This window comes from Vibrio sp. SNU_ST1, assembly GCF_030563405.1.
In the GTDB taxonomy this organism is placed as follows: Bacteria; Pseudomonadota; Gammaproteobacteria; order Enterobacterales; family Vibrionaceae; genus Vibrio.
This window is the reverse complement of record NZ_CP130748.1, coordinates 1,499,459-1,614,801: the sequence shown is the minus strand read 5'-3', so window position 1 is coordinate 1,614,801 and position 115,343 is coordinate 1,499,459. Positions and strand designations below refer to the sequence as shown.

The 115,343-nt window shown below is 42.9% G+C and carries 103 protein-coding genes and 2 pseudogenes (2 of these 105 running past the window's edge); 55 read left to right on the top strand and 50 right to left on the bottom strand.

Annotated elements, in window-relative coordinates:
• On the top strand, nt 1-19 hold the 3' portion of the coding sequence (locus Q5H80_RS06935; protein WP_304569355.1) for a GGDEF domain-containing protein. The gene continues 2,132 nt to the left of window position 1, outside the view; only the last 19 of its 2,151 coding nucleotides appear in the window; its start codon lies off the left edge, out of view; the stop codon is at nt 17-19.
• A gap of 124 nt (nt 20-143) precedes the next feature.
• Here Q5H80_RS06935 and Q5H80_RS06930 read toward each other — a convergent pair whose 3' ends face one another.
• The 5 genes from Q5H80_RS06930 to Q5H80_RS06910 all read right to left on the bottom strand — a co-directional run bounded on the left by Q5H80_RS06930 (nt 144) and on the right by Q5H80_RS06910 (nt 5,033).
• Nucleotides 144-1,961 (bottom strand): bifunctional molybdopterin-guanine dinucleotide biosynthesis adaptor protein MobB/molybdopterin molybdotransferase MoeA, encoded by a 1,818-nt coding sequence (locus Q5H80_RS06930; protein WP_304569354.1) that lies wholly within the window; start codon nt 1,959-1,961, stop codon nt 144-146.
• Entirely contained in the window at nt 1,961-2,545 is a 585-nt protein-coding gene (gene mobA / locus Q5H80_RS06925; protein ID WP_304569353.1) for a molybdenum cofactor guanylyltransferase MobA, read from the bottom strand. Before mobA ends, Q5H80_RS06930 begins: the two co-directional genes overlap by 1 nt.
• Nucleotides 2,523-3,242 carry an energy-coupling factor ABC transporter ATP-binding protein gene (locus Q5H80_RS06920; RefSeq protein WP_304569352.1) on the bottom strand — a complete coding sequence of 240 codons (720 nt, stop codon included), beginning with the start codon at nt 3,240-3,242 and terminating at the stop codon, nt 2,523-2,525. Before Q5H80_RS06920 ends, mobA begins: the two co-directional genes overlap by 23 nt.
• A 10-nt stretch (nt 3,243-3,252) precedes the next feature.
• Nucleotides 3,253-3,951 carry an ABC transporter permease gene (locus Q5H80_RS06915; RefSeq protein WP_009846742.1) on the bottom strand — a complete coding sequence of 233 codons (699 nt, stop codon included), beginning with the start codon at nt 3,949-3,951 and terminating at the stop codon, nt 3,253-3,255.
• 275 nt (nt 3,952-4,226) lie between these two features.
• A complete protein-coding gene (locus Q5H80_RS06910; RefSeq protein ID WP_135385037.1) occupies nt 4,227-5,033 on the bottom strand; it encodes a substrate-binding domain-containing protein in 807 nt (268 codons plus the stop codon).
• Nucleotides 5,034-5,336: 303 nt separating this feature from the next.
• Here Q5H80_RS06910 and Q5H80_RS06905 point away from each other — a divergent pair, with 303 nt between their 5' ends.
• Together Q5H80_RS06905 and Q5H80_RS06900 are read left to right on the top strand one after the other, a co-directional pair.
• Entirely contained in the window at nt 5,337-6,800 is a 1,464-nt protein-coding gene (locus Q5H80_RS06905; RefSeq protein ID WP_304569351.1) for a sigma-54 dependent transcriptional regulator, read from the top strand.
• Nucleotides 6,790-8,817 carry a cache domain-containing protein gene (locus Q5H80_RS06900; RefSeq protein ID WP_304569350.1) on the top strand — a complete coding sequence of 676 codons (2,028 nt, stop codon included), beginning with the start codon at nt 6,790-6,792 and terminating at the stop codon, nt 8,815-8,817. The genes Q5H80_RS06905 and Q5H80_RS06900 overlap by 11 nt, the downstream gene beginning before the upstream one ends.
• A gap of 146 nt (nt 8,818-8,963) precedes the next feature.
• On the opposite strand, the gene Q5H80_RS06895 is transcribed toward Q5H80_RS06900, so the two are convergent.
• Nucleotides 8,964-9,851, bottom strand: a complete 888-nt coding sequence (locus Q5H80_RS06895; RefSeq protein WP_009846738.1) for a mechanosensitive ion channel family protein — start codon at nt 9,849-9,851, stop codon at nt 8,964-8,966.
• A 1-nt stretch (nt 9,852) separates the two neighbouring features.
• Nucleotides 9,853-12,198, bottom strand: coding sequence for an ATP-binding protein (locus Q5H80_RS06890; RefSeq protein ID WP_304569349.1), 2,346 nt, complete (start codon nt 12,196-12,198; stop codon nt 9,853-9,855).
• Nucleotides 12,199-12,649: 451 nt separating this feature from the next.
• Between Q5H80_RS06890 and Q5H80_RS06885 the strand changes: the two genes are divergently transcribed.
• The 3 genes from Q5H80_RS06885 to Q5H80_RS06875 all read left to right on the top strand — a co-directional run bounded on the left by Q5H80_RS06885 (nt 12,650) and on the right by Q5H80_RS06875 (nt 16,883).
• Entirely contained in the window at nt 12,650-14,233 is a 1,584-nt protein-coding gene (locus Q5H80_RS06885; RefSeq protein WP_304569348.1) for an ABC-F family ATPase, read from the top strand.
• Between the two features lie 342 nt (nt 14,234-14,575).
• Nucleotides 14,576-15,316 (top strand): glycerophosphodiester phosphodiesterase, encoded by a 741-nt coding sequence (locus Q5H80_RS06880; protein WP_304569347.1) that lies wholly within the window; start codon nt 14,576-14,578, stop codon nt 15,314-15,316.
• Complete coding sequence (locus Q5H80_RS06875; RefSeq protein WP_304569346.1) at nt 15,303-16,883, top strand: phosphoethanolamine transferase; 1,581 nt, start codon at nt 15,303-15,305, stop codon at nt 16,881-16,883. The genes Q5H80_RS06880 and Q5H80_RS06875 overlap by 14 nt, the downstream gene beginning before the upstream one ends.
• A 162-nt stretch (nt 16,884-17,045) precedes the next feature.
• Here the strand turns inward: Q5H80_RS06875 and fdhD are convergent, their stop codons facing one another.
• Nucleotides 17,046-17,876 carry a formate dehydrogenase accessory sulfurtransferase FdhD gene (gene fdhD, locus Q5H80_RS06870; protein WP_304569345.1) on the bottom strand — a complete coding sequence of 277 codons (831 nt, stop codon included), beginning with the start codon at nt 17,874-17,876 and terminating at the stop codon, nt 17,046-17,048.
• A 369-nt stretch (nt 17,877-18,245) separates the two neighbouring features.
• Between fdhD and Q5H80_RS06865 the strand changes: the two genes are divergently transcribed.
• The 11 genes from Q5H80_RS06865 (at nt 18,246) to cobB (ending at nt 29,898) form a co-directional block, all read left to right on the top strand.
• Nucleotides 18,246-18,710 carry a DUF3305 domain-containing protein gene (locus Q5H80_RS06865; RefSeq protein WP_304569344.1) on the top strand — a complete coding sequence of 155 codons (465 nt, stop codon included), beginning with the start codon at nt 18,246-18,248 and terminating at the stop codon, nt 18,708-18,710.
• Nucleotides 18,700-19,380, top strand: a complete 681-nt coding sequence (locus Q5H80_RS06860; RefSeq protein ID WP_304569343.1) for a DUF3306 domain-containing protein — start codon at nt 18,700-18,702, stop codon at nt 19,378-19,380. Before Q5H80_RS06865 ends, Q5H80_RS06860 begins: the two co-directional genes overlap by 11 nt.
• Nucleotides 19,381-19,682: 302 nt before the next feature.
• A complete protein-coding gene (locus Q5H80_RS06855; RefSeq protein ID WP_304569342.1) occupies nt 19,683-21,344 on the top strand; it encodes a 4Fe-4S dicluster domain-containing protein in 1,662 nt (553 codons plus the stop codon).
• Between the two features lie 9 nt (nt 21,345-21,353).
• The gene (locus tag Q5H80_RS06850; protein WP_369809711.1) at nt 21,354-22,022 is read left to right on the top strand and encodes a molecular chaperone; all 669 of its coding nucleotides are present in this window, start codon (nt 21,354-21,356) and stop codon (nt 22,020-22,022) included.
• Between the two features lie 76 nt (nt 22,023-22,098).
• Entirely contained in the window at nt 22,099-22,299 is a 201-nt protein-coding gene (locus Q5H80_RS06845) for a twin-arginine translocation signal domain-containing protein (protein WP_198299325.1), read from the top strand.
• 10 nt (nt 22,300-22,309) lie between these two features.
• Nucleotides 22,310-25,165 carry a formate dehydrogenase subunit alpha gene (locus Q5H80_RS06840; protein WP_304569340.1) on the top strand — a complete coding sequence of 952 codons (2,856 nt, stop codon included), beginning with the start codon at nt 22,310-22,312 and terminating at the stop codon, nt 25,163-25,165.
• Between the two features lie 11 nt (nt 25,166-25,176).
• Nucleotides 25,177-25,785, top strand: coding sequence for a formate dehydrogenase FDH3 subunit beta (fdh3B, locus tag Q5H80_RS06835; protein ID WP_010440854.1), 609 nt, complete (start codon nt 25,177-25,179; stop codon nt 25,783-25,785).
• Between the two features lie 13 nt (nt 25,786-25,798).
• Nucleotides 25,799-26,872: a formate dehydrogenase subunit gamma gene (locus Q5H80_RS06830; protein ID WP_304569339.1), complete on the top strand. Its 1,074-nt coding sequence runs from the start codon at nt 25,799-25,801 to the stop codon at nt 26,870-26,872.
• Nucleotides 26,856-27,272 (top strand): hypothetical protein, encoded by a 417-nt coding sequence (locus Q5H80_RS06825; protein ID WP_017059624.1) that lies wholly within the window; start codon nt 26,856-26,858, stop codon nt 27,270-27,272. Before Q5H80_RS06830 ends, Q5H80_RS06825 begins: the two co-directional genes overlap by 17 nt.
• Before the next feature lie 412 nt (nt 27,273-27,684).
• Nucleotides 27,685-28,905 (top strand): ammonium transporter, encoded by a 1,221-nt coding sequence (locus Q5H80_RS06820; RefSeq protein WP_304569338.1) that lies wholly within the window; start codon nt 27,685-27,687, stop codon nt 28,903-28,905.
• A gap of 258 nt (nt 28,906-29,163) precedes the next feature.
• A complete protein-coding gene (gene cobB / locus Q5H80_RS06815; protein ID WP_304569337.1) occupies nt 29,164-29,898 on the top strand; it encodes a Sir2 family NAD+-dependent deacetylase in 735 nt (244 codons plus the stop codon).
• A 101-nt stretch (nt 29,899-29,999) separates the two neighbouring features.
• On the opposite strand, the gene Q5H80_RS06810 is transcribed toward cobB, so the two are convergent.
• The 6 genes from Q5H80_RS06810 to potA all read right to left on the bottom strand — a co-directional run bounded on the left by Q5H80_RS06810 (nt 30,000) and on the right by potA (nt 36,121).
• Nucleotides 30,000-30,845: a GGDEF domain-containing protein gene (locus Q5H80_RS06810; protein ID WP_304569389.1), complete on the bottom strand. Its 846-nt coding sequence runs from the start codon at nt 30,843-30,845 to the stop codon at nt 30,000-30,002.
• Between the two features lie 102 nt (nt 30,846-30,947).
• The gene (locus tag Q5H80_RS06805; RefSeq protein ID WP_304569336.1) at nt 30,948-31,985 is read right to left on the bottom strand and encodes an extracellular solute-binding protein; all 1,038 of its coding nucleotides are present in this window, start codon (nt 31,983-31,985) and stop codon (nt 30,948-30,950) included.
• A gap of 228 nt (nt 31,986-32,213) precedes the next feature.
• On the bottom strand, nt 32,214-33,248 hold the full coding sequence (locus Q5H80_RS06800; protein WP_017059628.1) for an extracellular solute-binding protein: 1,035 nt from the start codon (nt 33,246-33,248) through the stop codon (nt 32,214-32,216).
• A gap of 146 nt (nt 33,249-33,394) precedes the next feature.
• On the bottom strand, nt 33,395-34,165 hold the full coding sequence (gene potC, locus Q5H80_RS06795) for a spermidine/putrescine ABC transporter permease PotC (RefSeq protein WP_004733706.1): 771 nt from the start codon (nt 34,163-34,165) through the stop codon (nt 33,395-33,397).
• Nucleotides 34,165-35,022 (bottom strand): spermidine/putrescine ABC transporter permease PotB, encoded by an 858-nt coding sequence (gene potB / locus Q5H80_RS06790; RefSeq protein ID WP_012603924.1) that lies wholly within the window; start codon nt 35,020-35,022, stop codon nt 34,165-34,167. The genes potC and potB overlap by 1 nt, the downstream gene beginning before the upstream one ends.
• On the bottom strand, nt 35,006-36,121 hold the full coding sequence (gene potA / locus Q5H80_RS06785; protein WP_304569334.1) for a spermidine/putrescine ABC transporter ATP-binding protein PotA: 1,116 nt from the start codon (nt 36,119-36,121) through the stop codon (nt 35,006-35,008). Before potA ends, potB begins: the two co-directional genes overlap by 17 nt.
• Before the next feature lie 329 nt (nt 36,122-36,450).
• On the opposite strand from potA, the gene Q5H80_RS06780 reads away from it, so the two are divergent.
• The 4 genes from Q5H80_RS06780 (at nt 36,451) to ttcA (ending at nt 40,103) form a co-directional block, all read left to right on the top strand.
• Nucleotides 36,451-37,305, top strand: a complete 855-nt coding sequence (locus Q5H80_RS06780) for a hypothetical protein (protein WP_304569333.1) — start codon at nt 36,451-36,453, stop codon at nt 37,303-37,305.
• Nucleotides 37,298-38,146 carry a glucosaminidase domain-containing protein gene (locus tag Q5H80_RS06775; RefSeq protein ID WP_304569332.1) on the top strand — a complete coding sequence of 283 codons (849 nt, stop codon included), beginning with the start codon at nt 37,298-37,300 and terminating at the stop codon, nt 38,144-38,146. Before Q5H80_RS06780 ends, Q5H80_RS06775 begins: the two co-directional genes overlap by 8 nt.
• A 123-nt stretch (nt 38,147-38,269) precedes the next feature.
• Nucleotides 38,270-38,920 carry a DUF2987 domain-containing protein gene (locus tag Q5H80_RS06770; RefSeq protein ID WP_304569331.1) on the top strand — a complete coding sequence of 217 codons (651 nt, stop codon included), beginning with the start codon at nt 38,270-38,272 and terminating at the stop codon, nt 38,918-38,920.
• Between the two features lie 289 nt (nt 38,921-39,209).
• On the top strand, nt 39,210-40,103 hold the full coding sequence (gene ttcA / locus Q5H80_RS06765; RefSeq protein ID WP_304569330.1) for a tRNA 2-thiocytidine(32) synthetase TtcA: 894 nt from the start codon (nt 39,210-39,212) through the stop codon (nt 40,101-40,103).
• Nucleotides 40,104-40,212: 109 nt separating this feature from the next.
• On the opposite strand, the gene uspE is transcribed toward ttcA, so the two are convergent.
• From uspE to ccoN, 10 genes are all read right to left on the bottom strand, one after another.
• Complete coding sequence (gene uspE, locus Q5H80_RS06760) at nt 40,213-41,163, bottom strand: universal stress protein UspE (RefSeq protein ID WP_304569329.1); 951 nt, start codon at nt 41,161-41,163, stop codon at nt 40,213-40,215.
• Between the two features lie 132 nt (nt 41,164-41,295).
• Complete coding sequence (locus Q5H80_RS06755) at nt 41,296-42,042, bottom strand: FNR family transcription factor (RefSeq protein ID WP_009846714.1); 747 nt, start codon at nt 42,040-42,042, stop codon at nt 41,296-41,298.
• Nucleotides 42,043-42,128: 86 nt separating this feature from the next.
• Nucleotides 42,129-42,803: a sulfite exporter TauE/SafE family protein gene (locus Q5H80_RS06750; RefSeq protein WP_304569328.1), complete on the bottom strand. Its 675-nt coding sequence runs from the start codon at nt 42,801-42,803 to the stop codon at nt 42,129-42,131.
• Entirely contained in the window at nt 42,793-43,029 is a 237-nt protein-coding gene (gene ccoS / locus Q5H80_RS06745) for a cbb3-type cytochrome oxidase assembly protein CcoS (protein ID WP_304569327.1), read from the bottom strand. The genes Q5H80_RS06750 and ccoS overlap by 11 nt, the downstream gene beginning before the upstream one ends.
• Nucleotides 43,029-45,401: a heavy metal translocating P-type ATPase metal-binding domain-containing protein gene (locus Q5H80_RS06740; RefSeq protein WP_304569326.1), complete on the bottom strand. Its 2,373-nt coding sequence runs from the start codon at nt 45,399-45,401 to the stop codon at nt 43,029-43,031. The genes ccoS and Q5H80_RS06740 overlap by 1 nt, the downstream gene beginning before the upstream one ends.
• 5 nt (nt 45,402-45,406) lie before the next feature.
• The gene (locus Q5H80_RS06735) at nt 45,407-45,886 is read right to left on the bottom strand and encodes a FixH family protein (protein ID WP_009846710.1); all 480 of its coding nucleotides are present in this window, start codon (nt 45,884-45,886) and stop codon (nt 45,407-45,409) included.
• 85 nt (nt 45,887-45,971) lie between these two features.
• A complete protein-coding gene (gene ccoP / locus Q5H80_RS06730; RefSeq protein ID WP_086049451.1) occupies nt 45,972-46,946 on the bottom strand; it encodes a cytochrome-c oxidase, cbb3-type subunit III in 975 nt (324 codons plus the stop codon).
• On the bottom strand, nt 46,946-47,122 hold the full coding sequence (locus tag Q5H80_RS06725; protein WP_009846708.1) for a CcoQ/FixQ family Cbb3-type cytochrome c oxidase assembly chaperone: 177 nt from the start codon (nt 47,120-47,122) through the stop codon (nt 46,946-46,948). Before Q5H80_RS06725 ends, ccoP begins: the two co-directional genes overlap by 1 nt.
• A 9-nt stretch (nt 47,123-47,131) precedes the next feature.
• Entirely contained in the window at nt 47,132-47,752 is a 621-nt protein-coding gene (gene ccoO, locus Q5H80_RS06720) for a cytochrome-c oxidase, cbb3-type subunit II (protein WP_004742292.1), read from the bottom strand.
• 11 nt (nt 47,753-47,763) lie between these two features.
• Nucleotides 47,764-49,197, bottom strand: coding sequence for a cytochrome-c oxidase, cbb3-type subunit I (ccoN, locus tag Q5H80_RS06715; RefSeq protein ID WP_009846707.1), 1,434 nt, complete (start codon nt 49,195-49,197; stop codon nt 47,764-47,766).
• A gap of 252 nt (nt 49,198-49,449) precedes the next feature.
• On the opposite strand from ccoN, the gene Q5H80_RS06710 reads away from it, so the two are divergent.
• The 3 genes from Q5H80_RS06710 (at nt 49,450) to Q5H80_RS06700 (ending at nt 52,839) form a co-directional block, all read left to right on the top strand.
• A complete protein-coding gene (locus tag Q5H80_RS06710) occupies nt 49,450-49,815 on the top strand; it encodes a hypothetical protein (RefSeq protein ID WP_304569324.1) in 366 nt (121 codons plus the stop codon).
• Nucleotides 49,816-49,930: 115 nt separating this feature from the next.
• Nucleotides 49,931-51,115 (top strand): FIST signal transduction protein, encoded by a 1,185-nt coding sequence (locus Q5H80_RS06705; RefSeq protein WP_304569323.1) that lies wholly within the window; start codon nt 49,931-49,933, stop codon nt 51,113-51,115.
• Nucleotides 51,115-52,839, top strand: coding sequence for an ATP-binding protein (locus Q5H80_RS06700; protein WP_304569322.1), 1,725 nt, complete (start codon nt 51,115-51,117; stop codon nt 52,837-52,839). The genes Q5H80_RS06705 and Q5H80_RS06700 overlap by 1 nt, the downstream gene beginning before the upstream one ends.
• Before the next feature lie 150 nt (nt 52,840-52,989).
• Here Q5H80_RS06700 and Q5H80_RS06695 read toward each other — a convergent pair whose 3' ends face one another.
• Nucleotides 52,990-53,358 carry a DUF3693 domain-containing protein gene (locus tag Q5H80_RS06695; RefSeq protein ID WP_086969840.1) on the bottom strand — a complete coding sequence of 123 codons (369 nt, stop codon included), beginning with the start codon at nt 53,356-53,358 and terminating at the stop codon, nt 52,990-52,992.
• Nucleotides 53,359-53,491: 133 nt separating this feature from the next.
• On the opposite strand from Q5H80_RS06695, the gene Q5H80_RS06690 reads away from it, so the two are divergent.
• The 12 genes from Q5H80_RS06690 to Q5H80_RS06635 all read left to right on the top strand — a co-directional run bounded on the left by Q5H80_RS06690 (nt 53,492) and on the right by Q5H80_RS06635 (nt 62,076).
• Entirely contained in the window at nt 53,492-53,788 is a 297-nt protein-coding gene (locus Q5H80_RS06690) for a hypothetical protein (RefSeq protein ID WP_304569321.1), read from the top strand.
• A gap of 2 nt (nt 53,789-53,790) precedes the next feature.
• Entirely contained in the window at nt 53,791-53,991 is a 201-nt protein-coding gene (locus Q5H80_RS06685; protein WP_017103178.1) for a hypothetical protein, read from the top strand.
• Nucleotides 53,981-55,093 (top strand): replication initiation factor domain-containing protein, encoded by a 1,113-nt coding sequence (locus Q5H80_RS06680; RefSeq protein ID WP_304569320.1) that lies wholly within the window; start codon nt 53,981-53,983, stop codon nt 55,091-55,093. Before Q5H80_RS06685 ends, Q5H80_RS06680 begins: the two co-directional genes overlap by 11 nt.
• Nucleotides 55,081-55,422 (top strand): DUF1293 family protein, encoded by a 342-nt coding sequence (locus Q5H80_RS06675; protein ID WP_304569319.1) that lies wholly within the window; start codon nt 55,081-55,083, stop codon nt 55,420-55,422. Before Q5H80_RS06680 ends, Q5H80_RS06675 begins: the two co-directional genes overlap by 13 nt.
• A gap of 15 nt (nt 55,423-55,437) precedes the next feature.
• The gene (locus Q5H80_RS06670) at nt 55,438-55,665 is read left to right on the top strand and encodes a transcriptional regulator (RefSeq protein ID WP_304569318.1); all 228 of its coding nucleotides are present in this window, start codon (nt 55,438-55,440) and stop codon (nt 55,663-55,665) included.
• A 19-nt stretch (nt 55,666-55,684) separates the two neighbouring features.
• Nucleotides 55,685-55,906, top strand: a complete 222-nt coding sequence (locus tag Q5H80_RS06665; RefSeq protein ID WP_304569317.1) for a hypothetical protein — start codon at nt 55,685-55,687, stop codon at nt 55,904-55,906.
• A gap of 129 nt (nt 55,907-56,035) precedes the next feature.
• A complete protein-coding gene (locus tag Q5H80_RS06660) occupies nt 56,036-57,850 on the top strand; it encodes a hypothetical protein (RefSeq protein WP_304569316.1) in 1,815 nt (604 codons plus the stop codon).
• 3 nt (nt 57,851-57,853) lie between these two features.
• Entirely contained in the window at nt 57,854-58,198 is a 345-nt protein-coding gene (locus tag Q5H80_RS06655) for a hypothetical protein (protein WP_304569315.1), read from the top strand.
• A gap of 1 nt (nt 58,199) precedes the next feature.
• Complete coding sequence (locus Q5H80_RS06650; RefSeq protein ID WP_304569314.1) at nt 58,200-59,624, top strand: zonular occludens toxin domain-containing protein; 1,425 nt, start codon at nt 58,200-58,202, stop codon at nt 59,622-59,624.
• A 493-nt stretch (nt 59,625-60,117) separates the two neighbouring features.
• The gene (locus tag Q5H80_RS06645; RefSeq protein ID WP_304569313.1) at nt 60,118-60,924 is read left to right on the top strand and encodes a ParA family protein; all 807 of its coding nucleotides are present in this window, start codon (nt 60,118-60,120) and stop codon (nt 60,922-60,924) included.
• 1 nt (nt 60,925) lies between these two features.
• A complete protein-coding gene (locus Q5H80_RS06640) occupies nt 60,926-61,318 on the top strand; it encodes a hypothetical protein (RefSeq protein WP_304569312.1) in 393 nt (130 codons plus the stop codon).
• A gap of 2 nt (nt 61,319-61,320) precedes the next feature.
• Nucleotides 61,321-62,076 (top strand): hypothetical protein, encoded by a 756-nt coding sequence (locus Q5H80_RS06635; protein WP_304569311.1) that lies wholly within the window; start codon nt 61,321-61,323, stop codon nt 62,074-62,076.
• A gap of 206 nt (nt 62,077-62,282) precedes the next feature.
• Here the strand turns inward: Q5H80_RS06635 and Q5H80_RS06630 are convergent, their stop codons facing one another.
• Nucleotides 62,283-62,651, bottom strand: a complete 369-nt coding sequence (locus Q5H80_RS06630) for a regulator (RefSeq protein ID WP_304569310.1) — start codon at nt 62,649-62,651, stop codon at nt 62,283-62,285.
• Between the two features lie 187 nt (nt 62,652-62,838).
• Between Q5H80_RS06630 and Q5H80_RS06625 the strand changes: the two are divergent.
• Nucleotides 62,839-63,574 (top strand): annotated as a pseudogene (locus tag Q5H80_RS06625) (helix-turn-helix domain-containing protein); the annotation flags it as partial.
• Nucleotides 63,575-63,653: 79 nt separating this feature from the next.
• Here the strand turns inward: Q5H80_RS06625 and Q5H80_RS06620 are convergent.
• The 3 genes and pseudogenes from Q5H80_RS06620 to Q5H80_RS06610 form a co-directional block, all read right to left on the bottom strand.
• Nucleotides 63,654-65,444 (bottom strand): NACHT domain-containing NTPase, encoded by a 1,791-nt coding sequence (locus Q5H80_RS06620; protein WP_304569309.1) that lies wholly within the window; start codon nt 65,442-65,444, stop codon nt 63,654-63,656.
• 156 nt (nt 65,445-65,600) lie between these two features.
• Nucleotides 65,601-65,901: pseudogene (locus tag Q5H80_RS06615) on the bottom strand (type II toxin-antitoxin system RelE/ParE family toxin).
• On the bottom strand, nt 65,889-66,134 hold the full coding sequence (locus tag Q5H80_RS06610) for a prevent-host-death family protein (protein WP_304569308.1): 246 nt from the start codon (nt 66,132-66,134) through the stop codon (nt 65,889-65,891). Before Q5H80_RS06610 ends, Q5H80_RS06615 begins: the two are co-directional and overlap by 13 nt.
• 234 nt (nt 66,135-66,368) lie before the next feature.
• On the opposite strand from Q5H80_RS06610, the gene Q5H80_RS06605 reads away from it, so the two are divergent.
• The 3 genes from Q5H80_RS06605 (at nt 66,369) to Q5H80_RS06595 (ending at nt 69,260) form a co-directional block, all read left to right on the top strand.
• Entirely contained in the window at nt 66,369-66,968 is a 600-nt protein-coding gene (locus tag Q5H80_RS06605; protein WP_304569307.1) for an outer membrane beta-barrel protein, read from the top strand.
• Between the two features lie 553 nt (nt 66,969-67,521).
• Nucleotides 67,522-68,196, top strand: coding sequence for a hypothetical protein (locus Q5H80_RS06600; RefSeq protein WP_304569306.1), 675 nt, complete (start codon nt 67,522-67,524; stop codon nt 68,194-68,196).
• A gap of 461 nt (nt 68,197-68,657) precedes the next feature.
• Nucleotides 68,658-69,260 carry a DUF2971 domain-containing protein gene (locus tag Q5H80_RS06595; protein ID WP_304569305.1) on the top strand — a complete coding sequence of 201 codons (603 nt, stop codon included), beginning with the start codon at nt 68,658-68,660 and terminating at the stop codon, nt 69,258-69,260.
• Nucleotides 69,261-69,408: 148 nt separating this feature from the next.
• On the opposite strand, the gene Q5H80_RS06590 is transcribed toward Q5H80_RS06595, so the two are convergent.
• The 3 genes from Q5H80_RS06590 to matP all read right to left on the bottom strand — a co-directional run bounded on the left by Q5H80_RS06590 (nt 69,409) and on the right by matP (nt 70,609).
• Nucleotides 69,409-69,717 (bottom strand): hypothetical protein, encoded by a 309-nt coding sequence (locus Q5H80_RS06590; protein ID WP_304569304.1) that lies wholly within the window; start codon nt 69,715-69,717, stop codon nt 69,409-69,411.
• Between the two features lie 104 nt (nt 69,718-69,821).
• Entirely contained in the window at nt 69,822-70,130 is a 309-nt protein-coding gene (locus Q5H80_RS06585; protein WP_304569303.1) for a DUF3634 family protein, read from the bottom strand.
• 23 nt (nt 70,131-70,153) lie between these two features.
• Nucleotides 70,154-70,609 (bottom strand): macrodomain Ter protein MatP, encoded by a 456-nt coding sequence (gene matP / locus Q5H80_RS06580; RefSeq protein WP_009846670.1) that lies wholly within the window; start codon nt 70,607-70,609, stop codon nt 70,154-70,156.
• A 189-nt stretch (nt 70,610-70,798) separates the two neighbouring features.
• On the opposite strand from matP, the gene Q5H80_RS06575 reads away from it, so the two are divergent.
• Both Q5H80_RS06575 and fabA read left to right on the top strand, forming a co-directional pair.
• Entirely contained in the window at nt 70,799-72,451 is a 1,653-nt protein-coding gene (locus tag Q5H80_RS06575) for a Lon protease family protein (protein WP_304569302.1), read from the top strand.
• A gap of 70 nt (nt 72,452-72,521) precedes the next feature.
• Nucleotides 72,522-73,037 (top strand): bifunctional 3-hydroxydecanoyl-ACP dehydratase/trans-2-decenoyl-ACP isomerase, encoded by a 516-nt coding sequence (gene fabA, locus Q5H80_RS06570; protein ID WP_010440782.1) that lies wholly within the window; start codon nt 72,522-72,524, stop codon nt 73,035-73,037.
• A 268-nt stretch (nt 73,038-73,305) separates the two neighbouring features.
• Here the strand turns inward: fabA and rmf are convergent, their stop codons facing one another.
• The 14 genes from rmf to Q5H80_RS06500 all read right to left on the bottom strand — a co-directional run bounded on the left by rmf (nt 73,306) and on the right by Q5H80_RS06500 (nt 94,852).
• Nucleotides 73,306-73,479: a ribosome modulation factor gene (rmf, locus tag Q5H80_RS06565; protein WP_009846667.1), complete on the bottom strand. Its 174-nt coding sequence runs from the start codon at nt 73,477-73,479 to the stop codon at nt 73,306-73,308.
• A gap of 162 nt (nt 73,480-73,641) precedes the next feature.
• Nucleotides 73,642-75,351: a DUF3466 family protein gene (locus Q5H80_RS06560; protein WP_304569301.1), complete on the bottom strand. Its 1,710-nt coding sequence runs from the start codon at nt 75,349-75,351 to the stop codon at nt 73,642-73,644.
• Between the two features lie 9 nt (nt 75,352-75,360).
• On the bottom strand, nt 75,361-77,277 hold the full coding sequence (locus Q5H80_RS06555; RefSeq protein WP_009846664.1) for an ABC transporter ATP-binding protein: 1,917 nt from the start codon (nt 77,275-77,277) through the stop codon (nt 75,361-75,363).
• On the bottom strand, nt 77,255-77,473 hold the full coding sequence (locus Q5H80_RS06550) for a glutaredoxin family protein (protein ID WP_009846663.1): 219 nt from the start codon (nt 77,471-77,473) through the stop codon (nt 77,255-77,257). The genes Q5H80_RS06555 and Q5H80_RS06550 overlap by 23 nt, the downstream gene beginning before the upstream one ends.
• 67 nt (nt 77,474-77,540) lie before the next feature.
• Nucleotides 77,541-79,661: a bifunctional 23S rRNA (guanine(2069)-N(7))-methyltransferase RlmK/23S rRNA (guanine(2445)-N(2))-methyltransferase RlmL gene (gene rlmKL / locus Q5H80_RS06545; protein ID WP_304569300.1), complete on the bottom strand. Its 2,121-nt coding sequence runs from the start codon at nt 79,659-79,661 to the stop codon at nt 77,541-77,543.
• Between the two features lie 509 nt (nt 79,662-80,170).
• On the bottom strand, nt 80,171-80,725 hold the full coding sequence (locus Q5H80_RS06540) for a cell division protein ZapC (protein WP_304569299.1): 555 nt from the start codon (nt 80,723-80,725) through the stop codon (nt 80,171-80,173).
• A 271-nt stretch (nt 80,726-80,996) separates the two neighbouring features.
• Nucleotides 80,997-82,007, bottom strand: coding sequence for a quinone-dependent dihydroorotate dehydrogenase (gene pyrD / locus Q5H80_RS06535; protein WP_009846660.1), 1,011 nt, complete (start codon nt 82,005-82,007; stop codon nt 80,997-80,999).
• Nucleotides 82,008-82,336: 329 nt separating this feature from the next.
• Nucleotides 82,337-87,178: an NAD-glutamate dehydrogenase gene (locus Q5H80_RS06530; RefSeq protein ID WP_304569298.1), complete on the bottom strand. Its 4,842-nt coding sequence runs from the start codon at nt 87,176-87,178 to the stop codon at nt 82,337-82,339.
• Nucleotides 87,179-87,406: 228 nt separating this feature from the next.
• Nucleotides 87,407-87,625 carry a DUF2835 domain-containing protein gene (locus tag Q5H80_RS06525; RefSeq protein ID WP_004733645.1) on the bottom strand — a complete coding sequence of 73 codons (219 nt, stop codon included), beginning with the start codon at nt 87,623-87,625 and terminating at the stop codon, nt 87,407-87,409.
• 208 nt (nt 87,626-87,833) lie between these two features.
• The gene (pepN, locus tag Q5H80_RS06520) at nt 87,834-90,440 is read right to left on the bottom strand and encodes an aminopeptidase N (RefSeq protein WP_304569297.1); all 2,607 of its coding nucleotides are present in this window, start codon (nt 90,438-90,440) and stop codon (nt 87,834-87,836) included.
• A gap of 218 nt (nt 90,441-90,658) precedes the next feature.
• On the bottom strand, nt 90,659-91,342 hold the full coding sequence (locus Q5H80_RS06515) for a hypothetical protein (RefSeq protein WP_009846656.1): 684 nt from the start codon (nt 91,340-91,342) through the stop codon (nt 90,659-90,661).
• A 285-nt stretch (nt 91,343-91,627) separates the two neighbouring features.
• On the bottom strand, nt 91,628-93,622 hold the full coding sequence (prc, locus tag Q5H80_RS06510) for a carboxy terminal-processing peptidase (RefSeq protein ID WP_304569296.1): 1,995 nt from the start codon (nt 93,620-93,622) through the stop codon (nt 91,628-91,630).
• A 17-nt stretch (nt 93,623-93,639) separates the two neighbouring features.
• Nucleotides 93,640-94,263, bottom strand: a complete 624-nt coding sequence (proQ, locus tag Q5H80_RS06505; RefSeq protein WP_009846654.1) for an RNA chaperone ProQ — start codon at nt 94,261-94,263, stop codon at nt 93,640-93,642.
• 97 nt (nt 94,264-94,360) lie between these two features.
• Nucleotides 94,361-94,852 (bottom strand): GAF domain-containing protein, encoded by a 492-nt coding sequence (locus Q5H80_RS06500; protein ID WP_304569295.1) that lies wholly within the window; start codon nt 94,850-94,852, stop codon nt 94,361-94,363.
• 89 nt (nt 94,853-94,941) lie between these two features.
• On the opposite strand from Q5H80_RS06500, the gene Q5H80_RS06495 reads away from it, so the two are divergent.
• From Q5H80_RS06495 to rsmF, 4 genes are all read left to right on the top strand, one after another.
• A complete protein-coding gene (locus tag Q5H80_RS06495) occupies nt 94,942-96,738 on the top strand; it encodes an ABC transporter ATP-binding protein (RefSeq protein ID WP_304569294.1) in 1,797 nt (598 codons plus the stop codon).
• A 78-nt stretch (nt 96,739-96,816) separates the two neighbouring features.
• Nucleotides 96,817-98,118 (top strand): paraquat-inducible protein A, encoded by a 1,302-nt coding sequence (locus Q5H80_RS06490; protein ID WP_304569293.1) that lies wholly within the window; start codon nt 96,817-96,819, stop codon nt 98,116-98,118.
• A complete protein-coding gene (locus Q5H80_RS06485) occupies nt 98,105-100,762 on the top strand; it encodes an MlaD family protein (protein ID WP_304569292.1) in 2,658 nt (885 codons plus the stop codon). The genes Q5H80_RS06490 and Q5H80_RS06485 overlap by 14 nt, the downstream gene beginning before the upstream one ends.
• Before the next feature lie 170 nt (nt 100,763-100,932).
• On the top strand, nt 100,933-102,354 hold the full coding sequence (rsmF, locus tag Q5H80_RS06480; protein WP_304569291.1) for a 16S rRNA (cytosine(1407)-C(5))-methyltransferase RsmF: 1,422 nt from the start codon (nt 100,933-100,935) through the stop codon (nt 102,352-102,354).
• A gap of 309 nt (nt 102,355-102,663) precedes the next feature.
• Here rsmF and Q5H80_RS06475 read toward each other — a convergent pair whose 3' ends face one another.
• Nucleotides 102,664-103,572, bottom strand: a complete 909-nt coding sequence (locus tag Q5H80_RS06475) for a S1 RNA-binding domain-containing protein (RefSeq protein ID WP_009846647.1) — start codon at nt 103,570-103,572, stop codon at nt 102,664-102,666.
• A 28-nt stretch (nt 103,573-103,600) separates the two neighbouring features.
• Here Q5H80_RS06475 and Q5H80_RS06470 point away from each other — a divergent pair, with 28 nt between their 5' ends.
• The gene (locus Q5H80_RS06470) at nt 103,601-104,956 is read left to right on the top strand and encodes a hypothetical protein (protein WP_012603874.1); all 1,356 of its coding nucleotides are present in this window, start codon (nt 103,601-103,603) and stop codon (nt 104,954-104,956) included.
• A gap of 123 nt (nt 104,957-105,079) precedes the next feature.
• Here Q5H80_RS06470 and Q5H80_RS06465 read toward each other — a convergent pair whose 3' ends face one another.
• Together Q5H80_RS06465 and Q5H80_RS06460 are read right to left on the bottom strand one after the other, a co-directional pair.
• Nucleotides 105,080-105,565 (bottom strand): PaaI family thioesterase, encoded by a 486-nt coding sequence (locus Q5H80_RS06465; RefSeq protein WP_017082222.1) that lies wholly within the window; start codon nt 105,563-105,565, stop codon nt 105,080-105,082.
• A 176-nt stretch (nt 105,566-105,741) separates the two neighbouring features.
• Nucleotides 105,742-106,629: a putative PEP-binding protein gene (locus Q5H80_RS06460; RefSeq protein ID WP_122047524.1), complete on the bottom strand. Its 888-nt coding sequence runs from the start codon at nt 106,627-106,629 to the stop codon at nt 105,742-105,744.
• A 207-nt stretch (nt 106,630-106,836) separates the two neighbouring features.
• Here Q5H80_RS06460 and Q5H80_RS06455 point away from each other — a divergent pair, with 207 nt between their 5' ends.
• Together Q5H80_RS06455 and Q5H80_RS06450 are read left to right on the top strand one after the other, a co-directional pair.
• Nucleotides 106,837-107,895, top strand: a complete 1,059-nt coding sequence (locus Q5H80_RS06455) for a 3-deoxy-7-phosphoheptulonate synthase (RefSeq protein ID WP_009846643.1) — start codon at nt 106,837-106,839, stop codon at nt 107,893-107,895.
• A gap of 12 nt (nt 107,896-107,907) precedes the next feature.
• Nucleotides 107,908-108,390, top strand: coding sequence for a YajQ family cyclic di-GMP-binding protein (locus tag Q5H80_RS06450; RefSeq protein ID WP_004733632.1), 483 nt, complete (start codon nt 107,908-107,910; stop codon nt 108,388-108,390).
• 164 nt (nt 108,391-108,554) lie between these two features.
• On the opposite strand, the gene Q5H80_RS06445 is transcribed toward Q5H80_RS06450, so the two are convergent.
• A complete protein-coding gene (locus tag Q5H80_RS06445; protein ID WP_304569290.1) occupies nt 108,555-109,496 on the bottom strand; it encodes a bifunctional precorrin-2 dehydrogenase/sirohydrochlorin ferrochelatase in 942 nt (313 codons plus the stop codon).
• A 480-nt stretch (nt 109,497-109,976) separates the two neighbouring features.
• On the opposite strand from Q5H80_RS06445, the gene Q5H80_RS06440 reads away from it, so the two are divergent.
• From Q5H80_RS06440 to Q5H80_RS06415, 6 genes are all read left to right on the top strand, one after another.
• Nucleotides 109,977-111,005, top strand: coding sequence for an amino acid ABC transporter substrate-binding protein (locus Q5H80_RS06440; protein ID WP_004733634.1), 1,029 nt, complete (start codon nt 109,977-109,979; stop codon nt 111,003-111,005).
• Nucleotides 111,006-111,076: 71 nt separating this feature from the next.
• Nucleotides 111,077-112,282, top strand: a complete 1,206-nt coding sequence (locus Q5H80_RS06435; RefSeq protein ID WP_304569289.1) for an amino acid ABC transporter permease — start codon at nt 111,077-111,079, stop codon at nt 112,280-112,282.
• Between the two features lies 1 nt (nt 112,283).
• A complete protein-coding gene (locus Q5H80_RS06430) occupies nt 112,284-113,381 on the top strand; it encodes an amino acid ABC transporter permease (RefSeq protein WP_102249670.1) in 1,098 nt (365 codons plus the stop codon).
• A 22-nt stretch (nt 113,382-113,403) separates the two neighbouring features.
• Complete coding sequence (locus Q5H80_RS06425; RefSeq protein ID WP_009846639.1) at nt 113,404-114,168, top strand: amino acid ABC transporter ATP-binding protein; 765 nt, start codon at nt 113,404-113,406, stop codon at nt 114,166-114,168.
• 313 nt (nt 114,169-114,481) lie between these two features.
• Nucleotides 114,482-115,147, top strand: coding sequence for a Bax inhibitor-1/YccA family protein (locus tag Q5H80_RS06420; RefSeq protein ID WP_304569288.1), 666 nt, complete (start codon nt 114,482-114,484; stop codon nt 115,145-115,147).
• A gap of 159 nt (nt 115,148-115,306) precedes the next feature.
• On the top strand, nt 115,307-115,343 hold the 5' end (the start) of the coding sequence (locus tag Q5H80_RS06415) for a TusE/DsrC/DsvC family sulfur relay protein (protein ID WP_304569287.1). The gene runs 293 nt beyond the window's last position; the window shows 37 of its 330 coding nt (coding positions 1-37); it begins with the start codon at nt 115,307-115,309; its stop codon lies beyond the right edge, outside the window.

The following is a 115,343-nucleotide window of genomic DNA, read 5'->3' as shown; positions in this document are numbered from 1 at the left end:
GAAAGTTGAGCTTGTTTAGATTGCCTTGATAAGGAGAGCAAGCCCCTCGCTGTAACTCATAAAAACAAAGCCCTTGATATCGATATCAAGGGCTTTGTTTATTTAGATAGCCTCAATAATTTAAGACGTACTAAAGCACTACTTTAAACTCGACCCTGCAAAGGAATAATAGTTACCATTTCACCGGCTTTTACAGTGTCTACCGCTGGTGAAATCTCGATTAGGCAGTTCGCTTCGCTCATTGAACGCAGAATACCTGAACCTTGCTTGCCAGTTGTTTTCACTTCAAGTACGCCTGATTCGTTCATTGAAAACACACCACGGCTGAACTCAGTGCGGCCTTGACGTGAGCGCAGTTGTTCAGTCGCTACCGCATTCGCTTTAACAGGTGTCCAGTTGGTTTGGCCTTGCAACTTGCGGATCGCAGGCTCAACAAAGTTAATGAACGACACCATTACGGCTACTGGGTTGCCAGGTAAACCGAAGAAAGGTTTGTTTTCAATTTTACCGTAAGCCAATGGGCGACCTGGGCGCATGTTGATACGCCAGAAATTGATTTCCCCCAACTTATCTAACGCAAGCTTGATGTAATCCGCATCACCGACAGACACGCCACCAGAAGTCAGGACCATATCCGTTTCAAGGGAGGCTGAATGCAGGACATCCATCATCTTCTGCTCATCATCTTCAATGATGCCGTAATCTACGATGTCACAACCCAGCTTTTGAAGCATACCGATAATAGTAAAACGGTTCGAGTCGTAGATAGAGTTTGGCTTTTGCTCACTCCCCGGCGCTTGAACTTCATCACCCGTCGAGAATACGCCCACTTTCACTTTACGTAGAACAGGGCAGGTACCGAAACCCAGTGATGCCATCATACCCATTTCTGGTGCTTCGATTCGCGTACCACGTGTAAAGACAGGCTGGCCGATTTCTAAATCTTCACCGGCCATACGGACATTTTGTCCAATTGAGATTTTCGCATCTGGGAAGCTAACTTTATCGCCATCGTGCACGGCTTGCTCACGCATCACAACAACATCAACGCCATCAGGCATTGGTGCACCCGTCATGATCTTAACAGCTTCACCTTGTTGAACGGTTTTGTCGTAGCTGTGACCAGCCATAACTTCAGCAACAATGTGGTAGCTATCCAATTCAAGGTCTTCACCACGAATCGCGTAGCCATCCATGGCAGAATTAGTATTCTGTGGGACGTTGATTGGCGAGACCACATCTTCAGCCAACACACGACCGTAGCCTTGCAGTAACTCAACACTCTCTGTGAGATCAAGCGCGTCAATGCTATCAACAATCTTTTGTTGGCCCTGAGTTACGGTTAAACCTGCAGGAGAGAACGAATCACAACACACCGCGGGCGCTGCGTCTTTTGAAGATGAGCATGACGCTGCTTTGCCTGTTGTTGAGGAAAGGTCAAAGGACTGCGCGTAATCGATGATGAAATCACGAATCGCTTCTAAGTCGTTGATCGCCATTTGAGGCAAGTCAGATTCAACGTGGCTATCAGCAGCAATAGCAATGATGTTGTCATCGTTTTGGTACAACCAAGGTTTACCCACTTCATCACGGTGAAGCTCGATTTTAGGGAAAGCAATATTCTTACAGCCTTCAACCAAAATCAGATCAAGTGTGTTGGTATCAAAGCGAGTCAACAGGTAATCAAAATCGGCTTCCGCTTCTGGAGTCTCAGTCATCATCACATGACGGTTGCGAGAAGCTATCAGCATTTGATTTGCGCCCGCTTTACGTAAACGGTAGCTGTCTTTACCCGGCTTATCGACATCAAAATCGTGGTGAGCATGTTTTAGCACACCAACTTTTAAACCCGACTCAGTCAATAAAGGAAGCAGAGCTTCTAATACGGTTGTTTTGCCTGTGCCACTGTAAGCAGCAAAACCCAATAGAGGAAGGTTAGGGCGTTGTTTAGAATCATTCATTATTGAAGCGTTCCGAATTGGGTGAGTTCTTCTGGCGTGTTTAGATTCACAAAGCAGTTAGGAGAATCGCTAAAATCGACATATTCCGTGACACACTCTTTGTATAGCAAGATGATTTTACGATCACCACGTTCCAAAAACGCTTCTAGCTTTGGCAGAACACGTTTGTGGAATAGGGTGAATACTGGTTGCTTAAATTCGCCATCATGCGCGACAAGAATGTCGCTGTCTTCTTTTACCGCAGAACAAAAACGTTCAACAAGGTCGTCACTAATTTGTGGGCTGTCACAAGGAACAAAGCCGACCCAATCTGTGCTCGCGTTTTTAAGGCCGGCATGAATGCCGCCCAATGGACCTGGATAGTCAGGGAAAGAATCGGAAACAACCGGTGCAAATGCTTGGTAACTGTCTAAGTTACGGTTGGCATTGATAGTGATGCTGACATCTTGTTGTGACAGCTTCTTTATAACGTATTGAATAAGCGGAGAACCGTTGAGCTCAACGAGTCCTTTATCTTTTCCGCCCATACGGCTGGCTTGTCCGCCAGCCAGAATAACCCAACTAGTTTGCGTTGGAAGCAGCATAAATATTCTCTTGTGCTTTATCTTTCTGAATAACTTGCAGAAGCGGCGATTCGGTCAAAGTATTGTCTTTGATCCACCACTGCTTCTTACATAAATCGGTTAACGCGTTAGTTTGGTGACTGGTGATGACTAAACTCGCGCCTCTCTGGAGAAGATCTTCGGCCATAATCACCAATCTTTCAATAGATTCTTTGTCTAAAGAAGCACTTGGTTCATCCATAAGCAAGATTGAAGGCTTAAGGATCCATGCACGAGCCATTGCTACGCGTTGACGCTCACCACCAGACAACACAGAAATGTGCTCGTCTGCCAAGGTTTCTAAACCTACCATTCTCAACGCATTAATTATTTGAGCTCGCTTATCTTTTTGGCTCTCTTTGTTAAAGCGAATCCCATAAGCGACATTTTGGTACACCGAGCCATCAAAAAGATAGGGGGTTTGATGCAGGTAGATGATGTCTTTGAACTTGAGTCGAGGGAATAACTTCTGGTGCCAGCTCTGCGTTGGAGACTGAATACGGCCAGAGCTCGGCTGAATTAATCCAGACAAGATTTTAAGTAGGGTCGTTTTACCAACACCATTGTCTCCTTTGAGATAAATGGCATCGTTGGGGCCGATCGACAATTCGGGAATGTGGAACAAAACACGCTCTTTGTAGCGCATTGAAATTTGCTGCGTTGTTATTTTTATACTCATGACAGCGTTCCTAAGTTCTTAAATAGCCTTTTCCTCTCACACTGGAAAGGAAAAAGTTAAGGGCTAATGCCAATGCTAATAACACCATACCGAGGGCGACGCCTTGAGCGAATGCGCCTTTGTGGCTTTCCATGGCGATAGCTGTTGGGATGTTTCTTGTCATCCCCATAATGTTGCCCCCCACCATCATTGAACAACCTACTTCAGTCACGATACGAGAGAAGGCAGCAATGGTTGCAGCCAATAGAGGAAAACGTGTTTCCCAAATCAAGGTACACGCGACTCGTGTTGTTGATACGCCAAGAGTGCGCGCTGTTTCTACTGCTCGGCGGTCACTGGCCTGCAGAGCGCCATGCATCATCGCAACTAGGATAGGGAAACAGATCAGCATCTGACCTAGAATCATCGCCTTTTGCGTGAACAGTAATTGCCAGTCACCTAAAGGACCAGAACGAGAGAGCATCATGTACATCAACAAGCCAATTACCACGGTCGGTATCGCTTGTAAGGTGTTGATCACCGAAAGCAGCGCCCATTTACCGGGGAATTCGGTGTAAGCCAATAAGAAAGCCATAAGGATTGCAGGAACAATCACTAATGAGATGGCGGACAAAGATACGCTGAAGGATACCGCGACGATTTGCCACAATTCGTGGTCAAAACTCACCAGTAGATTCATTGCATCAATCGTTGTTTGCCATAGGGTCATGAAGTATCTCGTTTGAATCGATAATAGGTTTTTATCAGTAATGACTGATGTTAATCATAGCTGACACACTAGGTTTAAGTATGTATTGGCCAGCTATTGTTTTTAAGCGTGAATGCTGTTTCTAAGCGTGAATGCCTTTAAAGCAAGACGGTTTTTAAACGTAATTGTTTAGGTAGTCTCGTTGACTGTTTAGTAAAGCGTAGCGCTAATTGGTTAGGGTTAAACCTTCAACACTACGCTTTACTTACAACCCACGACTCATTTCTTACAACAAACTATTCTGCACTTGCAACAAACAGCTGTTTGCCGTGCAGCTTAAAGTCGTTGATCAGTTTTTGGCCTTTAGGGTTAACCAACCAATCACTGAATACTTTCGCTGCTTGGTAATTGATGCTTGGGTAGCGTTCTGGGTTAACAAGAATCACTTGGTAAGGGTTAAATAGGTTCTTGTCGCCTTGGAACAAAACTTTAAGGTCAAGTTTGTTTTGGTAAGCCAACCAAGTACCACGGTCTGTCATGGTGTAGCCTTGCATTTCAGACGCCATGTTTAGAGTTGGGCCCATTCCTTGACCAACGCTGCGATAGCCGCCGAAGTTTGGCTCCATCTTAGTTTGTGCCCAAATACCCATCTCTTTCTTATGAGTACCGGAGTCGTCCCCACGAGAAACAAACGTCACGTTGTTGTTCGCGATTGCTTTGAACACATCAGCTACTGCTTTTTGAGATTCAATCTTCGCAGGGTCGCTTTGTGGGCCAACGATAACAAAATCGTTGTACATCAGCTTACGAGGTAAAACGCCGTAACCTTTTTCAACGAAATTCGCTTCAGCCTTTGGTGCGTGAGTCATTACCAAATCAACGTCACCGTTTTCACCCATGCGAAGTGATTTACCAGTACCCGCAGCGAGAACATCAACCTTGATACCAGAATCCTTTTCGAACTCAGGCAGTAAGTAGTCCAGTAAGCCAGAGTGGTAGGTACTTGTGGTTGTCGCCAATTTGATATGAGTGGTGTCTTCCGCGCTGCTAGCCGTGTAACTGACGATAGATAGAGCTGCAATAGTTAGGGGAATTGCTTTCATTATTATTATGTCCATTCTGTTATAAATGAATGACATGCCTTTATTTAAAAAGGACTCAAAGAAGGGCATGTGCATAAGACGCTAATTGTTGTAATTAGGAATCTACACCTAATAAGCAATCTTAATGCCAATAAATAGTGCATCAGGTCTCATTAAATTGCTGTTATCTCGAACAAAACTGCGTCATTTGGGCGAAAAAAATGCATTAAAATATGAGCTAGGACAAAATGTCGCACATTGTCCCTGTCGCCCAAAAGGTTAATTGGTACACTCTGTCCCAACTTTCCCCATCGGCTAATCATTATGTCTTTACCTAGTTCACCTGCATCGAACCTCAACCCAAACACATTGACCCAATATCAAGCGTTTTCCGTCTTGGTCGTGGACGATGAAGTCGGGATGCAGGCTATTCTAAAGAAGGCTCTGGGTAAGTTCTTTGGCAAGGTATCGAGTGCAGGATCCGTCGAAGAAGCTGAAATACTGCGTTCGAGTGAGCACTTTGATCTCATTGTTCTTGATATCAACCTGCCAGGACGCTCTGGTATTGAGTGGGAAGAGGCGTTTAACGACAACGACAAACGTGCCGATGTTATTTTCATGACTGGCTATGCCGATCTAGAGATGACCATATCCGCGCTTAAGCTTGGCGCTTCAGACTTCATTCTTAAACCTTTCAATTTAGAACAAATGATACAAGCTGTACTACGTTGTATGGATAAGCGCCTTGATCAAAGAATGCAATACGCATTGAAGCGTGATGTTAGCCGTCATATCAAGACCGAGTTAATCGGTAACTCAGATAAAACCAAACAGCTTAAATTGCTGATCAGTCAATTTGCCCCCTCTCGAGCATCAGTTCTTGTAGAAGGTGAGTCAGGTACAGGTAAAGAGCTAGTTGCACGTGGTGTACATGAAGCCAGTAAACGTACAGGGCCATTTGTACCAATCAACTGTGGCGCAATCGCCCCAGAACTTCTAGAAAGTGAACTATTCGGGCATACCTCTGGCGCATTTACCGGCGCGAAGAAAAACCGTGAAGGTCTATTCAGAGTCGCAAGTGGTGGCACCTTATTCCTTGATGAAATAGGTGAAATGCCACTACCAATGCAAGCAGCGCTGTTGCGTGTGTTAGAGCAACGCACTATTCGTCCAGTCGGTAGCGAGAAAGAAATTGCCGTTGACGTACGAGTAGTGGCGGCGACTAACCGAAACCTTCAACAAGAGGTCGAAAAAGGGCACTTCCGTCGCGATCTATTCTACCGACTCAATGTGCTTAAAATCGATGTTGTGCCATTGAGAGAACGTCCATCAGATCTAATAGAGCTTGTTCCGCATTTTACTCGTCTTTTAGCGAGTGAACTTAGTGTACCGGTCCCAAACTGGGCGCATGAAGATATTTTGGCGATGAATGAATACGAATGGCCGGGAAATATTCGCGAACTCAAGAACCTAGTCGAAAGATGCATTCTTTTAGACAAGCCACCAGCACACTATTGGCGCGAAATTAATGGCGATCCTGCACCCACTAGCATTTCAGTGACGGTGTCACATGGGGCGGAAATACCAAACTTGAATAACGTAGACGCTGCAGAAGGTTACCCGAATACTTGGACACTCAAAGAAGTAGAAAAATCTCACATAGAGCAATTGGTTAGCTTTCATGATGGTAATAAATCCGCAGCGGCGAGAGACCTCGGCGTTGCACGGAAAACGCTAGAGCGTAAATATAAAGATTGGAACACAGAAGGCTCTGAATATGCCGATTAGACGTCACTGGTGGTCAAAATGGACGTTCCGGTTCAAAACCATGGTGCGCTATCGTCTGTTATTTTTGACGTCAGCGCCGATCATATTAACTTTATGCGCTCTTGTTGCGATCACTTTGTATTGGTCTGTTCATTATACGTGGCAGGGGGCTTTGATCGATGTTGATGAGCGTTTGGATGTTGCCGACAACAGTATCCATCTAATTCAAAATCAACAGGCCTATAACGTTCAAGCATTCGCTGAGTCTTATAACTTTCGAATTAAACTTACGAGTGATATTTCAAAGGAAGAGCTTACACGTTGGGTTTCTGAAAACAAATCTCGCTATAAGCTCGACTTTTTGCGCTGGAGAAGTGTTGAGAGCATAGGGAAAAAGCGTGAATACCTCGACCTGACACACAAAGAATCGTTCTTTAGTGTATTGAGCCAAAATGAACTCAACGAGTTAGACCAAAACCTTGCAAGGCAAGCCGAAGTCCCAATGCTCAATAATCAAAACGTTGAAACTCGGGGTTTAGTTAGCCGCACCGTTGTGTCAATTCGAGACAAGAATGATCACGTTATTGGTTTTCTTGATGGCGGGATCCTCCTTAATAACAGCACACAGTTAGTCGATCAGATCAGCAACTTGATCTATCCGCAACGTGACGGTTTTAATCGCCGCATTGGCACGGTTACCGTATTCCTTGATGATCTGCGTGTAAGTACTAATGTGCCATTAAACAGTGAAGACAGTGCAGGGCGCGCAATTGGTACTCGCGTTTCTCATGAGGTTCATTCAAAAGTATTGAATCAAGGGCAAAAGTGGTTAGACCGAGCATATGTTTACGACGCTTGGTACATCACCGCTTACCAACCAATCCACGACCAGTTTGATAACGTTATTGGCATGCTTTATACCGGCTATCTAATCTGGCCACTCGTAGAGACGTATCTGACTAACCTTGGTGAAATCAGCATCACCATCATACTGCTGCTGTTAGCTTCAGGTTTGATCGTACACCGTGGTGCACGCGATCTTTTCAACCCAATTGAACGCATCCATAAAGTTGTAAAGCTAGTCCAAATGGGGCAAGACAAGCGAATCGGTACGTTGGGTTTGGATGATCAACACGAACTTACGTTGCTTGCGAAACAGTTCGACAAAATGTTAGATCTGCTCCACGAGCGTAATCAAGAGATTCAACAAGCGGCGTCTGAACTCGAATGTAAGGTTCATTCTCGTACCGCCAGTTTGAAAGAGAAAACTGAAGAACTCGAATTGCACATCCAGCTTCTCAATCAAGCTAGAGATAAGCTGGTGGTCAACGAAAAATTAGCAGCGTTAGGTGAGTTAACCGCAGGTATTGCCCATGAAATCAATAACCCGACTGCAGTAATTCTTGGTAACGTTGAGCTAATGAAGTTTGAACTCGGCGATGAAGTGGGCCGTGTAGACGAAGAAGTCCACGCCATTATGGAGCAGATTGACCGAATCCGAAATATCACACGAAGCCTGCTTCAATATAGCCGACACGGTGGTGTACAGGACGAAATCACTTGGCAACATATCAATCCAATTGTCGATGAAAGTATTACGCTCGTAAAAACAGGTGCAAAAAAGAAAGGCATTGTGTATGTCTCGCAATTGAATGCTAAAACCTCAGTCGAAGTGAACCGAAACCAATTGCTGCAAATTCTAGTGAACCTGCAAATGAACGCGATTCACGCGATGGACGGACAGGGCACATTGACTATCTCGAGTGAAGATTGGGTTGAAAACGGCGTGTCTCATGGGGCTATTGTTCATGTCCAAGATGAAGGCTGTGGTATTAAAGAAGAGCAACTGAAACGTATATTCTCGCCTTTCTATACCACCAAAAGAGACGGCACAGGCTTAGGTTTGTCCGTTTCTCAAAGTATTTTGAGCCAAACGGGCGGCGAAATACGAGTTGAATCCGAAGTCGGTAAAGGAAGTCGCTTTAGTATCTATCTTCAGCAAAAAGCCACACCGCAGTTATTAGTGTCTAACCTTTAATCAAAGTTTGAATCATAAAGATCATAAAAAAACACCTCCGCACTTAAGGCAAGTTCGGAGGTGTTTTTATTTATGACTAATCATTTGAAATGAATACAAGCCATTTCAAACGATTGCAAGCGTTCAAAACATGAAAAGCGTTAAGCTTAATGTGCCGCCACTGATATTTTCGGCGGGTTGATGTTGTGCTTTTTAAACTCTTTCATCACACGTAAGGTAATGTCGGTTTCAAATAACTTCTCATACGCCGTGTCTACGACGTAAGCCTTACAAGTTAACTGTATCGCTAAGTAGTTATCCGTAATCGTCTGTTTAACCAGAACCGTTACTGGCTTTGGCAAGTGTATGTAACGACTTGAAGACGCAGCTTCTTGAATCAGGTCGCGGGCTAGGGTGATGTCTTCATTCATACCGACGTAAAACGGAATCACCACTTGCATATCCAATGCGCCATAGTTACCACTGGTGGTCACTTCATTTAAGAACTTATTGTTCGGAATGGTAATGATGTCATCGTTCAGGGTTCTCATTCGTACCGAACGTAAACCAATGGTGATGATGTCGCCGTAGTTGCCTTCGAACGTGACGCGGTCACCAACCTGAAAGGGTCTGTCAATCATCACAGTGATGCCGGCGATAAACGATGCTGCCAAGTCTTTAAGCGCAAAGCCGACCGACACGGCGAGGGTACCACCAATCAAAGCTAAGATTTGGTCGTTGATTCTAAAGCTCATCATGAACACGATAAGACCGGTGCTCACGTAGATAAAGAACTGAGTAAACGATTGCAGCTTTTGTAGCAGCATTCGATATTGCACGAACTGACTACCAAAACTGGTCACCAACGAATTGATAAACTTAAGCAACAACCACATTGCGGCAATAACGATCATGGAGAAGAACACGCCGCTCCATCGCACCAAGCTCGCTATCTTAGAGATGTTTTCTACGTTAGCTAACTCTTCCGTCGCAAAGGTCGGGAAACTGACAGCACTTGCCAAGCCAACAAATAGTAGGATAAATAACTTCTTCATTTTACTTCACCAGTAGATGTTGACGATCAAGAACGTTAGTAATGTGGCGAAACCAGTGCTCGGAAATTCGAGCCTTTTCTTCATGCCAACCAATATAACCACGGCTTTCAAAGTAACGTAGAATCCCCGTTATCTCTGCAGTGCTCAGCTGTGTACATTCAGACAACACTTCCGGAGAAGCGATTTCCAGTTGTACGATAGAACGAAGTACAGCCAACATAGGTTTAGGCATATTCTCTAGTTCCTGCGCTTCAGGGACATGGAATAAACGTACTACCGCTTGATCTGTCTCTTTATTTCGGTTCAAAGAAAGTCGGAAGAAACGCAGCGCAACGGTAGGGTTGCCATCAGAGTAGTGCCACAAAATTCGATAGAAACCTTGGCGTGCGCGTTCTTCTTCACTCATATCATCTTGGTCCCACTGTTTAGGGACTACTAAGCCATCAAAAGACAACGGCTTCTCAAGAGCCGTATTGATACGGCTATTTAGAAGTTCACCCACTTGTTTCTCTGTCCAACGCGGAAGGAAGCACACCAAATCAAACAGCAGACGCTCACCACGCGCCCTATCCACAAATCGCCAACTTGATTTGGCGATCGATATCACGACACGGTGGTTCTTTTTAGAACGACGCAGAAGGTTGGTCAAACGAATCAAATCAGACAGGCCACCGACCATTGGTTTCACCAGTCGTTGTGCGTTATCAATCGCGATAAGGTAAGTGATATTGCTCTTACGAAGGTGCGCTAATATTTGAATTTCAGTCGCTTCTTCTTCTAAGCCTATGCTCACGGCTAGATGTGCCAACAGCTCTTGGTAACCAGCGTAAGGGCAGCTTACATATACGGGCTCAGCGTTAAATACTTTGTGCAGCAAGGTATAAAGCAGCGTTGTCGCGCCCACACCACGCTCGCCTGAAACAATACAGATAGCCGGGCTGTCTGACATCAAGTAGCGAGACAGTTGCTTAACCTCGTCACCGGCATAGTCAATTAACGTACTGTCTATATTACCCGGCAGAATGTATTCATACGTTTGGTCGCCTTTGATTCGAACCAAGTTTTGCTGATTCTTATCAAGATCTGACTGCTTAGCCACTTCGATTCTAAACAGATACGCCAAAGCTTGGCTAAACAGCGTGTAGTTAGACAGAAGGGCCATAATTCGGTGTTGGAAGTTGTAAACGCTCAGCCACACGATACCAATGGCTGTCGCCAATATATTAAGTAACAACGTATCCTTTCGGTTTACCGCCCAATTCACCCATACCGGACGTTCAGAAATGTGTTGAAGTGTATCGAAGACCTTCGCTCTCCATAACCTGAGCACTGAAACCGTAACCAATACAAACCAGAAAAACAGGGCGCTATATATCCAACTATAAATCGTGCCTTTGCCTAGCGTAATACTTGATATTTGCAGAATCACACCCGCCACAATGAAGCTCCACACGTAACGGCGGATAGTCGATAGGCGCAGCGCGATCACTTCTTGATTGGATGTACGACCCAAACGGTAGGCAAATTCCAAAATAAAGCTGATGGCAATCGAACCACCTAGAATCCACCACGTGAAGATCTCCAGGAAAATCAAATGTTGCAGACTAGGGATACTAGAAAGCACTCTCAATGACAATGTGATGGCAATTAGCCAAGCAATCGCACTTTCAGCGCGGCTGATGTACCAAATCACACGAACCAGAAAAGGAGGGGTCATTTTCGCTTCAAGAAAGTTAATTCGAAACAACTCAATTAAGCGAGTGCTGTTAGCAAGCCACCACACTAAACCGAAATAGATGAACAACACTTTTAACGACGCACCAATCACAGGCACGGGCGAAATAAAGATATCGTTAACTAACGCCTTGAAGCTTCGGATTTGGAAGTATGCAAGATACTCAATATTGAGCTTGGTCAATTCCCATTCTTGCTTAAACTGGGTAACACCATAAGGACCAAAACCGGTTAAGCGCTCTTTGTTCGCAGAGTTCGTCTGTTCTAGAAGGCGTTGTTTACTGACGTTTAAGCTATTCAAAGTGACGTAACTGGTTTGAACCTCAAACCATTGATCGACGTCGTTGTTATCTCTATAAGCTTGTATCTGCTGCTCGAAGATTTTGATTTCCTGCTTTTGAACTCGCAGAACTTCAGCTAACAAGATATTAACTCGGCGTCGGTCCGACGGCTCCATAAAGAGGGGGTCGGGTAACGAATCAATTCGAGCATCGAGGTCAACAGCAGAATCGGATACCTGCGGCTGAGATTGTAAGTCATATTCCAAGTTGGCATGACTAGGCCATGAGAGAATGGCCAAAGTGAGGATTAAGAAGCGCGATAGTGAACGCATAAAAGTCTCTTAGAATTATGAGGTTAGGATTACTATAGTTAGATAATCTTACTTTGTGAAACCCAACCCCGTATCGGGGGCGAGTACTTTATTCCTGTTTCGATCGATTTTGTCATGAAATTGTCAGGGATTAGGCTAGTCTTGCCTATGTCTGTTGTTGCTTTGATCGGGTTGCTTTTGCCGTAACTAATCAGCATACGATAGATTCAATGGTCGGCATGATTTGGGACGTTATATCTCTCCCATTTTAGGGCGCTGTTTGATATTTTGTTTTTCCTGAAAATCAGCGGCTTTTCGTCGATAAATAGAAAATCAAAAGTGTGAGCCAGCTCAAACTATGATTTGGTTAGGTTATCACTCACTTAATAGCGGGTAATTGCAATCAAGACTTGCAGTTAAAGCCCCGAACAAGTAACGTTGCGGCGTTTTTCACATTAAAAAGGTAACGGCATTGATCTCCACAGCAAATATCACCCAACAATTCGGCGCTAAGCCACTTTTCGAAAATATTTCAGTTAAGTTCGGCGAAGGCAACCGCTACGGTTTAATCGGCGCGAATGGCTGTGGTAAATCGACGTTCATGAAGATCCTATCTGGTGAACTTGAGCCAAGTGCTGGTAACGTAAGCTACGATCCAAACGAGCGCGTAGCTAAACTAAACCAAGACCAATTTGCTTACGAAGAATTCACGGTAATCGACACGGTTATCATGGGTCACAAAGAGCTTTGGGCTATTAAGCAAGAGCGTGACCGTATTTACTCTTTGCCTGAAATGAGCGAAGAAGACGGCATGAAAGTGGCTGACCTTGAAGTTCAGTTTGCTGAAATGGACGGTTACATGGCAGAAGCGAAAGCGGGTGAGCTTCTTCTTGCGGTAGGTATTGAAGAATCTATGCACTTCGGTCTGATGAGCGAAGTAGCTCCAGGTTGGAAACTTCGTGTTCTATTGTCTCAAGTACTGTTTGCAGACCCGCATATCATGCTTCTTGACGAACCAACGAACAACCTGGACATGGATACCATCAAGTGGTTGGAAGATACGCTAAACCAACGTAACTGCACAATGATCATCATTTCGCACGACCGTCACTTCCTAAACTCTGTTTGTACACACATGGCTGACCTTGATTACGGCGAACTTCGTCTATTCCCTGGTAACTACGATGAGTACATGACGGCAGCGACTCAAGCTCGTGAGCGTCTACTGTCTGACAACGCTAAGAAGAAAGCACAAATTGCTGAACTTCAAACGTTCGTATCTCGTTTCTCGGCTAACGCATCTAAAGCGAAGCAAGCAACGTCTCGTGCTAAGCAGATCGATAAGATCCAACTAGACGAAGTTAAAGCGTCTAGCCGCCAAAACCCATTCATCCGTTTCGAGCAGTCTAAAGAGCTATTCCGTAACGCACTTGTGATAGAAAACCTATCTCAAGGTTTTGAAGAAGATCTATACAACAAGTTCGACGGTATCTTCGAAGTGGGTGAGCGTGTTGCTATCATTGGTGAAAACGGTGTAGGTAAAACAACGCTACTTAACACACTAGCAGGTGCTCTAGAGCCACGCACTGGTGAGTACAAGTGGTCTGAGAACTCAAACATCGGTTACTACGCTCAAGATCACGCACACGATTTCGAGACTGACATGAACCTGTTTGATTGGATGAGCCAATGGCGTCAAGAAGGCGAAGACGAGCAAGTTGTTCGTGGCTTCCTAGGTCGTATGCTGTTTGGTCAAGACGACATTAAGAAATCTGTAAAGGTTATCTCTGGTGGTGAGCAAGGTCGTATGCTTCTTGGTAAGATCATGATGCATAAACCAAACATCCTTCTAATGGATGAACCAACAAACCACATGGATATGGAGTCTATCGAAGCGCTTAACTTGGCACTTGAGAACTACAAAGGCACATTGTTCTTCGTATCTCACGACCGTGTATTCGTAGACTCGCTTGCAACTCGTATCCTTGAAATCAAAGATGGCAAGATCAACGATTTCCGCGGTACTTACGCTGAGTTCTTGAAAGCCCGCGGTTAATTTCATGCGGTAGATGCCGTCTAGTTAAACCTAGTAGCTGACTTACAAACCTAAATTTAGACGCCTTTATTAGAAATAATAAAGGCGTTTTTTTATGTGTGATTTTTGGCATACCGTAAAAATACGACCAATTGAATAATAGAGTCGATTCATTTCACGGCTGTTATCTTTTAAGTTAAGTAGATAGTTTAAATTTAAAGGGCTGATAACTAACAATCTGCAATAGTTTGCCTATATTTATATAAGCTACGGATTTGGCGGGGAAAATGATTGAACTTTCGAACGAGTGTACCGGTAAAGTACGGATTAGCCATCGCGATTATAATGATGGTATTGACTCCTATGATTGTCCATATTGCATTCCTCATAAAAGCGAATGGTCATCAGGCGTTAAATGCATGCCAGCAAGTGTGGGCACATAGAGGTTTAACGACCATAGAGCAGGAGAATAGCATTTCTGCGTTCTCTTCAGCCTTTAAACACGGAGCTACTGGAGTGGAGCTTGATGTCCATTTTCACAGCGAATCTTTTCAATTTATTGTCAGTCATGATCCGGTTATTGATGTTGTGAACTCGGAAGTATTAACCCTCGAAGAAGTTTTCACTGAATTTGGAGACGGCCATTTCTATTGGTTGGATTTCAAAAACCTATACCAACTTAACCCCAATGAGAGGTCGAGAGCCCTAGAAAAGCTAGAACTGCTTTCTCAAACGGTCGTTAGTAAGTCTGAATTGCTTGTTGAATCCGTGGATGACCGTGCATTAAGTTCGTTTACACAACAGGGTTTTCAGACCAGTTATTGGATCGCACTACCAAACGATTTGAGCCAATTATCGTATCTCATTCATACCTTTAAAATAAAAGTTAAGTACCTTTTAGGCCAATTTACGATGATATCAACTGATATCGTCAATTATTCAAGCCGCTTTCAAATCCAGCTTCCTACAATCCCGACTTTATTATTCACCGTTAATGACTCAGCAACAATTTCCTCACTGTTTGAAAAAAACAATGTGAGAGTAGTCCTAACGGATTTAGCGCTATATGGCACGCCACAAGGATGTATTGATGACAATAAATAGCCCTAGGAATCATGTTTTTCACATAATTGGCATTGTTTGCTTTTTGATTATCGCGGCAGTTTTGAATACAGATAAGCTAGTATCAGCGCCTCTCAAAGGAAGTGTTCACACTGTTCTTCTATCAATGCTGCTCTATGGTATTTTACGTGGTTTATCATTTTCTAACACCGTTCGATTTATATTCGCGCTCATAGTCAGCATCGAGTTTTTTGTTCAATTGAGCTATCAATCTTCGCTTACCATCAGCATAGTCATGAGTGTTATTAACGCGCCAATTAATGAATCAGCGAGCTTTGCCTCTCAACACTTTTTTGAAGTTCTCTTCGCAGTGGTCATTTGCATTATTCTCACGTTATTTACCTTTACCGGGCCCAAAATTTGGGGGGTATTGATGGCTGGTGTGGGAGGGGCTTATCTACTCATTCCATTTTTGATCAAGATACCAGGCGTTTATAGCGATGCGTTCTACGAAGATTACATAGACAAAGGAACATCACGAGGTAATTCTGAGGCATTCAGTGCCGTTGAATACACGTTTCATAAGCTCTCTTTAAGATTTCCTCCCTTTGAGAGCGCTATCGCAGTAGTAGATTCTATCAACTTACTCAATATGCAGGTGGAGCTTACTAGCTCGTGGTCAGAAGTGTCTTCAAAACCAGAGGCTACAGACATTTTAGTCATCGGCATAGGTGAATCACTACGTTCAGGGAACATGGAGCTCTATGGATATTCACGAAATACGACTCCACAGCTTTCTTCAATACAGTCTCAACTGACAATTCACTATAATACTTATGCGGCAGGAGCGAACACTTGGAGTTCGATACCAGCGGCAATGACAAAAACAGATGTGCTACCTGACCTTTCCAAATCAGTGATTCATCTAGCAAATGATGCAGGTTACGAGACTTTTTGGTTATCAAATCAGGCGGAGTTTGGGCAATGGGACTTCTCGATTACAAGTTTGGCAAAACAGGCTGATCATACTTATTTCACCGCGCAAGATGAAGGTGGCAGTCAGCTCGATGACGTATTATATGGAAAGTTAAAGCAAACACTTTCACAACCCGGAGTTAAGAAGCTCATCATTCTCCATTTCTACGGATCACACATGGCGTTTTCGGATCGTTATGACGAAAACTTTTCTGTCTTTGAATCAGACAATCAAGACCTTGATGAGTATGACAACAGCGTTCTTTATACTGACTATTGGCAAGCCAAACTCATTCATCTGGTTAGCGACAATGGAGGAAAGTACTTATTCTTTTCTGATCACGGGTTGGGGCACCCCGAAGGAGATATGGCATTGAAGCACGATGTCAGAACCCCGCCGGATATTGAGTCGCTAAAAGTGCCATTGTTTATGACAAAAGACAATTCAATCGAAATTCCAAACGACCACCCAGTTTCTCTGTTCTACTTCGAATGCCTATTTTCAGAATGGTCAGGTATTACGGCATTGGAGTTACAAAAAGACAATTATTGCGATGGAAAATTAATCTCAGAAGAGGTTAAGTATTTGGATTCAAATATGAGTACAAGGACGTCACAAGTCCCCGTTTTATGACCAACAAGCTAATGACCGCGACAACTCAAGTATTGGGCGATTTATTGGCGTGAGAGGTTAGCGCTTTGTACTCGGAAGAAACAACACGTGAGTGAGAGAAGGTCCTATCACCCACGATATCCATTGAGTTTGTCGAAACCGAGCCTGTCTGTTACGAAGTTATCAATTTTTTTCGCTGCCTTTCACATCAAAATCAATCTTGTCTGCACCGGTGAACACTTGGAAGCGTAAACCTTTAGCACGAGCAATGGTGGTGATGCCGAACTTCTGAGCCAAATCTAGCCCCATTTGCGTTACACCAGAGCGTGATAGCAGAACTGGGATACCCATCTGTGCGACTTTGATGACCATTTCAGAAGTCAGGCGGCCTGTAGTGTAAAAAATCTTATCTTCACCTGACTCTTTGTTAAGCCACATCTCACCAGCCAATGTATCAACGGCATTGTGTCGGCCAACATCTTCAACAAACGATAGAACCTTGTCGTCTTTGCAAACCGCGCAACCGTGTACTGCTCCAGCTTTTTTATAGGTGTCATTGTAATGCGTCAACGCTTCAAGCGCAGTGTAGATTTCAGATTGCTTAATCTTGTTTTGAGGCACTTGGTAATCTTCCAACTGCTTCATCACGTTGCCGTACATGGTGCCTTGACCACAGCCCGAGGTCACTGTCTTCTTCTTAAGCGCTTGCTCAAGTTGGCTCGTGTCTTCTTGGGTGATAACCGCAGCAGAGCTGGTTTCCCAATCGATGATGATAGATTCAACCGCTTCAGGGTCGGAAAGGAAGCTTTGGTTCTTCAAATAACCCAAGACTAAAGATTCAGGGCGCGAGCCGAGTGTCATCAGGGTTACGATCTCTTTCCAGTTCAACATGACGGTAAGAGGGCGTTCGCAAGCGATCTGTTTGGTTAGCTTCTCACCATATTCATCAAACACTTCAACTTCGATTGTCTGAAGTGGGTTCTCACTGGTTTTTATTATGTTTGGTTTTACCACAGTCGTTTCCTAGTTAATGAGATAGCGATTTTAAGAGATAAGAAGTTAACAAGAGGGTCTAACGCCGATCTTGTTCATCGATTCTTTAACTCATGCTTAAAGCAAATCTTATTCCAAAATAACGGGTATTCAGGAAAACATGAAGCATTTGATTAAAATAGCGCAAAATATGGGAGTTCACCGAGTGGAGTTGCCTGAAATAACCAGTATCGACTAACGTTAAGTGACAACTTGATAACGAACGCTATAAATGCGCTATTGCAGTTAACCTGTATTGGCGTGTTTATTGCTTTACAGAGTGTATATGATTGCACGCAGTACAAAATGTCCTAACTGCATTCAGAGCAAAGAAAATCAATTGGGTGAAGTATGTCTGAGATAAAAGAATTCAAAGAACAATATGAAAAAACAGAAGCAGCTTGGCCAATCGGTGTCCAAAGAATAGAAAAAGAGATCAAAACGGGTATCTGGGTTACAACGCAATGGGAATTGACCGGTTTTGAACTGTCACCAGAAGACGAAACCCAAGACGTATGTTTACTTCAATTACATAAAGATGAACGTACAGACTATCGATTCAACCTAAGCTCTCAGCAACCTAAGCTTTTCTTAGTAATGGATAATGTCGATTCTGATGTTAAGCCCGTCATTCAGTTACTTACGGCTTCACAAACCGTTGCAGGGCAATACATGGACGGTGACAACCAAGTACTTTCCTACGACATTCCATTACCAGTACAAGCTTGGATGGAAGCGTTCATCGGTCGTCATGGCGAGTTATTAGAAACAAGACGTAAAAAACGCAAAGGCGCGGGTAGATCTAATGGCAACTAACTTTTTTAGCCGTTGGTCTCAGCGAAAGCTTGATGAATCTACCGATGAACTATTGGAATCAGAACAAACGCGAGAAGACACTGATCTTACCTCCTCAGAGGCTTCGTTTTCGAGTTCAGTTATAGACGCAGAAACTTCAGATTCACTAGACAGTGGAGATGTAGAAAATGAGTTTTTAGAAAGCAATCAAGAAACTCATGCTGCTGACGTTCAAGATCCCGTACCAGAAGCCACTGAAGATTTGTCTGTTGCTCAATTATTGGTGTCAGAAGCTTCAGAAAGCGTAAAAAAAGCCGCATTACGTAAACTATTCCTATCAGAGGAGTTTAACGTGCGTGATGGCTTGGACGATTACGACGACGATTACAGCAATTTGAAGACTCTCTCTGAAGGTGTTGCCGAAACTCTTCGCGATTGGGTAAAAGACAAGACAGAAGAAGACACAGTAAGCGAGCCTGTTCAAGTCGCTGATAATGAAGAAGAAACTTTGATTGATGAGGTTGATGACTCTATTAATGAAGCCAAAGAGACCGAATCAGAACTCAGTGAAAGTGACGAAATTGCGGGGGAAGAAAAAGAACTGTATAAAAACACAGTTCCGGGTAATGGCGCTACAATGTCAGACGAAGCTGATCTGAAAGAGATGGGACAAAATATACCACACAAATAATAGGTACATTTTGACTAAACACTCAATGAACCGCTTGCGACAAAATGTCCCAAGCGGTTTTTTTATACGTGCAATAAACGCTACAAAGCATTAAGTTGCTGATATATAAGGCTTATTAAATTGGCATGGCATTTGCTAAATAACGTTCATTATCAACTTTTTTGTAGATAGACGAGTTCATGGTCTAACGAATGGCCCACTAGCTAAAGGGTTAGTTGTTAACGGATTACTCAGCAAGTTCTCTATCGCTTACTACAATGAAGGTTGAACAGATTATCCATGTCCATAGATGGAACTGAGCAATGCTTAAACAATTATTAGAACAAGCAACTTCAAATAACGCTAAAGCGAGACTGTATGCATTTGAAAATACAGTAGAGTTAACAAATCTGATTCCACCTACTGTTAGCTACGAAAGCGGCGGTAATACACTTGTTATTGGTCCAACTGCGATCATTGAAAGTGCTGCGGCGCAATTACCTCAATTAACAAGCTTAACCTTATTGTCAACAGACGGCGAAAAGGGCACAAACCCAGAACTGTACTTCGCGAATTCGGTTCAAGTATCGGGTTTCCTCGGCACGTTTGAAGTCGTGATTGAGAGTAAAGGCACATCAAGCAACCTAGCGAAAGTCGCAATTAATCACGATTGTTTCGATGTTGTTTTAGACCTTTGCCTGAACAGCTGCATGACAGAAGAAGTGCCTGTTCCTGGTTATTACCCAGTAGGACGAGGCTATCCAAAACTGGCGGAAGCACTGGAAGAGATTCCAACGCTAATGGGTACTTTTGATAAGCCTAAGTTTTTCCGTCTAGACACTGACCTTTGTGCACACAGTTCTCGTGGCGTAAAAGGCTGTGAACGTTGTGTTGATGCTTGTCCTGCTGGCGCACTATCAAGTGAAGGCTCAGACAAAACAGGTCACAAGATCGAGATTAACCCTTACCTATGTCAAGGCGTTGGGACTTGTGCAACAAGCTGTCCTACAGAAGCGATTACCTATGCGCTTCCAAATCCTGACGATACCCAAAAGTTCATTGAACGTACGCTAGCGAATTACGAGCAAGCAGGCGGCCTGGATCCAATCGTACTTATCTGTAGCTCACGTCATGAAACTTACAACGTGATGGCTCTTAAAGCGCTACCAGATAACGTGATTCCGGTTGTCGTTGAAGAATTGCCTTCTATTGGTATTGATACTTGGTTTGCAGCGCTAGTGAATGGCGCAACTCAGGTTCTGTTTGCTGCTTCTCGTTTTATGCCAGAGACGATCATTCGTGTTCTGAATAACGAAGTCGGGATTGCTCAAGAATTACTCGACCAAATCGGTGTTCCAAAAGAAACCATCGATATCCTGTATTTAGAATCTCTACGTGAAGGGCCTCCAACACTGTGCGTTGATTCGTTCGATCTTGCACTTGGCGATCTTCAAGGCAATAAACGTCAACGCCTATTCACAGCACTTGATGCGATGTCTTCATCTCGTATTCCGGTTGAAAACGTTGTTGAGCTTCCTTCGAATGCACCATATGGCACGGTTTCGTGTGAAAGCAAAGATTGTACTTTGTGTATGAGTTGTGTTGCGGTTTGTCCTACACGTGCTCTTCATACCGACGGTGCTTCTCCATCACTTAAGTTTGTAGAACAAGACTGTATTCAATGTGGTCTGTGTGAAAAGGCGTGTCCTGAGAATGTTCTCACTCTGACTCCTCGAATGAATTGGGTGAAAGAAGAACGTCAACAAGCGGTTGTGATTCATGAAGAGAAAGCCGCGGAATGTTTACGTTGTCATAAGCCATTCGCACCACAGTCTATGATTGACATGCTACAGAACAAGTTACGCGGTCACTCTCATTTTTCAGATGAAACTGCGATTAATCGTATTGCGATGTGTGAAGACTGTCGTGTAGTAGACATGTTCGACTCAATGGCTCAAGACCCATTGAATCAATTGAAATACTAGGAGTTGGCATTGGAAACTAATTTGGATCAGGCACAAGAGTCTGAGCTCGCAAAAGAATTAAAGCAAGAACAGACACTAAGAACTGAAATCTATTTGGTTCTTTCGGCATTGTTCCGTAGCGCACCTTCTGAAGAGGTCATTGATTTCCTAAAGACGTTAGACATTGAAGCGTCTGAGAGTGCAATGCAAAAAGCTTGGATTGCCATTCAACAAGCGGCAACGGAATCAAATCGCGAAGCGTTAGAAGACGAATATCAAGATCTGTTCATTGGCATTGGCCGTGGAGAGATTGTTCCATTTGGTTCTTGGCATAGAACTGGCGCCATGATGGAAAAACCATTAGCAGAGATTCGTCATGATTTAGAGCTTTTAGGCATTGAACGTGATGATCAAGTGAAAGAGCCAGAAGATCATATTGCGGCATTGTGTGAAGTAATGGCCATGCTAACCGGTGAAGAAGAAGCGCTTCAACAAGCCGTTTTCAATAAGCATCTTGGCCCTTGGTTTAACTCTTTTACGCGTCAGCTTGAAAGTGCAGAAAGTGCGAACTTCTACAAATCAGCAGCTCAGCTGTGTGAAGCATTCTTAACGTTGGAGCAAGTTCGTTTCAGCGTGAATACAAAAAGCAGTAAACACAAATTAAAGATTGATGTGAAAAACGTCACTGATTACGAGTAATCGAGCAGTACGCGATTATATCGATAGAGGGGCATTAAGCCTCCAAAAAGATCTACCGTAAGGTAAGGAAGCAATGATGAAAGATAATAAAGAGATAAACACAAGCCGTAGAGACTTACTCAAAGGTTTAACGACTGCAGCCGTCGCTGGTGCCGTTGTCGCTGGTACAACCAAAGTGGCAACTGCTTCAGAAACGGTTGAAATGCCTGAAAAAGACGTGAAGAAGACGGGCTATCGTGAAACGCAACATATTCGCGATTACTACGACACACTTTAGGAGATAACGGATGAAACTTGTCAAACGCTCCGATAGTGTGAGCAAAGAAACCAATCAACTAGGTGTGTCTCGTCGCGCCTTCATGAAAAACACTTCACTTGCTGCTGGTGGCGCGGTTGTAGGCGCAAGTCTATTCGCTCCGGGCATGATGAAGAAAGCACAAGCTAAATCAGTCGATCCAGAAGCGAAAACAGAAGTGAAACGCACTATCTGTTCTCACTGTTCTGTGGGTTGTGGTATTTACGCTGAAGTTCAAAACGGTGTTTGGACGGGTCAAGAGCCTGCATTCGATCACCCATTCAACGCTGGTGGACACTGTGCGAAAGGCGCAGCTCTGCGTGAGCACGGCCACGGTGAACGTCGCCTTAAGTACCCAATGAAATTGGAAGGCGGTAAGTGGAAGAAGCTTTCTTGGGAACAAGCGATTGAAGAGATCGGTAATAAAGCGCTAGAACTTCGTAAAGAGTCTGGCCCTGATTCGGTTTACTTCTTAGGTAGTGCAAAACACAGTAACGAGCAAGCTTACGCATTCCGTAAGATGGCGTCGCTTTGGGGCACCAATAACGTTGACCACCAAGCGCGTATTTGTCACTCAACCACAGTAGCCGGTGTTGCAAACACTTGGGGTTACGGTGCAATGACAAACTCGTTTAATGACATGCACAACTGTAAGTCGATGCTGTTCATTGGTTCAAACCCTGCAGAAGCTCACCCGGTAGCGATGCAGCACATTTTGATCGCGAAAGAGAAGAACAACTGTAAGATCGTTGTTGCTGATCCTCGTCGTACGCGTACTGCTGCGAAATCTGATCACTATGTTTCTCTTCGCCCGGGTTCAGACGTTGCGTTTATCTGGGGTGTGTTATGGCATGTCTTCGCTAACAAATGGGAAGACAAAGAATTTATCCGTCAACGTGTATTCGGCATGGACGAGATCCGTGAAGAAGTCGCGAAGTGGAGCCCTGCAGAAGTTGAGCGTGTAACTGGCGTTAGCGAAGAAGACGTTTACCACACAGCAAAACTGCTTTCTGAAAACCGTCCGGGTTGTATTGTTTGGTGTATGGGTGGTACTCAACATACTACCGGTAACAACAACACTCGTGCTTACTGTGTACTTGAACTTGCGCTCGGTAACATCGGTAAATCAGGTGGCGGTGCAAACATTTTCCGTGGTCACGATAACGTACAAGGTGCCACTGACCTTGGCGTATTGTCAGATACATTACCGGGTTACTACGGCCTGTCTGAAGGTTCTTGGCGCCATTGGTCTAAAGTTTGGGACATCGACTTTGACTGGGTGAAAGGACGCTTCGACGACAACGCATACGGCGGTCAAAAACCAATGAACAGTGCAGGTATTCCTGTCTCTCGTTGGGTTGATGGCGTGCTTGAAGACAAAGACAAGATCCGTCAACGCGAAAACATCCGTGCCATGTTCTACTGGGGTCACGCAGTGAACTCTCAGACTCGTGGTCCAGAGATGAAGAAAGCGATGCAGAAGCTGGATATGATGGTTATCGTTGACCCATACCCAACAGTTGCCGCGGTAATGAACGATCGTACCGACGGCGTTTACTTGCTTCCAGCAACCACTCAATTTGAAACCTACGGCAGTGTAACGGCGTCAAACCGTTCTCTACAGTGGCGTGACAAAGTAGTTGAGCCTCTGTTCGAGTCTAAGCCTGACCACGAAATCATGTACCTTCTTACTAAGAAACTTGGTTTCTCTGATCAGCTATTCAAAAACATCCGTGTTGAGAATAACCAGCCGCTTATTGAAGACATCACACGTGAATTCAACAAAGGTATGTGGACGATCGGTTACACTGGCCAAAGCCCTGAGCGCTTGAAAGAGCACCAACAAAACTGGCACACGTTCCACAAAACGTCTCTAGAAGCCGAAGGCGGTCCAGCACATGGCGAGACTTACGGTCTACCATGGCCATGTTGGGGTACTCCAGAGATGAAACACCCAGGTACGCATATCCTTTACGATACGTCTAAACCTGTTGCTGAGGGTGGCGGTAACTTCCGTACTCGTTTCGGTGTTGAGTTTGAAGGTCAAAGCCTACTGGCTGAAGACAGCTACTCGAAAGGCAGCGAAATCAAAGACGGTTACCCAGAATTCAGTGACAAATTGCTGAAACAACTTGGTTGGTGGGACGATCTAACAGCTGAAGAGAAAGCCTCTGCTGAAGGTAAAAACTGGAAGACCGACGTTTCTGGCGGTATTCAACGCGTGGCTATCAAGCATGGTTGTATTCCTTTTGGTAACGCGAAAGCGCGTGCAATTGTTTGGACATTCCCAGACCGCGTACCACTGCACCGTGAACCACTTTACACGCCACGTCGTGATCTTGTCGCGGACTACCCAACATGGGATGACAAGGAAGCGATCTTCCGTGTTCCTACGTTGTACAAGTCGATTCAAGAGCAAGACAAGTCTAGTGAATATCCGATCGTTCTTACTTCAGGCCGCTTAGTTGAGTACGAAGGTGGTGGTGAAGAAACCCGTTCTAACCCTTGGCTAGCGGAACTACAACAAGAGATGTTTGTTGAAGTGAACCCGAAAGACGCAAACGACATTGGCTTTAAAGATGGTGATGATGTTTGGGTTGAAGGTGCTGAGAAAGGCCGCATCAAGGTGAAAGCGATGGTTACTCGTCGTGTTAAACCGGGTTTAGCGTTCTTGCCGTTCCACTTCGGTGGTAAGTTTGAAGGTAAAGACTTACGTTCTAAATACCCAGAAGGTTCTGACCCTTACGTTATTGGCGAAGCTGCCAATACAGCAACCACATACGGTTACGACCCTGTCACGTTGATGCAGGAAACGAAAGTAACCCTTTGTAATATTCGTAAAGCGTAAGGAGTCTTAAAATGGCTAGAATGAAATTTCTTTGTGACACCAAGCGTTGTATCGAATGTAACGGTTGTGTCACTGCATGTAAGAACGAAAATGATGATGCTCTGGAATGGGGTATTCAACGTCGCCGCGTTGTGACACTGAACGACGGTGAGCCGGGTGAAAACTCTATCTCAGTCGCATGTATGCACTGTACTGATGCCCCTTGTATGGCAGTTTGCCCAGCAGACTGTTTTGAACATACAGAAGACGGCATCGTACTTCACAATAAAGATCTATGTATCGGTTGTGGTTACTGCTTGTTTGCTTGTCCGTTTGGCGCACCTCAATTCCCTAAACAGGAAGCCTTTGGTGAGCGTGGTAAAATGGACAAATGTACCTTCTGTGCTGGCGGCCCTGAAACAGAGCCTGGTTCTGTGGAAGAGCGTCAAAAGTACGGTGCGAACCGTATTGCTGAAGGCAAGCTACCAATGTGTGCTTCGCTTTGTTCAACAAAAGCGCTGCTTGCAGGTGATGCTGAACAAGTCTCTGACATCTTCCGTCAGCGTGTTGTAGAACGCGGTGCGAAAGGGGCTGGTTGGACAGACGGCAACGACCTTTCTTACGATGCGATGAAGAGCTAGGTAGGAGAGACATATGCTTACAATGTTTAAGCGTCTCTTCCTTGTTGTGCTGCCGATGTTGGCAGCACTAACAATGCTGTCTCCTTTGAGTCATGCATCTGAGACGAACTCATCACAAACTCACTCAAGCTCTGCTGAACGAGAAATCACACAACTTGCTGGCGCTGATTTTTGGCGACAAGTGAGAAACGGTGAGGAAGGTTATACCACTTCTCAATCTGCTGAGCACGGTGTGTTGATCAGTACGCCTGGGCAAACGTGGTACATATTGAAAGAGAAGTGGATGTCGCCAGCCGGCGCAGTTGCTATCTTTGGCAGTATTGCTTTCGTTACTCTAATGTACGTTGTGATTGGCCCGTTAATGCTGAGTGCACCGAGAACTGGCCGTAAGATCAAACGTTGGTCCCGACTGGATCGTGCGCTGCACTGGAGCATGGCGTTTACTTTTTTAACGCTCGCGTTCAGTGGTTTGATGTTGGTTTACGGCAAGCACTTTTTGAAACCGTACATTCCAAGTGACCTTTGGGGCTTTATCGTTCTATTGGCGAAGCAATACCACAACTACATCGGCCCGATTTTCTATGTGCTGTTGATGGCTGTTCTTATCAAGTGGTGGCGCAAGTCGATCTTTAAAATGGTCGATATCCAGTGGTTCATCAAACTGGGCGGCATGGTAGGGAAGCACAAAGGTTCTCATCCATCTGCAGAGTTTTCGAACGCAGGTGAAAAAGCGCTATTTTGGCTGCTTATCGTTATGGGCAGTGTCGCTGCGATCAGCGGCTTGGTGTTAGATTTCCCAATCTTTGGCCAAACACGACGTGATATGGAGCTTTCGAATTTAGTTCACATGCTTGCTGCTCTGATCCTTATCTGTGGTTTTGTGTTCCACATCTATATTGGCTTGTTCGGTATGGAAGGCGCACTAGAAGGTATGGTAACAGGCGAAGTTGATGAAACCTGGGCTAAAGAGCACCATGACCTTTGGTACAAAGAAGTGATGGAACAAGAGAAAAACGGCGTTGACCAAAGCGCTAACGCAGCAACAGAGAAAGCGGAAGGGGTGAATAAGAATGAACAAACCTCATAAAGGTATTTGGGTCGCTTACATACTAAGCTGCTTTACGCCATTTACTTGTCTTCTCTCTGGTGTGGTTGCCATTATCTACGCGGGCTATCGTTTAGACAAAGGCGAAGACGGCGAAGTAGTGGATACCCATTACTATGGCTTGATTCGCTCGTTCTTCTTGAACCTGACGTTCTTTGTGGTGCTCATCGTCACGGTAGCGACCTCAAATGGCGTATTAATTGGTGTGAACGATTACTGGTATCAAAACCATATTATCGATGACATCGCTTACTACATTCCATATGTGGGCATGTTATTTGGTGGTGTGGCGATTGTGGTGTGGTTTATTCGTATGTATCAAGGCATGCAACGTTTAAGTCAAAATTTACCGCAAAATCCGACAACAGGTCCAAACCTTTAAGCGTTTAAATGTAAGCCGTTTGGGTTACCAAACTCGATAATAACGCCTTTATCGATTAGTTAACTCTAATCAGCGAAAGACATTAAAAGCCCAGTGATTCATTTCACTGGGCTTTTTGTCGTTTGGTCCCTAGGTAACTGATCTAATGCCCTATATTGACCGCATCAATATGGTGCAACTCCCTCAATTGGTGCAATCAGTTATCGAGTATTTCCTCTCTCTGAGAACCAATAAAGTGCACTTCAGAAATTAACCACAAAAAATCAACAACTTAAAGGCAAGCCTTGTTGCACATTTTTTAAATAACCGAGTTGGAACGCATCTTGCGTTTACTGTTGAGTCTTTAATTAATTACGACATCAATTCGCACGGTTCTAGTGCAATTGAGACAAAGCTAAGGGAGAGAGCTTTAATGAGTCAAACGGTTAACCAAGTTCATAGCGCAGTACAGAGCTTGACGCAGAGTTCGGATACTCTGTTTTTATTATTAGGCGCGATCATGGTCTTCTTAATGCATGCTGGTTTTGCATTTTTGGAAGTCGGTACAGTTAGAAAGAAGAACCAAGTTAACGCGCTGGTTAAGATCCTCTCAGACTTTGGTGTCTCCGCCATTGCTTACTTCTTTATCGGTTACTGGGTCGCTTATGGCGCGCACTTCTTTGCAGATGCAGAAACCTTATCGCAAGGTAATGGATACGAGCTGGTTAAGTTTTTCTTCCTAATGACCTTTGCCGCAGCAATCCCTGCGATTGTTTCTGGTGGTATTGCAGAGCGTGCACGTTTCTATCCAATACTCATCGCGACACTGTTTACCGTTGGTTTCATCTATCCATTTTTTGAAGGCATCATTTGGAATGGTAACTTTGGCTTCCAAGCGTGGCTAGAAGGCCAGTTTGGTTACGGATTCCATGACTTCGCAGGCTCTGTTGTCGTCCACGGCGTTGGCGGTTGGATTGCATTGGTTGCAGTTTACTTCCTAGGCATGCGTAAAGGCCGTGTCCGCGCCGGCAAACACACTAACTTCGCACCATCAAACATCCCATTCTTAGCACTAGGGTCTTGGATCTTATGTGTAGGTTGGTTTGGCTTCAACGTGATGTCAGCTCAAGCTATCAATGGCATCAGCGGCCTAGTAGCCATGAACTCACTGATGGCGATGGTCGGCGGCATTCTAGCGGCTTTAGTCGCAGGTAAAAATGACCCAGGCTTCATCCACAATGGTCCTTTGGCTGGTCTCGTAGCGATTTGTGCAGGTTCAGATTTAATGCACCCATTAGGCGCTTTGGTGACTGGCGGCGTTGCTGGCGCATTGTTCGTTTACTTGTTCACTTACATGCAGAACAAAACACAGATAGATGATGTACTAGGTGTGTGGCCTCTGCACGGTGTATGTGGTGCATGGGGCGGCATTGCTGCAGGTGTCTTCGGCCAACAAGCATTCTGGGGGCTAGGGGGCGTGAGCTTTACCGCTCAGGTGATTGGTACGCTAACGGGCATTACGGTAGCTTTAATCGGTGCATTGATTGTCTACGGTGTGTTGAGCAAAGTAACTGGTCTTCGTTTAAGTGAAGAAGACGAATTTAACGGCGCGGATCTTTCAATCCATAAGATCTCGTCTATCAACGAAGACTAAAGTCGTTCACTTTGATCGGTTAAAGCTACATCAAGTAGACATCAGTTAAACAAAACTAAGCGGCTTCGGTCGCTTTTTTATTTCTATGAAAAGCAAAACAGAGAGTTTGAGTAGCAGCGGCAACAACTATCAAGCGAGTTATGTCACAAATAGCCAATGAATTCAGTTGGCTAAGACTATGGTCTAATCCCTAAAACTATTGTTGGAATTTGAACAGTGCTAAGCTGTTACCAAGTGACATATTGAAAAGGACGTTATATGCATTTCCCATATCGAAATATCGTAATTCTTACTGGCGCAGGTATCTCAGCGGAGTCGGGGATACAAACATTCCGAGCACAAGACGGATTATGGGAAAACCATAAAATCGAAGATGTCGCGACACCAGAAGGGTTCGAAAAAGACCCTGACTTAGTACAAGAGTTCTACAATAAACGTCGCCATGGTTTGCAAAGTGAAAGTATCCTGCCAAATCTAGCCCATAAGGCCTTAGGTGAGCTTGAAGTTAAACTTGATGGCAAAGTAACAATCATCACTCAGAACATCGACAACCTGCACGAGAGAGGCGGTAGCAACAACATTATCCACATGCACGGTGAGCTTCTTAAGGCACGTTGTAGCGAATCAAATCAAGTTATAGACCATAAAAGTGATATCGAAACAGGCGAGCTTTGCCACTGCTGCCAAATTCCAGCGCAAATGCGTCCTCATATTGTTTGGTTTGGCGAAATGCCGCTAAGAATGGGTGACATCTATTCAGCTTTGGAAGAAGCAGATTTGTTTATTTCAATCGGAACTTCAGGAGTTGTTTATCCTGCTGCAGGTTTTGTGCATGATGCGAAAATGCATGGTGCACATACGATCGAGATAAACCTCGAACCCAGTGCGGTTGAAAGTGAGTTTGAAGAGAAGCGTTACGGCAAGGCGAGTATCGAGGTACCTAGACTAGTCGCTGAGCTATTGAGTTCAGAGAAGGGAGCTCTAACGGCCTAATACCTTTTACATTAATGTAGCTTATTGAACCGTTTTAAGGTTTAAATCTTAGATATTTTATCAATTATCAATGGCAAACGGACATTTACTTGGGAAATACTCTAGTCGTATGTTTGCCTTTTTTTCTCTAAATTAGGGCAAGACATACATCCAGAATTTTGAACGGGCCGTTGAGCTTTTTTCATTTCGTACATCGCCTTATCTGATTCGATAAGTGCCTGTTTAAAATTATCTCGACTGGTTACTTCGATACCGTAAGAAAAACTGATGTTCTCTCCATGCAGTAAGTTAGTTACTTGGCTGACAAACTCGCCACCACGACCGAGCTGAGCCGTTACTACAAACTCATCACCACCAACTCTAAACACCATTTCATCTTCCAACGCAGATTGGCTCAAAGCCTGAGAGAAGCGAACAATCATTAGATCCCCAACTTTGTGGCCTTTACGGTCATTTGCCGCTTTTAACCCATCCAAATCGAAGTAAATAAGCTCGAACTCTTCAAGCTTGATTGCGTCAAACTTCTTGCGGTTGTACAAGCCTGTAAGCTCATCCTGTTTCCCTTGATCTTTTATTTTGCTGGTTAATTCAGTAATACCGAAAGCGATCAATAAAAATGCTATTTGCAATAGTCCGTCTTCTAAGAAGGTGTCTATCAATTCATTTTCGTCTGCCCATTCATCAAGATGCTTAAGCTCGGTTGAGACATCATAAAACAGATTAAAAATGAGCAATAGAGCGCCGTAACGCAAGGCTTTGTGAGGACGAATTGAATGACGAGCAACGTAATAGATGTATACAGTGATCACAAGGGTATTTGTTTCGAAAAACAAATCATAATTTGATTCAATATGAAGAAATGAACTCAGGCCAAGCATCAAAAGTGACGCTAAAAGCATAAAAGTCACAACTAACAGGATAGGGTTTGCTTGCATATGTAATCGCACTTCGTATTGTTTGCTCAATCCTATATAATTCCTGGATAAAAATAAAGCGGCTTACGCCGCTTTATTTAACTTATTAGCAACAATTAAACTTTTGCTAACGAATTAGTTGTCTACTTTAAGTTTTTGGAAGTACTCGTCATAAATAACGCTCGCTTCACCAACTTCGTCTTGCCAAACACCATTATCCATCACTGATTGTGGCGGGAAAACATTCTTATCTTCAGAAAATTCTTTCGGAAGAAGGGGGTAAGCAGTTTTAACTGGTGTTGGGTAACCGATCTCTAGAGCAATTTTCGCAGCGTTCTCTGGACGAAGAAGGAAGTCGATCATCTTATGTGCCGCTTCAGTGTTCTTAGCACCTGCTGGAATCGCTAGGCTGTCCATCCAGAAGATAGCGCCTTTCTCTGGCCAGATAATGTCAATCGTTGCGCCTTCTTGGCGTGCCATGTAAGCAGAGCCATTCCAAAGCATACCAAGAGACACTTCACCCGCTAGGTAAGGGTTTGCTGGAAAATCGGAGTTAAATACCAATACGTTTGGCATCAGCTTACGAAGTTCTTCGTATGCTTCTTTGATTTCTTCAGGGTTAGTCGTGTTTGGAGAGTAACCCAGTTTAGACAGTGCGATATGGAAAACCTCACGAGAGTCATCCATCATCATCAGTTGACCTTCCCACTGTGTATCCCACAGATCGCCCCAGTTTTTAACTGAAGACTTGTCTAGCATATCTGAGTTGATACCAATACCCGTTGCGCCCCAGATGTATGGGATCGAGTAGTTGTTGTTTGGGTCAAATGGCTTATCTAAGTAATTTGGGTCCAAATCTGCAAAGTGGCTTAGCTTAGTTTTATCAAGCTCTTGAAGCATGCCTTCTTTACGCATCTTAGAAACGAAGTAAGTAGAAGGAACTACCAAGTCGTAACCCGTACCTTGAGTTTTTAACTTAGCGTACATGCTTTCGTTAGACTCATAAGTTGAGTAATAGACTTTAATACCAGTTTCTTCGGTGAAGTCTTCTAGTACTTCATTTGGAATATATTCAGACCAGTTGTAAAAATACAGTTCTTGGTCAGCTGCGAAAGAGGATGTAGAAAGTAAAGTAGCAGCACACAATGCGCCGGTATACAGTGTTTTTTTCATTACTGTTCCGTTCATTTGTTTGATTTGGAGCTGGGTATTGAACCCAAAGTAAATGGATTTCTAAAAATCGCGCTAAATTATAGCAGTGATATAACAAAATAGGCAGCCAAAGCTGCCTATTGATTGATATTCTTATTTTTAACTTGTTGATTACCTAACTAGGCTTGTTAAGTAAACCAGTTACTTAACAAGCCTATGTTGACCGGAGTAATTAGATAACAAACTCGCTTACTGACCGGCTTTAAGCTTCATGAAGTAATCTTCGTACTTCACTGTCTTATCGCCAACCGCAGCTTGCCATTCCACACGATCAAGGTCTTCTTGTGACGGGAACAGCGCTGGGCTGTCTTTGAACTTCTCGTTAGACGCTTTAACTGCCGTTAGGTAGCCTGTGTCACGAGAGATTTGCTCTGCGATTTCTGGGCGAAGTAGGAAGTCGATCATCTTATGAGCCGCTTCTACGTTTACCGCACCAGAGCTAATTGCAAAGTTATCAACCCAACCGATACCGCCTTCTTTTGGGAAAACCAGTTTGATTGGTAGACCTTCGTTTTGCGCTGCAGCAGCTGAACCGTTCCACAGCATACCAAGACCCACTTCACCAGACATATATGGCGCGCCTGGGTTGTCTGAGTTAAATACTAGAACGTTCGGCATTAACTTTTGTAGCTCAGCATAAGCTTCGTCGATCTCTTTTTCGTTTGTTGTGTTACCAGAGTAACCTAACTTACGTAGTGCGATATGGAACACTTCACGCGTGTCGTCCATCATCATCAGTTGACCTTCAAGCTCTGGCTTCCATAGATCAGCCCAGCTTTGGAAATCTTCCGGATCGTACATGTCAGTGTTAACAGCAAGACCTGTGATAGCAACTACGTGTGGAATAGAGTAGTCGTTGCTTGGGTCGTACGGCTTATCTAGGTAGTTAGTATCTAGGTTCTTGAAGTTGTTCAGCTTAGTTTTGTCGATCTTTTGTAGCATACCTTCGTCACGCATCTTAGAAACGAAGTAAGTCGACGGCACAACTAGGTCGTAACCTTTGTTGTGTGTTTTTAGCTTTGCGTACAAGGTTTCGTTCGACTCGTAAGTTGAGTAGATAACCTTGATTCCAGTTTCATCAGTGAACTGTTCTAGAATCTCACTGTTGATGTAAGGTCCCCAGTTCATGAATACCAATTCTTTGTTATCTTTTGCAAATGATGGTGCAGATAACATTGAAAGCGCACATGCACTACCAGCTAATAGAGTAGCCCATTTTTTCATTGACGTTAGCTCCAAACTAAACGTTGCCCGAAGGCAGTAGATAGAAAAACAGAATGGTAATTTACCATTCTGTTTATGATTAACACTTTTTTAACTTGAAGTTTGTTAACTTCTTATCAAGCCTGTCTCTGTATAGAGTAGGAGACTTACTTGATTTTTTCTCTCGCTAATAACTGAGAAATGATCACCAGTATTAACGACACCACTAACATCACTGTTGCTAGGGCGTTTACCTCCGGAGAGATACCCACTTTAACCATTGAGTAAATCTTCAGTGGTAAGATTTCATACGTTGGGCCGGTTACGAAAGAGCTGATGATCACATCGTCCAAAGACAGAGTGAAGCTCAATAACCAACCCGCAGCAACCGCTGGCTTAGCAAGAGGTAGAATGATCTGCTTTAGAATCGTCCACTCACTTGCACCTAAGTCTTTTGCTGCTTCTAGCATCTTCACATCAAAGCCATTCAAGCGACTGTAAACCGTTACCACAACGAACGGTAGACAGAAGGTAATGTGAGCAGCAAGTAGGGTAAAGAACCCCAGTTGAACACCCATTACCAAAAATAGTGCAAGAAGCGAAATCGCCATTACGATATCTGGTGACATCATTACGATGAACAGCATGCCATTTACGATGCCTTTACCTTTAAATTGATAACGGAATAGGGCTACTGCTGTGAGGCTCCCGACAATGGTTGCGGCTGTTGCTGAGAACACCGCTACGTTGATCGAATGCCACGCAGCCTGCATTAGGCTGTCATTGTTAATAAGCGCGTCATACCATTTAGTGGTGAAACCACCCCATTTCATACCGAACTTGTTGGCATTAAATGAGTTAGCAATCAATACAATAATCGGTAGGTATAAAAAAGCGTATACCAGCGCCATAAAGCTGAACTTAACTGTGCGCCCCATTAGTCTAGCTCCACTTTCTTGTTCAATAGCTTACCTGCTCGGTAGTAGGCATACAGCATCACAGCCATTGCTACAGTCAGTGCAATACTCGTCGCAGCGCCAAACGGCCAGTCTCGAGCATTGAGTACTTGGCTCTTAATCACGTTACCAATCAGCAGATTCTTTGCTCCACCTAATAGGTCAGAGATGTAGAACATACCTAATGCGGGTAATAACACTAATAAACAACCGCCGACAATACCTGGCATAGTCAGTGGTAACACGACTTTCAATAGCGTTTGCAGTTTGTTCGCACCTAAATCTTTAGCCGCTTCTAGGTATGTATCGTCCAGTTTTTCAATCGCTGAATACAGCGGCAAAATCATGAATGGAAGTAGGATATACACCAAACCAATCATTACTGCGGTTTCTGAGTACATGATGCGTAGCGGCTTATCGATAATATCTAACGCTAACAAACCTTTGTTCAGTACCCCTTGAGTACCCAAAACCACTTTTAGTCCGTAAGTACGAATCAGTGAGTTAGTCCAAAATGGTACAATCACGAGGAACAACATGATTGGACGCCACTTCGCAGGCATTTTTGCCACGATATAGGCGAACGGGTAACCAATGATTAAACAAAGCAGGGTGGCAACGATTGCCATATAGAAAGAGTGCATCAGCACCTTAAAATACAGCGGATCAGCCAAACGCACATAGTTATCGAGAGTAAAGGTCATCTCAATCAAGTTAGCTTCATCACGAGTTAAGAAGCTAGTACCGATGATCATGATGTTTGGAATCATCACGAACAGCACTAACCAACCTGTGATTAAAGCAACAATTGCGTTCTGTAAATTAAACTTCTTGCTCATCTTCTAATACCACTTCCCAGCTCTCAACCCAAGTTACTGCGACTTTTTGGCCCAGTGAGTGATCAACGTCAGGGTCATCTTCGTTGAAGAATTCGCTAACCATGACACGCATACCCGATTCAAGTTCTACGACTGAATCTAATGTCATGCCTTTATAGGTTCGCTCGACAATGTGGCCAACAATACCGCGTTGCTCAGACTCTTTGATTTCTTCGATGCGAAGATCTTCAGGGCGAAGCAATACTTGCAGTTTTTGACCCGGTGTTACGTCTTCATCGTGATAGATAATGGACTCTTCACCTTCGATTGTCGCAACAATGCGCTTTTCATCTTGACGAGATTTAGCTGTCGCTTCGAATACGTTAATTTCACCAATGAAACGCGCTACGAATAGGTTTTTAGGCTCTTCGTAGATCTCTCTTGGTGTTCCGTCTTGTTCAATCACGCCATCACGCATAACAATGATGCGGTCAGACATAGACAGCGCTTCTTCTTGGTCATGCGTTACAAAAATGAACGTGATACCAAGTTGGCGTTGCAGTTGTTTCAGCTCGATTTGCATCTGTTTACGTAGTTTGTAATCCAGAGCAGATAGAGATTCATCCAACAAGAGAACTTTAGGCTTATTAACGACAGCTCGAGCGATTGCGATACGTTGCTGTTGGCCGCCAGATAGCTGGTGTGGCTTTCGTTGTGCCATTTGTTCTAAGCGCACCATTTTCAAAGCATCCATTACACGAGGTTCAATCTCGCTGCTTGGAACTTTCTGCATGCGTAAGCCAAATGCCACATTATCGAAAACGGTCATATGCGGGAATAGGGCATAGCTTTGGAAAACAGTGTTTACATACCTTTGTTCAGCAGGAACTTGGGTTACGTTCTGTCCAGCTAATAGTATTTCACCACTATCCGCCGTTTCAAAACCCGCAATCATTCTTAGCACGGTTGTTTTACCACAACCTGATGGGCCTAAAATCGTGAGAAACTCACCATGATTTACGTTTAAATCCAGATTGCCGATGACTTCCTTACCATCGAAACTTTTACTGATGCCAGTTAGCTGTACGACTGGCTTCCCTACTGATTTTTTAGCGTTCAACGTCTGTTTTTCTCCACCTTGGTTCTATTTGAGACCTGTTGCTATACACCTCTAAGGCGCGCATCATAATCACCAAAAACGTGAATTCAAAGCATTTTTTATCTTTCGAAGACAAAAAAATTCGCAGGTAAAAGTAAACATCCTTTACCATACTGTTATTTGTTGGGTTCACACCCTAACAAGTGTCTAATTATTAACCATTAAGACGTAAAAGCAAGCCTTGTTACAGATTCATATTTTAGTTTGCATCCGACATATGGGTATAATGAAGGTAATTTTTTATCAATAAGTTAGGTGCCTTCGTTTAGTTGGCGCACCTAGGTATCAATATGAACAACGACATCGAAAAAGATTTTAATTTGGGCGGTAGTATCGACCGTGCACTTTCCGGCGACTATGAGCTCAAAGCAACGGCTGTATTCCAAGAAGCTTGGAAACATACGATAAGTCACTTTCTTTCGTTTTCCCCCGCGATTGTTGCGCTGATGTTCGTACAATTGGCTATCTTTTATATCGCACTAAAACTGCAACTTGGTGACCCTGCGGTTATCTTAGATGCGGTAATCGACCCTGAGGCCTTTACACCACAGATCGTTGAATCGATTTTCATTGCTAATTTTAGCTATGAAGTCGTCAGTGCACCTATCTATGCCGGGATCTGTTTAATGGCAATGAGCCACGCTGCAGGTCTTCAAACTAAAGTGCGCCACATAGGCAAAGGTTTACAGTTTACGATCCCCGTTATTCTAGTGACTTTGTTCAGCCTAATGCTTCAAGGCATCGCTGGTATGATTCTGCCATTTCTGTCTATCTACTTCTCACTTGCGTTCAGCAACTCAATTCTGCTGATTTGTGATAAAAAAGTTCCACCGATGCAATCGCTATTACTTTCTCTAAGAGCAGTAAATAAGAAGATCTTCGTAGTCGCGTCTATATATCTAATGGTTATGCTGATGTTCATCGTTGCTGCGATGATGTACGGCATTGGCTTGATCTTCGTTCTTCCATTCTTCTTCCACGTGAAAGGTATCGTTTACCGTGAGATGTTTGGCATCAAGCTGAAGATAGTTGCATCAGACCGCCCAATGAGCGATGACGATGACGACAGCGATGGCGGTAACAATAACGGCAACAACAGTAGCCATGGTAACAAAAACAAAAACCCGCAGGTCTTCGATGCGTAATAACGACAAAAGCAGCGCGAGTAAATCTCTTGCGCTCAAAGTAACAACACTAGCAATCGTGGGTTCTATCTCACTGATTGGCCCATATCTTTACCAAGAAGAAGAACGCCGACGTACGACAGAACAGAGCTCTAATTCAGCAGACCAATTTGATGACTTAACTGTTGCTTCAAGCGCACCAAATTTTGCGGCTATTGAGGATGTAAACGAGAAAAAAGACGCGTTTTTCTCGTTCCTACGCCCAAGCATCAAGATTGAAAACAAACGTATCACCAAAGAACGTGCGTTTTTAACTAAGCTCTCTGAATCTGGTTTAAGTCGTATTGATTCTGAAGACATTTCTTATGCGAAAAGGTTAGGGAAGTTGTACCGCTTACCGGTACCTAGCACTGGTATAGAACAGACATGGTTGGCGGAAATGCTTAACCGTGTCAACGTACTGCCAGAGGCGCTGGTACTGACACAGGCTGCTAATGAATCAGCGTGGGGGACATCACGTTTCGCCACCAAAGCAAACAACTATTTCGGACATTGGTGTTACACCAAAGGTTGTGGCCTTGTTCCGCTACAACGTAATGAAGGCAGCTCGCATGAAGTAGCAACATTTTCTTCAAGCCAAGAATCCGTACACCGTTACTTCATGAACCTTAATCGCAACCGTGCCTATGCAGATTTAAGAGCCATTCGTGCGCAACTGGCAGCAAGTGGTAATGATCTGTTAACCAAAGAAACGGCGACCGAATTGACCAATGGCTTGTTAAAATATTCTGAGCGAGGTTCAGACTATGTGACTGATTTACAAGCTATGATCCGTCACAACAAGGTATACTGGGAAAAGTAACTCATTTGGATATCCGTTTGATTGACTTCTTTAGTCCGTTTGACACCAAGCAATATCGCAAAAGAGCAGCTCATTGGCTGCTCTTTCTATTTATAAACGCTCAACTTCAACAAGATTATAGTAATGAAAAAGACAGCACTCGCTTTATTAGCCACTTTAAGTTTTGGGGTTTCTCTTCCAGCTTCGGCGCAAGAATATATGTTCACGTATTCTAAACTCTATACTCAGCTGAAAAACAACACCAAAGAAGGGCACGATGATATCAAAGTTGCGGTGTTCTTTGTTGACCAACAAGCACAGAAAACCTGCCACATCAGCAAAGCTTGGATGGAGAAAGAAGAACACTATGAAGAGCTAAAAGTGTCTGCTGCGAATGAGCTGCTTCTACCTGTAGATCAAAACCTGCGCTCAGCAAACCCTCTTATCTTTGTACAAACCCAAGAACAAGAGTGTGCATATTCGCTCGTTGTCATGACACAGGAACCTTTAGCTGGAACTGTTGAAGTTGCACAACTAGAGAGCCTGTTACCACAGATGCAGGCAATGCTAGAAGACGTCAGCGGCATGTTCTCTAGCTGGTTCACACCTGATATCCAAGGGTTAACGTTGGAGTTCAATGACAAGCTTGAAGGCAACATTGCTCTATCTAACGGTAAACAAATCCCAATTAAAGAGGGACGTGCTAAATTCACCTTAGAAGAGCTGACTGGAAGTGACAGCATCACTTTACCAGAGCCAACGGTTCGTGTATTACCGTACATTCCCGCGCAATAAGTCTAACTAGAAGCATTTCCTACGCTTTGAGGCAGTAGTTCTTAAGCAGCCTGATCTTTTAGAGAAGGCTGCTTTTCTTTGTCTGCTATACAAACCTCGAATTTGTTAAGACGCGTTTATCTAACCGTTTAGATAGCTTAAAGCTCAAAAGAAGAGGAATCTTACTAATACTCAGCTTGTTAATCCTGCAGTTACTATTTCAACATCAAATAAAAATCCGTATAATCCACGCCCTAAAACAGTCCCACTAGCAATCTACAGTCGGTAATACGACGGTGTGAGAGTCGCAATGAACCAAAACGAAAATAAAAAAGAAACACTTGAATTCAACAAGCTTCAGAAACGTCTGAGACGAAATGTTGGAAATGCCATCGTTGACTACAACATGATCGAAGAGAATGACGTAGTAATGGCATGCATTAGTGGCGGTAAAGATTCATTTGCGATGCTAGATATTTTGCTACGTTTACGTGAAGCTGCACCAATCAAATTCGATGTTGTTGCCGTAAACCTAGACCAAAAACAACCTGGCTTTCCTGAGCACATTCTTCCTGAATACTTTGAAACCCTGAACATTCCTTACTACATCGTAGATAAAGATACGTACTCAGTAGTAAAAGAGAAAGTGCCAGAGGGTAAAACAACTTGTGGTCTATGTTCTCGTCTTCGTCGTGGTACTTTGTACTCGTTTGCAGAGAAAATTGGGGCGACTAAAATTGCTCTTGGTCACCACCTGGATGATATTGTTGAGACGATGTTCCTGAACATGTTCCACGGTGCACGCTTGAAGGCAATGCCACCAAAACTACGCTCTGATGATGGCCGTAACGTTGTTATTCGCCCACTGACTTATTGTCGTGAAACAGACTTAATTCAATACGCAGAGCACCTAGAGTTCCCAATCATTCCATGTAACCTGTGTGGCTCTCAAGAGAACCTACAGCGTCAGAACATTAAAGCGATGTTGATTGATTGGGATAAGAAAACGCCAGGTCGTGTTGAGAAGATCTTCAAGTCAATTCAGAACGTAAGTCCAAGCCAACTGGCTGACCGAGAGCTGTTTGATTTCGTAAACCTTCCACTAGACCGTAGTGAAGATCGCAAGGCCTACGAATTCGAAGAAGCTGAAGTTTCCTCTTCAAATATTGATGAATCAATGTTCATCGACGTGACTAACGTATAACAAGATATTCGCGATTCTGTATTTGGATTGGCGGAAACTCTAGATAAATAAAAACGCCTCAAGCAGTGCTTGAGGCGTTTTTTTATGATTTTAAATCAGCTATAGGGTATTAACCTATAGACAAATTGGGATCAAGTGGACTTACGTAACCCGACGGTTTAAGAGCAAGTACGTCACAGTTAATCTTGTCGATTACATGTTCCGCAGTATTACCAATAAACACGGCAGACAAGCCAGTACGGCCAGTTGTACCAAGAATCACCATAGCAGCGTTGTTTTCAGATGCGACACGAGGAATAACATCTTCTGGCAAGCCTTGCTCAACAACAGTTTGCTCTTCACTCATACCGTGTTTCTGGCGCAACGCTTTCATCGCTGTTAAGTGATGACCACGAACCGCGTCAGTATAAGAGGTTGGGTCAAACTCTGGCAGTTCGATTGTGATATTCGCAGGTGTCACTGGGTAGGCATTCACCAAGAACGGGTCAGCATCCAAACGACCGGTGATCTCAAGTAATCTATCGACCATCGTATCATTGAGCTCTAAGTGAGTTTCTGTTTCAGAGCCGACATGAACTGATGCATAAATTTTCGCATGTTCTGGCCAGAAATCATTTTTAACCAATAGCACAGGACTAGGGCACTTTCTCAATAAATGCCAGTCAGTTGGAGTAAAGATGACGGACTCTAAGGTATCGTGCTTACGCGTACCTTTGATTAGGATGTCATGCTCGCCACTGTAAACCTCTGCAATGATCGCTTCATACGGGCGGTTATGCCAAACCACTTGCACGTTAAATTCAATGGAATCATCAAGGTAAGGAACCGCCACTTTATTCATCCAAATTTCACGTTGATGAATTACGCCTTTACGCATTGCGTCTCTTTCATCGACAGAGAGCATTGATGTCATGTCATACGAGAAATCGTAGATCGATAAAAAGAAAGTGATGTAGCTTGTTGATGTACTTTTCTTGGCAAGTTGGATAGCACGAACTAGAGCTGGTTGCTCATCGTGATTAATGTCTGCGACAACTAAAATTTTGTTATAGATACTCATAACTAAGCCTACTTTTCAGACCGAACATATAAATAATGTAGCGTAGTTATGGAGAGAATAAGAGAAATATAAGAGGTTTTAAGAGAGAAACATGATGTAGCTCATTATTGAACTACATCATTGATATCTAGACTATTCTTTTGAAACGCCAGCAAGTTCCATCAACGCATCGTGATCTTCGATAGTGATATATTTGCCTTTAACGCTCAAGATGTCTGCTTTTTGGAAGCGACCTAAAAGACGGCTAATTGTTTCAACAGTCAAACCAAGGTAGTTACCAATATCGCCACGAGTCATCGTTAGGCGAAACTCACGTGGGCTGAAGCCACGTTGAGAGAAACGAGTAGAAAGGTTGTAAAGGAATGCAGCAAGACGCTCTTCCGCGTTCTTCTTAGAAAGAAGCAGAATCATTTCTTGGTCACCTTTAATCTCATTACTCATCAGGCGCATAATTTGCTGACGCAATTTAGGCATTTTTCCTGATAGGTCGTCTAGAATTTCGTATGGAATTTCACATACCATAGAAGTTTCTAACGCTTGTGCGAAACTAGGGTGCATGTCACCAGTAATCGCATCGAAGCCAACAAGATCGCCCGCTAGATGGAATGCAGTAATCTGCTCATCACCTTGCTCGGTAATCGTGTAGCTCTTGATCGTTCCAGAGCGAATAGCGTATAGAGATTTAAGCTCGTCACCGGCTTTAAATAACTCTTGGCCTTTTTGAATAGGCTTTTTTCTCTCAATGATCTGATCAAGTTGATCGAGTTCAGATTCATTCAAAGTAAACGGAATACAGAGCTGGCTAATACTACAATCCTGGCAATGGATCGCACAGCCACCAGACTGAACACGTTTCGTCACAGGCTTTTCAGAAATCATAACAATCTTTCACTATTTGATATACGTCAATATTTTAGCATTCCTTAATCCTAAAGGGTAGTAAAAAAACCTGATTAAAGACACCGCTATACGGTATAAATGATAAGCTGTAGCGCCATATAACCGGTATAGAAACCGTAAATGAGGATTAAAATTGCACCAAACTGACGAAATAAGTCAGCTTGTTGCAGTTTTTTGAGGAAATTTGCACCCATTCCAACCGTGAGCATCGCAGGAAGGGTCCCTAAACCGAAAGCAAGCATGATACCCGCTCCGTTATACCAACTTCCTGATACGGCCGCCCATGTAAGCATAGAATAAACAAGGCCACATGGTAACCACCCCCAAATGAAACCAAATGGTAGAGCGTGACTAGGATGCTTCAATGGAAGAAATGATTTACCGACAGGAGATATATAGCGCCATAACTTCTGTCCGACTTTTTCAAAGAACAACAAGCCGAACCACCATTTACCGATATACAAACCTAAGACGATCATAAAGCCAGCAGCAAATAATCGCAGCCAACCTAGCAGAGCGTTAAAATCGCTTAGCTGACCTATAGAAGAAATTGCACCACCAATCACACCACCAATCACGGCATAGCTTAGCAAGCGTCCTAGGTTATAAAGCAGGGGAATGATAGGGGAAGGTTTACTGTTGCCAATTGAAAGAAGCGACGCAATGCCACCACACATTCCCATGCAGTGACCTGCGCCGATCAACCCAACAACAAAGGCTCCGATCCAATCAGGCGTCATCGTTCTTTTTGTCTAAGTTAGTTTGGCTTTCTACGTTAGCTTTCTCGTTCTTAACAGGTTTACTATCAGAATGATTATGAGCATTAGTGTCTTCATCAAACAGAATGTTGTGGCCTTGACGCTCAAGGTCTTCAAACTGTTCGCTCTTAACGGCCCATAGAAAGATACCGACAGCGATGCACACTAGTACGATCGCAATTGGAATAAGTATGTATAAACTTTCCATTATTTACCTTGCTCTTTTAAAAGCCTTAACGAGTTAGACACAACAATAATAGAGCTAGCAGACATGCCAACAACGGCAATGTATGGAGCAACCAAACCAGCAACAGCCAATGGAAGAATAAGTAAGTTATACCCCAACGACCACGCTAAGTTTTCACGGATTATCTTACGTGTTTTAAGCGCTAATGTTCGTGATTTAAGTAATCTATCGAGTTTGTCACCCAATAACACCATATCCGCAGAGGCTTTCGCCACGTCGGTACCGCCGCCCATAGCAACCGAAAGGTGTGCACCTGCAAGAATAGGCGCATCGTTAATACCGTCACCAACCATCATGGTGATATCACTAGCGTCTCTAGAGTTTAGATAAGCGAGTTTATCTTCCGGCTTCGCGTTAGCAACAATGTCAGTAATGCCGATCTCTTCAGCAACAGGTTTCGCGTTAATCAAGGAATCGCCAGTGAGCAAGGTCGTTTTGATTCCCGCTTCTTTAAACTTTTTAATAAACTCTATACTTTCTTTACGAATTGGATCTTCATAAGTGAATGTTGCGATATGTCGACCAGACATCGACAAGTAAATACCATTGCTTTCCGATGTCTGTGCATCACCAAGAATGAATTCACTACTGCCGATAGCGACTTCTTGTCCATTCCACTCTCCAGTGATACCTGAGCCAATTACGTTATTGACAGACTCTACTTCGATATCATCAGAAAGATGAGTCTTGAACGCTTTCGCAATAGGGTGGTTAGCATGTTGCTCTAGGCTCGCCGCTACTTTCAGACAGGTGTCTTTGTCAAGTTCTGCGAAGGTTTCAACTTGGCTGATACGAATATCACCCTCGGTCAATGTGCCTGTTTTATCTATGATCAAATGATTCACTTTGCACAAAGTTTCAAACACATGGCCTTTGCGCAGCAAGATACCGAAATTACCCATACGAGAGGTTGAGCAGGTAATGGCTGTCGGTGTTGCAAGCGATAGAGCACAAGGACATGTCGCAACAAGTACCGAGAGCATAATCCAGAAAGCATCTTCTGGACGTGTTTGGTGCCAGTAGAACCAAGTGCCAAATGAAATGATCAAGATAACCGCAACAAAGTATCGAGCCACCACATCAGCAATTTCAGCGATGCGAGGTTTTGATAACTGCGCTTCATCTTGTAGACGAACGATATTGGAAATCACTGAATCCGCTTTTGAGGTCAACACTTCCAATTCAAACGATTCATCACCATTCAATGTGCCTGCAAAGACAGTATCGCCTTCGTTTTTAACCACATGGATAGACTCGCCAGTCAGCATCGATTCATCAATATGAACTCTACCAGACAGTACTTTACCATCCGCAGGGATATGTTCACCGGGTAGAACCCGAATCTGATCGCCGACTTTCAATGTTTTAACTGGAACTTGTTCACCGTCTAATGTTGTCGCCATAGCTGGAACCAGCTTAAGCAGGTTACCACTCGCGGCGGCTGCTTTACGACGAGCGCGCATTTCAAGGAAACGACCAAGCAACAAGAAGAAGGTGAACATCGAGATAGATTCAAAGAACACTTCGCCTTTTTCGGTTACCGTCGCCACCAAACTTGCGACGTAGGCAAACAACAGAGCGATCGACACGGGTACATCCATACCCAATGTTCGGCCTTTGATACTACGCCAAGCGTTAATATAGAAAGGTAATGCAGAGTAGAGCAGAACCGGTGTTGCAAAGATTAAACTCACCCAACGGAAGTAGCTTTTGAATTCGGGCTCTAGGTTACCAAATACTTCAAGATAAAGCGCCACAGCCAGCATCATGACCTGCATGGTTGCTAGCCCAGCAACACCGAGGCGATACAAATAGTTTTTCATCGAACGATGATAAGCGGCTTCTTGTTGGTCAGCCTCGAATGGTGCAGCTTTGTAGCCCAACCTATGAATCGCGGACAATAACTCGCTCAGCTTAGCTTGAGTGTTGTCCCAACTAAGCAAAGCGCGGTTGGTCGTAGTATTAACACGAATACTCACAACGCCAAGCTTTGAAGAAACTTGCTTCTCAATAAGCCAAGCACAAGCCGCACAAGAGACACCATCTAGTGACAATGTCACCTCAGAGGTATTGTCGGAGTTACGGACGAACTCAAGTTGAACATCTTCATTGTCATAATGGCTAAGAGCCAGAAGTTGCTCTGGCACCAGATCGGCTTTTTCAGCCGGAGCAGTACGGTATTGGTAATAAGAGACCAAACCGCTATCTATGATTGTCTGGGCTACGGTTTCGCAACCCGGACAACACATCGGACGAACCGATCCTAAAATTTCTACTTTAAAATCCGTTTCCGCTGGTACATCTTCACCGCAGTGATAACAGGATTCACACATAAGCTTTAGTTCGTTAGTTGAGTAGGAGTATCAATAGGGAAGTTCATGCGACCTTGCACTAACCATTCAGAATCATGCGGAGAAAGCTCGATAAACCATGGTCCTTGCATTTCGTGATCCAAAGTCATGGTGTAGTTGCCTTTCGCATCCGCTGTCAGTAGTTGAGTAAAATCGCGGTCAGGCAGTGTTCTGTGAACAAACATTGCGTTGATCGCAGGGAAGTGATCGAGTTTACCTTTCTCAAGAGTAATGATAACTGAGTTACCTTTCTCGTTAACTGAAGCTGAAAGGCCGAGTTCCTTTGCAATATTTACTTTTGAAATATCAACATTAATGCCTTTTCCCTTTTTATAGTAATCCTCAGTCACTAGGTCTACAGAGTTCTGTGTGAACACAATAACCGTCATGATGGTCCAAATAACTACTGTCGCTGGCAACGCGATTAAGAACCACGGCCAAAACTGTTTATACCAAGGCTTTACCATAAAAAAGATCTCAAAAAAGAATAAAAAGAAGAGGTTATAAAATAAAGGAAAGACAGCCTCTTAGAAAGAGGCTGTTATTGAAATGTTACTTATTATCCGAGTTGCTTAAGCTCCACACGTATGATGAAACCAGTTGTACTTTATCCTCGCCTAGAATGTCTTTCCAAGCAGGCATAACGCCAGAGCGTCCGTACATTACTGTTTCCGTCACAGCAGCGCGCGAGTCGCCAAACAACCAATCGCGGTCGGTCAGGTCAGGTGCGCCTACAGCGGGGTTACCCTTACCATCTGTACCGTGACATGCAGCACATACAACAAAGCGTGCTTTACCAGCTTCAGCTTCACGAGCATTCACACTACGTCCAGAAAGGCTAAGCGTGTAGCTAACCACTTCTTTAACGCCTTGCTCACCAAGTGCATCTTTCCAGCCAGGCATTTGGCCAACACGACCATGCATGATTGTTGTCACGATAGCTTGTGGTTCACCACCATATAGCCATGCGTCATCAGTTAGGTTAGGAAAACCTTTTTGACCACGAGCATCAGAGCCATGACACTGAGAACAGTTTTGCAAGAATAAACGTTGGCCCACTTTAATTGCGTCAGCATCTGATGCAATGTCAGGAACAGAACGTAAACCATTTTCGTCGTGAGCTAGCTTTTTGAATGCTTCACCAAAATAGGTGTTGGCGTCATCAAGCTCTTTCGCGTACTCGTCTAACTGCTTGTTCGCTTGAGCCGCAGCAATTGAAGAGCGAGACTCTTCAATACTACGAACTTCTTGGTTTGAACTTGTCCAACCTAGTAGACCTTTAAAATTGCCAAGGCCAGGGTAAAGAGCAAGGTAAACCGCTGCAAACACAATCGTACTGATGAAAAGGTATGTCCACCATTTTGGTAGTGGGTTATTAAGCTCACGAATACCATCGTATTCATGGCCCATATCATGACCTTCTTCTACGCCAGTTCGATCTTTAAAACACCAACGAAGCAAGACAGCACAACCAATTAGGGTACCAATCGTAATCGCACTAACCCAGATACTCCAGAATGTACTCATTACTTTGTCACTCCTTGATTTTTAGAACTTGTTGCCGGCTCGTCGTCTGCAAACACTAGGTTCGCATCTTCGTCGAAACGTGATTTACGATTCTTGCCGTATGCCCACCAAACGATGCCGATGAAGCAAGCAAAAACAGTAACAGTCCAAACACTTTGAAATGTAATAATGTCCATAATTATTCCTTATTTCATTGCGTGGCCAAGCGATTGAAGGTAAGCGATGATTGCATCCATCTCTGTTTTTCCTTCAACATCTTGTTTAGCGTTAGCAATTTGTTCGTCTGTGTAAGGAACACCAAATTGATTACGGAAGAGTTCAAGCTTCTGTTGAGTCAATTTGCCATCAAGTACATTCTCAGCAAGCCATGGGAAGCCAGGCATGTTTGATTCAGGAACAAGTTCACGAGGGTCGATAAGGTGAACACGGTGCCACTCATCAGAGTAACGATCACCAACACGCGCTAGATCTGGACCAGTACGCTTAGAACCCCATAGGAATGGGTGTTCCCAAACGCTTTCGCCAGCTACAGAGTAGTGACCGTAACGTTCAGTTTCAGAGCGGAAAGGGCGAATCATTTGGCTGTGACATACGTTACAACCTTCGCGGATATAAATATCACGACCTTCCATTTCCAGAGCAGAGTAAACGCGTAGATTTTCTACAGGTTCAGTCGTCTGCTTTTGGAAAATAAGAGGGGTAATTTCTACTAAAGCACCAAAACTGATAGCAATAACGATCAAGATCGCCAGTAGGCCAACGTTCTTCTCTACCAACTCATGGCGATTATTTGAATTTGAGCTCATTCTAAATCTCCTTAAGCCGGTTGAGGGATAGCTTTAAGGCTATCTTTAGGTGCAGAAACAGTTTTGTACGTGTTGTATGCCATTAAGAACATACCAGATAGGAAGATGAAGCCCCCTAAGAAACGTACAAAGTAGAACGGGTAAGATGCTTCTACAGATTCAACGAAGCTGTAAGTTAATGTACCGTCAGAGTTAACTGCACGCCACATCAGACCTTGCATCACACCAGAGATCCACATTGCAACAATGTAGAAAACCGTACCAATCGTTGCTAACCAGAAGTGAACATTGATTAGAGATACAGAGTACATACGCTCTTGACCAAATAGTTTAGGAACTAAGTGGTAAACCGAACCGATAGAAACCATCGCAACCCAACCTAACGCACCAGAGTGAACGTGACCGATAGTCCAGTCCGTGTAGTGAGATAGTGCGTTAACCGTTTTGATTGCCATCATAGGGCCTTCGAAAGTCGACATGCCGTAGAATGATAGAGAAACGATTAGGAAACGTAGGATAGGGTCGTAGCGTAGCTTATGCCACGCGCCAGATAGAGTCATAATACCGTTGATCATGCCACCCCAAGATGGAGCAAACAGAACCAAAGACATAACCATACCTAGAGACTGAGTCCAGTCTGGAAGTGCAGTGTAGTGTAGGTGGTGAGGACCAGCCCAAATATACAGAGACACAAGAGCCCAGAAGTGAACAATCGACAAACGGTAAGAGTAAACAGGGCGACCAGCTTGTTTAGGAACGAAGTAATACATCATACCTAGGAAACCAGCTGTCAATAGGAAGCCTACCGCATTGTGTCCGTACCACCATTGCACCATTGCATCGATCGCTCCGGAATAAATCGAGTACGATTTAAACGCAGATACAGGAACAGCTAGGCTGTTAACGATGTGCAACACGGCAACCGTGATGATGAAGGCTCCGAAGAACCAGTTAGCTACATAAATGTGCGATGTCTTACGCTTAATCATGGTTCCGAAGAACACGACCGCATAAGCTACCCACACAAGAGTAATAGCAATATCGATTGGCCATTCAAGTTCTGCGTATTCTTTACCAGAGGTTAAACCTAACGGTAAAGTAATTGCAGCGGACAGGATAATCGCTTGCCAACCCCAAAAGGTAAAGGCTACGAGAGGGCCACCAAAGAGACGCGTCTGACAGGTACGTTGCACAACATAATATGATGTTGCAAACAGCGCACTTGTACCGAACGCAAAAATAACCGCATTAGTATGCAGGGGACGTAAACGACTGTACGTCAGCCACGGCGTATCAAAGTTTAGCTGTGGCCAAACTAATTGAGCGGCAATCAAAACACCAACGCCCATACCGACAATACCCCACAAAATTGTAACGAGGGTAAATTGACGGACGACCGTATAGTTGTAGTTTTGTTCAAGCTGCTTTTCTTGGCTCATTTGCATGCTTCCAATTTCTTATTTACTACACTTTACTTCCAACACGACTCACGTCGTAATGCCACCCAAATTAGAAAAGGAAATTCAGCCTATTCAGAGCTTTATTTCCACTTGCTGATTTTAAAAAAAAGTGGCATTTTCAACGCGACACTATACTTGAATTAACAAATCAATGACAGAGTAGTAACCTTACGCTTGGTCTGGAATTGTATTTTTATTTAAAAACTTTGAACTTTGTAACAAGGAGTAAAGATTATAATGGCGGCACAAAAGCTAACAAAAGGCAGGCTTGTTCAAATTATCGTCATGTTGGTTATTTTAATAGCTGCATTTACTTGGAGAACAGTGACATACGACAATGACGAAACAGTGAACTGTATAATTTCTAAACCTTGCCAAATTACTATTGATAAACATAATGTTTTAATTTCGGGTGATAACCTAGGGTATTCGATCGAAACATCTAAAACTGGTAAATTTATCATTAACTATATTGAGAGCGGAACTCTAGAAGAAAAAGGGGCATCAATTTGGCTGTTACGAACGAACGCTCAAAACTCCTCAATAACGGTTACATTTCCACAACAGATAGCCACACTTTCTGTAAACCTTTCTAAGGAATAACACAGCAACAAGTTAGTCTCGCCTCAATTCTTTTGATAGAAATATGTACTAAGTCAGTGAAATAGATTGTATAAAAGTGTTATAAAGAGAGCATTAATAAAATCTTCCGAGATCTATGAAATTTCTATCAAAAGTCTCTTATTCCCTAGACGATAAAATCGCAGTAGATGAGCTGCTCAGTGGGGTGGCAAACCCTGACGATATTGCCTGTCTTATCTGCTACTGCACAGAAGAGTACTCCACACTCGCAGTGCAGAGATATTTCGTAGATGCGCTCCCGAATACACCAATACATGGCTGCACCACTTGTCACGGTATTATGACCGAAACAGGGTTCCATTCAGGCCCCGTGATAGGGATACTCATCATCTATGATTCCGGGATCAATGCCTACGGTACCGGCATCTGTCACTTTGGCGATTCCATAGACTGTAGTACATTCAGCGCCATCGATAAAGCATTAAAGAACGCCAACCGAGAAGGAGAGATACCCGATCTTATCTTGCTCCATTCCACCCCTGGTAATGAAGAGAAGGTGATGGCGGCCATCGATAACAAATTTGGTACAGAGGTACCGATTATTGGTGGAAGCGCAGCAGACAATCAAGTGTCTGGAAATTGGAGCATCTTTACCGAAGAAGCTCTTGCTATTAATGGCGTCTCTTTAACGGTGTTTTTTGCGTCACAATCCATCTATTCATCTTTTAGCGCCGGTCATACACCCACTCAGTATTCTGGCACAGTCACCAAAGTAAGAAATCGAATATTGTTAGAGATCGACCATAGGCCTGCGACCACCGTTTATAATGAATGGACTAATTTTCATTTAGGTGGCAGTGATGATGGGTATATTTTTGAAAAGTCGACAGTTTATCCATTAGGTCGAAAGGTCGGTTCTTCTTACGACTACCCATATTTCAAGTTATCGCATTCGATCAGAGAAACTGAGTGTAACGGTATCGAGTTGTTCACTGATATAAATGAAGGTGACACCATCTATCTGATGCAAGGCTCTAAGCAACAACTTATAAGTCGTGCCGCTAACATCATTCATTCGTCTTACTATAATGATATGGATCTTGAAGAAAAATTAGGGGCGATCAACATATTCTGTGCAGGACCAATGCTGCACCTAAAACAAGATATGGATGAGGTTTGTGACCAAATCAATCACGCACTTGGTGGGCTTCCATACATATGTCCATTTACGTTTGGTGAGCAAGGCAGACTCTCTGGTGGTGAGAATGCGCACGGAAATTTGATGGTATCGTCTGCAACGTTTTATAGGCTGAAAAAGTAATGGATACTGAAGACCAAGAAGCGCTGCAAGAAGCTCGTATTGAACTCCAAAAACTAAAGGTCCGTGAACGTAAATTAGCTGAAGAGAATAGGGTGATCCTATCAACTATCTCTGCGATCAGTAAGGCGAGTAACATATCTGAAATATTTTCTAGTCTCGAATTCGCACTCAAAAAATACATTAAGTTTGATGATTTTATTGTGGTATCAAGAGTAGGGAATGAAGGCAGTTTCAAAACTCTGTTAACCAATAACAGAGTATTCGAACAAATGAATTGGATAGATTGTGGCAAGCTATCGCGAGTCATTAATGGAGAATGTGCCATTCTTTTTGAACCCAAATCTCTGGGTGAATTCAGCACTTTGCATCCCATTATCCTAGACCAAATTAACTCTGTACTGATTACTGGTATTGATAGCGGGCTAACACAATCCGTTATCATCTTTATCCATTCCAATACCAAACACTTTAGTATTGAAACCAAAGCCACTCTAAACCGATTTCGACCGCTGATTGAGCGTGCTGTTTTCGATATTGAAAACAAAGAAAAACTTGAAGCGACAGTCCGAGAACGTACAGCAGAACTCGTAGCAGCAAGAAAAGACGCAGAAAGAGCCAACAAAGCCAAATCTGAATTCTTAGCAATGATGAGTCATGAGTTAAGAACGCCGCTAAACGCCACCATAGGCTTAATCGACACGCTAAAGTCCACACCGCTGAATGATGAACAACAGTCTATATTGTTAAATATGAGTACATCATCTGAACTCCTATTGGCAATCATCAGTGATGTGTTGGACTTTTCAAAGATTGAATCTGGATGCTTCTCGTTGGCACCTCAATGGAGCAATGCAAGAGACACTGTAACTTTTGTTTTATCTGAACAAAAGAAGATAGCAGACGATAAAGGGTTGTCGTTAACCCTAACTAGCGACATTCCAGAAGGTGAACTACATTACATCGACCCAAGTCGCTTAGCGCAGATCCTTTTTAATCTCATTGGTAACGCAATTAAATTCACTGAACGCGGGCATGTACATGTTTCTATTACATACAAGCACAGCTCATTCCGTATTACCGTAGAAGACACCGGAATTGGCATCAGCTCACAGCAACTTTCATCATTATTCAGTCCATTCGTGCAAGCCGATAGCACAATCACACGTAGATTTGGTGGCACCGGCTTAGGTTTAGCAATAACAAAACGACTAGTAGAACTGATGCGCGGGCGTATATCGGTCAAGAGTGAGCCAGGAAAAGGCTCGAAATTTGAAGTGCGGTTACCAGTTCTAACAAGAGTTACGAACAATCAAGATCATGCTGCAGAAGATAAATACTCGCAAGTTCCAAGAACCCGTTATTCAGTGTTAGTTGTTGAAGACAACCCAACGAATCAGATGGTGATTCAATTGATCCTTGCGCGGCAAGGCCACGAAGTTTTCATCGCAAGCAACGGTGAAGAAGCTATTGGCTTTGTAGAAAGAGGTAATGATCCGATAGACATTATCTTGATGGATGTGTCGATGCCAGTTATGGACGGAATAACCACAACCAAATACATGAGAGACGCAAACATCAAAACACCAATCGTCGCGCTAACGGCACACACATCAGTAGAAGATAAATTTTCTTGTTTAGATGTCGGTATGGATGATTTCATTACCAAACCTGTAAGAACCAAAGAGATCATTGAAGCAATTGATAGGTTAATGCTTGAAGTCTAATAAACGTATTCTTAATCGAAGATTAGGAAATATGTTTATTAGGTATTTTATGGTAAATAGACTTACTGTTAAATAGAACGTCAGTTTGGTAGTCATACAAGAGGCAGGGCATCACACAAAGATACCGGCCTTATAAACACCAAACTTAATTTAACATAATATACATAATACGCAGTTGGCTAGTGCTTTATTTGGGGTGGCTGCCATCAGTGCTAATCCCGCGCAAGTCATTGAAATCGCTTTTAATCCTAGCCCGTTGTACTTTTTTGCAATGTGTTCCCACATCTGTTTAATCTCTGGATTTTCGTTGCGGTCAGCGTGACAACCAAGCAACGCTATCTCCGGATCAATACCTGAGTTCTCAGCCAAGAAAACTGCTTCTGAGTCAGTAAGTTGGCGAACACCTTTTCTAATTTTACTTATCTTCGGTGGATCAAGGTTCAAGTCGTGTGCAACTTGCTTGTCTTGTACGTAATTTTTCGCCTTTTTGTAGGCATTAATTAATTCTGATGAGTACATTTGGCACCTCCATTTTGTTCATTGTAGCTGCAAAGTTGCCATAAATCGCATCTTGTAATTGCCATTGGTCGCAACTACGATTGCCACATATCGCAACTCAACCTGCTTTGGTTGATTAACTATGGTGGCTTCTATGTTCCAAATTGAATCTATTCAATACGGCTCCGTTTTGAAATCTGAACACGTTAGCTTCTCTAACTACCCAGATTTTACACACGCGTCCGTGTCTCTCCATAACTCACCACTAGAAATCTGCTTTGAGTTCCTTGTTAGCGAACTTGAGTTTGGCCAACGCACAATTGGCGAAGAACTTTTTCACACTGTCAGTTATGAGAATCCGCTTTATAACTCTGAAGACTCTTTCACTTTTACGTTTGATAACGACCAAGAGCTTGAACAGTTCTGCGCGTTCTACGGCTTGGAACGTTAATCATGGATTCTATCTACTTCGACAACGAACCCAATCACGGCATCAACGCCTATTTTCCTTGGGGTCATAACTTCTTCAAGACTCCGCGTGACTTCTTTCAGTTCATGGAAGCTCACTACGGCATGGTGTCATTTCAGATTGTCGAAATCACGGATGATAACTACCAAGAGCTTTTGGTTAAGGGTGTGTTCCATGCCATCTAAAAAACCACATAAGTTCCATGACGAGATTCGTCCGGTACAAGTTGATCACCTAGCCTTTTCGTTTTCGTACGGCTCACTTAGACACTTGGACAACTCGAACGAACAAGACTTTATCAATATGCAGTTTCCTGAGTTTAAAAAGCGAAGCGTTAACGGTCGCCTTAACTCACCAGAAGCCATTGATAAGTCAATTGAGTCACACCGTAACAAATGCCGCAAGGTTTTAGCCGATAGGTTTGATGAGTTCATGTCTAAAGTCTTTAACTTCCGCATATCTCCTATGCGTGGCCGTGGCTTACATGGCTATGAAGATTCAATGGTGATTTATGATTCAACGGGAACGGTTGAGTGTGGTTTGGTTGGTGTTGGCGGTAACAACGATACGGTCTACGTGCAAATCAATGGTACTGGTTGCGCTAAGTTGTTCGACTTCACCACACACAAAAAGGTGCATTGGTGGTTGTCACTTTTGGGTATCACTCGCCTCGCCCGTTTAGACCTTTGCGTGGATGACTACACCGGAATCTTTGACTGTAAGTATGCTGAGAAATGTTTTTATGAGGGAGCATTTCGTACTGCTCCTCGTGGTCGTGGTCCCACAATGGTTCCTCATAAGCGCGTTTCACAATCCGGTGAACTATCAGAGGAAGCCGTTCTTGTTGGCTCTCGTACCTCTGCGGTTTATTGGCGTGTGTACAACAAGAAGTTTGAGCAAAACATCGCTGACCCTGAAGTGATTTGGTACCGCAACGAAGTGGAATTGAAGAAGTGTGATTTATCACTACTCGCCTCGCCTGCTTCGGCCTTTGCTGGTCTCTGTGATTTCTCGGCCAGTATCGACCCTGCTGAACCAATGAAGCTTGAACTCAACAAGAAAAAAGCAGGTCTTGAGTTCTTCGCTCGTATCGCTTGGGTTCGTCGTCAATGTGGTAAAGCTCTATCTGAAGTTGTTGCTATGACTGAAGGTGATTTGGGTGAAGCCTTCGGCATGCTCATTCCTACGCATCATAGACGTGCAAACTTTGAAACCTCGTTGGGCATTCCTGACGAATACACTAAACAGAAAATCGAAATTTTGGAGTCAAGAATATGCCTACAATAACTGGTATTGCTATCAAGCGTTTCCCTAAATCAAACATGGAGTTCGCGGAGCTGTCTGTCCTACGTGCTGTAGAAGAAGTCGACAACGAGAAGTTTCAGCAAACGGGTATCGGTTTCTCTACTGATATTCCTTACAACAAACAAGCATTGAAAATCGATGTTGAGTATGCGCGTCAACTGATCCAATCACGCGCATTTGTTGCTAACCGTGAATACGAACTGAGCTTTGGTGCTAACCCAAATGACCCGCTTGATATTCTGGTAAATCAGCTTACCCCTGTTGATGAGCAAATCAAAAAGCACTTCGAAAACTCTATGAAAGCTAAGTAATTAGGTCTAGGTTCTATGTCTATTTGCGTGACTGTTATTGATGGGATTTTGCAGCAATCATCTGGTGGTGTTTGTGAGTATGTATTGGTCTCTAAAGAACAGTTAACGCACTTGGTTGATGGTCAATTTGATTGGTCATTACTCGAATTCGACAAATCTTTGTATGAGTTCGTTATCGCTCAAAGCTTGATTACTTTTGTTGGTGGTCATGTTCTTGGGCGTGTATTAAAACACTTTCGTTAATCCATTTAGGAAAATTATTATGTTGAAAAATCTACGTCAAATCGCTAGCAATAAAATTCTATTTGCTTCTGTTGCTCTTACTTCTAGCTCTGCGTTCGCTGATGTTAGTGCAAATGAAACGGCCATTACTGCCGCTGTTAATACTGGTAAATCTATGGTCAACCTTACTACCACAGGTGTAATTGGTATTGCAGCTCTAGGCTTTGGTCTTGGTATGGTTGTTTCTTGGCTTCGTAAGTAATGATTACCTCCGTTGTTCTTGGCTCTTTAATGTGCGCCTCGTTTTTATACGGGGTATATACCGGAGTCATAGCGGGTTAATTAATTAGGGGGCTTCGGCTCCCTTTTTTATTTATATTTCGGTGTTTTTATGAAAAGAATACTTTTTATTATTTCCTTTTTATTACTTTCTTTTTCTTTTAATGCTTTGGCTAATTCCACTGAATGCGTAATAAGTCAAATAAGCTCATCTACAGCGTCTAAATTTAGGGTTGATATTTCTAGCCTTTCTGTCGGTGCTGTTTTTAATCCCTATGACTTTGTTAAAACAAATCGTTTCTTGTACGTAAAATCCCAATGTCGAGTTGATGCTAGGAATGGACGAAAAAGTGCTTGGCTTGTTATCGGCAGCCCTAAAAAACAACCTACTTGTCAATCCCCTCTAGTTCCTAATAACGTTACAGGAAAATGTGAAAGTGTTTGCGCATCAAAAAAAGGTGTTAGGTATGGCACTGTTCGTTTCCCCGTTGGTACTCGAAACGTTCTGGCAATATGCCGCAATGGTTGTCGAGCTAATGTCACATTTTTTTCTAATTCCTCAAACCCTCCAGAAGGTAGTTTTAAATACACAGGTACTTCTTGTGATGGTTCTGAAGGTGTTGGTGAAGGTGGTGGCGGTGGCGGTGGTAATGGTGGCGACGGCGGTGGTAATGGTGGCGACGGCGGTGGTAATGGTGGCGACGGCGGTGGTAATGGTGGCGACGGCGGTGGTAATGGTGGCGACGGCGGTGGTAATGGTGGCGACGGCGGTGGTAATGGTGGCGGCTCTGGTGGTAATGGTGGCGACGGTGGTGGTAATGGTGGCGGCTCTGGTGGTGGTTCTGGTGGTGGTTCTGGTGGCGGTTCTGGTGGCGGTTCCGGTGGCGGCTCTGGTGGTGGTTCCGGTGGTGGTTCCGGTGGTGGTTCCGGTGGCGGTTCCGGTGGCGGTTCCGGTGGTGGTTCCGGTGGCGGCGGTGGTAATGGTGGCATAGGTGGTAGTGAATTTTCACAGATTGCCAATAGATTAGATAAATTAATTGCTATTGATTCCAATATGGAAAAAGCTATTAAGGATATGACAACCAGTACCAATGACCTTAGTGATATTGCTGGAAAATCACTTTTAGAAACTCGGAACGGTTTTTCATCTGTTAATGGTAATTTAAATGCTCTTGGTTCAATGTTGGGTAATGGATTTAATAGTTTAAGCAGTGTTGTTGCGCGTGGGAATAATGAAACTGGCAATGTAAATAATAGTGTCATTCGTAACGGTGATAAATTAGATGAAATAAAAAACGAGATTGTTAAAAGTGGTTCAAATTTGGGCTCAAAAATGGGTGATGTTACTAAGTCATTAACCGCTGTAGAGAATTATTTAGAAGATATAGCTGACGGCTCTAATAGTAATGCCGGCGCTAATGGTTGTGGTAATAATACTTTTAATTGTTCTGGTAATGATTACGAATGTTTTATGGCTAAACAGGCTTATTTAGCACGATGTGCATTAGATAGTAATTCCAATTCTAATGGTGATTTTAATAAGGATAAAATAAAAGACGTTCTCCATGAGGTTTTTGGTAAAGGTGGCTCTTTTGAAGCTCCTACGCATGATAAAGGTGACGGCTTTGGCTCTGGGACGCTATTTACTCGAAAGATAGGTGATTTAAAAAAAGAGGTTGAGGTTGAACAGAAAAAACTTGAGTCGATGCTCAAAGATTCCCCTTTAAAATTAGGAAGTATGCACTTTACTAATGGCTCGTATGACTCAACTAGTTTTACACTTTCTCGGTGGGACGTTGACGTTAATTTTAATCTTTTTAACTCTCTTGGCTCTGCTAATACTGAGATGATTCGAACGGTTATCTTATTTATCGCCACTTTATTAGCGGGTTTTATTTTGCTTTCTTCTGGTCGCTCTAAGGTGTAAATAATGGATTATTTTTATGATGCTCTAAATTATATTGTTTTGGTCTTTGGTAATATATACGACTTCTTTGCGACCATACCGGACTTAATTTTTGAGGTATTCACTTATGCATGGTTTTGGTTTATTAAGCTCTACATCTATTTAAAAATTCAAATGCTAGAAATGGCTTATAGCGTAGCTTCATTACTGCTGTCTGAATATGAAGTCTATACGGTCTTGAACATGGCATTTAATAAGCTTCCCTCTGATTTGCGCTTTGCTTGTTATCAGTTCGGGATAGTTGATTCCGTTCGAATTATTGTTGATGCATTCGCAACGGCTTTCGTTCTTAGAATCATGGGGTGGTGATATGGCTGTAACGTTCCGTCATGGCTCCAACGGGGCTTATAAAACTGCTTATGTTACATGGTTCGAAATTCTTCCCGCTTTACGTGAGGGTCGCATTGTTGTAACCAACATCGAGGGCTTGAAGCCCAAAGAGTCTATCGAAGAATTGCTTGGTGAGAAGTTTCCAGAATCCGCGCGATTGATTAGGATCTTCACACGATCTTCTGAGGGGGTGATGCTTTGGCAAAACTGGTTTAACTGGATGCCCCTGGGCGCGTTTGTTGTTATTGATGAGTGTCAGGACTTGTATTGTCCAGAGGCAGGATTTAAGCGTGAGAAGTTTTTACAAAAGCCTTTTTCCGAGTTTGTTGACTTGCTACCTAAAGACTTTTCTGAGCTGTTTTATTCTCGTTGGCTTCCTGTAGACCCTGATTCGTTTGAAGTGGGTGACGTTGATGATTGCGAACGAACACAATTAGACGAAAATAATAGACTACTCTACCCGTTCGACTTTTATGGTGCGTTTATGCGACATCGTAAATATCAATGGGATATTGTCATGCTCACACCGGATTACACGGCAATTCCAACTTGGTTAAAAGGCTGTGCCGGAGAGGCTTATTCTCATCGCTCGACCGATACATTTTTTAGGAGTCGCAAACCTAGAATCTTTAACCATCCTCCGAAATCAACTAAGACAGCTCCTTCAACTAAAGCTGACATGGCCAGTAGTACCAACAAGAAAATTCCTATTGATGTGTTCGCGCTTTATCAGTCCACAGGAACCGGAGGCTTTAACTCTACCAAATCTGATATCTCGGTTTTAAAGTCACCAAAATTCATTCTTGCGATCATTATTGGCTTTGCGGCCATTGTGAAATTTCTATGGGATTTATCTTATGTATTATCTGATTCTGATGTGGGTGAAGTTCAAACGGTTAGTACGCCAGCTGCCTCTACCAACTCGCCTACTCTACCTAATTCGGCTCTCACTCCAGTATCTGAAAATGTTCTTATCAAAGATGGGGAAAATTCTGTTCGGGTGGATTCTAGCAATGTTAATCCTCAAGGTTCTGGTGAAGTTATTCCTGATGCTGTAAACCCGTTTTATGATGTCTTTCCGGAGTTCAACGGTTCAACGTCTGTTTATCTGACTTCGGTTTTAAGGACGGTTTATCAAAAGGGATTTAATGAATCGTTTGATTTCGTTTTTAGAATAGATAAAGGCTCTGATACTTTTTATATTCGCTCCGCTGTTTTGGATAGATACGGTTATAACTTCGAACTGATTGACGATTGCTTGATACGGGTTCGCTCTGAGTCGGTATCACGGTTTTTAACGTGTCCGCCTACATCGAGTAGTGTTGTTGATGAATCGCAGGATGACAGTGTGATGAATGCTCGGGTTGAGAATGTTCAAAGGTCTGTTGATATCTTCAGCATGTGATGAATGACATACGTGAACGGCAGTATGTCAAAAAATGACATACTCGCCCCGCAGGGATAAGGGCACTCGATACAGTTCTTGGGTATGACTTCCCCAAATGCCCGAAAAGCAGCGAAGCGTAGCTGACTTGATGAAACCACATCACCGCCCTTCACATTGCCAAGATAACCCTTGCAGAGCCTCACAACATCAGTGGGGCTTTTTGCTACTGCAACCCATCTGACTAACAACTTTTTCCATTCTGCTCACAGCTTCGCGTGAGTCGTGAGAGCTGAACAGCGAGCGCGACGCTGTGGGCAGCCAACCCCCGTGTTGTATCACGGGGGTAAATTCGACAAACTATCAACACCTGATGTAATTTTAACTCTGTTAACAATGCCTTTGATCATATTTTTATTACTTACGATTTAACTATGTTTCATATGAGAAGTTAAATTTATGATAAGCTAACCCGCACAAAATCAGTTGGTTAATATTATAAAGTGGAGCTTATATGACAAAGGTCGTATCGTGTATCAATCTAAAAGGTGGTGTAGGCAAAACAGCCTTAGCTGTAAATTTTGCCGCCTATTGCGGTATTCAAGGTAAAAAAACCTTACTAGTTGATTTAGATCCTCAAACCAATGCTACGTTTTCTACGATTGGTGTTAAGAAGTGGAATGATGAAGTTAAAGTCCAAGGCACTGTTGCTGATTTGCTAGGAGCTAAAAGACACACTAGTGCTCAAGGCCAAAGTAAAACCGCGGAACAAGTGATAGTAAAGAACGTCTTCAAGAATGTAGATTTAATACCTTCACACATAGACCTTTTTACCGTAGATTTAGACCTAGCTTCTGCACGCTTTCGTGAAACGAAATTGAAAAACGCGTTAAAAGACGTACTTGAAAACTATGACATTGTGATCTGTGACTGTCCTCCTAACCTTACAATTCCTACTCAAAATGCACTAGCATTCAGTACTCACTATGTTGTTCCTGTGACATTGGATTTCCTGTCTGCTATTGGTGTTAGTCTATTAGTTAAACGTGTTGAAGAGTTTGGCCAAGATCTCGACCATAGTTTAAAGCAAGCAGGCGTTGTTATTTCACGAGTTGGTCGTCCCGCGATACATAGAGAAGAAACAGATGCTACTTTGAGAGCACAATTTGGAGACGCAATTCTCGATAGTGTCATAAAAGAAAGAACATCTGTTAGTATGGCAGCACAATCTAATAAGCCGATTTTCTCATTAAATGATAGTGCGGCAAAAGAAGAGTTTTTAGCTGTGTGTGAAGAACTCCTAGAACGCATAGAAGGTTAGTATGAAGAGTCACGATTTTGCAAAACAATTAACACTTATGGCTAAGGTCCTTAAGAACGGACCAAATGTAGAACTAGACCAATTAGACATAAACAATTTCGGGAGCGTATCTTATATTGAGCCGACAGTTGAGCAGAATGATATTCCTCGCGCTTTAAGCATGCTCGTTGGGTTGAATAATGTACAGAAATCTCAGTGGCTTGCGTTAATCGAGGAATATAATATTCCTTTAGAAATTCGTAATCGTGATGCAACCAGAGATATTATTGGGAAACTATTAAACTACCTTTCTAAGAATAAAGAGGCTCGCGAACAATTATCTGGGAAGAAAACTAAAAAAGTATCGAATTCTTCTTCAGAGCTAGCTGATGCTCTTAGCATATTGTTGACTTAGATATGGACTCATTTATCAAAGAGATCGATGTTAACTTCGAAGTTTTTTTCAATGAAGTACAAGTTAATATCGACAATGTTATTCAAAATAACAATTCGGATAAAGATCAGTTTAAGCTAAGTTATCGCCGTTTGGTTTCCTATCAAGCTTGGATGAGCGAGATTTTGGAAAAAGTGACTTGTGAGGAATCATTATCATTTTTCATTGAAGCCCAAAATGACGCGCTAATGTCTCACTCCCTAGCTAGACAAGGTTCTTGGCGAGTTGCCTTGATGTCTCTTAGAAGCTGTATAGAGAATACAGTATTTGGACTTTATTACATTCAGCACCCAGTTGAATTGGAGTTGTGGACAGAAGGGAAACACAAGTTAGGTTTCACTGAGACGGTAAACTACTTGTCAAAGCACCCAAAGTTTAACTCTACGAATTCGACGATCAATGGTATTGAAACACTAAAAGCTGAATACGCGACTTTATCAAAAGCAGTGCATGGTTCTTCAAAGCTATTCAGAATGACTAAAACAGGTCAGATAGAGGGCCTTAATGTTGCTTCTCCGAGTGACTTTGGTAGTTGGAGGACGCGCGAAATATCAGTACTTAACTCCTTAAATCTAATACTGCTTTGTTTTTTCCAAGATGATTTAGTCGGCGCTGCCAATAGCAATTTACGCAAAGCAATTAGTGTAGCAATTAATCAGAGCAAGTTTCCTTTAATAAAGAGTGAGCTTAAGATTAACCTGATTAAACCCACCCCTTAAGCTACTGAGACATATACACTTATAAAAAAGCCGAACCCACTCGCAATGGGTCCGGCTTATACTCCTTGATATGCTAAAGGAGGACCGACTAACTCGATTAAGGATCATGTTTGCAGTCAAAGTAACTCTATCAATAAAGAGCTGTTTCGTATTGATTAGCTTACGTCTATTTTACATAGCTCGTACAAAACCAGACTTTTTTTATTCTACTTCTTGATATTGGCTATCGCCCTAGCGAGCCCCAACAAATATGTTGATGTTTTGATTTCCAATTCTGACTGAATCCCCAAAAGCGCTATTCCTGCTAATATTTGCTGTGGCCTCACGACTTGGCCTGTCGGCAGCTCCATACTGTCATATAACATTTTGAACTGTTCCCACTCATCACTGACGCTGAGTTCCCGACCTTTTGCCATACGCATTAGCCTTTTACACTCTGGCGGTATTGGTTTGCCTTCATCCCACCCCGTGACGGTTCTCACAGTTTTGAAACACAGTTCAGCGACCTCTTCCTTAGTCATTTGGCACTCTAACTCTCGAAAAATGTAATTCTTACTCATTTCGCGATACTTCAATGATAAAACCTCTAAATACAAGAGGTTGAACTGATTTTATAAGATATGCACTATTAAACATAATGAGACATAATGCGCAGTTGTCTTGTTAGAGCAATTTAGTAATGTCCGGTTTAAGCCATTTTAAAATCTCCTCCTAAGCTTACCTATATTGGTCTGTTTAGGAGTTATCCGGATGCTTATTACTATGAGTGAAAAAGATATTCATCGATTCAAGGTTCTGACTGACGTACGTGAAAAACGACTACGCCAAGTTGACGCTGCTATCATTTTGAATCTGTCTGCGCGTCATATCCGACGTTTGGTAAACAAACTTGTCTCTCTTGGCGCGCAAAGTCTTACACACGCAGCGCGTGGCCGCCCAAGTAATCGACGCTACTCAGAACATTTCAGAATTGAAATACTGAAACTTATCCGTGAGCATTACTCTGACTTCTCACCAACGTTCGCTCTGGAAAAACTGACTGAACTGCACAATCTGGCCGCTTGATGAACCTAAGATTCAGCGAGACGGAATCCGCGTTTGACTACATGTTGGCGACGCGTGAATACCTCGACGCGCACGGTAAACCCATCGCATTTTACAGCGACAAACATTCCATATTTCGAGTGAATCAGGAGAAACACAAACAAGTTGGCCAAACCCAATACGGGCGCGTGCTGAAAGAGCTGGCGATAGAACTCATTTGTGCCAACAGCTCCCAAGCCAAAGGCCGTGTTGAGCGAGCCAATCTCACGTTACAAGACCGGCTGGTTAAAGAGATGGCTTACAAGGCATCAACACCATCGAGCAACTCAACGCCTGGCTTCCCTACTTCATCGCCGATTTTAACCACCGCTTTGCTAAGCCCGCTCAATACCCGAAAAACATGCATCGTCCGGTTCGAGAATCCAAGCAAGAGCTCGACGATATTTTCAGTTTCGTGGTGGCCGCCAATAGTAAACACAAGTTTAAGTAGCTAAAGGCCCGATAGATTCGGGATTTACATCTCATGCCTTTATTTAAAATGGCAATATCTCATTCATCGTATCATCCGAATGAGCAAGTTCAGACTCTAATCTAAGCACGTCCTGCTTGAAGTGTGTTTGTTCAAATTTCTCTGAGAGAAAATCACATAAATCTTTTTTGTTTTCCAAATAACCAATTAGAAATTCAATCTGTACAACAAAGTAATTATCTAAAGTTTGGAATTTTTCATAATCACTTTCATCACAATAAGAAAGCATCTCTGCTATCTCGAATGAAATTGAATTTATAAACTCATTTAAACTACTTTGAGCATATTCGGCATATTCGGGGTACAAAGAGTTAATGAGAGTATCTTCCCAGAATGTTTGGACTAAGTTTCCTTCTTCATTAACGAGCACCTTAGTGTTAACACCTATAAGACGTGATAGCGAACCAAAACTTATTGATATATTGTTTTTATCATTTAGGGATAGCACACTTCTCTTGTAAGGAATAAGGAAGTATTTGGTGTGGTTTCTCTCATCAATTGTTCCTAGGAAGTTAAGTACGTTTTGCCATTTCCTAAATTCATTGATATCAAGTACCACTTTACTATAAAAGCTTTGTTTTTTTTCTTCATTCAACCGCTGTATAAAAACGGCAGAAAAATACTCTTGTATACTCTTATGTGTGTATGAGTAATAGTCGAATCCATCGCTAACAATCAAAGCGGTGATGCTCGATATGTCGCACATTAAATCATCTTCTAGATTATCGCCGAGCCTCTCTAACTTTGATGCTGACTCCAAGTATTGACGGAATTGCCCTGCTGAAAATCGAGTATTGTTCTCATGTAATGAAAGGAAGCTCAAACTATCGAATACTTTTTGCATTTGATAGTCAGTGAGACCCGAGCGTCTATGCCTTTCAAATCCCACTTTCATTCTGTCGTGCCTATACAGCATAGTTGGAAAAATAAGACTGTAGAATTCAGAAAGACTGTCAGGTTTAAATTGCCTTGCGTTGTAAGTTATGAAAAACAAGGTTAGCAGGAGTGGTGAAGTTGTAACCTCAGATAAAAACGGACTGCTAAGTAAAAGATTTTTTATATTCTCAGATTCTGTAGAATTTTTGTAAAGGTGATCAATAAATTCAGTTTGGACCTGAATAGTCATTGGGTCCAACTTCACCTTTGAAAAATAAATAGTCCCACCCATTCCTGCATTTGGTCTTGAGCTCACAACTAGTCGCAAGTCAGGGAAGGCTCTGGCTAACGCTTCAAGGTCTCGAGCTGCCTTATTTTTTTTATCGTTGGGGATTTCGTCAAAGCCATCCAAAAATAAGATTACGCTTCCGTTTTTAGCAATGTAATCAAAAACGGAAGTTTCAATCGGAACCCCTAACTCATTAATTGCCTCAATAATTTCTATTTTGAGGGATTTAGAGTAAGCGAGGTTCCTGAACTCTATAAATATAGGAATGTAAGAGCTGCTTTCACTTTCATTGATGCAAGCTCGCCTAAGGAGCAATGATTTTCCTTGCCCAGGCCCACCTTCAACTAATACATGTTTTCGACTAAATTGAGTAAAAGTCTCAATTTTATCACCGTCACAAAGAGTCGCGTTTTCGAAAAAGATTCTATCTAGAGGCTCTATTGAGTCTGGGTTTAATATTGTTTTAACATACCCAACCCTTTTAGACCTTTCTCGGAACGTTTTTAAATTCCTTTCAGATAAAGTTTGTTCTATTTTTTTACTTATAGCCCCGCCGGATGACTTAATTATTTTACGGGCTAAAGCGCTCAACCCCCCCGTAACAGCGGCTCCTACTATTTGGTCTAACATGATGACTCTAAAGTGAAGTATTTGTTATATTTTACCTATTTTTCATATTTACTAAACATGCATTCACCACAAATTAAAAAAAAGGCGAACTCAATCAATGAGTTCGCCTTTTTGCATCGTAAGCCACGAAATCAATCGCGAGGTGGCATAACATCTTTACTGTTTGCTCAGCAAAAATCGGCGTAAATCTCGCTCCGTGCGCATAACAAACAAGATGTAGACCATCTCACCTTCTTGTTTGTAAAAAACACGACAAGGATTGACCACGACTTCACGATAATAGAGTGCGCGAGCTCGGGAGGCAGGCGTCCAGATTCAGGAAAGTCGACGAGGCGTTCAACTTTGTCGAAGACGTTTTGAACGAGTTGTTTGCCCGCGACTAAATTTCAAGGGCAATGTATTCCACGATATCGTTAAGGCCCACTAATGCGGGCTTACTCCAAATCACTTCAGCCATTTTGACATCTTGTTCTTAGCTTCGTCATGACTCAGAACCTTACCTTCAAAAATGGCGGGCTCACCACGTGGGAGCCCTTCCAGGATAGCCAAGCGATTTTGCTCGTCAACATCCACGAGATACGTAGAAGGTTTGCCATGCTCGGTGATCAACGCGGGCTCTTTTGTATCGTGTAGCTCGACAATGATTTTGATCGCTTGACGCTTAAGGGAAGTTCCAAGCTCGTCTTGCATGAGAATGACTCCAATAGAAAACTAAAGTGATACCATTGTATCCCTTTTACATGTGTTGATTGGTAAATATAAAGCAATATGGGTGCAATCGAATCATGTTGCTTCTGTATTGATGTTTATATCGATAATAAGTTCATAAAATCAGATGGTTAAACAAAACCATTGTTAGTTTAAAAGCTCTACATTTGGTAAGGTATTCAAGGAATCAATAACTTATTATATAAAAGGCTTAATATGAAAATCGGTATGGTTGCCCTATCACTATTCACCGCTTTTGGCATGAGTTCATACGCGCTTGCTAATGAAAATGACACAGCAGCTAAAGATCTTGGTCATTTCTATGCAGGTGTAGATGTCGGATTTTACAATGAAACCGAATTAGAATACCGCGGTAGCAAAATTGAAGATTCTTCTGATCTAGCTGACTTGAGTTATAACTTAGTTGGCGGTTATGAGTTCAATACACACGATGTAGTAAAGCTGGGATTAGAAGCGGAGTACCGAAAAATTGGTAAAGTTAACTTTGCTCAAATGATGGATATTGAAGGCCAAGCCTTCTTCATGAATGTTAAACCCAAATTCATCGTTAAAGGCGACGTCTTGGATTTGTATGTCTCCCTGTTAGCAGGCGTTGGATCTATTGATACGGAAGTCAAAGCCTTTGGGCTCTCAGCTTCTGAATCTGAGGCCGCTTACCAAATCGGTGGAGAATTTGGCGCAATAATTACCGATAACATCGACGTTCATATCGGTTACCGCTCTGCACATATTGAAATAGAGTCCATCGATGTTTCATCCAAAACAGCATACATTGGTGCAAGATACCATTTCTAAAGTTCCTTCAATGGCTAGACCAATTTATTGCGGTCAACTAGCCTAACATTGCAAATAGTCCGATCTCTTTGAGGTCGGATTTATCATTATTGGTTCACTTCCTTTACATTGCTTCCAAATATAGACCTATCCCTCCACCGATATAAAGTTACGTTGCAACTTATTAAAAAAACCAGCGCTATTGCAAGATAAGATAAGTCACTCAAACAGGCTGCTATTTCGGGTTTGAAGGTGCTTCACCTTGGTAAAGCCGTCACTTGTTTACAAGCTGTATAAAGACACCCTATTCCATGAAAAAACAAAACACACCAGAAGTTGATCAACCTGTTATCGATGCTAGAGAAATTCAAACGGACAAAGACCTGTATTAAATCCGATTAGCATAAGTCGTACAGAGCTTGACTGAGAAACGCCAAATGCACGGCCTTACCACCCATTAAAGCAATCAATATAACTAATTGAGTAGTTAAAATAACCATTTTAAATCAATGATATAAAAATGGTCGCAAGTTTAATCTATACTCCGCGCCTAAATTAAAACGGAGCCGTTACTTTGCAAACAACCAATTATCAAAAGCAAGCGATGATCTTATTTGCACTATTAACAATTGGGTCGGCTTTCGTTAACGCTTACGGGATGGTCGCAACCATTAGTGAGCAAATCATATCCTTCATTTCATCGCTTATCAGTTATATTGTCATCGTATCTCTGTTCTTAAGGTTCACGAATGTGGACGTGATTAATTCTAAGTATCGTACCTTGATAGGTGCGAGTTTTGTTTGCATCACCATCTTGGAGAATATTTACCCAATGGTAATGTTCAGAAGCCAAGTGCTTACTAGAGAGTACTACGTTATTTTTTCGATTAAGCTAGCAATCAATAGCTATATAGCGAACGTGATAGTGCATGAAACCAATGTACTTGGCCAGTTTCTAAAGGCACCATTATTAGATTCTATACTAATGAAGATCAAAGCACGTTTAGATTCAAAAGCGGATGCGAGTCGAGTATATAAAAAGCTCTACCCTGTATTAGAAGTGCTTCTTGAACAAGGCTATAGTTTTGATTCACAAGAAGTTAGTAGGATTGTAAACGTGTTGGGAGAACTACCCGCAACAGGAACAAAACGCAAGAACTTCGCCAAGTTATATTTAAAAGATGAAATCACTTTACGTAAATTACCTCATGACCCTTCACACTTCGAAGGCCAGTCCCTCTGGCATTAATCTCTTAGAAAAACACTACCGATGTTCATGTGTAATTAGTTTAGAACCCTTTGAAGCTTAATCGATTGATATTTATCTAAGTTATCAAGTGATAAGGAGCTATCTGATTTCACTTTTTACACACCAAACCAATTGAATGAACCAAACCCCATAACACCGCATTCGTGATCTAGAAAACTCCCTTTACTAAATTCTCCTTACGAACACTCGATGCTGAATTTAGTCAAAACAAAAGTTACGTTGTACCTTATTTTCAATAAGGCTAACTAACACTGCGCTTACCCAATGCTCTAGCACAAGATAAATCACTCAAACAGGCTTCTATTTTGTGTTTAAATTTTGATCTATCAAGCGGTTATATGTTTTAACTTGGTGATTAAGCAAGCAAATGCTATGCATTCAGGTATGAGTTATGAATTAAAATGTTAACATCAGACAATGTTGTAAACTAGGTGTTTGATATGTTACCTAAACTTTATAAGTTCAGATCTCTTCACGATAGAAACATACAGTCGATATCCGAGTGTTCGTTGTGGTTTGATTCCGCTAAGACCTTTAATAACCCTTTTGAATCTCATCACCTGTTCAACAAAGAACTTCAGAACGACTTCAAGGTTATGTGCTTCTCTCAATCGAATGACCATCCAATACTTTGGTCTCAGTATGGCGATAACTTTAAAGGTATGTGTATTGAGTATGATCTTAACTGTTATCACGGTGAGGCAGATCTCAATTGCTTTGAAGTTCAGTATGCTGACAACCCAAGCATGCTTAGTTCTCCTTCGCTAGTTGAGTTAAAAGCATCGAAATTAGCCGCGAGCGTACTTGGAATCAAACATTCAAACTGGCGTTACGAAAAAGAATATCGCTGGGTACTGCCCAATGAAGAGATTATTGGCAACAAGCTGTATCTGAATAAAGAGTGTATAAGCTCTGTGATTCTCTCAGAACACGCTCCTGCCGATAGGAAACTAAAGGTACTGATGACTTGCCAACACCTCGGCATCCCCGTTAAACACGCTGTCGCTAAACAAGATTCGTGTACATTTGGCACCTTCTGTTAAATAGAATGAACACTCTACTAGACATATTTCTCATATCAAGTGACAGTGCAACAAACCAACATCTAACTCAGATCACCGTAATTCACTCGTTTCATTGGCATTTTAAGCAATAATATTAATGCCATTTAGTTATAGTGCATTACCTTGGTCAGTTTGTGATATGAAGTCGGATGTATTTCTCTGGGAAACTGTATTTGAACTGTTTCTTTGGTAAGTGCTGTTTCGCCTGTCTACAAGCTTTACTATCGCCGGATGTTCTCACTCTCTTGATTTTTGTATAACCTTTGGAGTGCTTCATTTCAATCATCAGGTCACAATAACCATCGATTTCAACATTGCTCTTTTTTAGGCCTTTCATGACCGTGGCTTTGATCTTTTTAGCTACGGGATTAACCAATGCATCGTCGGGAAATACGACTGGGGATGAAAAAAACAACAAAAGGGTTAGATATCTCATACTGTTCTCCTTTATTTGAACTGAGAACAGTATGACGATGGTTAAGACAAGCGAAGAACTAACTTAGTATGAAGGTTGACAAGATAAGACGTAATTCTCGACAATTACGCCTTCTTTGAGCCTTTAGATTTGAAGCCGTTGTGTGGGAATACATTACGAATACGTTGTTGCACGCTCTTAGGTACATCCTTTGTGAACTTGAGATTATAGCCAGAACGCTTTGCGTACACTTTTAATTCACCTTTAAAAGTGTTGTTGTGGCCAATCTCTTGAAGGTTGTGCTTAAAGCTGGGTGGAAGATGACCGTTAACTTGTTCGATCGCCCCATCGTTAAATTTGATTTTCAATACCGGCCTATCAACCGCGACTAACCAAAAAACCAACGCTGCACCAATTAAGATTACATACATCATAATGTCACCACTACTGTTGATGATTATTTATCGTCAGAAAGGAGCTTACTTAAATCTTCTTTAAGATTGGTTACTGTCTTGCTGGCCTGTTCACTACGAGATGCTTCGCTCACCAAATACTCGATGGCATCTGATAGCGTACAACCTAGCTCGTTCGCACGCTGGGATAGCTTTTCCCATACACGATAATCAAGGTCGATTGATTTCTTCTTGGTGTGAACTTGTTCAGCATTAAAGTGACGCTTTCGCTTAGCTCGGATCGCTTGCTTAAGCTTGTTATCGAGCTCAGGAGACATGTTGTCAGATATCCACTCAAGAACGCCCGTTGGTTGGTGTTCAAGCTTCAATAAGGCTTGTACAGCAACGTCAGCTTCACTTGAATCAATATGGCAGGTGATCGACTCGCCTTCTTTCCATTTTTTGACCAGATAGTTCCATTTCCAACCACATTCCAAGTTTTCAAGTTGCTGATATTTCATGTCTAATCTCGAGAGTTAATCCTAGTGACAGCGTAACCCAAAATAGGCTATTTAACAATTGTTGTCTTGAAAGAATAGACCAAGATCATACTTATATTAGCTTAGTGATTAGTAACTACAACATAGAGCTACAAGCGAGATCGGTTTTTCTATATACTCCCTACCTCATTATCATAATCAGAAACTTAAATGACTCTAGTAGATTGGCGACATGTTACGCCTCAGTACGACGAATATAACGCTCAATTAGAGCAATTCCCTGACATCTCGCCTTTCCCATTTTCAGACATTCAACATAGATTCAACGATGCGCTAACCCGCTTTGTCCGCTTGTCTAATCTTTCGCGTGTTTTACTTGTCAACGCTCCGGACAATTCGATCTATCGTCAAATGATTGTTGAATCTTTAGTTACTGCTTTAGATGATCACACGTTACCAGTAATTAAAACTGAGTCTTTAAATGCTGTCTCTCTGTTTGACCAAGTTCAATCAAAAGACGGCCAAGTCGTTGCGACAAAGCCAGGCTTACTGGCTAGAGCGAACAATGGCTACCTGATTGTTTCAGCCAACTTGATTCTAGCAAACCCGGGAAGCTGGTTACTGCTTAAATCTGCACTTCTTGGTGAGGCCGTAGAGCCCATCAGTAGCAACCCTGAACATTTAAACCAATCTCCATCTTTACCGCTTACCTACAATATTAAGTTGATTGTGGTTGGAGACCGAGCTCAACTCGGCGATCTTGATTACCTAGACAGTGATATTCAAACCGGCTTCTGCCTATTCAGTGAAATTGAACAAGACATAAAGCTAACAGAAGAGACGTTGACTCAATATCTTGGTTACCTTAAATGGCTCCAACAACGTTATGAACTGCCAAACATCACGCAACAAGCTGTGACAGGCATTCTTACTGCTGGAGCAAGAGAAACTGAAGACCAAAGTTATATACCGTTATGCCCGATTTGGCACAATGCGTTATTGAACGAAGCTTTGATTGAAGCCGACCATGGTGAGATTGATGGTCACCATATTCAGCAAGCACAGCAACACAAATACAACCGCGAATCTTACTTACCGGAACGTGCTCTTGATGATATTCGAGATGGCCAAGTTATTATCGAAACCGAAGGTGAACAAGTTGGACAAGTTAATGGCCTGACGGTTATCGATGTACCAGGACACCCAGTATCGTATGGTGAACCAGCCCGAATTTCATGTGTTATCCACTTTGGTGATGGTGATATTGCCGACGTTGAACGCAAAGCGGAACTCGGTGGTAACCTTCACGCTAAAGGCATGATGATCATGCAAGCGTTTGTAAGCAGCGCGTTAAACCTTGAAGATCCGTTGCCATATGCTGCTTCTGTTGTGTTTGAGCAATCATACTGCGAAGTTGATGGCGATAGTGCTTCTCTTGCTGAGCTTTGCTCTTTGGTAAGTGCTTTGTCGGAATACCCTATCAATCAACAAATAGCGGTAACCGGTGCTGTCGACCAATTCGGTCGTGTACAAGCAGTTGGTGGGCTAAACGAGAAAATCGAAGGCTTCTATCATGTGTGTAAACACAACGGGTTAACTGGCGAACAAGGTGTGATCCTTCCAAGATCTAACTTAAGACATCTTGCTCTGAAGCCAGACCTAATTGAAAGCATCAAAAACAAAGAATTCCATATTTGGTCTGTCTCTAATGTAGATGAAGCTATTCCTCTTATTATGAACAAACCATTTAGAGACGATGAACAAGAAAGCGTTCTGAGCAAAATTGCGGAACGTATTGAAAACTTTGAAAGACATGAGCACCCTATTGGAATTGTTGGACGCATTAAAAACTGGTTTGTCTAGTACTCATCGGACTTGTTTAGCGTACACCTGTTCACTAATATGCACCTATCAAAAATTGGAGTAATTGATAATGCAAAACAAACGTGATTCTTACACTCGCGAAGATCTTCTAGCATCAAGCCAAGGCGAACTATGGCCTGAAGGACCTCAACTACCAGCACCGAACATGTTGATGATGGATCGCATCACTAAAATGTCTGAGACTGAAGGTGATTTCGGTAAAGGTTTGATTCTTGCTGAACTGGATATTACTCCTGACCTATGGTTCTTCGACTGTCACTTCCCTGGTGACCCAGTAATGCCTGGTTGTCTAGGACTTGATGCAATGTGGCAGCTTGTTGGCTTCTACCTTGGTTGGGTTGGCGGCAAAGGCAAAGGCCGTGCTTTAGGTGTAGGTGAAGTGAAATTCACTGGTCAAATCCTACCTACTGCGAAAAAAGTGACTTACGAAATCCACATGAAGCGTGTTGTTAACCGTCGCCTAGTTATGGGCCTTGCAGATGGTCGCGTACTTGTTGATGGCAAAGAGATTTATGTTGCTAAAGATTTGAAAGTTGGCCTTTTCCAAGATACTTCAGCATTCTAATCTAACCATTTGATTAGAATAAATAACGCAGCTAGATTTTAATAAAGCAGCCCATGGCTGCTTTATTTTCACTCCAATAAATTTAGTTATAGTGCACTAAGGTATCCCGTATTAAATTTGAAACAGGATAAATCCACCAGCGATACACTTATGATAGCGAAACTAGAATGCTAAATAGCTCTGGGAATCTTTGTATTGTTCTGAAACTAACAAGGCTCCACTGCTGTACAACAATGGAGCCTTGATCTTTGAATATGTTCCGCCCTATCTATTTATAGAGACCTGATTGCTTATCACCTTTGGCGTCACGCCAACCACCTAACCAATAAGACCGAGAATCCATTTGGCTATATGGGCAAGCTTCTTGTGACCTACCGTTTATACCAGCTTTGTAGCCTTGAGATTGTGCTCGTTCTAGTCGATCACGCTTTTGTCTCTTCATAGTGCAGTCCTCATACGGGTGTTCTATTTACTAACATACAATGATTACAACTTTGCGGAGTTTTTGTGACTCCAACTTTAAGAATCGACCAGTTTTTCACTTTTCTCAAGGCGAAAAAAAAGCCCGAATTCAGAATTGTGAACTCGGGCTCAAGAGATGAAATTATTTAAATTTTCTACGGAACCCTAATAAGCCGAGTACAGTCAAAGCGAACCAACCTAAGCTACCGCCTTTACGATCGACCTTTGCTGTATCAGTACTACGAGCTTGGATATCACTCTTACCTTTACCTTCGATAGGAATCAATTTAACCGCAACAACCTTTTCAACCGCATTAGACGCAGCACCGCCACAGTATGAGTTGTGAGACGTTGTATCGTATGGTTTAGGTGTGCCGCCAACAACACATTTGATAGCAGTCGCAGAGATAACACCCGCATCGTTGATGCCTGAAGCATCAATGATTCGGAACTTGTTGTTCTCTCCAGAAACGTTGCCATCATTAGTTAGATCGTCTAGCCACCAAGCTTTGTTCTGAAATAGATCAATTCTTGATGGGTCAGTACCAGTGGCTTGATAAGGGTAAATAAAGCCACGGTGTCTGCGCTCACTGCCATCAACTTCACGCGTTGTTTCAGCGTCTACTTGACCAACAATTTCATTGAAGTTGTTAACTGCTTTAGCTTCACCACTCGAACCAGCAAAGAAGATACCACCCGTTAGGTATGTCGCTGTTGGAGTCGCAGCTGAAGCATCAGTCACAACGAACATCTTGCTTCCCGCGCTACCACTTTCAGGTACTCGACCATTACGCTTAGAGTTACCAATAACAAACAAGTTTTTGTTGATATCGGTCGCTACAGAGTTACTGTATTTGTAATCGTTAGACGAGTTAGAGTTGACCTTAGCGCCTTCAATTGATTTAGTCGTCCAAGTATTCGTGCTGTCAGCTAAGTCCAAAGATTTACTGATGAATACCGATGCATTCATATCTTGTAGGTCACCACTACCATCAACAGTATTGTAGCCTACGCCATAAAACTTAGTATCCGATTCGGCAATTGAACGCATGCTACCTTGAGCATAGTAATCGCCTTGTCTAGCAGTTCCACCACGAGTCCAATCGATTGACTTGGTATTCGTACCATCCCAAATAGCAGCTTTTGAACTAAACACAGGATCCGGCGTTGACGTGTCCGTAATGGTTTCACTAGTAGACACACTACCTACATTGTAAACAGTACCATTACTCGCCGTGATAGCTTTCCATGCACGAGTCTCAGAAGATCCTGCAGGCTTGGCTGTCGTTGTAAACATTGCATTGTTTCGGATGGTTCCCTCAGACTTAACACCTAGTGGGTTGGCATCTTTATCTAGAGAGTTGATCACTGTATTGCGAGTATCGAGTATTGCCCCGCCTTCTATAAATGCCTTTGCATTTACATAACTCAGGTTATTTCTTTCCTTAGCCCAAGTATCTTCCCAGCGAGTTTTCGCCCAGCTTTCACATGTGGAATATCTTAGTTCACGGTTACAATAGTTTTTGAAGTCATCGAACTCTTGTAAATATTGGAAGACCGCGTCCATAGCGAAAGGAACTTCTTCACGGTAACTAATAGCTTCAACTGAATTACGTGTTTCACCTGCTAGCTTAAAGCTATCACAAGCGACACCACCAATAGTACCGGTGGTAAAACAACTTTCAGTTCCGGTAACCGCCGCTGGTTGAATCGCGACACCAAACGTTTCAGAAGCTCCGACAATAGAGCTAGGAGCCGCGACTTCAACTACCTTGTACAGTGCAGCATTCGCGTTAGTTGCAGCCAAAACTAAGGCTGCAACTGTTGTTAATTTAAATTTATTACAAGTCATGATTACTTCTTAACTTTCCTGTTGTAGTGCCTCGAGCTCTTCCCAGCGCTCGAAAGCAACTTCAAGCTCCTGCTCTGCTGCAGATAGCTTATCTAATACTGGTTGTGTCTGCTCTACAGATTTTGAAAAGAAGCTAGGATCGTTGACTTCTTCCTGAAGAGTTTCAATTTGAGTTTCCAATTCTTCCAAACGCAAAGGTAGCGCTTCGAGTTCTCGTTGTAGCTTATACGATAACTTCTTAGCTTTAGCCTTAACTGGCGCAGTTTTGGGAGTTTCCTCAACTACTTTCTCTGGCTTTGATGGCTTTTCAACCTGTCGGTACTCTATAGCCTGCTTTCTTTGTTGCTGAGCATCGTGGTAACCACCAACAAATTCTTCAACAACGCCGTTGCCTTCAAAAATCCAACTTGTCATAACCGTGTTATCAACAAACTGTCGATCGTGGCTCACTAAAAGAAGCGTACCCTGATAGTTGGCAAGCAAATCTTCTAAAAGTTCCAAAGTTTCGATATCTAGATCGTTGGTTGGCTCATCGAGAATCAATAAGTTATTCGATTTAAGGAAAATACGAGCTAATAACAAACGGTTTTTCTCACCACCAGACAATGCCTTCACTGGAGTGCGAGCACGTTTAGGAGAGAACAAGAAATCTTGTAGGTAGCTCAGTGCATGGCGCTCACGGCCGCCTACTGTCACTTCTTGCTTACCATCCGCCAGATTGTCAATTACTGACTTCTCAGGGTCTAGGATTTCACGGTATTGGTCGAAGTAAGCCACTTCAAGTTTAGTACCACAATGCAGACGGCCTGAATCGGGCTTCAGCTGATCAAGCAGCAGTTTAAGTACGGTACTCTTACCACAGCCATTAGGGCCGATCAGAGCAATACGATCACCACGCATAATGTTGAAGCTGAAATCTTTAACAATCTCTTTGCCTTCAAAGCCAAAGTTAAGATTCTCTGCTTCAAATACAATCTTGCCTGAACGTTGACCATCATCGATCTGAATAACCGCTTTACCCTGCACTTCACGACGATTGATGCGCTCTTCACGCAACTTCTTAAGTGCACGTACACGGCCTTCGTTACGCGTTCGACGAGCTTTAATGCCCTGACGAATCCACACTTCTTCTTGAGCAAGCTTTTTATCAAATTCAGCGTTCTGCATCTCTTCGACACGTAAGGCTTCTTCTTTCTCTAGCAAGTAGTTTTCGTAATCACCAGGGAACGAGCTTAGCTTGCCGCGATCAAGATCAACAATGCGAGTTGCCATTGACTTGATGAAAGCACGGTCATGCGAGATAAAGATGATTGAACCACGGAAGTCTTTCAGGAAGCCTTCTAACCATTCAATTGTCGCAACATCTAGGTGGTTAGTCGGTTCGTCGAGTAGAAGCACGTCTGGGTCACATACAAGCGCACGAGCAAGCGCCGCTTTACGTTGCCAACCACCAGACAAATCGGTCAGTTTTGTTTCAGCAGTGAGTTTAAGCGCCGCCATTACGTTACTTACGCGATCTTCGAAACGCCATGCGTTGGCATGATCCAACTGCTCTTGTACACGAGTAAGACGATTTAAGTTCTTTTCGCTAGGGTCAGTACCAATGAGATCCAAAAGATCATGGTAGATCTTCAACTGTTCGCCAATTTCCGCTAGGCCACCAGCAACGTAATCATAAACGGTGCCTTCTTCATTACGTGGTGGATCTTGCTCAAGGCGAGACACAACCACATCTTGTGTGATTTGCATCTTACCGTCGTCCATGATGATGTTCCCTGACAGGATCTTCATCAATGTCGACTTACCCGCGCCATTGCGCCCTACTAAACACACACGTTCGTTTTCTTGCAGTGCAAAGTCCGCACGATCTAATAACGGGTGATCGCCAAACGCTAATTGCCCGTTATGAATTGTAAGTAATGCCATTCTTTTTTAACCAATCATTAAGTTCTAACAAGCCAAATGGCCAGTTAAGCTCTGAGCTTTGAGAAAAGTCAGAGCTTTCAAATTTGAGCACCGGAATAGTGACCCCGTAACGGGAAAAGAGCTCATCATCAAATGCAATGTCGACAACGTTGACGTGATGGCTAATGTTTAACTGTTCCGTGAGTTTGAATGCCATCTCACATAGATGGCACCCTTCTGTACTGTAGAGAGTCAGCACGCTATATCCTTATACAATCTCTTAATTACTTATGTGTAATCAACCAGCAGTTATGAATGTGCTTGTTACGAGAGAAGTCCAATGGAAGTGTTTTAGCTGAGATGTTCTGAGCTTTGAGACCTAACTCTTCTAGGCCTTCTACATCCATTTTGAAGTGACGCTTGTTGTTAGAGAACACAATCGTGCCTTCTTCACGAAGAAGACGCTTTAGGTTTTCCATCAATTGAATGTGATCACGCTGAACATCAAAAGATTGATCCATACGTTTAGAGTTTGAGAACGTTGGTGGATCGATGAAGATCAGGTCGTAAGAACCCTGCTCTTTAACCAACCACTGTAAGCAGTCAGCTTGAACAAACTGATGTTGACGACCAACACGGCCATTAAGCTCCATGTTCTGCTTTGCCCACTCAAGGTAGGTATTAGACATATCAACGGTTGTTGTAGAGCGTGCGCCACCCACAGCAGCATGAACAGATGCACTGCCTGTGTAAGCAAACAAGTTAAGGAAATCTTTACCTGCAGCCATTTCACCGATACGACGACGAGTGATCTTATGATCTAGGAACAAGCCTGTATCTAAGTAGTCATGAAGATTAACAATCAGCTTAACGCCGTATTCGTTCACTTCTAGGTTAGAGGAGTCTTGAGCCATTTTTTGATATTGAGAACGGCCTTTCTGCTTCTGACGAACCTTAAGAACCACGTTGTTTGCTTCAACGCCAGTTACTTGAATAGAAGCACGGATGATATCGGTTAAGCGACGTTTTGCTTTCTCTTCCGGTACATCTTTAGGTGCTGCGTATTCTTGAATCACTAGGTGACCTGGGTATACGTCAATCGCTACATTGTATTCTGGTAAGTCCGCATCGTAGATACGGTAACAATCCAATTGCTCTTTCTTAGCCCACTTGCCAATTTTACCGATGTTCTTTTTAAGACGGTTTGCGAAGTCTGGGGCAATAAGTTGCTCTTGTTCACCCGTTGGACGCTCTGACATCGGACGATCTGAGATTGAGTAATTCTTTTGGTGACACGGTAACGCACCATTATTCAATTTGAACTGTTTGTCTGCACGCATACGTAAGCAGCTAAGCAGTTCGTCTGAACTAGAGAAGATAGACGCGTTACAACCGCCAAATTCCGCTTTAAGTTGTGCACCGAATGCCGTGTAAAGTGCAATCAAACCCGGTTCTGTGCCAAGACGCTCACCATAAGGTGGGTTAGAAACAATCACACCATCAACAAACTCTGTAGGACGCTTAAGCTTTGCAGCATCGCCTACTTCGAATTCAATCAGCTCTTCAACACCAGCACGACGAGCATTGTCGCGCGCTGTTTTGATCATGCGCTCGTCATTGTCGTAGCCATAGAACTTACATTCTACTTTCTTAACGCCACGACGACCTTGAACGTTCGCTTCAGCTTTCACTTCAGCCCACAGTTCTGGTTCAAAATCTTCTAGTGATTCAAAACACCACTTCTGGCGTTTGACACCTGGAGCCATGTTCGCTGCCATCATTGCCGCTTCAATCACTAACGTACCCGAACCACACATTGGGTCTAGGAAAGGCTTAGTCGCATCCCAGCCACTACGAAGAAGAATCGCTGCAGCAAGAGTTTCACGCAATGGTGCGCGGCCTGATTCTGGGCGGTAACCACGTTGGTGAAGACCGCTACCTACCATATCAACACCAAGAATCGCTTTATCACGATGTAAACGAACGTGAATACGAATATCTGGATTTTCTTTGCTGATAGACGGACGAGGTAAAGACTTTTTCTCAAAGCTATCAACAACGGCATCTTTTACTTTCATCGCACCGTATTGGCTATTACGGATTTCGTTGTTTGTACCGTTAAAGTCAACAACAAAACGCTTAGAGCTATGGAATTGATTTACCCAGTTAACCGCGGTGGTTGATAGGTACAAATCCATGTCGTCCATACAAGTGAATTCAGAAAGGACACGTACAAATCTAGAAGCCAAACGACTCCATAAACAACAACGATAAATTTGCTCATTGGTCGCTTTGAATTTAACACCTGCTTGAACAGGTTTTGCATTTGTAATCCCTAGTTGGGTTAGTTCTTCAACTAATAAATTCTCAAGGCCGTTTGAGGTAACCGCTAGATATTGATTCATAGTGTTCTTTTATTGATAAAAATTAGCTCGATTATACCTGAATTTGTTATTAGAGCATCACACTAAACTTGTCTTTTCATTGAATCTTTCGACTAACTGGCTAGCAAATACACAGTCATGAAGCGATCGCTTACCCACATCCCCTTAGAACATAAGACTTATCGAATCAGCACAATTTATGACCAAACATCGACCAATGCGGCGATGTGAATTTATATTCACCCTAAAACTGGTATACACCAGAGTTAATTTAAGACTGAAAGTTAGCTACAAAAGCACAAAAACAGGGAATAAAGGGAGGTAATTTACACTTCTGGCGATGAAAATAGGCAGAAATTAAGATGAAAAAACAGTCACAAGTTCACTAATTAAATAGTTAACCGGTGATGTATTTATCTGGATAAGGGGTTTTAGGCACAAAAAAATCGGCTATTGAGCCGATTCTAAGGAAGGTTTGATAGGTTTATGCGTTGCAATGTGTGTTAGAAATGATGAATTAAACTGGGGAATTAACCGACCATTGCAATATGTGTATGATGAAAATGAAGAATAGAGTTCGCGTCTACCATCCTATCGTGCATCACCTTAATCGAGTCTCCAAAGCTTAACCCTTTTGAAGGTGTGAGCAGAAACTCTTCTAAGTCGACAAATGCACATAGGCTCGCACACTCTCCCACTTCTAATACAATGAAGTAACCTAGGCTATGCTCGTTATTCATTTGTACGATATCCCCTTCTTTAGGAGAGTCGTGGCCAGCGCCTTGTGAATCGAAGAACCAACTTTTAGGCTGTACAGGCTTGTGGAAGCGCTTTGCTGCCACACAATATAGTGCGAGTTCAGCTTGGCGAGGCTCAGACAGTTCTAAGCCAGAAATTTGTTCTTTGAAGGTTTGGTATGAAGATGCGTCATCAACGGTGAATTCATTATCTCTAAACGCGCAGTCTACCAGCTTATTGCGGACCAGATTCGTTTTGAAAATCATATCCTCTCCGAGGTTTAGCATTAATGAACATTGCTGCTCATCGTAATACCAACTCCATGTATCGCTAGGTTTAAGCATCATTTCGTCTCACACTGTTGAACCATTCCATTAGGTAAAACGCAAAATTACCTTCAATTACAGTAATTTTACTGAGCAATAGGCAAAAAAAAAGAGGAAATGAATTCCTCTTTCTTATCGCTTTTCTCTACAACTCAGTGAGTTACAGTGTCTCTTTTAGTAAGACGATGCAAAATTATAGCTTTCCTAAAATAACCAAATCTTTTTGATAACTCTGTTTATATAAGCACTGGGTTTATAAAAGCTAGATTTATAAAAGCTTTGGTTTTCGGGGCTATAAATTTTTAACGATGTCGCCTACAAGACCTGGGCCTTTGTAGATGAAACCAGAGTAAACTTGTACAAGCTTCGCGCCTGCCATCATTTTCTCTTTCGCAGCAACATACGAATCAACGCCACCTACCCCGATGATCGGTAATGCGTCACCAAGTTCTTCGTGAAGTTTACGAACCACTTCCGTACTGCGAGATTGAACAGGACGTCCACTTAGGCCACCCGCTTCATCGCAATGTTTCATGCCTTCAACGATTGAACGATCCAATGTTGTGTTTGTTGCGATTACACCATCGATCTTATTTTTGATCAATGATTCACAAATTTGGCTAATTTCGTCATCACTTAGATCCGGAGCAATCTTAAGAGCAAGAGGAACATATTTACCATGCTTCTCTTCTAGTTCAGATTGTTTCGTTTTAAGTTCAGACAATAGATCGTCTAGAGCTTCGCCGTATTGTAGAGAGCGAAGTCCTGGAGTATTGGGTGAAGAGATGTTCACAGCAATGTAACCAGCGTATTGATATACCTTCTCCATACAGATCAAGTAATCTTCAGCGCCCTTTTCAATTGGTGTGTCTTTATTCTTACCGATGTTGATACCTAAGATGCCGTCGTAGTTCGACTTCTTAACGTTCTCAATAAGATTGTCCACGCCTAGGTTATTGAACCCCATGCGGTTGATGATACCTTCAGCTTCAACAAGACGGAACAGACGTGGTTTGTCATTACCTGCTTGTGGACGAGGAGTCACCGTTCCTACTTCTACGAAACCAAAACCCATTGCGCCAAATGCATCAATACATTCGCCGTTTTTATCTAGGCCAGCAGCTAGGCCAACTGGGTTTTTAAAAGTAAGACCCATGCATTCTACAGGTCGATTAGGTAATTGTTGGCGATACAAAAGATCAATAGGAGTGCCTGTGAAGCGTTTGAAATTTTGAATTGCAAGATCATGTGCCTTTTCGGCATCAAGTTGGAAAAAGCCAGTTCTGGCTAGACGGTAGAGCATTGTGCCTCCGATAGAAAAAAGCCCCGTGTAAACGGGGCGATATTATTTACTTATTTACCCAACTATTCAATCTATTACTGTCTGTAAGGGTAAGATAATCGAGTTTGTTAGCGAATGAGGTTCTTTATTAAGCAAACGTTATCGTTTCTGCAGTCAGTTTACTCATTTCTAGTCTCTACCATATTACAGCCACCCACTCTTTTAACAACAAACAAGGTGTCCGTCGAAGTGGGTCCGTCAACAATCGTTAGACCTACTGATGCCACTTTATAGAAACGAAAAAGGCAGACCTTATGGCCTGCCCTTGTGTCTTTCGTTTTATCTAATCACTAATCTGTCGACATGCAATTTAGATTTAACAACATCAATTCACGCAGTGCTACTGAGAACTTGGCAAACTCATGAACCGAGCCCACTTTGAATTCATTGAGGATACTTTCCCAACGATGTAGAGAAACAGAGTTACTTTCCATCCAATCATCAAGCGCTTTAATCACATCGATGTCTGAAGCACAACCGCAGTTAAGCACTTGGCCAGTTAGCTGACGTTGCTGCCAATCCAGATCTTCTCTGAATGCTGCACGCGCTAGTGCTTGCCAGTTGTTATCTACAGCTTGACCATTGATTTGCTTCAAGAACCAGTGCAGAGACAAACGATCGCCAAGGTTGAAGTAAAGCTTCGACGCTTGTTGTACTGTTTTACCCGTCTCACGAGCTACTGTGGATATATCCAGTGCCGAGTACAAGCTAGACAAACGCGCAACCGAATTAGCCAACTCAGCGTTTACGCCTTGGTCAATCCATAGCTGTGCCATTGCGTTATGCTCTTCTACTTCAGAAGCCACTAGGTTTTCATCCAGTTTCTCTGTGATAGTAAGAACATCACCTTGGTAAAGTTCAATCAGTGCTTTCACTGACTGTTTACCGCTACGGTTTCTTAGCAACCAACGAGCCAAGCGACGAAGTGTACGGCGAACATGGTAGATTAATTCATATTGAGCTTCAGAACTTGAAACATTGTCCAGTTCACGGATGCTCTTCAGAACTTTGCCAAGACCATAGATTTCACGTGATGCCGCGTAAGCATTGGCAATATCAACAATATTCGCGCCCGTCTCTTCTTGCAAACGAGTAACGAAGTTACAGCCCATCTCGTTAACCATTTGATTAGCCAGTGCCGTCGCAATGATTTCAGAACGTAGTGGATGATTATCCATGTGCTGAGAATAGTTACGACGTAACGCTGTTGGGAAGTACTGCATAAGCTGTTGAGCATGGAATTCATCATTAGCGATATCATCACTAACAAGATCTTCTTTAAGCACCATTTTTCCGTAAGCGACAAGTACAGAAAGCTCAGGTCTTGTTAGGCCTTGGCCCTGTTTTTCACGCTCGAGCAGTGTTTCGTCATCTGGGATGTATTCCAAACCACGATCCAAGTACCCTGCTTTTTCCATTGTATGAATAAAGCGGATTTGCTCTTTTACTAAACCAACACCTTGATGCTCAGTAACCGAAATAGACTCAGCTTGACAATATGCGTCGTCTAGAACGATTTCGCCAACTTCATCTTCCATCGATTCAAGCACTTGGTTACGTTGCTTAACGGTTAGATCACCATTAGACACCAAACCATTCAAGAAGATCTTAATGTTTACTTCATTATCCGAACAGTCAACACCACCAACGTTATCAACAAAGTCGGTATTAACTCGGCCACCCGTCAGCGCGTATTCAATACGACCCAGTTGAGTCATACCCAAGTTACCGCCTTCACCAACAACTTTAGCTTTTAGGTCACGGCCATCGATACGCAGCACGTCATTTGCACGGTCACCTACATCTGTATGAGTCTCGTTTGAAGACTTAACGTAAGTACCGATACCACCATTCCAAAGAAGATCAACCTGCATAGACAAGATCGCTTTGATCAAATCATTCGGTGCCATTGATGCTTTCTTAGTACCCAGCATTTTCTGAATTTCAGGCGTCAGAGAGATAGACTTCGCTCGACGAGAGAAAATGCCACCACCTTGAGAAATCAGGTCTTTGTTGTAATCTTCCCAGCTTGAGCGAGGTAGATTAAACAAGCGCTCACGCTCTACCCAGCTTGATGCTGATTCTGGATTCGGGTCGATGAAAATATGCATGTGGTTAAACGCAGCTTGCATACGAATATGCTTAGACAACAGCATGCCGTTACCAAACACATCGCCCGCCATATCACCTACACCGATAGCGGTGAAGTCCGTTGTTTGACAGTTGATGCCCATTTCACGGAAGTGACGTTTAACAGATTCCCAGCCGCCTTTCGCCGTTATTCCCATAGCTTTATGGTCATAACCGTTAGAGCCACCAGAGGCAAATGCATCGCCTAACCAGAAATTGTATTCAGCAGATACTGAGTTTGCTAGATCTGAGAACGTTGCGGTACCTTTATCGGCGGCAACAACCAAATACGGATCATCTTCATCGTGACGAACAACGCTCTTAGGTGGAATAACCTCACCTTCAATGATGTTGTCTGATACGTCTAGTAGTGCACGGATGAAGCGCTTGTAACAACGTTGACCTTCAGCGAAGATCTCGTCTCGGCCAGACATAGTGTGCTGACGCTTACAAACGAAACCACCTTTTGCACCAACCGGTACAATTACTGTGTTCTTAACTTGTTGTGCTTTAACTAGGCCTAGAATCTCAGTACGGAAATCCTCTTGACGATCTGACCAACGTAAACCACCACGAGCGACTTTACCGCCACGTAGATGCACACCTTCAATGTCTGGTGCGTAAACGAAGATCTCAAACGCAGGAACCGGCGCTGGGATATCTGGGATCTCGCTTGGTCTCATTTTCAGAGCCAACCAAGGTTTAGACTGTTTGTTGTCGTCTAACTGGTAGTAGTTAGTACGAAGCGTTGCTGTGATCATTTCCATGTAACGACGAATGATACGATCATCATCCAAGCTTTCTACATGATCCAACTGTTCAGTGATCTTCTTAATAAGATCTTGTTGGCCTTTCGCGCTACCCTTTAATTTAGGATCAAAACGCTTGCCGAATAAGCTCACTAACCCTTTCGCTAGATCTGGGTAATGAGACAATGTGTCTTCAATGTATTGTTGGCTAAATGGGAAACCCACTTGGCGCATGTAACGCGCATACGCACGTAAGATTGAGATTTCACGGCCAGAAAGAGCAGCACCCAATACCAAGCGGTTAAAACCATCGCTGTCTAATTCACCCTCCCAAATCGCAGCAAAGGCTTGTTGGAATAGATCGCGCGCTTCACGAAGATCAATCGTCTTGTCACTCTTATGCAGCATCGAGAAATCAAGGATCCAATAAGTCACCCCATTGGTCTTGCGTACTTCATAAGGTGATTCACCAATAACGCGCAGGCCAAAGTTTTCAAGCATTGGCATAACATCAGACAGGTGAATCGGCTCATCACTGTGGTAGAACAGCTTCAAACGAACAGCTTTAGAGTCTACTGCCTCTTCTTGAGGACGGTAGAAAAGCATACCCAGTTTGTTGTCTTCACTTAGTGCTTCTAGACGCTCGATGTCTGCAACAGCAGAACCAGGCATCATGTCTTCTTTGTACGAACGTGGGAATGCACGCATGTACTCTTTCGATAACGGAAGACCTTTGCTCTCACCGAAGTTAGCAACGATTGATTCAGACAGGCGGTCATCCCACGTAGACGATACTTCCATTAAATTTTGCTCAATTGTTTTCACGTCCACATCCATGTTGTTGTTATCAACACGAACAATATAGTGCGTTCTTGCCAGTGGGCTTTCAGAGAAGTATGTCGTGAATTCGACCTCTTCTTCGCAACCGAAATACTGCTTCAAGATGCGTTGGGTTTGACGACGAAGTTCGGTATTGTAACGATCTTTGGTAACGTAAACCATGCAGCTAAAGAAACGGCCAAACGGGTCTTTGCGAACAAACAAACGCAGAAGATCGCGATCTTGCATTTGAACTACGCCAGTACCGACTTCAAGCAGTTCTTCTTCACGAGCTTGAAGCAGTTCATCTCGCGGGTAGTTTTCTAGAATGTTGTGCAGTGCTTTGTAAGAGTATGAACCTTCACGGTAACCACTCGCGTCTAAGATACGCTCTACTTTCTCGCGAACAAGAGGAATCGTTTCAACGGTTTGGTTATAAACGGCAGAGGTGTAAAGACCAGTAAAGCGGTGTTCACCAATGACTTTACCGTTCTTATCGAACTTCTTAATACCAATGTAATCATTATAAGCTGGGCGGTGAATGCGTGAAGCCGTGTTGCCCTTGGTTACGATAAGTACATAAGGCTTTTTGGCTTCAAGACGTGCCGAATCAGAAAACTCAGACAGCTTAACGTTACGCACACGATCTGAATTCGCAAACAAACCAAGACCTTGCTCCTTGGTCGGTTGTAGTTCTGTGTCGCCATTTACAGAAACAAGGTCATATTCCTTGTAGCCCATGAACGTAAAGTTGTGCTCGCCTAACCAACGAAGAAACGCCAACGTCTCATCAAAACGTTGACCGTCTACAGGAATGCTTTCTTTTTGCTTTTCAACTTGATTCGTTACTTCCTCAAGTTTTTCAACCATCTTCAGCCAATCGTTCACGACTAAACCAGTATCGGTAAAGATATCCAGTAGCTCCGTTTTGAGCGCTGTCATTTCAGCTTTGCTGCTAAGACGGTCTACTTCGATATGGAAAAGCGATTGGAATGCACCTTCGTTATTGCTAACGCCGACAACACTACCCTTATCAGAGCGAGAGATTTGTGTTGGATTGTGAAGCATAAGGTGAGAAGAAAGGTCTAGGCGAGTCAGCGCCATTTTTACAGAGTCTACAAGGAATGGGCTATCTGGTACGACTATCTCTACGATAGTGTGAGTAGATTGCCAACCTTGACGACTTACTGTCGGGTTAAAAACACGAACAGAGATTTGGTCAGCTTTCTTTTCATTGATGTGATGCCATAAGCTAACTACAGCACCATATAAATCGGATTCGTTTCTCTGAGTTAGATCGTCGTGAGAAACATTACTAAACAAATGTTGAGCAAGTTGAGTTACGAGAGGTCGATGAGCAAGGTCAAGTTTGTCTTGAATCAGTTTGTAAACTTTTTCAAGTAAAACTGGAACCACAGTTTCACGTGCGGTCATAGTCACACTCCACAATTAGAATTTTATTTTATTATTAGGGGGCTTACTTAAGCTAGCGTTTGAATCAAGCCTTCAAGGCCAGTTCTACTAACGAGTTAAGCAAAGGTAATGCATTTATTTATTGTAAAAGCATTATTGATAAATAGTTAATTGTTTTAGAGGTGGTAAGAGGTGAAATGTTTGATTATGTGATTAAGATTCCCTTTAACTCACTAGGCACGCCAAGCTTTACAGAGCTTCCAACTTAATAAACTTATTTTTTTGGTCAGTTGTTAACCTAAACTGTCCTCTAACCCCTATTTGTGTAAGAAATGGTCTGAAGCGAGTTGCAGGTAGCTGTAAGCGCAATCCTGTTGTTGTTATCACTTGAACTTTACTTGCTGCACCCGAGTAGCTAGCCAAAAACTGCTGATATGAGATGTTAAGTTGGAAAATATAGCGATTCATACGATACCTGTATAAACATACAGTGCCGGTGTTTTTGGCACTTAACGATGTCTGAAACTGAAACTGAAACTGAAACTGAAACTGAAACTGCTCTAGCTTATCGAAAATTCGATAACCCAGAAACAAAAAAAACAGTGGCAGATATTCTCTACCACTGATGACGTTTCGTTAGTTAGTAAACTGTTTACCTGAACGAACTGCTGCTAACTTAAACCTCTAGTGCTTTTGCCACTTTCTCGAATAAGTCTTTTGCAAGGTTGTCCATGTTCTTCAGCGTCTCAAGTTCTTTTTTGATTAGAGCTTGGCGTTCATCATCGTACTTTCGGAACTTAAGTAGCGGGTCAATCAAACGCGACGCCACTTGCGGGTTACTGCTGTTAAGCTCACGCAAGATTTCACCTGCAAACTCATAGCCCTGACCAGACTTGTCGTGGAATTGAACCGGGTTCATGTTTAGGAACGAACCTACCAAGTTACGGGTACGGTTCGGGTTCTTCAAACTGAACGCTTGGTGCGACATCGACGCTTTAATTACTTCAAGTGCGTTTGAACTTGGGTTTGTACCTTGTAATGCAAACCACTTGTCCATGACAAGGCCATCGTGTTTCCACTTATCGCTGTAATCCGCCATTAAAGTTTCACGACATGGGAGTTGCGCACTGTTCGCCGCGCCCATCGCTGCCATTGTATCTGTCATGTTGTTTGCTTGTTGGTACATAGCAACAGCCAAGTCATTACCCTTTTCAGTATGCGCTAAGTAACTTAGACAAACTTTACGTAGAGTACGCTTACCAATCGAATCGTGATCGATCGTGTATTCTGTTAGTGCATTGCTGTGATAAACCGCCGCTAACTCGTCTTCAAGTTCTGCAGCTAGTGTTACTTTCATTGAGTTAAGAACAGATGCGACCGCATCAATATCAACACGCTCATACCAACCCGACACTTCGTTATGACTCGGAAGAGAAAGCATTTCTGCAATAAACGCAGGTTCTAGTGAATCACTAAGTAGTACCCCGCGGAATGCATCAACAACAGAAGCAGAAAGTTCAAACTTTTGACCTTGTTGAACGTTATCTACATTGCTACGGATGTATTTCGCTAGCAGCATTTGGCCCGCATCCCAACGAGAAAATTCATTGCGAGCATTCACCATCAAGAAGATCAGCTCTTCATCTGAATAGTCGTACTCCAGTTTCACTGGCGCAGAAAATTCACGCAGTAGCGATGGGATCGGTTGCTCTGAAACGTTTTCAAACACGAACGTTTGTACCGCTTCTTTCACATCAAGTACGTTGTGAACTGGCTTTCCGTTACATTGTAACTCAACGACTTCGCCAGCAGCGGTGTATAACTCGATATCAAAAGGAATATGCAGAGCTTGCTTTTCCGTTTGCTCATGAGTTGGCGCTGTTACTTGGCGAGTCGTTAACGTGTACTCTTTTTTGTCTGCGTCGTAGTAACTTTCAACAGACAGCGTCGGCGTACCAGACTGGCTGTACCATAAACGGAACTGGGACAAGTCAACGCCCGACGCATCTTCCATTGCAGCAACGAAATCTTCGCAAGTTGCAGCGGTGCCATCGTGACGTTCAAAGTAAAGCTTCATGCCTTTTTGGAAGCCGTCTTCACCCAACAATGTGTGGATCATTCGGATCACTTCGCTGCCCTTTTCGTACACCGTCAATGTGTAGAAGTTATTCATTTCTATCACTTTTTCTGGACGAATTGGGTGAGACATTGGACTTGCATCTTCTGCAAATTGTGGCCCGCGAATAATGCGAACATTGTTGATTCGATTTACTGCGCGAGAACCAAGATCAGATGAGAACTCTTGGTCACGGAATACGGTTAAGCCTTCTTTCAAGCTTAGTTGGAACCAATCGCGACACGTCACTCGGTTACCGGTCCAGTTATGGAAATATTCGTGACCGATTACCGCTTCGATGCCTAGGTAATCGGTATCCGTTGCAGTTTGGTCGTTCGCTAAAACAAACTTAGAGTTGAATACGTTCAGGCCTTTGTTTTCCATCGCGCCCATGTTGAAGAAATCAACAGCTACGATCATGTAGATGTCTAAGTCATACTCAAGATTGAAACGCTCTTCGTCCCACTTCATTGAGTTAATCAAAGACACCATCGCGTGGTTTGCGCGGTCTAGATTACCTTTGTCGACAAAGATTTCGAGGTCAACGTTACGACCCGATTGTGTGGTGTAAGTGTCTCGAAGTACATCAAAGTCGCCGGCAACAAGTGCAAACAAGTAAGCAGGTTTTGGGTGTGGGTCTTGCCACTTAACCCAGTGACGACCATTTTCAACATCACCTTCGTCTATACGGTTACCATTACTGAGTAAGAATGGATTTTCTGCTTTGTCTGCGATTACGGTTGTGGTGAATTTTGCCAATACATCAGGGCGATCCATGTAGTAAGTAATACGACGGAAACCTTCAGCTTCACACTGAGTACAGAACGCACCACCCGACTTATACAAACCTTCAAGTGCACTATTCCCTTCAGGGTTTACTTCCGTCACGATCGTGAGTGTGAAATCTTTCGGTAGTCCGCTTAGTGTTAGTTGAGTTTCAGATTGCTCAAATTGCGTCCACTCTTGACCCTCAACTAAAACAGAAACCAACGTCAAACCTTCACCATCAAGTACTAAGGTCGAACTATCTTTCTCTTGCTTAACACTAGACACCGCCGTAATGATGGACGCTGAATCGTACAAATCGAAAGTAAGATCGATTTGAGAAATAGTGTGAGATGGTGATTGATAATCTTTACGATACTTGGCTTGAGGTGTATGTGCCATGACGGGTTCCTTTTGATCGTTATACGTAATTGTATTTTAACTGTATATATCTAAAGGTTGAGGGCCAAGAACACAAGGGGAATATTGAAAAAAGGAGGCATTGTAGTAAAACGCCTCCATGTTTTGCTATTTAATCAACCAAATCAGAAAGGAACGGCTAATAAACGAACTGTGAGCCATATTATCAACAAGTTCAATTTTAGGGCTAAAACTCGTACTTATCGAATACGATTAAGCACTGCAAACATGTCGCCTTCTTCACCTTGAAGCGTCAACACGTCGCTGTTTAATGTGTAACGAGTGCCGTGCTCGCCATTTTCATACAGAAGTACCAATTGATCGCCTTCTGTGTAATACACCCCACGACGAACAACTTCACTCCCCACTTCATCCGACACTCTGAACATAAATACAAAGTCAGGTTGAAGCACTAAATCCATTTTTTGAATGTTACTCGCGCGCAGGTCGCTACCTGAAAGTTCAGCACTCGACCAAATACCTGCCAGTGCATTCGGTAAGGCTTTTGTAAACATGACACCGTTGAGGTTCAACATATTATGGTTACTGCTATAGGCGTAAACTTGTGGTTCAGAGGTGTTTAAACCCAAAATAATGGTATCTTCATTGGCGTTATACAAGCCTTCCCAATGGTCGACACTGTAGTCTTTCTTTTGAATATCAATGGAGAATGAATAATTTGAATCAAGGGTTAGCTTTATCGCTCTAAAATTTTCAGTACCTTGTTCAGGATCAGGGTTCATCAAATACCAATCACCAAGCAGTAAAGGAAGGTCAAAATGAGATAGATTGCTATCACTTTTTGATTGCTGGTCGCTTGAAGCGACCTCACTCCCAAAAGCAACAAAACTTAAACAAGATAAAAATAGTAGAATCCATTTCATACGCGCCCCCTCGTTTTCTTTAAGCTTAGGCACGTAATGAATAGAAAGCGAAAAAATTTGATCTAAGTCACTAAATTTTAAATGCGAAGTAACTGAATTTTAAATACGAAGTGCTACGCGACATGATCGCTCGCAAAAACACCCTTTAAAAATACGTTATTCAGAATATACCCAAGTATTAATAGACGAGAAATGGCCTCGATTTTTGTCAAATCTCAGATAGAAAAAAAGCGAGCCTAAGCTCGCTTTTTTTAAAACGCCGCCTTTAACAAGGCACGTTAGCGTCTATTTCTTTATCATATCCAGCATGATAGCGACAGACTCATCAAGGTAAGCATCTGGGGCTTCGTAGTCTTTAGGGATATCATCCAACGTTTTAAATGCCTCTAACTTAGCGGCTTTTTGACGTTGATTGATACGCTCTAGACGAAGCACATCCGCATCATCGCTCTCTTGCTGACGTACCTTTTCATTCAAGGAAAGGTCGTTATCATCTTTATCAGCCTTATATTTTTCAATATCTTGCGCGATAAAGCCAAACTCCATGTCTGTTGCAATACGAGCTTGGTGTTGAGCGGTTAAAGCAGCAACTTGCTCACTGTTACGCTGTAACACTGAGTAATTAGCTTTATCAATACTGTCCCAAGGTAGAGCATTATCTTCAACACTTTCTCCAGTATCAGCCGGATCAATTGGCGTTGGGTAAGCAATATCAGGCACTACACCTTTGTTTTGCGTACTACCACCATTGATTCTGTAGAATTTTTGGATAGTGTATTGAACGTAGCCCAACTCTTTGTCAAATAAATCATAAATATGATTCAAAGAACGGTGTTGTTGCACCGTACCTTTACCGAAAGAGTTTTCACCAAGGATGATTGCACGACCGTAATCTTGCATCGCTGCTGCAAAGATCTCAGATGCTGAAGCACTGTAGCGATTCACCAATACCGTTAACGGACCTTGGTAACTGATTTCACCATCAGTATCGCTGTTCACTTTTACACGACCGTAGCTATCACGAACTTGAACAACGGGCCCCTCTTTGATAAACAAACCAGAGAGTTCGGTTGCTTCCGTTAGTGCACCACCACCGTTGTTTCGCAGATCAACAATGATACCTTCGACACCTTGCTCTTTAAGTTCGGTAATCAGTTTATCAGTATCTTTAGAAAGGCCAACATAGAAGCTTGGTACTTCTAGTACGCCAATCTTCTTGCCATCCTTCTCGATAACTTCTGATTTAACAGCGCGGTCTTCTAAGCGAATCTTATCGCGTACAATTGTGACAACGTGACTTTTTGCATCTTTACCATCTGGCAAGATCTGTAGCTTAACTTTAGTCCCTTTCGGTCCTTTAATTAATTGCACTACATCGTCTAAACGCCAGCCGATAACATCAACAATATCTTCGCCATCTTGGCCGACACCAACAATACGGTCACCATCACTCAATTGTTTGCTGTTTGACGCAGGGCCACCAGCAACGAGAGAGCGGATAACGGTGTAGTCGTCTGTCATTTGAAGTACAGCACCAATGCCTTCTAGAGATAGATTCATCTCAGACTGGAATTGCTCTGCATTTCTTGGAGAAAGGTAACTGGTATGAGGGTCAACTTCTCGCGCGAATGCGTTCATGTAGATCTGGAAAGCATCTTCGTTGTGCGATTGCGTAATACGCTTCATCGCATTGTTGTAACGCTTTTCCAAAACTTCTTGAATCTCTGGCCACTCTTTACCTGTAAGTTTTAGATTCAACGCGTCGTATTTAACACGCTTCCTCCAAAGCTCATTGACTTCAGCGATATCTTTTGGCCATTCCGCTTCGCTACGATTGAGCTCAATACTTTCATCAGTATCAAACTTAATCTCAGTATCTAGTAAAGACAGCGCATATTGGAAACGTTCAAAACGCTTCTGCATGGACAAATTATAAACATCGAATGCAATTTGGTTATTACCGGCTTTCAGTTGATCATCAATTTGTTTAGATGAAGTAGCGAAAGAGTCAATATCAGCTTGAGTGAAGATATTACGGTTATAATCCAGCATCTCTAAATAACGATTAAAGATAGCTTGGGAGAAATCATCGTTGAGATTGAAGTGTTTATAGTGGGAACGAGTAAATCGAGAAGTAACACGTTTACTAGCAGTTTCGTGTTGAACCTCAGGAGCGAGTAGAGGTAAATCGTCCTGATTTAATTTGGCTTCAAGAGCCTGAGCTGAAGCTGCTAGCAAAAAGCTAGCAGCAATCAGTGTCAATTTTGAACGGCATTTCATGCGTAGGAGTATCTCCTTTAAGCGCGCAAGTGCTCCGCTTTAACAACCATTTGTAGGCCGTTTGCTAACTGAACACGCACATCTTCCTTATTGATTTCAACAATGGTCGCAGCCATGTTTCCTGTACCCATGTTCACATTTACTTCTTTACCAGTGATAAATTCATCGGCGTTCAAAGCGCGTGTTTCTACAGGCTTTTCTACTTTCGGTGCTTTAGGCGCTTGACGACGAGGCTGTTGAGCTTTCTTCGCTTTAGCTTTCGCTTTGCCTTCGTCACGAGCTTTCTGTGCTTGTTCTTTACGACGAGCCTGAACTTTCGCTTTGCTTTCTGCAAGTGTCGCTTTAGCGTGCTCAACGTGCTCTTCTTCTAGTGTGCCACATACGTTGCCGTCTAGGTCAACACGTTCTGCGCCAGCTTTTACGCCGTGCAGGTAACGCCATGATGATGTGTACTGTCTTAACGCTGCACGAAGCTGAGTCTTACTTACTTTTTCGTCTTCATTTAGACGTTCAGCAAGATCTTGAAAAATACCAATTTTAAGTGGTTTCGCTTCACCTTCTAGAGTAAAGCATTTAGGGAAACATTCAGCAACATATGCGATAACTTCTTTGCTGTTTTTTAACTTTTCAGTGTTTTCCATGTGGGTTCCTGGTTTTTGCGGTTTTCCGCGAGCATTAAGAAAATATTTTTACGTATTATAGAGAGATGCTTGGGAAAAACCACAGTAAGAGAATAATTTATGCCTTGTTCGCGTGCGAATTAAGCAGCTTTTCCACTTCTGCCATGAAAAATGTTAATCCGTCCTCGTCAATTTGAGAAAAACGGCCAACATTTGGGCTATCGATATCAAGAACGCCCGCTATTTTCCCGTCAATCGAAAATGGTATAACGATTTCTGAGTTACTTGCAGCGTCACAAGCGATGTGTCCTTCGAATTCATGAACATCATGAATGCGCTGAACTGTATTCGTCGCAACCGCAGTTCCACACACACCACGCCCTACCGGAATTCGAACGCAAGCCGGTTGACCTTGGAATGGGCCAAGCACAAGTTCGTCTTTTTCCTTAGCTTGCTCCTGCTTCATTAAATAGAAGCCAGCCCAATTTAACTCATCCAATTCCATGAATAATAATGAGCTGATATTAGCTAGATTAGCAGTTAGATCGGGTTCTGATTCAATTAATGCAACGGCTTGTTTGGTTAAGCGTTGGTAATGTTCTATTTTCATATTAACTTCCAATTAAATTGAGACTTCCATTATCAAGAGAACGCAGTAAAATGCGGCCATCAAACTAAATAGGACTTATTCTCATTATAATGACCAATTCAGAAGACACTATTAGCCGTTCTTGGTTAATAACTCAAGTAAAAAAACACAAGTCCAAATTACTGTTTGCTAACATTATTGCCATACTTGCAACTCTCATTAGTGTCCCTATCCCGTTGCTCATGCCATTAATGGTTGATGAAGTATTACTTGATAAGCCGGCTTCTGGCTTAGAGATGATGAACCATCTACTTCCAACATCGTTGCAGACACCAACTGGCTATATTGCACTGACTTTGCTGTTAGTCATAATCATGCGTACTGTTAGCCAAGCGTTGAACATTCTACAAGGGCGTCAATTCACGCTTGTCTCAAAAACAATTACCTATCAAATGCGCAGCAAGATGATAGATAAGCTTGGCCGCATTAGTATTAGACAATACGAGACCAAAGGCAGCGGCGGTATTAATGCTCACCTGATAACAGACATAGAGACAATTGATAAGTTCATTGGCTCGACCCTTTCTAAATTTATCATCAGCTTCCTGACCGTGTTCGGTACCGCTATCGTGTTGCTATGGTTAGAGTGGCGTTTAGGACTGTTCATTTTACTGGTCAATCCTGTTGTGATTTATTTCTCCCGTAAACTAGGTAGCAGAGTTAAACACCTTAAAAAGTATGAGAACCAATCTTTCGAGCGCTTTCAAAACCGTTTAGTGGAAACCTTAGACGGAATTTACCAACTGCGTGCGGCAAATAAGGAACGTATCTTTCTCGATGAACTTAAGGTTCAAGCAAACCAAGTAAGAGTCGATGCAGACAAATACGCTTGGCAATCGGAAGCTGCTGGTCGTGTTTCGTTTCTGCTGTTCTTATTAGGTTTCGAGCTTTTCCGTGCCGTCGCGATGCTAATGGTGTTATTCAGCGACTTAACGATTGGTCAGATTTTCGCGGTATTTGGTTACTTGTGGTTCATGTTAGGCCCGGTTCAAGAGCTGCTAGGGATTCAATTCTCTTGGTATAGCGCAAAAGCAGCACTTCAGCGCATCAACGACCTTCTTCAGTTAGAAGAAGAGAAGCGCCCTATCAGTAAAGTGAACCCATTTAATGAAGATCAAGAAGTGACAGTCGACATTGAAGAGGTTACATTCTCTTACACATTAGAAAACACTGTTTTAAATAGGCTGTCGCTGCACATTCCTGCAGGTAAGAAAGTCGCTTTGGTGGGTGCGAGTGGTGGTGGTAAATCTACGTTAATCCAGTTACTGATTGGTGTTTATCAAGCGGACTCTGGATGCATTCGTTATAACGGCGAAACCACCGACGACATCAGTTTCGATGTAATACGAAGTCAAATTGCCGTTGTTTTACAACAACCTATACTCTTTAACGATACATTAAGGCATAATCTGACCCTTGGTGCTGAATACGATGAAATGTCGTTGTGGCGTGCACTTGAAGTCTCTCAAATGCAAGATGTCATCAAGCAACTAAGTAATGGCTTAGATACACAAATTGGTAGGAATGGCGTTCGACTGTCTGGCGGGCAACGACAACGCTTAGCTATAGCCCGAATGGTGCTGAGCAATCCTAAGTTTGTTATTCTAGATGAAGCGACATCAGCGCTCGATACAGCAACAGAGTCAGCACTGCATAAAGCGCTGAGCGAGTTTTTGAAAGATCGCACAACTTTGATAGTGGCTCATCGATTATCAGCGGTGAAACAGGCCGATCTAATCTATGTTTTAGAAGATGGGCAAGTTACACAGACAGGAACACATGGTGAATTGGTTGAACAACAAGGATTATATCAAACACTCTATGGCAGTGTGCAATCGCACGCCTGATGTTTATTGTTCTAGAGATTTAAATCAGTGTTGTTCTAGGCATTTAAATCAGGTTAAAAGTCTGATTAGTGTTTCAACTTGGGAGGTCGCGTGATCTCCCCGTCAGTAACCAACTCTTTATCGACTCAGTCTCAGTTAACAACCGAGCACCAGTGCGATAGCAGCTCTGTACGTCTTTGTCAGGGCTGCGAACTTCCCGTAGATAAAATGGACATCCCTTTGGGGAAATCCGCTTACTGCCCAAGATGCGGTACTCAACTTTATAGAGGCGGCACCCCTAGCCTATCTGGAAACCTTGCAATTGCGATTACCTGCTTATTGCTGTTTATCCCCTCACATTTTTTTGAATTCATCAGTATTCGCCTGATTGGTGTCATGATACCTGCGACGCTACCATCTGGCGTCTTTACTTTAATGGGTGAAGGCTTCCCTCTACTTGGCTTGTTGATCTTATTCTGCAGTTCGATCGCCCCGTTACTCGTTTGTACCTCGGTACTCATCACACACGTATCATTGCGCTTTAAGATTTTCACACCATTTCGTTATGCATTAGCCATCATTCAGACACTTAAGCACTGGATGATGTTGGATGTGTTTCTGGTGAGCGTGGCAATCTCGTGCTTCAAATTACAAGATTACTCAGATATTTTCGTCGGTCCTGGTTTAGTTGGCCTGATTCTACTGCAGCTTTTCAGTGTGTTATTGGTAAGCAGAATCAGTGTGCGTCGCTACTGGGAAGCTTGGGCTCAAGAGTCTGACTACTCTTTTGATCAAAGTAAGAACGTACACTGTCATAACTGTCACCTGTCTCAGCCTGATGGGCACACTTGCGTACGTTGTCACCATGACTTATATCATCGCAAACCTTACTCTGTACAAAAGACATGGGCTCTACTTTTTGCCGCCTCAGTGGCTATCGTGCCGGCCAACGTCATTCCAATTTCTATCGTGATAACAAACGGGCAAAGACTAGAAGACACCATAATTTCCGGTGTCGCCTCGCTAATCAATAGCGATATGTATGGCATAGCAGCGATCATTTTTATTGCCAGTATCGTCGTACCTGTCGCGAAAATACTTGGTCTAACGTATATCTTAATTTGTATCAAAATGAAGCGTGCGGTTTACCATAGACAACGTATGACCATCTATTTCATTGTGAAATGGGTGGGAAAGTGGTCGGTAATGGATCTGTTCGTTATTTCGATCATGATGACCTTGGTCGACCGTGGACAAATTTTAAACTTTACACCAGGTTATGGTGCAGTCGCTTTTGGCGTCGTGGTTGTTCTCACGATGCTGGCGGCGGAAAGCTTAGACCCTAGGCTAATTTGGGATAACTACACCTCTAAAGATGAGTCAGTGAATGAACAACGATAACCAATCACAAACGTCATATTCACCAGAAGTCAGGAAAAACAAAGGTATTTCCCCTTTGTGGATCCTGCCGATACTAACCGTCGCATTAGCGGGTTGGTTGGTCATGAAATCGATACACGATGCAGGACAACGTGTGCAAATATATTTCTCAGATGCCGCAGGTTTAGTCGCAGGTCGAACGACAATTCGCTACCAAGGCTTAGAGGTGGGTATGGTGCGCGACATCACCTTGTCCAAAGATTTATCGAGCATCTATGTCGATGCTGACATCTATCCAGAAGCGAAAAAGCTACTCTCAAAAGGCACGCGTTTCTGGCTCGTAAAACCAACGGCAAGTTTATCTGGTATCTCAGGGTTAGATGCGCTTGTTTCAGGTAACTATATTGCTATCCATCCTAGCGAAACCAAGCAAGAACCAGAAACCGTTTTCCAAGCCTTAGAATCATCCCCTTCTGACCTATTGGCTTCGGAGGGTCTGAATATTTCATTGACGACCAAAGACCTGGGGGGGGTGTCTGTTGGCTCTCAAATCGTTTATCGTAAAATTCCAATTGGTGAAGTTTACAACTACCAGCTAAACGACAACGCAAAATCCGTGACGATTCAAGCGGCGATTAAAGATGAATACAGCCATATCATTACCGACCAAAGCCGTTTTTGGAATGTCAGTGGCTTAGGTGCCAGTATCGGATTTTCTGGTGTCGACGTACGCTTAGAAAGCCTCAGTGCTCTGCTTGGCGGTTCAATTGCGGTCGACTCTCCGGGAGAAGGTCAGCCCGTAGAGATGAACACCAAATTCAAACTTTACCCAGATTTGAAAACCGCCGGTCGTGGTATCTCGATCAAGATAGCCGTACCCGACGACAACAAGATCAGCGCAACGGGTGCTCCGATCATGTATCGAGGCATCGAAATCGGTCAAATCACTGATCTATCTTTAAGCGAAGGGCGTGAAAACGTCATCGCATCTGCAGCTATTCAACCTGCATTCAGTGATTTTTTAAATAGTGGCAGTCAATTCGTTTTAGAGGAAGCTGAACTGTCACTTACTGGCATGAAAAATATTGCCAACTTAGTCACGGGGAATTTTCTAACCTTGGTTCCAGGCGAAGGTGTAAAAGCGCGTCGATTTACTGCGATTCGCAAAAATGAGTTCAGTCAGGAACAAGAAAAATCCGTTGCGATTCGCTTAACGTCGAACAATTCATTCGGGTTGGATGTCGGTACACAGCTACTCTACAAAGGCATTGCTGTTGGCTCTATCATCCAAGTAGGTTTAGTCGATGGTGTGGGTACTGGCTCTGACAAGTACGAAGTGTTTATGGATGCACTTATCGATAACGAATATGCTCACCTAATCAAAAGCCATAACCGTTTCTTTGTGACAGGCAGTGCGACTGCAGAGCTAACCGAATCTGGCTTAAGTGTGACGGTTCCACCGGCAAAACAACTTCTTACTGGCTCAATTAGCTTTGTTAGCGAAGGTCAGTCGAAAGCACGAACTGACTATCAGCTTTTCCAAAGCAAATCGTTAGCAGAAATCGCCAAGTTTAATCAGTCTGGCTCAAAAACACTTTCGTTGTTTGCGAGCGAGCTACCTTCAATTTCTAAAGGAAGTCCTCTACTTTACCGCAACCTACAAGTGGGTAGCATTTCTGATTTTCAGCTTGTCGATGGTGGCGTGAGAATCAAAGTCACGATCGAAAATCGTTACACACACTTACTCAATGAACATACTGTTTTCTGGAACCGCTCAGGCGTTGAGATTGATGCGTCGCTATCGGGTATCAGTATTAAAGCGGCCCCCGTTAAAACACTTATTCAAGGCGGTATTGCTTTTGACTCTCTTCCAGGAATAGACAACAAACTTGGTGACGTGTGGAAGCTTTACAAAGATTCGAAATCCGCGCGAAAATTTGGTCGTGCGATTACGATTACCTCTTCTGGCGATCAAGAAGTCAGCAAAGGCATGCCTATCAAATATCAAGGCGTCACTGTTGGTGAGGTTACCTTGGTGATTCCTAACTTCAATAAAGGCGGCATTGAAATTACTGCGCGTATTTTACCTGAGTACGTAGACAAGATTGCCGTTGCGAAGAGTCACTTCTGGTTAGCAGAACCTGAAATCGGCCTTAATGGCATCAAAAACGTCTCTGCACTGCTCTCTAAGCACATCAACGTAGATCCGGGCAATGGTGACAGAAATACGAAATTTAAGCTTAGCAAAGGGCCAGTGCAGCCTGAAGGCAAGATATTCCAGCTACAAAGCGAAACGCGAGGCTCGGTATCAGAAGGCACACCGATCCTATTCCGAGAATTAGAAATCGGTAGTGTTATCGATGTTCAACTAGGCGAGTTTGCTGACCGAATCATCTCTACGATTCAAATCGAACCTGACTACGCGTATCTGATCCGCGCAAACACCGTGTTTTGGAACGTATCAGGTGTCGATGTCTCTATCGGTCTATCTGGTGCAAACATCAAAGCTGGAACGATAGACAGCTTGTTAAGAGGTGGTATTACATTCTCAACGCCACCGACCAATGAACTTCAGCCAGTGGCAAACGAAGATCAGTCTTTCTATCTCTATCCTAAAGCCGAAGATGAGTGGAAATCATGGAGAACCGCAATTCCTCGCCCATAGACTGAATCCTCAGCAGCTCCATGCAAATTAATGCAGCTTAACGAAGAATAATTCATCATCAAAATGCAGCCATTCGGCTGCATTTTTGTTGTTTGCTATAAATATGGTTTAGGACGGCTTCATTTTGCTTTAAACTCCCCCGCATTAATGCAATAAATCGAGACACTCTTTTGCACGCTAACGTATATATTCCTGAAGAATTCCTAACGCACATCGAATCAATCATGCCTAGTCATCTAGATATGGCTTCTTTTGTCGCGTCATGCCAAAAACCACTTCGTAAAAGTATTCGAGTCAACACATTGAAAATCAGTGTTGAAGACTTCTTAGTACGAGCAAAAGAGAAAGGCTGGGAACTGGAACCTGTACCTTGGTGCGAAACGGGGTTTTGGATTACAGCTGATGAAAGTGAAGCGCCACTAGGTAATACGGCAGAACACATGTCTGGCCTTTTCTATATCCAAGAAGCCAGTTCTATGATGCCACCGTCAGCACTTTTCCAAGGTGAGACTGACTACCAAGCCGTATTAGACACTGCGGCTGCACCCGGTTCTAAAACAACGCAAATCGCGGCGCTAATGAATAATCGCGGCGTATTGGTTGCCAATGAATACGCCGCAAGCCGCGTGAAAGTTCTTCATGCCAACATCGAACGTTGTGGCGTTCGTAATGCCGCACTCAGTAACTTTGATGGTCGAGTTTTCGGTGGGTGGTTACCAGAACAGTTTGATGCTGTGCTGCTAGACGCGCCCTGCTCTGGTGAAGGTACGATACGCAAAGACGCAGATGCGATGAAGAACTGGACGTATCAATCTGTAGTCGATATTGCTGACACTCAAAAAGATCTGATTGAAAGTGCTTTTCATGCTCTCAAACCTAACGGCGTTCTGGTTTACTCAACCTGTACGTTAAGCACGGAAGAGAACCAACAAGTGTGTCATCACCTAAAAGAGACCTTTGGTGATGCGGTAGAATTCGAATCTCTTGAATCATTATTCGACAATGCTAAAGCAACCACGACAGAAGAAGGCTTTCTACACATCTTCCCACAAGTGTATGATTCGGAAGGTTTCTTTGTTGCACGCATCCGTAAACTAGCGTCTGTTACACCACCAGAAGTTAAAAAGCGTATGGGTAAATTCCCATTTGAAAAAGCGTCAAAGAAAGCTCAACAAGAAGTCGCTGAACAACTGCTGGGCGCACTCGATATCGAACTGCCAAGTGATACTCAAGTTTGGATTCGTGATAAAGACGTTTGGCTATTCCCGGAAGCGCTAGAACCAATGATCGGTGAGTTCCGTTTCTCTCGCATGGGCATCAAGATCGCTGAAACTCATAAAAAAGGTTACCGCTGGCAGCACCAAGTCGCGACAACGCTCGCTACAGGCAATGAAGCCAACATTGTAGACCTTAGCATTGAAGATGCTCGTGAATGGTTTATGGGACGCGATGTTCGCCCTGAAGGCTTGTCAGGCAAAGGTGAAGTACTAGTGAAGTACAATGGTGCAATCATCGGCCTTGGTAAGTGGGTTGGCAACCGAGTGAAGAACGGTTTACCACGCGAACTCGTGCGCGATAAAAACCTATTCTAAATAGCTTTTGTGCTTAACAATTTAACGGCTTAAAGAAGTGCACAAACAAAAAACCAAACAATGTTAATTGTTTGGTTTTTTTCTACCGGTCATGTAACTCAATGTGCGAGCGCTTGTAAATCAACAACTAATTATACAAATATCAATTCAAGTCACTATTTCAAATAAGAAAAATCGCACTTTAGGGAATCTAAACTAGACTTCAACCTAATAGTCAAAAGATTTAAACGATTAGCGTAGGCTCTTCGGAGCCCTTTCCCCTAAGCCCAAACAGGAAGGTTTGGGCTTTTTTTTGACCGAAAAGAACGCTTATTTAACTAAGCTGATACCTTCTTTGTCGATAGTGATCTTGCCAGATTTGTACAAACCACCAATTGTCTTCTTGAACGTACCTTTACTGGTTCTGAATGCAGAGAAAATCGCTTCAGGAGAAGACTTATCATTCAAAGGCAGGTAACCGCCCTTCTTCTCAAGAAGATCCAGAACCTTAGTGCTTAGGTCATCCATCTTAGCAACACCAATTTTCTGAAGAGACAAATCAATCTTACCGTCTTCTTCACGAACGTTTTTAATGTAGCCTTTTAGTGTCTTACCAATGAACAGCTTACCGATGATGTCTGATGGGAAAATCATACCCCAGTGTTCACCGTTCACGATCGCTTTGTAACCAAGTTGGCTGCGCTCAGCGATAATGAGATCAACTTGCTCATTTTGCTTATAAGTCGCAGGCGTGTTGTCTAACCATTTGTTGAACTTCGTTGTACCAACGATACGGCTCGATGCTTTATCGATATACACATATACTAAGATTGACTGGCCTTCGTTTAAACGACCGCGCTGCTCGCTGAAAGGAACAAGAAGGTCCTTACCTTTTACGCCCCAGCTCATGAATGCACCAGTGCTGTTAACACCTTCAACCGTCATCAAGCCAAACTGCCCTACTTGAGCGATTGGTTTTTCAGTTGTGGCAGCGATCTGGTTGTCAGAATCAATGTATAAGAAAACATCTAGCTTTTGACCAATTTCAACACCTTCAGGAGTAAATCGTTTCGGCAGCAACACGGTTCCATAGTCGCTCGCGTCAAGGAATACACCGAAGTCTGCTTGTTTTACTACTTCTAGGTTGTTTATTTGACCAATATTAATCATCAAGATTGTCTCTACTTTAAATTTGGCGGTGATTATACGTGATCTCTGATATGCTTTCGCTAGTTTCATTCATATTTTTACATTCTAGGAGACATCGTTGATCACCGTTGATAAACAAGATGCGATAACACTTAAAATTAACCATGCGATGGCGAAGACTAAAAAGCTCGATATGGACGTTTATCTATTCATTCCCGGTGAACTCGGACTGACTCCTGAAGTACTTTCTGAAAGTGCCTTCTTCTACAGTTCAATTACTCAAAAGCGCGCTTACTACAGTGATAAGACACTATTACCATTGGTACACAGCCGCTTGGCAAAACGCGGACGCTTATCGACGACACAGTATCGTGTGAGTTTGAGTTTGTTCGCCTATCAATACGTGATTGCTTTAGATAAAGCCGTGAGCAGCTTGAATAAGACAGATAGTGACGACGTAACGGCTGATGATGTCGATGAAGTCATCGAACTGGCTTTGGATATCCTCAAGAAGCTTCGTCGTAGTATTCCTTATGAAGAAAACCTAAAGCGCTATTATGCCAATATTGATAATTACCTTTCTTGGTACACGGAGCAAAAATTCTTATCTTTGGTATCACATATGCCACGTGGCAGTGAATACTCGACGATAAAAGAGCGACTCTTGACGCTTTGTGAAAAAGAGACCGCCCATCGAAAACTTAATCGGTATAACTCAGCGAAGGTACGAGAAGACGTAACACGTTTGAGCAACAAGATGCGACTGTTACGACGTTTGATCGAACACCCTATCGTCCTCAAAGAAAAAACGACATCAATGGGTAAGAACGTGAAGAGAGCCGTTAAAGGTATCGCCACAGGCTTAGTCATGGTGGTGGTTACCACAACCGTTATATTAGCTCGCGACTTTCTGGGAGAGATCACCGCATCTTTCATCGTATCGATGTCATTTATCTATGCGTTACGCGAGATATTCAAAGATGACTTGAGAGATATCCTTTGGCGCTGGCTTCGTAAAGGCAAACCTAAATGGAAACGCCGCTACTTTGATCCAACAACCAATAAATCTGTCGGCCATAAGCTTGAATGGTTGGACTACGCAAATTTTTCTAAGTTAGCAGACCGTATTCAATCAATACGCAAGAAACGTGTTGTTCAACGTGAAGAGCAAATTCTACACTATCGTTCGCATACAGAAATGTCGACATCGACATTCATGAGTGGTTACGAAGAGACTCGTGAAACCGTATCGATCAGCCTCAGAGCGCTAACACGCTTAATGGACAAGGGTTCAAATAACGTATATCGCATGAATGAAGGGCAAGTAAGCCGAGAATCAGTAGAAAAACGCCACCTGCTCAACCTGATCATTAAAGAGAACAATCACGACGATGAACCTACCTATTACCGCTGGAAAATCGTCATGAATCGTTCAAAGATCGTTGATATCGAGCAAATCACTCAAGAATCATAACGTTGTTAGGATATGCGGTACGGTATATGGATACTAGATTCACATACCGCTCTTCCACTTGTTCAACGATTGCCTTCTGTTGAACTATGATCTTCAGATTCAGCCCAACCTTATATTTCCGAGCTACTTTCTCGAAGGTACTTTCTTAATAGAAAGCGTTAACGTGAACTCCGCCATTGGCTCGTCGCCATGCAAAGACGGACAAGTCGCGATAATCGTCACGGGTTGATTCACACGCTCGCCAGTAGACATAGTTTCTGCCAACATAGTGTTGATCAACTCACCATCGTTACAAGTGAAGTGTACGTCACCTTCTGGACGCTTCAAGAAATTACCTGTCACCTCTTTAAATGCCAGCGAGATCTTTTCGCCTTGCTGCTGAGATTTACTCATTGCAAGAAAGCCACCCGCCACATCAGCACCTACTGCTAGTACACCAAAATACATGCTGTTGAGGTGATTCTTAGTTCGCCTTTTGAGAGGAATTTTTACTTCAACATGTTGATTATCCAGCGCGAGCAGTTTTGGTCGACATAGCCAGATTAGAGGCACTTTGAAAAAGCCAAACATGCTCAAGTAGAAATTTGCTTTTTGTAGAGGGGTCAGCATTCGAGTTACCTAGTCAAATGAGTCATCAGACCAGTTAATCGATTTGCAATGTACATGTCAAAAAAATGTTAAAAAAACGAGATATCATCGCATAATGATATCTCCCTTATTCTCAAAGCTTTAGTGACTTAGATAAACTCAAACAGCAAGTTGATTTATCTAGACAATAAGCTGGTTTATGCAGTGATAACTGTTTCTACACCTTCGAGATCCGCAATGAACCCTTGTAAGCGCGGGTAGTCCACCAGGCCTTGAGTCACAAGCAGGACGGGCTTCTTCGCGTTCAGTGTTGCTTTAACAATCATACTCAACAAGGTAATAACCGCCTCGTTTTGAGGATCAAAAGCGTGTTGCTGAGCTTCATTGTGCTTGTCTACACCTAAAGTGAAAGACGCTAAGCTATCAACGTTTACCACAACACCATCGAAGTAATGAAGTAACCTTTCGCTTAGTAGCACTGCAGACGGCACATCGCACGAGAACAGTACTTTCAAACCATTAAGCCCACGTGGTAAGCCTTGCTCTGCAAGCAAATCAATAATCTTAGCGGCATCGCTTAATGCTCGTACATACGGTACAACCACTTCAACGTTAATACCCTGCTCTCGCAGCGCTTTAATAACCTGACACTCTAAAGCGAAAGCCTTGCTGTACTCGGCTGTCGCATAACGCGCAACCCCACGAACACCTAGTGCCGGGTTTATCTCTTCGGCTTCACAGCTACCACCAAGTAGCGAACGGAAGCCATAGCTATCAGCACTACTTAACGCAATACGAACAGTAGCGTGGTTTGGCTGAACGGCTGCTTGGATGGCAATAACCAAGGTTGAAACAAAATGTTCATCGACTGTTTTATCACCAAGGATCGCATCTAAAGAGGTTTTTTCGATATCAGTCAGTGTTTCTAAATGACTTTCAATACTTGGATGATAGAAGACACGATCCATGACCAATTCAGACAATGAAACGTATAAGTGGTTGGAATTATTATTATCGTTGTAAGAAGGCAGCACATCACCTAAGACAAGTTCTGGGTGCAAAGTGCTTTGATTTTCTTGAGTCATTGCTGCTCCAGCATTTTTATGTTGTGTTCAAACGAAAATACCGATAGCTGCCTGTTAATACAAGTGAAAATCCCCCATTTGACGTTGGCCTGCCTATAAAAATGAGAATATTAGCAATAACAGAGATAACTTTGACTTAAGAGAGTTTATTCCTCTGTTCAATTCCGTTATCTTAACCACTTCGCAATAGAATAAAAAAGCTATCACATGCCATTAAAAACTGATGAGTTGAGAACCCAAGCTCTGGGTCCTATGCCAACTCCTGCCGAACTAGGCAATGCACACCCTATTACTGACGACGTTGCTGAGCGCATTAAGAATTCTCGCCGCCAAATCGAAGATATCCTAACGGGTCGTGATAATCGCCTATTAGTTATCGTAGGTCCTTGCTCTGTTCACGATACAGATGCGGCACTTGATTACGCTGAACGTCTAAGCCAGATTCAAGATCAATACAAAGATGAATTATTCGTTGTCATGAGAACCTACTTCGAGAAACCTCGTACGGTTGTAGGTTGGAAAGGTTTAATTACCGATCCAAATCTCGATGGTTCATACGCACTTGAAACAGGCTTGAATAAAGCACGTAAGCTATTGCTAGATATCAACAAGCTTGGCCTAGCTACCGCGACTGAATTCCTTGATATGATCACCGGTCAGTACATTGCAGACCTTATAACTTGGGGCGCAATTGGCGCTCGCACGACTGAATCTCAGATTCACCGTGAAATGGCTTCTGCACTGTCTTGCCCAGTTGGCTTCAAAAACGCGACTAACGGCAACATCAAAATTGCCATTGATGCGATTCGTGCAGCGCATGCTTCACACTACTTCTACTCGCCAGACAAGAACGGCCGCATGACGGTTTACCGCACTTCTGGTAACCCATACGGTCACGTAATTCTACGTGGTGGCGATAAAGGCCCTAACTTCGATGCTGAATCTGTGGATAACGCATGTAAGCAGTTGGCTGAATTCGACCTGCCTCAACGTTTAGTTGTAGACTTTAGCCACGCTAACTGTCAAAAACAGCACCGTAAGCAGCTAGAAGTAGCGCAAGACATTTGTGAACAAATCAAATCTAACAAGAATCAAATTGCAGGCATCATGGCGGAAAGCTTCATTGTTGAAGGTAACCAACCAATGACAGATATCAACAACCTAGAATACGGCAAGTCGATTACTGACCCATGCCTAAGCTGGGAAGATACGGCAACAATGCTAGACATGCTTGCAACAGCAATTAAAGATAGAAACTTAGCTTAAGGAAACAACACAATGCCATCATTTGACATTATCTCTGAAGTAGAAGCAGTAGAACTGCGTAACGCGGTAGACAACGCAAACCGTGAACTATCGACTCGTTTCGATTTCCGCGGCGTTGAAGCAAGCTTTGATTACAAAGATGAATCAGTAAAATTGACTGCTCAAGACGATTTTCAACTGAAGCAAATGCGCGATATCCTTCGTAGCAACCTAACAAAGCGTAATGTTGATCCTAACGCGATGGAAGCAAAAGCGGCAGACCAGACAGGTCGCACTTGGCACCAAACGGTTATCTTTAAGCAAGGCATTGAAACTGATGTAGCTAAGAAGATCGTTAAGCTAATCAAAGACAACAAAGTTAAAGTTCAAGCTTCTATCCAAGGCGACAAAGTTCGTGTAACCGGCAAGAAACGTGATGATCTACAAGCTGTTATGGCTCTAGTTCGTAGCGGTGAACTTGGTCAACCTTTCCAATTTGACAATTTCCGCGACTAATTTTTGAGTTTGAGCGACTGCCTATTTGAGTTGCTCATCCATCAACACAATGTCGTGTTTTAAATAAAAAAAAGCCACTTCTTTTAAGAAGTGGCTTTTTTTTATCTGGTCAGCTTTATTCGTATACCACGAGGGCATTTGAACCGAGCTAGATAGATCGAGCCTTAACTGAGCACTTTTGCAGCAGACAATTTTAGGTCTTTACCGACCAACAAATTAAACTCTACGCTTGCTGGTGGAATAAACACACACACTCGTAATTTCTCAGCTCTTGCCTGCTCAAGCTTGGTTGATAGCTCTCCGCTATTAGAATAGAGATCTCTTTCTGCGTCTCGACGGCATAAGTCTATAAATTCGAATGGGCACTCTTTTGGCGATAGTACGAGTTCTGCTTCTTGCATCAAGCGCAGCGCCTTCATAGAGAGAAGTTCTACATCTTGCTCGAATTCAATCCAAGTCACTTGCCCTTTATTATCGACAGGTTCCGCCAAAGATTGCTGATAATAAGTTTCCAGTTGCTCGCGTTCCGTTACTTGATTGATAAAACTGGAAGACAAAAAGCGCTCCCAGAATTTACGGCGTTCATCAACAGTAGGAAAAGACTCTTTAATCGAATTGCGTTTTGATGCACCAAAGTCTGCAATCAAACCAATATTCTGAGGCAATACGGTTTCGAGTTTTTCTCTAATATTTCTCACCAAAACAGGTGATGCGCCCCCACTTGAGATCGCAATTTGGATTCTCCCGCGATTTATCATTGAGGGAGTGATGAAGTCACAATAGGGTAAATCATCGACCACATTGACAAGAATACCCATTTTTTTTGCATCATTATGTACTTGATGATTTAGGCTTGGGTTGTCGGTCGTTGCCCACACTTGTAAGTAGTTTTTCGAGATAAGCTGTGACGAGTAGAAATTTTGAACCCAACGAAGTTTGTCTTCATCGGCTAGCTCTTTTAAGTAAGGTGCTACCTTAGGAGAAACCAAAGTTACATTAGCACCCGCTCGTAGCAAACTATCGACTTTTCGGCAAGCAACCTCGCCCCCACCAACCACTAGAATTGGCTTATTCTCTACATCCAAAAACATTGGAAAATAACGCATGTTCTTCCTTGAGGCTACTTCAATAACTATTCAGACATGCTACCAAATTTGGAGCATATTCATAACTATCCAAGCGCAATAAAAATATTTATTGACCAAATTTTCGACTTTCTTAAGGCCAATACGCCATCAATGTGACTTTAATTCAGAATATTTACCTAGCCCACCATCAATATAAAAACCTAAATCTCGTTGCACCAACAGTGTGAACCGTTGCACTATTTACATTCAGTTAACATTTAGTCATTCTAATTGTGTTCGGATTTGTGATTTCATTCAAAATTCTTTTTAAATTATACATTTGTGAAACTACGGATCCTTTCCTAACCTTATAAACAGTTGTTTAAATCGCATACGGTTTCATTTGCAAAATGCAACTCGCTTAATTTGAGCAACAAGGTCATAGACAACGCAACACACAAGAGACACTCAAACGAGTATGAGTATCAGGTGTCACCTGGTTAACAAGGAAGGATACAAATGACAAATAAACTAACACTTCTTGCTTCAGTAGTAGCTGCATCAACTGCGATGATGGCAACATCAGCATCAGCGGCAGAAAGCACTCTGGACAAAGTCACATCTCAAGGTTTTCTAACTTGTGGTGTAAGTACCGGTCTTCCAGGGTTCTCTAACCCTAACTCAAAAGGTGAATGGGAAGGAATTGATGTTGAGTATTGTCAAGCTCTTGCAGCGGCTGTACTCGGTGACAAGACTAAAGTTAAGTATGTACCGCTAACAGCAAAAGAGCGCTTTACCGCGCTTCAATCTGGTGAAATAGACGTACTATCCCGTAACACAACATGGACGCTACATCGTGACACTGCTCTAGGTTTGAACTTCGTAGGCGTTAACTACTACGATGGTCAAGGCTTCATGGTTAAGAAAGAACTTGGACTTACAAGTGCTCAAGAACTAGATGGCGCTTCAGTGTGTGTTCAATCAGGTACAACGACTGAACTTAACCTAGCCGATTACTTCCGTAACAGTGGCATGTCTTACAAGCCAGTGGTATTTGATACGGCAGCACAAACATCAAAAGGTTTCGACGCGGGTCGTTGTGACGTGCTAACGACTGACCAATCTGGTCTATATGCACTTCGTCTAAATCTAGCTGATCCTAAATCTGCACAGGTACTTCCTGAAATCATCTCTAAAGAGCCACTAGGCCCTGTTGTTCGTCAAGATGATGACAAGTGGTTCAACGTTGCTAAATGGACCCTTTCTGCAATGATTAACGCAGAAGAGTACGGCATCTCTTCTAAGAATGCTGACGAAATGCTTAAGTCAAAAGATCCAAACATCAAGCGTATTCTTGGTGTTGACGGTCCTAAAGGTAAAGGCCTTGGCATTCGTGACGATTGGGGTTACCAAGTCATTAAACAAGTTGGTAACTACGGTGAGAGTTTTGAGCGAACTGTTGGTACAGGTTCACCACTACAGATCTCTCGTGGCGTAAACGCACTATGGAATGCGGGCGGCTTTATGTACGCTCCACCAATCCGTTAATAAATTTACAAGCATCAATTAGGGCGGACTTTTCCGCCCTATTTATTAAATGGATTTGAGGTTATAGCAGTATGAAACCTAATGAAACTATTTCTCCAACTCAAGAAAAACCACAGCCCAAAAGTGCCAACCTTTTTTACAACCCCACTTTTCGCTCAATTGTTTTCCAAATTCTCGCCGTCGCGGCGCTTTGTGCTTTCTTTTACACAATTGTAAATAATGCACTCACTAACTTAGATTCCCGTGGTATCGCCACTGGTTTTGATTTTCTCTCCCAAGAAGCTGGTTTTGGTATCGGCTTAACATTAATTGAATACGACGAAACATTCTCATACGGTCGTACATTCTTTATCGGTCTTCTCAATACCGCTTTAGTTTCAGTATTAGGCATAATATTAGCCACAGTATTGGGGTTTAGTATGGGTATCGCTAGGCTATCTTCAAACTGGCTAGTTAGCCGATTTGCAGCTGTCTACATTGAGATATTCCGAAATATCCCTCTTCTTCTACAAATATTTTTTTGGTATTTCGCTGTTCTACAAGCATTGCCTTCCGCTCGTCAGAGTATGAGCCTCGGTGAGGCTATTTTCTTGAATGTACGCGGTTTATACTTCCCTGCTCCAGTGTTAGAGCAAGGCAGTAGCATTGTCATCGCATCATTGATTGTCGGTATCATCGCTACTTTTGTTATCAACATCTGGGCTAATAACAAACAAAAGCTAACCGGCCAACAAACACCAATGTTGCGAATTGCTGCAGCGCTGATTGTGGGCTTACCGTTAGTCACTTACTTTGTTATGGGTATGCCTATCTCTGCGGAGTACCCTGTTCTGAAAGGGTTTAACTTCAAAGGTGGTATCAGCATCATTCCTGAATTAGCAGCATTGATGCTCGCTTTAAGTATCTACACAGCCGCATTCATCGCCGAGATTGTGCGTTCAGGTATCAACGCGGTAAACCATGGGCAAACAGAGGCTGCTATGTCTCTAGGGCTCCCGCGAACAAGAACTCTTAAGCTAGTCATTATTCCGCAAGCATTAAGAATTATTATCCCACCACTAACCAGTCAGTATTTAAACCTGACCAAAAACTCATCACTTGCGATGGCCATTGGTTATCCTGATCTTGTGTCTGTATTTGCAGGAACAACATTGAACCAAACTGGACAAGCTATCGAAGTAATCGCGATGACAATGGGCGTCTACTTGACCCTAAGCCTATTAACATCTGCTCTAATGAACATATACAACCGCAAAGTAGCGTTGGTGGAGAGATAAGATGAGTACACATCAATTTCAACCTGATCTTCCGCCTCCAGCGAATACTGTTGGACCTGTCGGTTGGTTAAGAAAAAATCTATTTAATGGACCAATTAACAGTGTCGTCACTGTGGTGCTTGCTTACTTTGCTTTCAATTTATTATGGGCAATAGCTGACTGGGCATTCTTGAGCGCTGATTGGATAGGAACAACACGCGATGCCTGTACTAGCGAAGGTGCTTGTTGGGTTTTCATTAGTGTCCGTTGGGACCAATTCATGTACGGCTTCTACCCAGAAGCGGAACTGTGGCGTCCTCGTTTTTTCTACGCAACATTGGCTATTTTTGTTGCTTTGTTAGCTTACGAAAAAACACCTAAACGTACGTGGATTTGGTTATTCTTCGTAAACATCTACCCGTTTATCATTGCAGGCTTACTATACGGTGGTGTATTTGGACTAGAGGTTGTTGATACCCATAAATGGGGCGGCCTACTGGTTACACTGATCATCGCACTTGTTGGTATCGTTGTATCACTGCCTATCGGTGTCGCACTAGCGCTAGGGCGTCGTTCTGAAATGCCAATCATCCGCAGTATGTGTACCGTTTACATCGAAATCTGGCGTGGTGTACCGTTAATTACGGTTTTATTCATGGCCTCGGTAATGCTTCCGCTCTTTTTATCAGAGGGGATGGAGACCGATAAACTGATACGTGCGCTTGTCGGGGTAGTACTGTTTAGTGCTGCTTATATGGCGGAAGTAATCCGTGGTGGTTTGCAAGCAATACCAAAAGGTCAATACGAAGCCGCTGACGCTTTAGGGTTGAGCTACTGGAAAAAAACAGGGCTGATCATTCTACCTCAAGCTCTTAAAATCACGATTCCTTCAATTGTGAACACCTTTATTGGTTTGTTCAAAGATACCAGTCTAGTTTTGATTATCGGTATGTTTGATGTACTAGGGATTGGCCAAGCCGCGAATACCGACCCTGAGTGGCTTGGGTATTCAACAGAAAGTTATGTATTTGTCGCGTTAGTGTTCTGGGTGTTTTGTTTTGGCATGTCGAGATACTCGATTTGGCTAGAAAACAGACTTCATACCGGTCACAAACGATAATTAACAAGATCAAGGACGTATTATGACGCAGCAAACAGAAAACAACTCTCAAGGTCTTATGATCGAGTTGAAAGACATGAACAAGTGGTACGGCGAATTCCACGTACTTAAAAACATCAATCTGGAAGTTAAAAAAGGCGAGAAGATCGTTATTTGTGGCCCTTCAGGTTCAGGAAAATCAACGATGATTCGTTGTATCAACCGCTTAGAAGAGCACCAAAAAGGCCATATCTTTGTATCTGGTAATGAGCTAACGGAAGACCTGAAAAACATTGAAGCCGTGCGCAGAGATGTAGGCATGTGTTTTCAACACTTCAACTTGTTCCCTCACCTAACGGTATTGGAAAACTGCACCCTAGCACCAATCTGGGTGAAGAAGATGCCGAAGGAAGAAGCCGAAGCCATCGCAATGAAATTCCTCGAGCGTGTAAAAATACCAGAGCAAGCGGACAAATTCCCAGGCCAACTGTCTGGTGGACAACAGCAACGTGTGGCAATTGCTCGTTCTTTGTGTATGAACCCTCAGGTTATGCTATTTGATGAACCAACATCGGCACTAGACCCAGAAATGGTTCGTGAAGTATTGGACGTAATGGTCGAATTGGCCGAAGAAGGCATGACAATGTTGTGTGTAACGCACGAAATGGGCTTTGCTAAAGAGGTCGCAGATCGCGTTATCTTTATGGATGCCGGTGAAATCATAGAAGAGAACAACCCTGTCGACTTCTTTGAAAACCCACAATCGGACAGGACGCAGAACTTCTTGAGCCAAATCTTGCACCATTAATGTGTTATGATGCATAAACTACAGAGGCGGCTTAGGTCGCCTCTTTATTTTTCGATGTTCTTTTTATTTTTCGATGTTATCGTTCGTTTTCCAAAGGTTATAAATCATTAGCCAATAACTATAAAAGTTTGAACATCGAGTGTTAGCGACACTTTATCGTCATTAGAAATACTTTGTTACACCTTCAGAAACACTTAACCGACTATTTTGATTATTATTTTAGGTATACAAGAGGAATGAAAGACTTGATTTTTCGAACTTTCAGCCCCATAAATGTACTAATAACTATTGAAGTCACCTTACGAGGAAGATTATGAACAGCCCTATGTTTTCACGCACAGCATCTCAAGAAAGTGCTCTGCAAACCAATAAAGTGTTGCGTAACACCTACGCACTACTGTCTATGACACTACTTTGGTCTGCTGTAGTAGCAGGCGTATCTATGGCGATGAACCTTCCTCGCCCTGGTCTTATCATTATGCTAGTTGGTTTCTACGGCCTTCTATTCCTAACAGAAAAGAACCGTGACAACAGCATGGGTCTAGTCTTCACATTCCTATTTACAGGTTTCTTGGGCTACACCATCGGTCCAGTCTTAAACATGTACGTTGGCGCAGGCATGGGTGATGTCATCCTAACTGCACTTGGCGGTACTGCACTGGCATTTATGGCTGCATCTGCTTACGCCCTAACAACTAAACGTGACCTTTCATTCCTTAACGGTATGCTAATGGCTGGTTTCGTTGTTCTGCTAGTCGGCATGGTCGCAAACATCTTCTTACAAATGCCACTACTATCACTGGCAATGAGCGGTATGTTTATCCTATTCTCGACTGGTGTAATCTTGCTAACAACGCAAAGCATCATTCGTGGTGGTGAAACGAACTACATCTCTGCAACGATTAGCTTGTATGTATCGATCTACAACATCTTCATCAGCCTACTAAGCATCTTAGGTATTATGGGTAACGACGACTAATCGCTTCCATCACTGAATCATATCTAGCCCAAGAGCCTATCTCTTGGGCTTTTTTTTATCTATAAGTGTAATTTTTTTGAGATAGCTACAATTTCTGTTGAGAAAGATAAACTTGGTCATGTACTCTATCCGGATAGTTAATTGGACTCTGGATTAAACATGTTTGAATATAACGGCAAGCAAATCAAAACCGACG

What these genes read in the sequence shown, in the direction of transcription:
- Q5H80_RS06695 (WP_086969840.1), bottom strand. Translation starts at nt 53,358, where the DNA reads ATGTACTCATCAGAATTAATTAATGCCTACAAAAAGGCGAAAAATTAC.
- proQ (WP_009846654.1), bottom strand. Translation starts at nt 94,263, where the DNA reads ATGGAAAACACTGAAAAGTTAAAAAACAGCAAAGAAGTTATCGCATAT.
- Q5H80_RS06825 (WP_017059624.1), top strand. Translation starts at nt 26,856, where the DNA reads ATGAACAAACCTCATAAAGGTATTTGGGTCGCTTACATACTAAGCTGC.
- Q5H80_RS06800 (WP_017059628.1), bottom strand. Translation starts at nt 33,248, where the DNA reads ATGAAAAAATGGGCTACTCTATTAGCTGGTAGTGCATGTGCGCTTTCA.
- ccoS (WP_304569327.1), bottom strand. Translation starts at nt 43,029, where the DNA reads ATGGAAAGTTTATACATACTTATTCCAATTGCGATCGTACTAGTGTGC.
- Q5H80_RS06820 (WP_304569338.1), top strand. Translation starts at nt 27,685, where the DNA reads ATGAGTCAAACGGTTAACCAAGTTCATAGCGCAGTACAGAGCTTGACG.
- Q5H80_RS06655 (WP_304569315.1), top strand. Translation starts at nt 57,854, where the DNA reads ATGGATTATTTTTATGATGCTCTAAATTATATTGTTTTGGTCTTTGGT.
- Q5H80_RS06590 (WP_304569304.1), bottom strand. Translation starts at nt 69,717, where the DNA reads ATGAGATATCTAACCCTTTTGTTGTTTTTTTCATCCCCAGTCGTATTT.
- Q5H80_RS06865 (WP_304569344.1), top strand. Translation starts at nt 18,246, where the DNA reads ATGTCTGAGATAAAAGAATTCAAAGAACAATATGAAAAAACAGAAGCA.
- Q5H80_RS06460 (WP_122047524.1), bottom strand. Translation starts at nt 106,629, where the DNA reads ATGACTCAAGAAAATCAAAGCACTTTGCACCCAGAACTTGTCTTAGGT.
- Q5H80_RS06485 (WP_304569292.1), top strand. Translation starts at nt 98,105, where the DNA reads ATGAACAACGATAACCAATCACAAACGTCATATTCACCAGAAGTCAGG.
- Q5H80_RS06605 (WP_304569307.1), top strand. Translation starts at nt 66,369, where the DNA reads ATGAAAATCGGTATGGTTGCCCTATCACTATTCACCGCTTTTGGCATG.
- Q5H80_RS06445 (WP_304569290.1), bottom strand. Translation starts at nt 109,496, where the DNA reads ATGCGTTATTTTCCAATGTTTTTGGATGTAGAGAATAAGCCAATTCTA.
- ccoP (WP_086049451.1), bottom strand. Translation starts at nt 46,946, where the DNA reads ATGAGTACATTCTGGAGTATCTGGGTTAGTGCGATTACGATTGGTACC.
- Q5H80_RS06525 (WP_004733645.1), bottom strand. Translation starts at nt 87,625, where the DNA reads ATGAATCGCTATATTTTCCAACTTAACATCTCATATCAGCAGTTTTTG.
- Q5H80_RS06905 (WP_304569351.1), top strand. Translation starts at nt 5,337, where the DNA reads ATGTCTTTACCTAGTTCACCTGCATCGAACCTCAACCCAAACACATTG.
- rlmKL (WP_304569300.1), bottom strand. Translation starts at nt 79,661, where the DNA reads ATGAATCAATATCTAGCGGTTACCTCAAACGGCCTTGAGAATTTATTA.
- Q5H80_RS06455 (WP_009846643.1), top strand. Translation starts at nt 106,837, where the DNA reads ATGCCATTAAAAACTGATGAGTTGAGAACCCAAGCTCTGGGTCCTATG.
- Q5H80_RS06735 (WP_009846710.1), bottom strand. Translation starts at nt 45,886, where the DNA reads ATGGTAAAGCCTTGGTATAAACAGTTTTGGCCGTGGTTCTTAATCGCG.
- Q5H80_RS06495 (WP_304569294.1), top strand. Translation starts at nt 94,942, where the DNA reads ATGACCAATTCAGAAGACACTATTAGCCGTTCTTGGTTAATAACTCAA.
- Q5H80_RS06650 (WP_304569314.1), top strand. Translation starts at nt 58,200, where the DNA reads ATGGCTGTAACGTTCCGTCATGGCTCCAACGGGGCTTATAAAACTGCT.
- Q5H80_RS06675 (WP_304569319.1), top strand. Translation starts at nt 55,081, where the DNA reads ATGCCTACAATAACTGGTATTGCTATCAAGCGTTTCCCTAAATCAAAC.
- Q5H80_RS06910 (WP_135385037.1), bottom strand. Translation starts at nt 5,033, where the DNA reads ATGAAAGCAATTCCCCTAACTATTGCAGCTCTATCTATCGTCAGTTAC.
- ccoN (WP_009846707.1), bottom strand. Translation starts at nt 49,197, where the DNA reads ATGCAAATGAGCCAAGAAAAGCAGCTTGAACAAAACTACAACTATACG.
- Q5H80_RS06440 (WP_004733634.1), top strand. Translation starts at nt 109,977, where the DNA reads ATGACAAATAAACTAACACTTCTTGCTTCAGTAGTAGCTGCATCAACT.
- Q5H80_RS06780 (WP_304569333.1), top strand. Translation starts at nt 36,451, where the DNA reads ATGAACAACGACATCGAAAAAGATTTTAATTTGGGCGGTAGTATCGAC.
- Q5H80_RS06595 (WP_304569305.1), top strand. Translation starts at nt 68,658, where the DNA reads ATGTTACCTAAACTTTATAAGTTCAGATCTCTTCACGATAGAAACATA.
- Q5H80_RS06855 (WP_304569342.1), top strand. Translation starts at nt 19,683, where the DNA reads ATGCTTAAACAATTATTAGAACAAGCAACTTCAAATAACGCTAAAGCG.
- Q5H80_RS06915 (WP_009846742.1), bottom strand. Translation starts at nt 3,951, where the DNA reads ATGACCCTATGGCAAACAACGATTGATGCAATGAATCTACTGGTGAGT.
- ttcA (WP_304569330.1), top strand. Translation starts at nt 39,210, where the DNA reads ATGAACCAAAACGAAAATAAAAAAGAAACACTTGAATTCAACAAGCTT.
- Q5H80_RS06805 (WP_304569336.1), bottom strand. Translation starts at nt 31,985, where the DNA reads ATGAAAAAAACACTGTATACCGGCGCATTGTGTGCTGCTACTTTACTT.
- Q5H80_RS06845 (WP_198299325.1), top strand. Translation starts at nt 22,099, where the DNA reads ATGAAAGATAATAAAGAGATAAACACAAGCCGTAGAGACTTACTCAAA.
- Q5H80_RS06575 (WP_304569302.1), top strand. Translation starts at nt 70,799, where the DNA reads ATGACTCTAGTAGATTGGCGACATGTTACGCCTCAGTACGACGAATAT.
- Q5H80_RS06640 (WP_304569312.1), top strand. Translation starts at nt 60,926, where the DNA reads ATGAAGAGTCACGATTTTGCAAAACAATTAACACTTATGGCTAAGGTC.
- cobB (WP_304569337.1), top strand. Translation starts at nt 29,164, where the DNA reads ATGCATTTCCCATATCGAAATATCGTAATTCTTACTGGCGCAGGTATC.
- Q5H80_RS06540 (WP_304569299.1), bottom strand. Translation starts at nt 80,725, where the DNA reads ATGATGCTTAAACCTAGCGATACATGGAGTTGGTATTACGATGAGCAG.
- Q5H80_RS06775 (WP_304569332.1), top strand. Translation starts at nt 37,298, where the DNA reads ATGCGTAATAACGACAAAAGCAGCGCGAGTAAATCTCTTGCGCTCAAA.
- Q5H80_RS06465 (WP_017082222.1), bottom strand. Translation starts at nt 105,565, where the DNA reads ATGCTGACCCCTCTACAAAAAGCAAATTTCTACTTGAGCATGTTTGGC.
- Q5H80_RS06500 (WP_304569295.1), bottom strand. Translation starts at nt 94,852, where the DNA reads ATGAAAATAGAACATTACCAACGCTTAACCAAACAAGCCGTTGCATTA.
- Q5H80_RS06705 (WP_304569323.1), top strand. Translation starts at nt 49,931, where the DNA reads ATGAAATTTCTATCAAAAGTCTCTTATTCCCTAGACGATAAAATCGCA.
- Q5H80_RS06665 (WP_304569317.1), top strand. Translation starts at nt 55,685, where the DNA reads ATGTTGAAAAATCTACGTCAAATCGCTAGCAATAAAATTCTATTTGCT.
- Q5H80_RS06585 (WP_304569303.1), bottom strand. Translation starts at nt 70,130, where the DNA reads ATGATGTATGTAATCTTAATTGGTGCAGCGTTGGTTTTTTGGTTAGTC.
- Q5H80_RS06450 (WP_004733632.1), top strand. Translation starts at nt 107,908, where the DNA reads ATGCCATCATTTGACATTATCTCTGAAGTAGAAGCAGTAGAACTGCGT.
- Q5H80_RS06875 (WP_304569346.1), top strand. Translation starts at nt 15,303, where the DNA reads ATGACAATAAATAGCCCTAGGAATCATGTTTTTCACATAATTGGCATT.
- Q5H80_RS06895 (WP_009846738.1), bottom strand. Translation starts at nt 9,851, where the DNA reads ATGAAGAAGTTATTTATCCTACTATTTGTTGGCTTGGCAAGTGCTGTC.
- mobA (WP_304569353.1), bottom strand. Translation starts at nt 2,545, where the DNA reads ATGCTGCTTCCAACGCAAACTAGTTGGGTTATTCTGGCTGGCGGACAA.
- rmf (WP_009846667.1), bottom strand. Translation starts at nt 73,479, where the DNA reads ATGAAGAGACAAAAGCGTGATCGACTAGAACGAGCACAATCTCAAGGC.
- ccoO (WP_004742292.1), bottom strand. Translation starts at nt 47,752, where the DNA reads ATGAGCTCAAATTCAAATAATCGCCATGAGTTGGTAGAGAAGAACGTT.
- Q5H80_RS06750 (WP_304569328.1), bottom strand. Translation starts at nt 42,803, where the DNA reads ATGACGCCTGATTGGATCGGAGCCTTTGTTGTTGGGTTGATCGGCGCA.
- Q5H80_RS06700 (WP_304569322.1), top strand. Translation starts at nt 51,115, where the DNA reads ATGGATACTGAAGACCAAGAAGCGCTGCAAGAAGCTCGTATTGAACTC.
- Q5H80_RS06610 (WP_304569308.1), bottom strand. Translation starts at nt 66,134, where the DNA reads ATGCAAGACGAGCTTGGAACTTCCCTTAAGCGTCAAGCGATCAAAATC.
- Q5H80_RS06860 (WP_304569343.1), top strand. Translation starts at nt 18,700, where the DNA reads ATGGCAACTAACTTTTTTAGCCGTTGGTCTCAGCGAAAGCTTGATGAA.
- Q5H80_RS06840 (WP_304569340.1), top strand. Translation starts at nt 22,310, where the DNA reads ATGAAACTTGTCAAACGCTCCGATAGTGTGAGCAAAGAAACCAATCAA.
- potC (WP_004733706.1), bottom strand. Translation starts at nt 34,165, where the DNA reads ATGGGGCGCACAGTTAAGTTCAGCTTTATGGCGCTGGTATACGCTTTT.
- Q5H80_RS06900 (WP_304569350.1), top strand. Translation starts at nt 6,790, where the DNA reads ATGCCGATTAGACGTCACTGGTGGTCAAAATGGACGTTCCGGTTCAAA.
- Q5H80_RS06555 (WP_009846664.1), bottom strand. Translation starts at nt 77,277, where the DNA reads ATGGCATTACTTACAATTCATAACGGGCAATTAGCGTTTGGCGATCAC.
- Q5H80_RS06425 (WP_009846639.1), top strand. Translation starts at nt 113,404, where the DNA reads ATGACGCAGCAAACAGAAAACAACTCTCAAGGTCTTATGATCGAGTTG.
- fabA (WP_010440782.1), top strand. Translation starts at nt 72,522, where the DNA reads ATGCAAAACAAACGTGATTCTTACACTCGCGAAGATCTTCTAGCATCA.
- Q5H80_RS06725 (WP_009846708.1), bottom strand. Translation starts at nt 47,122, where the DNA reads ATGGACATTATTACATTTCAAAGTGTTTGGACTGTTACTGTTTTTGCT.
- Q5H80_RS06635 (WP_304569311.1), top strand. Translation starts at nt 61,321, where the DNA reads ATGGACTCATTTATCAAAGAGATCGATGTTAACTTCGAAGTTTTTTTC.
- Q5H80_RS06690 (WP_304569321.1), top strand. Translation starts at nt 53,492, where the DNA reads ATGTTCCAAATTGAATCTATTCAATACGGCTCCGTTTTGAAATCTGAA.
- pyrD (WP_009846660.1), bottom strand. Translation starts at nt 82,007, where the DNA reads ATGCTCTACCGTCTAGCCAGAACTGGCTTTTTCCAACTTGATGCCGAA.
- Q5H80_RS06475 (WP_009846647.1), bottom strand. Translation starts at nt 103,572, where the DNA reads ATGAAACTAGCGAAAGCATATCAGAGATCACGTATAATCACCGCCAAA.
- potB (WP_012603924.1), bottom strand. Translation starts at nt 35,022, where the DNA reads ATGAGCAAGAAGTTTAATTTACAGAACGCAATTGTTGCTTTAATCACA.
- Q5H80_RS06930 (WP_304569354.1), bottom strand. Translation starts at nt 1,961, where the DNA reads ATGAATGATTCTAAACAACGCCCTAACCTTCCTCTATTGGGTTTTGCT.
- matP (WP_009846670.1), bottom strand. Translation starts at nt 70,609, where the DNA reads ATGAAATATCAGCAACTTGAAAACTTGGAATGTGGTTGGAAATGGAAC.
- uspE (WP_304569329.1), bottom strand. Translation starts at nt 41,163, where the DNA reads ATGAGTATCTATAACAAAATTTTAGTTGTCGCAGACATTAATCACGAT.
- Q5H80_RS06770 (WP_304569331.1), top strand. Translation starts at nt 38,270, where the DNA reads ATGAAAAAGACAGCACTCGCTTTATTAGCCACTTTAAGTTTTGGGGTT.
- Q5H80_RS06430 (WP_102249670.1), top strand. Translation starts at nt 112,284, where the DNA reads ATGAGTACACATCAATTTCAACCTGATCTTCCGCCTCCAGCGAATACT.
- Q5H80_RS06620 (WP_304569309.1), bottom strand. Translation starts at nt 65,444, where the DNA reads ATGTTAGACCAAATAGTAGGAGCCGCTGTTACGGGGGGGTTGAGCGCT.
- Q5H80_RS06710 (WP_304569324.1), top strand. Translation starts at nt 49,450, where the DNA reads ATGGCGGCACAAAAGCTAACAAAAGGCAGGCTTGTTCAAATTATCGTC.
- Q5H80_RS06880 (WP_304569347.1), top strand. Translation starts at nt 14,576, where the DNA reads ATGATTGTCCATATTGCATTCCTCATAAAAGCGAATGGTCATCAGGCG.
- fdh3B (WP_010440854.1), top strand. Translation starts at nt 25,177, where the DNA reads ATGGCTAGAATGAAATTTCTTTGTGACACCAAGCGTTGTATCGAATGT.
- Q5H80_RS06740 (WP_304569326.1), bottom strand. Translation starts at nt 45,401, where the DNA reads ATGTGTGAATCCTGTTATCACTGCGGTGAAGATGTACCAGCGGAAACG.
- prc (WP_304569296.1), bottom strand. Translation starts at nt 93,622, where the DNA reads ATGAAATGCCGTTCAAAATTGACACTGATTGCTGCTAGCTTTTTGCTA.
- Q5H80_RS06435 (WP_304569289.1), top strand. Translation starts at nt 111,077, where the DNA reads ATGAAACCTAATGAAACTATTTCTCCAACTCAAGAAAAACCACAGCCC.
- Q5H80_RS06685 (WP_017103178.1), top strand. Translation starts at nt 53,791, where the DNA reads ATGGATTCTATCTACTTCGACAACGAACCCAATCACGGCATCAACGCC.
- Q5H80_RS06920 (WP_304569352.1), bottom strand. Translation starts at nt 3,242, where the DNA reads ATGAGTATAAAAATAACAACGCAGCAAATTTCAATGCGCTACAAAGAG.
- Q5H80_RS06660 (WP_304569316.1), top strand. Translation starts at nt 56,036, where the DNA reads ATGAAAAGAATACTTTTTATTATTTCCTTTTTATTACTTTCTTTTTCT.
- Q5H80_RS06890 (WP_304569349.1), bottom strand. Translation starts at nt 12,198, where the DNA reads ATGCGTTCACTATCGCGCTTCTTAATCCTCACTTTGGCCATTCTCTCA.
- Q5H80_RS06530 (WP_304569298.1), bottom strand. Translation starts at nt 87,178, where the DNA reads ATGACCGCACGTGAAACTGTGGTTCCAGTTTTACTTGAAAAAGTTTAC.
- Q5H80_RS06515 (WP_009846656.1), bottom strand. Translation starts at nt 91,342, where the DNA reads ATGAAATGGATTCTACTATTTTTATCTTGTTTAAGTTTTGTTGCTTTT.
- Q5H80_RS06680 (WP_304569320.1), top strand. Translation starts at nt 53,981, where the DNA reads ATGCCATCTAAAAAACCACATAAGTTCCATGACGAGATTCGTCCGGTA.
- Q5H80_RS06755 (WP_009846714.1), bottom strand. Translation starts at nt 42,042, where the DNA reads ATGATTTCTGAAAAGCCTGTGACGAAACGTGTTCAGTCTGGTGGCTGT.
- Q5H80_RS06420 (WP_304569288.1), top strand. Translation starts at nt 114,482, where the DNA reads ATGAACAGCCCTATGTTTTCACGCACAGCATCTCAAGAAAGTGCTCTG.
- Q5H80_RS06670 (WP_304569318.1), top strand. Translation starts at nt 55,438, where the DNA reads ATGTCTATTTGCGTGACTGTTATTGATGGGATTTTGCAGCAATCATCT.
- Q5H80_RS06560 (WP_304569301.1), bottom strand. Translation starts at nt 75,351, where the DNA reads ATGACTTGTAATAAATTTAAATTAACAACAGTTGCAGCCTTAGTTTTG.
- pepN (WP_304569297.1), bottom strand. Translation starts at nt 90,440, where the DNA reads ATGGCACATACACCTCAAGCCAAGTATCGTAAAGATTATCAATCACCA.
- Q5H80_RS06830 (WP_304569339.1), top strand. Translation starts at nt 25,799, where the DNA reads ATGCTTACAATGTTTAAGCGTCTCTTCCTTGTTGTGCTGCCGATGTTG.
- Q5H80_RS06645 (WP_304569313.1), top strand. Translation starts at nt 60,118, where the DNA reads ATGACAAAGGTCGTATCGTGTATCAATCTAAAAGGTGGTGTAGGCAAA.
- Q5H80_RS06550 (WP_009846663.1), bottom strand. Translation starts at nt 77,473, where the DNA reads ATGGCATTCAAACTCACGGAACAGTTAAACATTAGCCATCACGTCAAC.